The organism is Flavobacterium erigeronis (assembly GCF_054075165.1).
Window position 1 is genome coordinate 230,687 of the sequence record NZ_JBSKGP010000005.1, and the last position, 115,343, is coordinate 346,029.

General features: G+C 34.2%; 86 protein-coding genes and 3 tRNA genes (2 of these 89 running past the window's edge). 49 read left to right on the forward strand and 40 right to left on the reverse strand.

The window, feature by feature from the left end; all coding sequences use genetic code 11:
* On the reverse strand, nt 1–1,126 hold the 5' portion of the coding sequence (locus ACWA1F_RS11970) for an outer membrane protein assembly factor BamB family protein (protein ID WP_456893929.1). Its footprint begins 74 nt before the window's first position; the window shows 1,126 of its 1,200 coding nt (coding positions 1–1,126); it begins with the start codon at nt 1,124–1,126; its stop codon lies beyond the left edge, outside the window.
* 108 nt (nt 1,127–1,234) lie between these two features.
* Nucleotides 1,235–1,306: transfer RNA gene (locus ACWA1F_RS11975), tRNA-Glu, on the reverse strand.
* Nucleotides 1,307–1,862: 556 nt separating this feature from the next.
* Here ACWA1F_RS11975 and ACWA1F_RS11980 point away from each other — a divergent pair.
* The 7 genes from ACWA1F_RS11980 to ACWA1F_RS12010 all read left to right on the forward strand — a co-directional run bounded on the left by ACWA1F_RS11980 (nt 1,863) and on the right by ACWA1F_RS12010 (nt 18,032).
* Nucleotides 1,863–4,814: a T9SS type A sorting domain-containing protein gene (locus ACWA1F_RS11980; protein ID WP_456893930.1), complete on the forward strand. Its 2,952-nt coding sequence runs from the start codon at nt 1,863–1,865 to the stop codon at nt 4,812–4,814.
* 77 nt (nt 4,815–4,891) lie between these two features.
* Nucleotides 4,892–14,920: a SpvB/TcaC N-terminal domain-containing protein gene (locus ACWA1F_RS11985; protein WP_456893931.1), complete on the forward strand. Its 10,029-nt coding sequence runs from the start codon at nt 4,892–4,894 to the stop codon at nt 14,918–14,920.
* The gene (locus ACWA1F_RS11990) at nt 14,917–15,330 is read left to right on the forward strand and encodes a hypothetical protein (RefSeq protein ID WP_456893932.1); all 414 of its coding nucleotides are present in this window, start codon (nt 14,917–14,919) and stop codon (nt 15,328–15,330) included. Before ACWA1F_RS11985 ends, ACWA1F_RS11990 begins: the two co-directional genes overlap by 4 nt.
* A gap of 22 nt (nt 15,331–15,352) precedes the next feature.
* Nucleotides 15,353–16,657 carry an RHS repeat domain-containing protein gene (locus ACWA1F_RS11995; protein ID WP_456893933.1) on the forward strand — a complete coding sequence of 435 codons (1,305 nt, stop codon included), beginning with the start codon at nt 15,353–15,355 and terminating at the stop codon, nt 16,655–16,657.
* Complete coding sequence (locus tag ACWA1F_RS12000) at nt 16,641–17,174, forward strand: hypothetical protein (RefSeq protein WP_456893934.1); 534 nt, start codon at nt 16,641–16,643, stop codon at nt 17,172–17,174. The genes ACWA1F_RS11995 and ACWA1F_RS12000 overlap by 17 nt, the downstream gene beginning before the upstream one ends.
* 134 nt (nt 17,175–17,308) lie before the next feature.
* Nucleotides 17,309–17,446 (forward strand): hypothetical protein, encoded by a 138-nt coding sequence (locus ACWA1F_RS12005; RefSeq protein ID WP_456893935.1) that lies wholly within the window; start codon nt 17,309–17,311, stop codon nt 17,444–17,446.
* Between the two features lie 397 nt (nt 17,447–17,843).
* Nucleotides 17,844–18,032 carry a bacteriocin gene (locus ACWA1F_RS12010; RefSeq protein WP_456893936.1) on the forward strand — a complete coding sequence of 63 codons (189 nt, stop codon included), beginning with the start codon at nt 17,844–17,846 and terminating at the stop codon, nt 18,030–18,032.
* A gap of 359 nt (nt 18,033–18,391) precedes the next feature.
* On the opposite strand, the gene ACWA1F_RS12015 is transcribed toward ACWA1F_RS12010, so the two are convergent.
* From ACWA1F_RS12015 to ACWA1F_RS12030, 4 genes are all read right to left on the reverse strand, one after another.
* Nucleotides 18,392–18,464: transfer RNA gene (locus ACWA1F_RS12015), tRNA-Met, on the reverse strand.
* A gap of 91 nt (nt 18,465–18,555) precedes the next feature.
* Nucleotides 18,556–19,080 carry a DUF4269 domain-containing protein gene (locus ACWA1F_RS12020; RefSeq protein WP_456893937.1) on the reverse strand — a complete coding sequence of 175 codons (525 nt, stop codon included), beginning with the start codon at nt 19,078–19,080 and terminating at the stop codon, nt 18,556–18,558.
* Nucleotides 19,073–20,605 (reverse strand): glycosyltransferase family 39 protein, encoded by a 1,533-nt coding sequence (locus ACWA1F_RS12025; RefSeq protein ID WP_456893938.1) that lies wholly within the window; start codon nt 20,603–20,605, stop codon nt 19,073–19,075. Before ACWA1F_RS12025 ends, ACWA1F_RS12020 begins: the two co-directional genes overlap by 8 nt.
* A gap of 144 nt (nt 20,606–20,749) precedes the next feature.
* Nucleotides 20,750–21,298, reverse strand: coding sequence for a DUF4494 domain-containing protein (locus ACWA1F_RS12030; protein ID WP_306158432.1), 549 nt, complete (start codon nt 21,296–21,298; stop codon nt 20,750–20,752).
* A gap of 376 nt (nt 21,299–21,674) precedes the next feature.
* On the opposite strand from ACWA1F_RS12030, the gene ACWA1F_RS12035 reads away from it, so the two are divergent.
* A complete protein-coding gene (locus ACWA1F_RS12035; protein WP_306158433.1) occupies nt 21,675–21,917 on the forward strand; it encodes a hypothetical protein in 243 nt (80 codons plus the stop codon).
* Nucleotides 21,918–21,945: 28 nt separating this feature from the next.
* Here the strand turns inward: ACWA1F_RS12035 and ACWA1F_RS12040 are convergent, their stop codons facing one another.
* Nucleotides 21,946–22,932: a hypothetical protein gene (locus ACWA1F_RS12040; RefSeq protein WP_456893939.1), complete on the reverse strand. Its 987-nt coding sequence runs from the start codon at nt 22,930–22,932 to the stop codon at nt 21,946–21,948.
* Between the two features lie 39 nt (nt 22,933–22,971).
* On the reverse strand, nt 22,972–23,511 hold the full coding sequence (locus tag ACWA1F_RS12045) for a helix-turn-helix domain-containing protein (RefSeq protein ID WP_456893940.1): 540 nt from the start codon (nt 23,509–23,511) through the stop codon (nt 22,972–22,974).
* 190 nt (nt 23,512–23,701) lie between these two features.
* On the opposite strand from ACWA1F_RS12045, the gene ACWA1F_RS12050 reads away from it, so the two are divergent.
* Complete coding sequence (locus tag ACWA1F_RS12050; RefSeq protein ID WP_456893941.1) at nt 23,702–25,168, forward strand: glycoside hydrolase family 130 protein; 1,467 nt, start codon at nt 23,702–23,704, stop codon at nt 25,166–25,168.
* A 58-nt stretch (nt 25,169–25,226) separates the two neighbouring features.
* On the opposite strand, the gene ACWA1F_RS12055 is transcribed toward ACWA1F_RS12050, so the two are convergent.
* Together ACWA1F_RS12055 and ACWA1F_RS12060 are read right to left on the reverse strand one after the other, a co-directional pair.
* Nucleotides 25,227–26,000, reverse strand: a complete 774-nt coding sequence (locus ACWA1F_RS12055) for a TIGR03915 family putative DNA repair protein (RefSeq protein ID WP_456893942.1) — start codon at nt 25,998–26,000, stop codon at nt 25,227–25,229.
* Between the two features lie 5 nt (nt 26,001–26,005).
* Nucleotides 26,006–27,262, reverse strand: coding sequence for a putative DNA modification/repair radical SAM protein (locus ACWA1F_RS12060; protein WP_456893943.1), 1,257 nt, complete (start codon nt 27,260–27,262; stop codon nt 26,006–26,008).
* A 294-nt stretch (nt 27,263–27,556) separates the two neighbouring features.
* Here ACWA1F_RS12060 and ACWA1F_RS12065 point away from each other — a divergent pair, with 294 nt between their 5' ends.
* A complete protein-coding gene (locus ACWA1F_RS12065; RefSeq protein ID WP_306158444.1) occupies nt 27,557–27,802 on the forward strand; it encodes a hypothetical protein in 246 nt (81 codons plus the stop codon).
* Here ACWA1F_RS12065 and ACWA1F_RS12070 read toward each other — a convergent pair.
* The 6 genes from ACWA1F_RS12070 to ACWA1F_RS12095 form a co-directional block, all read right to left on the reverse strand.
* Nucleotides 27,799–28,227: an arsenate reductase ArsC gene (locus ACWA1F_RS12070; protein ID WP_456893944.1), complete on the reverse strand. Its 429-nt coding sequence runs from the start codon at nt 28,225–28,227 to the stop codon at nt 27,799–27,801. The genes ACWA1F_RS12065 and ACWA1F_RS12070 overlap by 4 nt on opposite strands.
* 131 nt (nt 28,228–28,358) lie before the next feature.
* Nucleotides 28,359–28,832 (reverse strand): DUF6428 family protein, encoded by a 474-nt coding sequence (locus tag ACWA1F_RS12075; RefSeq protein ID WP_456893945.1) that lies wholly within the window; start codon nt 28,830–28,832, stop codon nt 28,359–28,361.
* A 59-nt stretch (nt 28,833–28,891) separates the two neighbouring features.
* Nucleotides 28,892–29,218 carry an ArsR/SmtB family transcription factor gene (locus ACWA1F_RS12080; protein ID WP_456893946.1) on the reverse strand — a complete coding sequence of 109 codons (327 nt, stop codon included), beginning with the start codon at nt 29,216–29,218 and terminating at the stop codon, nt 28,892–28,894.
* Nucleotides 29,219–29,354: 136 nt separating this feature from the next.
* The gene (locus tag ACWA1F_RS12085) at nt 29,355–30,452 is read right to left on the reverse strand and encodes a Ppx/GppA phosphatase family protein (RefSeq protein WP_456893947.1); all 1,098 of its coding nucleotides are present in this window, start codon (nt 30,450–30,452) and stop codon (nt 29,355–29,357) included.
* 341 nt (nt 30,453–30,793) lie between these two features.
* Nucleotides 30,794–35,641 (reverse strand): RecQ family ATP-dependent DNA helicase, encoded by a 4,848-nt coding sequence (locus ACWA1F_RS12090; RefSeq protein WP_456893948.1) that lies wholly within the window; start codon nt 35,639–35,641, stop codon nt 30,794–30,796.
* Between the two features lie 234 nt (nt 35,642–35,875).
* Entirely contained in the window at nt 35,876–37,372 is a 1,497-nt protein-coding gene (locus ACWA1F_RS12095) for a tetratricopeptide repeat protein (RefSeq protein WP_456893949.1), read from the reverse strand.
* 127 nt (nt 37,373–37,499) lie between these two features.
* On the opposite strand from ACWA1F_RS12095, the gene yiaA reads away from it, so the two are divergent.
* Nucleotides 37,500–37,970 carry an inner membrane protein YiaA gene (gene yiaA / locus ACWA1F_RS12100; RefSeq protein WP_456893950.1) on the forward strand — a complete coding sequence of 157 codons (471 nt, stop codon included), beginning with the start codon at nt 37,500–37,502 and terminating at the stop codon, nt 37,968–37,970.
* 460 nt (nt 37,971–38,430) lie between these two features.
* Nucleotides 38,431–39,486 (forward strand): ribosome small subunit-dependent GTPase A, encoded by a 1,056-nt coding sequence (gene rsgA, locus ACWA1F_RS12105; RefSeq protein WP_456893951.1) that lies wholly within the window; start codon nt 38,431–38,433, stop codon nt 39,484–39,486.
* Between the two features lie 168 nt (nt 39,487–39,654).
* Here the strand turns inward: rsgA and ACWA1F_RS12110 are convergent, their stop codons facing one another.
* Entirely contained in the window at nt 39,655–40,053 is a 399-nt protein-coding gene (locus tag ACWA1F_RS12110; RefSeq protein WP_456893952.1) for a lipocalin family protein, read from the reverse strand.
* A 671-nt stretch (nt 40,054–40,724) separates the two neighbouring features.
* Here ACWA1F_RS12110 and ACWA1F_RS12115 point away from each other — a divergent pair.
* Nucleotides 40,725–41,207, forward strand: a complete 483-nt coding sequence (locus ACWA1F_RS12115; RefSeq protein ID WP_456893953.1) for a CPBP family intramembrane glutamic endopeptidase — start codon at nt 40,725–40,727, stop codon at nt 41,205–41,207.
* Between the two features lie 182 nt (nt 41,208–41,389).
* Here the strand turns inward: ACWA1F_RS12115 and ACWA1F_RS12120 are convergent, their stop codons facing one another.
* Entirely contained in the window at nt 41,390–42,004 is a 615-nt protein-coding gene (locus tag ACWA1F_RS12120; protein ID WP_456893954.1) for an NAD(P)H-dependent oxidoreductase, read from the reverse strand.
* A gap of 113 nt (nt 42,005–42,117) precedes the next feature.
* Here ACWA1F_RS12120 and ACWA1F_RS12125 point away from each other — a divergent pair, with 113 nt between their 5' ends.
* The 3 genes from ACWA1F_RS12125 (at nt 42,118) to ACWA1F_RS12135 (ending at nt 44,133) form a co-directional block, all read left to right on the forward strand.
* Nucleotides 42,118–43,011 (forward strand): LysR family transcriptional regulator, encoded by an 894-nt coding sequence (locus ACWA1F_RS12125; RefSeq protein ID WP_456893955.1) that lies wholly within the window; start codon nt 42,118–42,120, stop codon nt 43,009–43,011.
* Between the two features lie 236 nt (nt 43,012–43,247).
* Nucleotides 43,248–43,685, forward strand: coding sequence for a hypothetical protein (locus ACWA1F_RS12130; protein ID WP_456893956.1), 438 nt, complete (start codon nt 43,248–43,250; stop codon nt 43,683–43,685).
* A 79-nt stretch (nt 43,686–43,764) separates the two neighbouring features.
* The gene (locus ACWA1F_RS12135; RefSeq protein WP_456893957.1) at nt 43,765–44,133 is read left to right on the forward strand and encodes a hypothetical protein; all 369 of its coding nucleotides are present in this window, start codon (nt 43,765–43,767) and stop codon (nt 44,131–44,133) included.
* 192 nt (nt 44,134–44,325) lie between these two features.
* Here ACWA1F_RS12135 and ACWA1F_RS12140 read toward each other — a convergent pair.
* Nucleotides 44,326–44,398, reverse strand: a tRNA-Met gene (locus tag ACWA1F_RS12140).
* 117 nt (nt 44,399–44,515) lie between these two features.
* On the opposite strand from ACWA1F_RS12140, the gene era reads away from it, so the two are divergent.
* From era to ACWA1F_RS12160, 4 genes are all read left to right on the forward strand, one after another.
* On the forward strand, nt 44,516–45,397 hold the full coding sequence (gene era, locus ACWA1F_RS12145; protein WP_456893958.1) for a GTPase Era: 882 nt from the start codon (nt 44,516–44,518) through the stop codon (nt 45,395–45,397).
* 63 nt (nt 45,398–45,460) lie between these two features.
* Complete coding sequence (locus ACWA1F_RS12150) at nt 45,461–46,054, forward strand: CHAP domain-containing protein (RefSeq protein ID WP_456893959.1); 594 nt, start codon at nt 45,461–45,463, stop codon at nt 46,052–46,054.
* 273 nt (nt 46,055–46,327) lie between these two features.
* Nucleotides 46,328–47,641: a ribosome biogenesis GTPase Der gene (der, locus tag ACWA1F_RS12155; protein WP_306158481.1), complete on the forward strand. Its 1,314-nt coding sequence runs from the start codon at nt 46,328–46,330 to the stop codon at nt 47,639–47,641.
* A gap of 157 nt (nt 47,642–47,798) precedes the next feature.
* A complete protein-coding gene (locus ACWA1F_RS12160) occupies nt 47,799–50,552 on the forward strand; it encodes an outer membrane beta-barrel protein (protein ID WP_456893960.1) in 2,754 nt (917 codons plus the stop codon).
* 178 nt (nt 50,553–50,730) lie between these two features.
* On the opposite strand, the gene ACWA1F_RS12165 is transcribed toward ACWA1F_RS12160, so the two are convergent.
* The 9 genes from ACWA1F_RS12165 to ACWA1F_RS12205 form a co-directional block, all read right to left on the reverse strand.
* Complete coding sequence (locus ACWA1F_RS12165; RefSeq protein ID WP_456893961.1) at nt 50,731–51,471, reverse strand: DUF2490 domain-containing protein; 741 nt, start codon at nt 51,469–51,471, stop codon at nt 50,731–50,733.
* A gap of 121 nt (nt 51,472–51,592) precedes the next feature.
* Nucleotides 51,593–52,147, reverse strand: a complete 555-nt coding sequence (locus ACWA1F_RS12170) for a hypothetical protein (RefSeq protein ID WP_456893962.1) — start codon at nt 52,145–52,147, stop codon at nt 51,593–51,595.
* A 168-nt stretch (nt 52,148–52,315) separates the two neighbouring features.
* The gene (locus ACWA1F_RS12175; RefSeq protein ID WP_456893963.1) at nt 52,316–54,862 is read right to left on the reverse strand and encodes a TonB-dependent receptor; all 2,547 of its coding nucleotides are present in this window, start codon (nt 54,860–54,862) and stop codon (nt 52,316–52,318) included.
* Nucleotides 54,863–55,109: 247 nt separating this feature from the next.
* Entirely contained in the window at nt 55,110–55,523 is a 414-nt protein-coding gene (locus ACWA1F_RS12180; protein WP_125722517.1) for an RrF2 family transcriptional regulator, read from the reverse strand.
* A 109-nt stretch (nt 55,524–55,632) separates the two neighbouring features.
* A complete protein-coding gene (locus tag ACWA1F_RS12185; RefSeq protein ID WP_456893964.1) occupies nt 55,633–56,475 on the reverse strand; it encodes a TPM domain-containing protein in 843 nt (280 codons plus the stop codon).
* Between the two features lie 3 nt (nt 56,476–56,478).
* Nucleotides 56,479–56,916 carry a TPM domain-containing protein gene (locus ACWA1F_RS12190; RefSeq protein ID WP_456893965.1) on the reverse strand — a complete coding sequence of 146 codons (438 nt, stop codon included), beginning with the start codon at nt 56,914–56,916 and terminating at the stop codon, nt 56,479–56,481.
* 58 nt (nt 56,917–56,974) lie between these two features.
* Nucleotides 56,975–57,565 (reverse strand): LemA family protein, encoded by a 591-nt coding sequence (locus tag ACWA1F_RS12195; protein ID WP_456893966.1) that lies wholly within the window; start codon nt 57,563–57,565, stop codon nt 56,975–56,977.
* Between the two features lie 33 nt (nt 57,566–57,598).
* Entirely contained in the window at nt 57,599–57,931 is a 333-nt protein-coding gene (locus tag ACWA1F_RS12200) for a MerR family transcriptional regulator (RefSeq protein ID WP_125722513.1), read from the reverse strand.
* A 47-nt stretch (nt 57,932–57,978) separates the two neighbouring features.
* On the reverse strand, nt 57,979–58,956 hold the full coding sequence (locus ACWA1F_RS12205) for a peptidoglycan DD-metalloendopeptidase family protein (protein ID WP_456893967.1): 978 nt from the start codon (nt 58,954–58,956) through the stop codon (nt 57,979–57,981).
* A gap of 269 nt (nt 58,957–59,225) precedes the next feature.
* On the opposite strand from ACWA1F_RS12205, the gene alaS reads away from it, so the two are divergent.
* Nucleotides 59,226–61,856, forward strand: a complete 2,631-nt coding sequence (alaS, locus tag ACWA1F_RS12210; protein ID WP_456893968.1) for an alanine--tRNA ligase — start codon at nt 59,226–59,228, stop codon at nt 61,854–61,856.
* A 382-nt stretch (nt 61,857–62,238) separates the two neighbouring features.
* Here alaS and ACWA1F_RS12215 read toward each other — a convergent pair whose 3' ends face one another.
* The gene (locus tag ACWA1F_RS12215; RefSeq protein WP_456893969.1) at nt 62,239–63,984 is read right to left on the reverse strand and encodes an ABC transporter ATP-binding protein; all 1,746 of its coding nucleotides are present in this window, start codon (nt 63,982–63,984) and stop codon (nt 62,239–62,241) included.
* A 225-nt stretch (nt 63,985–64,209) separates the two neighbouring features.
* On the opposite strand from ACWA1F_RS12215, the gene ACWA1F_RS12220 reads away from it, so the two are divergent.
* The 5 genes from ACWA1F_RS12220 (at nt 64,210) to ACWA1F_RS12240 (ending at nt 74,679) form a co-directional block, all read left to right on the forward strand.
* Nucleotides 64,210–65,004, forward strand: a complete 795-nt coding sequence (locus tag ACWA1F_RS12220; RefSeq protein ID WP_456893970.1) for a hypothetical protein — start codon at nt 64,210–64,212, stop codon at nt 65,002–65,004.
* Between the two features lie 96 nt (nt 65,005–65,100).
* The gene (locus ACWA1F_RS12225) at nt 65,101–66,057 is read left to right on the forward strand and encodes a GSCFA domain-containing protein (protein ID WP_456893971.1); all 957 of its coding nucleotides are present in this window, start codon (nt 65,101–65,103) and stop codon (nt 66,055–66,057) included.
* A 372-nt stretch (nt 66,058–66,429) separates the two neighbouring features.
* Nucleotides 66,430–71,541, forward strand: a complete 5,112-nt coding sequence (locus tag ACWA1F_RS12230) for a translocation/assembly module TamB domain-containing protein (protein WP_456893972.1) — start codon at nt 66,430–66,432, stop codon at nt 71,539–71,541.
* Complete coding sequence (tamL, locus tag ACWA1F_RS12235) at nt 71,525–73,840, forward strand: translocation and assembly module lipoprotein TamL (RefSeq protein ID WP_456893973.1); 2,316 nt, start codon at nt 71,525–71,527, stop codon at nt 73,838–73,840. The genes ACWA1F_RS12230 and tamL overlap by 17 nt, the downstream gene beginning before the upstream one ends.
* Nucleotides 73,841–74,049: 209 nt before the next feature.
* The gene (locus ACWA1F_RS12240) at nt 74,050–74,679 is read left to right on the forward strand and encodes a DUF4230 domain-containing protein (RefSeq protein ID WP_456893974.1); all 630 of its coding nucleotides are present in this window, start codon (nt 74,050–74,052) and stop codon (nt 74,677–74,679) included.
* A 558-nt stretch (nt 74,680–75,237) separates the two neighbouring features.
* Here ACWA1F_RS12240 and ACWA1F_RS12245 read toward each other — a convergent pair.
* From ACWA1F_RS12245 to ACWA1F_RS12255, 3 genes are all read right to left on the reverse strand, one after another.
* Nucleotides 75,238–76,995, reverse strand: a complete 1,758-nt coding sequence (locus ACWA1F_RS12245; protein WP_456893975.1) for an aromatic amino acid hydroxylase — start codon at nt 76,993–76,995, stop codon at nt 75,238–75,240.
* A gap of 135 nt (nt 76,996–77,130) precedes the next feature.
* Nucleotides 77,131–77,574, reverse strand: a complete 444-nt coding sequence (locus ACWA1F_RS12250; RefSeq protein ID WP_456893976.1) for a hypothetical protein — start codon at nt 77,572–77,574, stop codon at nt 77,131–77,133.
* A 75-nt stretch (nt 77,575–77,649) separates the two neighbouring features.
* A complete protein-coding gene (locus ACWA1F_RS12255; RefSeq protein WP_306158515.1) occupies nt 77,650–78,060 on the reverse strand; it encodes a group III truncated hemoglobin in 411 nt (136 codons plus the stop codon).
* A 374-nt stretch (nt 78,061–78,434) separates the two neighbouring features.
* Between ACWA1F_RS12255 and ACWA1F_RS12260 the strand changes: the two genes are divergently transcribed.
* Entirely contained in the window at nt 78,435–80,852 is a 2,418-nt protein-coding gene (locus ACWA1F_RS12260; RefSeq protein WP_456893977.1) for an RICIN domain-containing protein, read from the forward strand.
* A 79-nt stretch (nt 80,853–80,931) separates the two neighbouring features.
* Here ACWA1F_RS12260 and ilvA read toward each other — a convergent pair whose 3' ends face one another.
* The 5 genes from ilvA to ACWA1F_RS12285 all read right to left on the reverse strand — a co-directional run bounded on the left by ilvA (nt 80,932) and on the right by ACWA1F_RS12285 (nt 86,787).
* Complete coding sequence (gene ilvA / locus ACWA1F_RS12265; protein ID WP_456893978.1) at nt 80,932–82,176, reverse strand: threonine ammonia-lyase IlvA; 1,245 nt, start codon at nt 82,174–82,176, stop codon at nt 80,932–80,934.
* A gap of 388 nt (nt 82,177–82,564) precedes the next feature.
* Entirely contained in the window at nt 82,565–83,104 is a 540-nt protein-coding gene (locus ACWA1F_RS12270; protein ID WP_456893979.1) for a DUF4136 domain-containing protein, read from the reverse strand.
* A 29-nt stretch (nt 83,105–83,133) separates the two neighbouring features.
* Entirely contained in the window at nt 83,134–85,110 is a 1,977-nt protein-coding gene (locus ACWA1F_RS12275) for a urocanate hydratase (RefSeq protein WP_456893980.1), read from the reverse strand.
* A gap of 511 nt (nt 85,111–85,621) precedes the next feature.
* Nucleotides 85,622–86,596, reverse strand: a complete 975-nt coding sequence (locus ACWA1F_RS12280; protein ID WP_456893981.1) for a 2-hydroxyacid dehydrogenase — start codon at nt 86,594–86,596, stop codon at nt 85,622–85,624.
* Between the two features lie 11 nt (nt 86,597–86,607).
* Nucleotides 86,608–86,787, reverse strand: a complete 180-nt coding sequence (locus tag ACWA1F_RS12285; RefSeq protein WP_095928730.1) for a DUF5522 domain-containing protein — start codon at nt 86,785–86,787, stop codon at nt 86,608–86,610.
* A 114-nt stretch (nt 86,788–86,901) separates the two neighbouring features.
* Between ACWA1F_RS12285 and ACWA1F_RS12290 the strand changes: the two genes are divergently transcribed.
* The 4 genes from ACWA1F_RS12290 (at nt 86,902) to hemL (ending at nt 90,412) form a co-directional block, all read left to right on the forward strand.
* Nucleotides 86,902–87,237, forward strand: a complete 336-nt coding sequence (locus tag ACWA1F_RS12290) for a hypothetical protein (protein ID WP_456893982.1) — start codon at nt 86,902–86,904, stop codon at nt 87,235–87,237.
* On the forward strand, nt 87,234–88,142 hold the full coding sequence (locus ACWA1F_RS12295) for a 1-aminocyclopropane-1-carboxylate deaminase/D-cysteine desulfhydrase (RefSeq protein ID WP_456893983.1): 909 nt from the start codon (nt 87,234–87,236) through the stop codon (nt 88,140–88,142). Before ACWA1F_RS12290 ends, ACWA1F_RS12295 begins: the two co-directional genes overlap by 4 nt.
* Nucleotides 88,135–89,034 (forward strand): glucosaminidase domain-containing protein, encoded by a 900-nt coding sequence (locus ACWA1F_RS12300; protein ID WP_306158532.1) that lies wholly within the window; start codon nt 88,135–88,137, stop codon nt 89,032–89,034. The genes ACWA1F_RS12295 and ACWA1F_RS12300 overlap by 8 nt, the downstream gene beginning before the upstream one ends.
* 91 nt (nt 89,035–89,125) lie before the next feature.
* The gene (gene hemL, locus ACWA1F_RS12305) at nt 89,126–90,412 is read left to right on the forward strand and encodes a glutamate-1-semialdehyde 2,1-aminomutase (protein ID WP_456893984.1); all 1,287 of its coding nucleotides are present in this window, start codon (nt 89,126–89,128) and stop codon (nt 90,410–90,412) included.
* Between the two features lie 41 nt (nt 90,413–90,453).
* Here the strand turns inward: hemL and ACWA1F_RS12310 are convergent, their stop codons facing one another.
* The gene (locus ACWA1F_RS12310; protein ID WP_306158536.1) at nt 90,454–90,894 is read right to left on the reverse strand and encodes a hypothetical protein; all 441 of its coding nucleotides are present in this window, start codon (nt 90,892–90,894) and stop codon (nt 90,454–90,456) included.
* 285 nt (nt 90,895–91,179) lie between these two features.
* On the opposite strand from ACWA1F_RS12310, the gene ACWA1F_RS12315 reads away from it, so the two are divergent.
* The 9 genes from ACWA1F_RS12315 to ACWA1F_RS12355 all read left to right on the forward strand — a co-directional run bounded on the left by ACWA1F_RS12315 (nt 91,180) and on the right by ACWA1F_RS12355 (nt 100,729).
* Entirely contained in the window at nt 91,180–92,652 is a 1,473-nt protein-coding gene (locus ACWA1F_RS12315) for an MFS transporter (protein ID WP_456893985.1), read from the forward strand.
* Between the two features lie 18 nt (nt 92,653–92,670).
* Complete coding sequence (locus ACWA1F_RS12320) at nt 92,671–94,263, forward strand: magnesium transporter MgtE N-terminal domain-containing protein (protein ID WP_456893986.1); 1,593 nt, start codon at nt 92,671–92,673, stop codon at nt 94,261–94,263.
* A gap of 27 nt (nt 94,264–94,290) precedes the next feature.
* A complete protein-coding gene (locus tag ACWA1F_RS12325; protein WP_456893987.1) occupies nt 94,291–95,340 on the forward strand; it encodes an MFS transporter in 1,050 nt (349 codons plus the stop codon).
* Between the two features lie 90 nt (nt 95,341–95,430).
* Nucleotides 95,431–97,647 carry a molybdopterin oxidoreductase family protein gene (locus ACWA1F_RS12330; RefSeq protein ID WP_456893988.1) on the forward strand — a complete coding sequence of 739 codons (2,217 nt, stop codon included), beginning with the start codon at nt 95,431–95,433 and terminating at the stop codon, nt 97,645–97,647.
* Between the two features lie 19 nt (nt 97,648–97,666).
* The gene (locus ACWA1F_RS12335; RefSeq protein WP_144215177.1) at nt 97,667–98,236 is read left to right on the forward strand and encodes a 4Fe-4S dicluster domain-containing protein; all 570 of its coding nucleotides are present in this window, start codon (nt 97,667–97,669) and stop codon (nt 98,234–98,236) included.
* A 12-nt stretch (nt 98,237–98,248) separates the two neighbouring features.
* Entirely contained in the window at nt 98,249–98,758 is a 510-nt protein-coding gene (locus ACWA1F_RS12340; protein WP_306158546.1) for a QcrA and Rieske domain-containing protein, read from the forward strand.
* Between the two features lie 18 nt (nt 98,759–98,776).
* Nucleotides 98,777–99,031, forward strand: coding sequence for a DUF6755 family protein (locus ACWA1F_RS12345; RefSeq protein WP_456893989.1), 255 nt, complete (start codon nt 98,777–98,779; stop codon nt 99,029–99,031).
* A gap of 4 nt (nt 99,032–99,035) precedes the next feature.
* Entirely contained in the window at nt 99,036–100,055 is a 1,020-nt protein-coding gene (locus ACWA1F_RS12350) for a 2-hydroxyacid dehydrogenase (RefSeq protein ID WP_456893990.1), read from the forward strand.
* Between the two features lie 74 nt (nt 100,056–100,129).
* Entirely contained in the window at nt 100,130–100,729 is a 600-nt protein-coding gene (locus tag ACWA1F_RS12355; protein ID WP_456893991.1) for a hypothetical protein, read from the forward strand.
* A 298-nt stretch (nt 100,730–101,027) separates the two neighbouring features.
* Here the strand turns inward: ACWA1F_RS12355 and lysS are convergent, their stop codons facing one another.
* Nucleotides 101,028–102,731 carry a lysine--tRNA ligase gene (gene lysS / locus ACWA1F_RS12360; protein ID WP_456893992.1) on the reverse strand — a complete coding sequence of 568 codons (1,704 nt, stop codon included), beginning with the start codon at nt 102,729–102,731 and terminating at the stop codon, nt 101,028–101,030.
* Between the two features lie 329 nt (nt 102,732–103,060).
* Here lysS and ACWA1F_RS12365 point away from each other — a divergent pair, with 329 nt between their 5' ends.
* From ACWA1F_RS12365 to ACWA1F_RS12390, 6 genes are all read left to right on the forward strand, one after another.
* Nucleotides 103,061–103,864, forward strand: coding sequence for a hypothetical protein (locus ACWA1F_RS12365; RefSeq protein ID WP_456893993.1), 804 nt, complete (start codon nt 103,061–103,063; stop codon nt 103,862–103,864).
* Nucleotides 103,865–103,931: 67 nt separating this feature from the next.
* On the forward strand, nt 103,932–104,681 hold the full coding sequence (locus ACWA1F_RS12370; protein ID WP_456893994.1) for a hypothetical protein: 750 nt from the start codon (nt 103,932–103,934) through the stop codon (nt 104,679–104,681).
* 5 nt (nt 104,682–104,686) lie between these two features.
* Nucleotides 104,687–105,385 carry a lipoyl(octanoyl) transferase LipB gene (lipB, locus tag ACWA1F_RS12375; RefSeq protein ID WP_456893995.1) on the forward strand — a complete coding sequence of 233 codons (699 nt, stop codon included), beginning with the start codon at nt 104,687–104,689 and terminating at the stop codon, nt 105,383–105,385.
* 19 nt (nt 105,386–105,404) lie between these two features.
* Entirely contained in the window at nt 105,405–105,980 is a 576-nt protein-coding gene (locus ACWA1F_RS12380; RefSeq protein WP_456893996.1) for a Crp/Fnr family transcriptional regulator, read from the forward strand.
* 67 nt (nt 105,981–106,047) lie between these two features.
* Nucleotides 106,048–106,785, forward strand: a complete 738-nt coding sequence (locus tag ACWA1F_RS12385) for an SDR family oxidoreductase (RefSeq protein ID WP_456893997.1) — start codon at nt 106,048–106,050, stop codon at nt 106,783–106,785.
* A 143-nt stretch (nt 106,786–106,928) separates the two neighbouring features.
* Nucleotides 106,929–107,780 (forward strand): nuclear transport factor 2 family protein, encoded by an 852-nt coding sequence (locus tag ACWA1F_RS12390; RefSeq protein WP_456893998.1) that lies wholly within the window; start codon nt 106,929–106,931, stop codon nt 107,778–107,780.
* A 31-nt stretch (nt 107,781–107,811) separates the two neighbouring features.
* On the opposite strand, the gene ACWA1F_RS12395 is transcribed toward ACWA1F_RS12390, so the two are convergent.
* A complete protein-coding gene (locus tag ACWA1F_RS12395; protein WP_456893999.1) occupies nt 107,812–108,477 on the reverse strand; it encodes a ribonuclease HII in 666 nt (221 codons plus the stop codon).
* Nucleotides 108,478–108,921: 444 nt separating this feature from the next.
* Here ACWA1F_RS12395 and ACWA1F_RS12400 point away from each other — a divergent pair, with 444 nt between their 5' ends.
* The 3 genes from ACWA1F_RS12400 to ACWA1F_RS12410 all read left to right on the forward strand — a co-directional run.
* Complete coding sequence (locus ACWA1F_RS12400; RefSeq protein WP_456894000.1) at nt 108,922–112,206, forward strand: SusC/RagA family TonB-linked outer membrane protein; 3,285 nt, start codon at nt 108,922–108,924, stop codon at nt 112,204–112,206.
* 3 nt (nt 112,207–112,209) lie between these two features.
* Nucleotides 112,210–113,724: a SusD/RagB family nutrient-binding outer membrane lipoprotein gene (locus tag ACWA1F_RS12405; protein ID WP_456894001.1), complete on the forward strand. Its 1,515-nt coding sequence runs from the start codon at nt 112,210–112,212 to the stop codon at nt 113,722–113,724.
* Nucleotides 113,725–113,972: 248 nt separating this feature from the next.
* A protein-coding gene (locus ACWA1F_RS12410; protein ID WP_456894002.1) for a putative porin crosses the window boundary here: on the forward strand, nt 113,973–115,343 show its 5' portion. Its footprint extends 615 nt past the window's final position; only the first 1,371 of its 1,986 coding nucleotides appear in the window; its start codon is at nt 113,973–113,975; the stop codon falls past the right edge of the window.

Here is a 115,343-nt window from a genome sequence, read left to right on the forward strand (position 1 = left end):
CTTTTTCTTTTAAATCAAACTGAATCAAGCCTGCATCACAATAATAATAAAGCAAGTTTTCATCTGCAGGAAATTCGATATTAGAAATCGGAAGTGTAGTTAGTTTTTCTTCAAAAGCGATTTCACCGTTTGATAAATCCAATTCAAAAAGTTTCTTCTTTTTAGTATACCCCCAAAGATTCTCCACTTCTTTAACAATGTACTCTACGTTGTCACCTTTAAAATCTGTTTTCCAAAGCTGCGTTCCCGTTTTAGAATCTACAGCATATATTGATGAAACTTCAGGGCCTTGCGCCGCAAAATATATTTTTTTGTCGTGACATACGATACGTTCTTTAACGTTGCCTTGGTTTTCTTCAATTTTAAACTGCCACAAAACATCTAGGCTGTTTGGTTTTAAAGCGTAAAGCCAGTTTTTATCGCCTGCTACAAAAACACTTTCACCATCAGTAGTCGGTTTTCCGTTCATGGTTTCGTCAAAAGTTTTTTGATTAAGCAATTTTCCAGTATTGGCTTCAAAACAGTAGACATTGTTTCCGCTTTGAGTAAAAATCTTATTGTCGAAAAATAATGGTTCAATATCGTTGGTTGGTGTGTCCAGTTTGTAGTTCCAAGCCAGACTCCCATCTTTTAAATCTAAAGCATATAAATTACTGCTTTGGTTTTGGTTTTGAGCTGTAATAAATAATTTTCCGTTAGCTATAATCGGAGTTTGATCTTTTAAAACAATTTGATCTGTAATGTTTCCTAATCTTGATTTCCAAAAAATATTGCCTGTTCCGTTATCTACAGCATAAATTTCACCATTAACAAACGGAATATATACAATTCCATCATGGATCATTATTTTGTTGGCACACATTTCAGCAGGAGCATCAGCAACTTTTAAAGTCCAAACAATGCTTTCTACTTCCAGATCCCATGAAAAAAGAGAACCGTCGTAATCGTAAATTAAAATTGAAGTATCGTCCAGAGACTCTTTTTTAAGCGGTTTTATAGATTTATTAGTAACGGCTTCTTCTGGAGGTAATTTGCTGTTGGTGTAATTGGTTTTGCTGGCGGGCGCTTGTCCAGACATATTGGCAAAGGCGAATACAAATAAAAGGGCTATTAGATTTTGTTTCATTGTAAGATTTGGGTTGAATTTTTTGATTGCTTTTTTCTCAAACATTTCACGAAGTAAATATAAACAAAAAAAGCTCCAGATTTCTCTGAAGCTTTTGTCTTTAGTAAGTAGTCCGTGGGGGAATCGAACCCCCCTTACCAGGATGAAAACCTGGCGTCCTAACCGATAGACGAACGGACCTGCTTTGCTATTGCGGGTGCAAAAATGCAACTATTTTTGGATTGTGCAAAGGATTTTATGAAAAATTTTTTAAGCTGTTTTGAGAAAAGAACTGCTTTAAGTGATTTTTATTTTTGTATAAAAGATGTTAATGATACTGTATTGCTTTGATTCATAATTTGTTGTTTTGAGTATAGAAGATGAGAGACTACAAATTATTGCTTCTTTTTTATTGAAAAATAATTTAGAAAAAAAATGTAAATTTTCATTTTTTAAAGAATATTCTCATTTGTTTTTATAGGTTGGATTGCAAAAAAGAATGTTTTATCAACAATAATTACAAAGAAAATTTAAAGCAAATTAAAATTAACAATCGATTCTTCCTTTAGAAATTCATGCAAAAAAGATCTCTACGTGTTATTCTTACATATAAGTGAGGTAAAAATTGCAAAATAAAAATATTTAACAAGAAAAAAGTTAATTAATATATTGTTTTTGAGAAAAATAATATATTTTTGTAAGATATTTATTATGCAATACAGGTAAAAAATTCCTGATTGGACAACTAAAAGAAGGTATGAAAAAAATAAGGGAGGTTATCATTTTGAGTTTTGTTTTATTAGTTAACTATTTTAATTATGGTCAGTCACCGGGGGGCGTTGCAGGATCACAAGCATGGTTTAAAACGAATCGTCTCACAAACGGGTACTTTAGCTGGCAGGACTTTAGTGGAGATGGATCCAAACTTAACGCTTGGAAAACTACCAATGAATATTCGTCTAGTGGTCGTTACTATAATTTTAATGCAGGATTATATTTTGATGGAGATAGTTATCAATTCTTTTTAAATCAAACCAACTTGCAACAGGGAACAATAATAGGATTGTTTGGCTATTATTCAACCTATTTTAATAGTGAAAATATTTTATTCGGAATTACGGGACGATCAAATGAGAATGTATTAATTACGAATGACAAAGTTGTAAATAGTACAGAGAGGGATGGTGAAATTTTAGATTATGGAAGTACTGTAGGCGAAGATTTATACAGAAAACAAGATAATAGTGAAGGTACTGATGCGAAATTCAGGGAACGGTCTTTAAAAATTGTCTCGTATTATCAATATCAGCAGCCCAACATTTCTGTATGGGGAGAAGATCAAAAATCAAGCCTGACTCTTGGATATGGTTACCTTAATACAGCCAATGGTTTATCTACCTATAATATGAAAAATTTTGGAAATATCTTTTACGGATACATTCCAGAATTATTAGTATACAGCAGGGTTCTAAATCCGCTTGAACGCAGAAAAGCAGAAACTTATCTGGCTATAAAATATGGTGTAAGTTTAAGTGATTCGTATATATCAAGTGATGATAAATTAATTTGGGATTGGAGCGCTAATAAAGATTATAATAACCGTATTACAGGCATAATGAGAGATGACAGCAGCGCTCTTAATCAGCCTGTTTCAACTACAAGTTATGAAGAAGGTCCCAATTTCTCTGATTCATACGATTCGTTTGTAGAGCAGACTTATAGGGATCAATCTTCTCGTTACCGATTGCTGGTAATGGGACAATTTCCTGGAAATGACTTAGAAGATAAAACTGCCATTTTATGGGGTGATGACAATGGTGCCCTAACGGCTCAAAATGCTGGAGGTATTGCTGGAATTAAAAGAATGACAAGAACATGGAAACTATGTACTAATACTTTGCCGCCAACTGCAGAAGAAAAAACATTGCTCTTTAATAGCGCTGGTCTTGCAGTAGATGTGAATTATGGCAAATGTACTTTTACTAATACTGCTGCTTCGAGCACAGGAACAAGTGTAACGGCAACTCCTTTGCAGAGTAAAAATGGGTACTTGGAATTTAAAGTTCCGCAGATTGGAACCATAATGCAGGTAAAATTTGGCGCACAAAATGGTATGGCGGGCTCACAAGATTATGGGATTAAAATTGACGCCAGTGGATATGCTTATATACTAGAAAACACAAAGCAACCTGTTTATGTAGGAGGGGTCGGTGTGAACTACAAAGTAACAATTGAAAAAAAACAAAATGAAGTTTTTATCAATATCTATAATACAAACGGAGACAAATCTATAACGACAAAAAAACTGGCAATACTAGCATCTGAAATTGATAAGCCATTTTATGGAGTAGTTACATTAGATAAAAAAAATACCGATACTTCATTAACACTTTTACATGGAGGTTTTGCGGCGACAGGTTCTAGGATTGAGCTTTCTTATGATGCTTCAAGAGCCGCAGAATTTGCAAATTATACCGACAAAAGTTTTCTGATAATTGATCGCTCTGGGTCAGGTAACTTTGGAGTTGATGACGTAGAATATTATCCGGTAAGCGATATAGACTTTAGCCGAAAAAAAATAATCTTCAATAATGTAATTTGGGATGCTGACGGAAATGGCAAAGATGTTTTTTCTTTTGGATATAAAAATGCTACAGTAAAATTAATTGCATTAGTAGAAGGAACAGCACCTACTTGCGCGGATGATATCTTACAGGAAAATGGAAAAATTGGCATAGAAGTAAAAGAAGGATTACCAGGATACAAATACACACTGAATAAAACGGGAGTGGCAACGGTTTTACAAACTGGGACCTTTTATGAATCAGAAAAAATGCTGAATGGTTTGGCAGCGGGTAGTTACGATTTGACATTAGAAATGATAGGTACCAATTTTGAAAAAACTGGAGGCACCGGTCAAGTGGCGGTAGCAACAACCACAGCACTTCCAGCAGGAGGAAATGGAAGTTTAGAATGGGCAATTACAGATTATACATCAGATAAATTTATTGGTTTTATAAATCAAAAAACAACTTTAAAGACTGCCTCTCTCAACTATGGAGTTCAGATAAAACAAAACCAGTTGTATTTCTGGAATAAAGGTACTGGATCACCAACAGCTTTAGCAACTTTAGCTAAAGGAAACCGAATCAAATTAGAAATTGAGAAAGGCATTTTAAAATGTTGGGTCGAGGCAGTTTTAGTTGGTACTCAAAACCTCGCTGCAGCAGATACAGGATTATCGTATTATGGATTTGTGGCGTTAGATGGAGCAAGCAATGGAATCTATAATTTAGTACATACAGGTTTTGTAACCAGTCCTGCAAAGTTGGTTTGGGGAACAGCATCTTATTTAAATATTACAGAAGGAGATGGGGTAACAAGTAAAGTAGTGCAGAAAATAGAATTAACTGCTCCTGTGTGTAAAGAAGTTCCTCTTCCCCCAGCACCAGTAATCAATGACAAGCTTATAGTGGCTCCAGTGCCATCAAAAGCAGGAGCAAACTTTACTATTAATGTCAGTTTAGATGCTCCTTCTGAGGTAATGGTATTGCTATTCAATACTTCGGGAACCTTAGTATCTCAATTAAGAAGTGCCGAACTACAAAAGATAGCCGTATTTACTACAAGTCTACCTGCGCCTGGAATTTATATCATAAAAGCACTTACTGCTGAAGGAGAATTCTCTAAGTCAATCATCATCAACTAGAAAGAGATGATTTAGACTATAAATTCTCGATCTAATAAAATAATCATCCAAAATACAATTTAGGAAAACCAGAAAAAATGGAAAAGAAAGAAGGTTTGAAATCGACTATAAAAAAAATAACAGCAGTAGTATTAGCTGGGATAATATTTGGACAAAGTGCACTCGCTTACAATCATGTATTTTCAAGAGATGTATTTTCTTCTATATCTTCAAGAAAAAATTCAAATAGTAATGAAGAAAATTCAGCACTAATACCTGTTAGGAGTACTGCTGAAATCAAAGCGCCTGATAATAAAAATGAAATAAATAATTCTGCTGAGACGATAATTCCTGCTTTAGAAAAAGAGGGTATTATTGGGGTATATGCGGGTAAAACTTCAGACAACCCTGCAGATAATTTATTTCACTTTTTTATAAAGAATGAAATAAACGCGGACGATCGTGTGAAGTTGACTTATGAATTACAAGGTATTTCAGATCACTACGGAGTGGCTATTAGTGTAAATGATGAATTATCAAGAGGAGGAACCTGGGTTCAAACAAATGATAAATGGAGTAATCAGGAACAATATATAAGTGCATCAAGTTTACAAAAAGGAGATAACACACTGTTGTTTTCATTGCCAGAAAATGCAACTTACGGATATCAGGTTCGAAATGTTGCTTTTGTAGTAGAAAAAATAAAATCGAAATCACTTCGTATAGATAATTTAACAGCCATAAATTTTAATGGAGAAAATTATATTAGCGGTTTTATAGATGGGTTAAATGCTGACAGTAAGATAAAAATTGACGGAAAAACGATCGCACATCAAAATGGCTTTTTTGAAACAATTCTTTCTAAAAAAAGTGATGCAGAAGTGAAAATTTCAATTGTTGCTAACGGACAAATATTAGAACAAAGTGTTGTGGCAAAATCAGTTTCACTATCATATCAACAACCATTGATGGATGTTCTTGCCAGTCAGTCTAAAGCATTTGTAAAGGGGCAAAAAATGATATTATCAGTAGGTGCCGCCAGTATCGAAGTTAATGAAAAGGCTTTACTGCAAAATAAAATATTAAGTATTACCCCTCTAAGATCGCTCGATTTGCCGGCGTTAGAACCTATGATGACGAATCTGACCAAAGGAAGAGGCTATCGTTTTTTGCCTCATGGCGAACATTTTGCAGAAGGAGCAGTTGTTAAATTGGGATATAATAAAGAATTATTGCCACCTGGATATACCGAAGATGATATTCGTACTTTTTATTTTGATAAAAACAGCGGACATTGGGAAGCTCTAGAGCGTGATAGTCTTGATATTGAGCATCAGGTTATCATATCTAAAACCACTCATTTTACAGACATGATAAATGGGGTAATAAAATCTCCTGAATCTCCAGATACCCAAGGTTTCACGGCTACAATGATGAATGATATCAAAGCGGCAGATCCAACGTCGGGAGTACAGACAATACAAGCACCGACAGCAAATCAACATGGATCTGCAAATTTAAGTTATACAGTAGAGCTTCCGCCTGCGCGTAACGGAATGCAGCCAAACATAGCTGTTAATTATAATAGTGATGGAGGCAGCGGCTGGCTAGGAGAAGGATGGGATCTGCAAGTCCCTTCAATAAGTGTTGATACACGTTGGGGCGTACCGCGTTACAGTGCAACAGATGAAACGGAAACTTATAGTTTTAATGGCACAATGCTGGTTCAAATGGATAATCAAAATGCAGCAGTGGCACACCGAGGAGATAAAATAGCACGTAAAACAGGCGATGTTCAATTTTATCCAAGAACGGAAGGCGGTTTCAATAAAATTATCAGAAAAGGAACAGATCCTAAAAACTACACTTGGGAAGTAACCGATAAAAACGGTACGCTCTATAAATACGACCAGTTGCTTAAATGCGATAATGGCAATATTGCAGAATGGTATTTGAGCAGTGTAACAGATTTGCATGGAGACTTTATAAAGTATACCCATTCGCAATTAGACGAAACGATTCAAGGAAATGTAAAAGCCAAGGCAATTTATTTGGCAGCTGTAGAATATGGTAATAAAAATGAGAATGCGCATACGGTTATTACTTTTACAAATGGAGATGCCAAAACAGTGAAAATAAATAGCGGGCGCTACGGATTTTTAACCTCTAGACAAAAAACATTAAGTAAAATAACAGTTGCACATTTGGGTAAAACGCTTCGCAGTTACGATTTTGTTTATAAAAAAGAGGATGGTGCATTTAAGAAAACGCTATTAGAAAAAATAGTGCAAAATGATGCAAGTGGATCCAAATTCAACGAACATGTTTTTGAATATTATGACGATGTAAAAGCAGCAGAAGGATATGTGCCGTTTAGCAGCAATACAGAAAATTGGGATACAGGAAAAGATAATATAACCGGAAATGGAGTTATTACAAAAACTGATAGAGTAGCAGGAGAGGTGATTTTCAATGACAAAATCTCGGCGTTGGGTGGTGGAGTTTCTACTTCAAAAAGTTTTTCTATGTACGTAGGAGTTGGTCCTGCCGATGGACAACCTACTACTGGCAATACTGTTGGAGTAAGTTTTGCATTTTCGCCATCAGAATCTAAAGGACTTTTAGCCTTAGTTGATATTAATGGAGATGGCTTGGCAGATAAAGTTTTTAAAGATTCGGGAAATATTTATTATCGTCCGAATTTGGGCAATAATACTTTTGGAGAACGCTATGAAGTACATGGAATTTCGAATATTTCGTTGACTAAATCGGCAGCAACTAGTTATGGTATAAGCGCTAGAGTTGGAATAGGAAAAGCAATAGCTTCAGTGGGAACCAATTTTCAAACAACTAAAATCACTAATAGCACTTATTTTCAAGATGTCAATAATGACGGATTGGTCGATTTAGTGCGTAATGGTGTGGTGTATTTCAACCATATTGTAAACCTAAATGGTATTGCAATTCCAACTTTTACGACTTCAAGCTCTGATACTCCAAGCCCAATGGTAGGAGGAGGAAATATCGACACTAGTGTTACAGCTGTAGATCCAGAAGAGCAAAAAGAACTTATTGCTAATTCGCCACTACATGATGTGGTGAGAGTGTGGGAAGCTCCATTTGCAGGAACTATAAAAATAGAAAGTACGGCTACATTAATGCCTCCAACAGGAGTTTATGATGAAGCTGAATATGCTTTAGCAGATGGCGTATTTGTGGGAATTCAAAAAGGAGCGACACAAATTGTAGCGCCACAACAGTTAACAAAAACTGCGCCTTCGGCAAATCTTTCAGCGATTTCACAAACTGTAGCAAAAGGAGAGCGAGTGTATTTTAGAGTGCAGTCTGGCCGTAATGATTTGGCAAACGGCGCTTTTGATCAGGTAGACTGGAACCCTGTTATTACGTATACCGATGCAAGCAGAACAAATCTGCCTACAAATGCAGATGGACAGCAACGTTTCAGCTACAAAGCCAGTGAAGGTTTTGTGGTGGAAAATAGCACAGCTAATGTTGTAGTTCAAAAATCAAATGAAGCGGGTGTTGTACAAATAAAAGGGATTTTTACAAAACCTGTGACTAGTGATGATATTAAAGTCGTTATTTCAGGTAAAAATGCTTCTGGTGCTTTTGAAGAGCTTTGGTCTGCTTCTTACACAGCAAATCAGGTTTCTAACAGCGAACTCACAGCAACCTTTGTTGTGCCGGCTATTGGTGAAGATTATCAGGAATTAAAAGTGGCTATTTTAAGCGATACTAATATTGCCTGGGATAAAATTTCGTGGGATTCCAAGTTAACACATTTTCCTTTAGGGAATTATCAGATTAGCGGTTCTGGACCGCAAACCGTAATTACTATTACCGGTGATTCTGATTATGAAACTATTCCTTTTAAAGATTATAGCGTTTATGCTAATCATTTAGTAGAAGGAAATGTATATACAGCAACAGAATCAGGTGAGCTTAACTTGGTGCCGACTTTAACTGGAACTAATACAGACGACACTGGTTATAAAATAACCTTATCAGCAAAAACTAGCGATGGTAAGTTATTGGGTAAAAAGAGTTATCCAATGATAAACGGAGCATTTTTAGAAACAACGCCATTAACTGTACAAGCAACGGCAGGAGATAAAATTTGGATTGAATATTCATTGTCTGATGCAGGAGCTTTAGGAACAATTTCAGATCAGGCTGCCATAAAACCAACTGTTATTGTAAATGGTACTCCGATAATAGCGGCAATATTTGGACAAACTGCTGAGGCAGAAAAATTTGGATCAATGCAGCGTCATTGGGGACAATTTGTATATAATGCAATGGATGGACGTTACAACCAGCCAATTGATGAAAGTAAACTTGTATTGCCAGATTCGGATAAAGCAGAATTGGATCCTCGAAAAATGATCTTTAATATGATGCATCCTGACATAACAACTAAAAAATATTGGTCGGGAGCAGATAATTTAACCTATGTAAACGGTACTGTAGTATCGAGTTCACGTTTAGGCGAAGATAACGTAGTGCTTACTAATCCGCTAGATGGGTTGGTTGCAGGAGGTTTGAATACAAATAATCCATATTGTACAGAAGGTACAGGAGCAATTGGGGTAGACAAAGTAACAAAAGGGAAAAGTATAGCCAAGCAAATAGGTGTGAGTCCTTTTACTGCCAGTGAAGCAGATGGAACTTCTGAAATGATTACTGATTTTCAGGATATGAATGGAGATGGTTTTCCAGATATTATCAGCAAAGGAAACATTCTGATGAGTAATAGCAGAGGAGGATTTGATGGAGAAAATATTGCTATTTCAGGTCTGCATAGCAGTACTTCGCAATCTTATGGTTTATCGGCAGGTTCTGCTGCAAAACATGCTAATGCAATAAATACTGCACAAGTAGCATATAATAATGCAAAAGCTATTGAAGCCGCAGCAAGTTGTGAGACAGAAAAAGATGCAATAAAACAATCTGAGAGTGCTAAAGCAACTTTGGATGCGGCTAAAAGCAAAACAGATTTTACTCCTAGTGGAGGAGTTGATTATAATAAAGAAGCAACAGTACAGACTTGGACTGATATCAATGGAGATGGATTGCCAGACAAAATTTTGAGTGACAAAAAAGTACAGCTTAATTTAGGTTACGGTTTTGCCGAACCTATAGATTATGGTTTAGAAGATATCACAAAAGCAGAATCAATATCACCAAGTTTTGGACTGGGTATGGATTTTGGTTCATCTTCTATAAGCGCTGGATACGGTATTGTAAAAAATATTACATGGAATGATTTTACTTTACAAGATGTCAATGGGGACGGATTAGTTGATCAGGTATTTAAAAATAATCTGATTCGTCTGAATTTGGGAGATCGTTATAGTGATCCTATTGCATGGAATGGATTAAGTGTTTTAGGTCAAGGATCTTCGACTGCAGAATCTCTTAACACAGCTTTTACGATTCCTATACCTATCCTATTGGTTAAATTAGCGATTAACCCAGGTGTATCTGTCGGGCTTTCAAGTAACCGTACAGAAACGCAATTACAAGATATTGACGGAGACGGATTCCCAGATTATTTAACTTCTACCGAAGATGATGCAATGGACGTAAAACGTTCTACAATTGCGCGTACCAACAAATTAAAAGCAGTTTATACGCCACTAGGGGGAGAATTTATTGTTGACTATAGCCGAACTGAGCCTACTTACGATCACCCTGGCGGAAAATGGGTTATGCAAAGTGTGATTGTGAAAGACGGAATTGCGAGCGATGGACCAAACATGAAAACGCAGTTTGCTTATGCAAAAGGAAAATACGAAAGACACGAAAGAAGTTTCTTAGGTTTTGGAGAAGTAAAAACTCAAAATATAGACACCGAAAACGGAGACAAAATATATAGAACACTTACGCAAAATTACGATGTGTCTGACTATTATAATAGCGGACAATTGTTAAGTTCTGTTTTAGAAAGCAATGAAGGTGTTAACAGCGATACCAATTCTGGAGCAAAATATACAGAGAATACACAAAACTATTTTACCTATGCCGTAAAAGCTAATGGAGATAAATACGATTTTACAGCCGTAAATAAAATTTGTTCAGACAGAGGAGTGAGCTTTAGCCCCATTAAAAGCAATATTTCATTTGCCTACGAAGGAGGAACAGCACCGCTAAAATTAAACGAAATACATAACGAATATTATGTGGGTTCTGGAGATTTTGGAGATCTGAAAAGCTATAGCTATAAGGATAACAGCTCTGGAAATTATAAAACAGAAATTGCGTATACAAACAATTTAGCCAAACACATTTTGAGTTTGCCAGTGAGCAGTAAAGTTACAATGGGTAATATAGCTGTGCGTGAAGTAAAAGCGGTTTATGATACTAATTACGCCAATCATATGACGCAGTTGAGTCAGAAATTAAATGACAGCCAATGGGCGGTAACCGATTTAAAATATGATGCATTTGGAAACATAATGCAAAAAACATTGCCAGAGAATTATAAAAAAGAGCGTCCGTTTTATAAATACCGTTACGACGATCAATTTAAAATGTATGTCGAAGAAATCTCAGATAATTTTGACTACCGCAGTTATGCCAGAAACTATGACAGCCGTTATGGAATTGCTTTAGAAACTGAAGATATAAACGGATATGTAATTAAAAAAGAAATCGACGAGTTTGGTAGGCTCACAAAAGTTCAAGGGCCAAAAGAAGCTGCTGTAGGACAGTCTTATACTATTCAGATGGAATATTTCCCGACAACAATTGTCTCTGACGGAAATATCAGTAGAACTGCGTATGCAAAAACAAAACATTTTGATGCACAGCATCCAAATGACCCTATCGAAACCGTAACTTTTGTAGACGGATTAGGAAGACCAATTCAGGTAAAAAAAGACGCTGCCATAACAGACAACGCGGCACCAGATGTGCAAAAAGATGTTATGATAGTCTCAGGACGTGCAAAGTATGATGCTTTCGGACGCGTAACGGCAGCGTACTATCCGCAGACTTCGCCATTAGGAGATTGGAATAAATTTACAGACACTTTTGATGCTGTTGAGCCTTCTAAAACGGCTTATGATATTCTGGATAGACCAGTTTCGACTATACTGCCTGATGGTGCCGAAACAAAAATGGCTTATACTATAGAAGGTGATTTACTAAAAACAGAAGTAACCGATGCTTTAAATAACACCAATGCAAGTTATGCCAACGGTTCAGGATTAACTATGAAAACCCTTGACGCCAATAGTGTGGTGACGCAATTTGGTTATGACGGAATTGGCAGAAACAGCAGTGTCACCGATGCACAAGGGCAGCAGACTTTAAGCACTTACGACATGGGTGACAGACGTACACAGGTCGTTCAGCCAGATGCAGGAAAAAGCACCTTTAAATTTGATGCTTTAGGCAATCTGCTAGAAAGACAAACAGCCAATCTAGAAGCAAAAAGCAAAAAAATAAGCTACGAATATGAATTTAACAGATTAACCAATATTCACTATCCTGAACATCCTGAAAACGATGTGCGCTATGTTTTTGGTTCTAAAAACGAAAGCCAGAACCGTAAAGGAAGATTGATTTTGATGGAAGATGCTACGGGCGCACAAGAATTCTCGTATGGAATTATGGGCGAAATCGAAAGTATTCGCAGAACTCTAGTTGTACCAAACTCTGCTATTGCAACCTATATTACAAGCTGGAAATACGATTCGTGGAACCGTTTGCAGGAAATGGTTTATCCTGATCAGGAAAAAATTAGCTATACCTATAATTCAGGTGGATTATTGCAAGCCGTTGCCGGTAAAAAAGCCTACAGTTACAATTATGTAAACAAAATAGGATATGATAAATTCGAACAGAGAAGCTATTTAAAATACTGTAACGGAACCGAAACCAAATACAATTACGAGCCTTTAAGACGCAGATTGGATCAAATGACTGTTGCTTCAGGAACGGGCTATCAGGGAACAAACACCCCTAGAATGTTCATGAATAACAAATATCAGTATGATAAAGTAAGCAATGTGCTTAATGTAACCAACAGCGCGGCTGGAGTTGCAAACAAAATGGGCGGTATAATGGCACACAATTACAGCTATGATAATTTGTATCAGTTAACCAGTGCCAATGGAGTATACACTGGAGCCGACCAGAAAACGGCCAATTACAATCTGGAAATGAAATACGACGACCTGCACAACATTGTGAGCAAAACACAAAATGTAGCGCAAAACAAAGTAACAGAAACAGGAGCGCTGAAAGCAGGATATGTATTAAATTACAATTACAACAGTACCAACAAACACCAGCTGGATAATGTAACCGAAACGGAATATCGAACCAAAAACACAGACCCGAAAGTCGATAAACAGAAAAACAACAAATATGTTTACGACAAGAACGGAAACATGGTCTATGTAAATACCGAAGAAGTTAAGATAAACGGTCAGATTGCACAGAAAGCCGAAGAGAAGAAACTTTTATGGGACGAAGAAAACCGTCTTATGGCAGCTGATATTAACGGATATGTTTCTTCTTATACGTATGATGCAGGTGGAGAACGAATAACCAAGCTTTCAGGTGGCGGACAAGGTATATTTGTAAATTCTGTTTTCTCTGGAGGAAAAACTTCGACATCAGATTTTACACTGTATGTAAACCCTTATTTAGTAGCACAAAGTGGCGGACGATACACCAAACATATTTACATAGGTTCGCAGCGAATAGTTTCTAAAATTGGAGATTTTGATTCTTATGGCGCTGACCCTAGACGTTTAGAAAAAGCAGGAGAATCTTTTTCTGGAGTCAAAGTAAATTACGATGCGAAATACAAGAAAGCACTTGAAGTTGTTAAAGCAAATTATGATACGTTTGAAGTTCCGTATTATGGTTTAGATAATAATGATTATGTTAATGGTGTAGGATTCTGCTGTAATCCTTCTGGAGAATCTGCTTCTAGTTCTAGCGCTACTGTAAAATTTAGTGCAACAGCTAAAAACGACAATGCAGAATTGCAACAGTTTTATTATCATCCAGATCATTTGGGTAGTTCGTCTTATTTGACTAATTTAGATGGCGAGGTTGTACAGCATGTGGAGTATGTTCCTTTCGGGGAGGTTTTCTTAGAGGAGAAGAATGCTAAGTGGAATACGCCGTATTTGTTTACTTCTAAGGAATTAGACAGAGAAACGGGAATGTACTATTTTGGTGCAAGGTATCAGGATCCTAAATTAGGAATTTTTATATCTGTCGATCCATTGGCTGAGAAATATGCAGGTGTTAGTTTTTATACTTATGCTCTTAATAATCCAGTTAATTTAGTTGATCCAACTGGGATGGCTCCAGATCCTCCTATTGGAGTAGACGCAAGAAATGGGCAAAAGTATATGGATGGTACAGGGCGTTGGATATATGACAAAGCAAGTACTACTTGGGTAGGACAATATGGAAATAAAGATGGTTCAAGATCTAGAGATATTGGTAATACTATTGAGTTGAATAATGTAAACGTCAAAGCCTATAAGAGTAACTATGTTTCTTCTGGAGAATACGGACCATCTAAAGATTTTAATCATGCCTTAATAGCGGCAGGTGTTGTTGTTTTTCCTGTCTTGGCTATTGAAGGAGCATTTGTGGGAGCATTTGCATTGTCTGGGGAAATGAGCGCTGGAGCTGTGGGGGGGAGAATGGCAATTGATGCTTCAGTACAAACAGCAGTAAACTTCAGTACAAATGGAGGCGATTTTGGAAGAGCATTCGGAGATATAAATATTACACAAACAGCTTTTGCAGGAGCAGGAATGAACTTTGTTGGTAATGCTTTACTTTCTTCTTCAGTAAACATATCTTTAAATCGACAAAGAACAATCTTTGATGGAAGTTTAAGGCCACAAGATTTTGCTGTTCAAGCCACATTTAATTTATTAGGAGGTGCAACAGGACAAAAAATAGGAGGTTCATCATGGTTTAAAGGAACTACTATTGGAGCTGATATGATGACCACTGTTAGTTTTGGACAGTCTTCGGGACAAGCGGTAGGAAATGCGACAAGTACTATATTGTTAAATGCTCCAGTCTTTGGAGCTGGTGTAATGCAAAACAAAATGCAAGAATGAAAGAGTTATTAAAAAAAATGCATTATTATCTCTTTGTGAGACAATCTAAATGGAATATTGTTATTTTACTTATTCCTATAGTTGTTTTTTTTTCTTACAAAATTAATCGTCATAATTCTGTAAAGCAAGGGAATTATGCAATAGGAAGAGTGACAAAGATATATTGGCCTCTTATATCTTACAAAAAATTATATTATGAGTATAATTTTAAAAACATTAAATATGATGGAATGGATATTTATAATAGAGGAAAAGGAGTGGAAGAAAACAAAAGATATTTAGTTAGATTTTCTTTAAAAGACCCTAAGGAATCTGATATTTTTCAGGACATTGAAGTCCCAGACAGTATAAAAGAAGCACCTAAAGAAGGCTGGAAAGAACTGCCTGAATGGGCAAAAAATAAAAAATAACTCTGTCTCATTTGGAAAAAGTTTGCATAGAAGCAATAAAAAAAAGAATTCGCAAAAGAATAGTTCTAAACTAGCAGATTTTGACAGTTACGGCGCAGACCCAAGACGTTTAGAAAAAGCGGGAGAATCATTTTCTGGAGTGAAAGTAAATTATGAAACGAAGTACAAAAAATCTTTAGAGGTTGTTAAGAATAATTATGCTTCTTTTGAAGTTCCTTATTATGGTTTAGATAACAACGATTATGTAAACGGTGTAGGTTTCTGCTGCAATCCTTCTGGGGAAGCTGCTTCAAGTTCTAGCGCGACTGGAAAATTTAGTGCGACAGCTAAAAACGACAATGCAGAACTGCAACAATTTTATTATCATCCGGATCATTTGGGCAGTTCGTCTTATTTGACTAATTTAGATGGTGAAGTAGTGCAGCATGTTGAGTATGTTCCTTTCGGGGAGGTTTTCTTAGAGGAAAAGAATGCGAAATGGAATACGCCGTATTTGTTTACTTCTAAGGAATTAGACAAAGAAACGGGAATGTATTATTTTGGGGCAAGATATCAAGACCCTAAACTCGGAATCTTTATATCTGTAGATCCGCTTTCAGAGAAGTATGCAGGATGGTCGTCGTATGCTTATTGCGCTAATAATCCAATTAATATGGTAGATCCAGATGGTAAAGACTGGTATCGTAATGATAAAAATGGTAAAATTGCATGGTATGATGGTAGATCAACAATTAAAGGATATACTAGTTTAGGTTATAGTTATAGCAATCAAAGTTATGGTGTTAATAAAAACGATCATTTGATAATGGATGGAGAAACAAAAACGATTACTATTAACGGGACTACAATTGCGGATTTCAATAAAAAAGGATCTAATTATGAATATGGAGGGCTTGCAATATCCGATGGAGGGAATTTTCAAAACCCAAGTTCACTGGAGCATAGTAGTAGAAGTGTAGAGTGGTTTGATTTTAATGGCTCTCTTAATGCTATTTTGATATATCTTAGTTTGGATAAAGATTTGTTTAAAAGAAACAATGGAAATGGCAAAGGCTCAAATGGTGGGAGAACAACTCTTGAGACTAGATCAGGTAATATAATTGATGCAGCAAATAATGGTGCAGATGCTGTAAAAGAGATTAAAGTTATTGTAGAAAAATATTCTACTACAGGGACATTAAGAGGAAATGCTTCTCAAGTGCATAAGACTGAAAAAGACTCTACAGTTGATAGTCAAGTAGAGGCTACAAAAATTTTCGACAGAAATAACCAAAGAAGAGTAAAAGCAGAAGCTAAAGCAAATAAAGAGAATGAAAGTTACAAGTAAAATAATTATAATGATATGTGCGTTTTTTTTTATTCAATGTAAAGAAAAATCTACTAAAAGTGAAGAGTTTGTTAATAGTGTTTTTAAAGGAAATAGCGTTGAGTACAATGTTGAGTTTCCAGATACTGTTTTAAAGGGCAAAGAGTATAATGGTAAAATTATTTATAAAAATGCATTAGACACTATATCAGAAAGTATGATAAATGATTCTTCAAATAAAAGAAATAGATACATTATATTTTCCATGACCGTCACTGATAATATTGATTATTCGGAAAAAGATTTGTGGAAAATAGCAAAAGATACTTTTGGGGCCTTAAACAATCATACAATTCCTTTTTATGATATTAAATTTGATAGAATAGGGACGTTTTTTATAGATGGAATTATAAATGACCAAGGTTATATAACTTCAGATAAAAAAAATAAGAAGGGAAGCTTTGACACAAGAATTATCACTAATGAATTTAGAGCTACAAAAAAAGTAATTGTCATTGATGGTAAAACTCCCCGTTAGTTCCGTATTATGGTTTAGATAACAACGATTATGTAAACGGTGTAGGATTTTGCTGCAATCCTTCTGGGGAATCTGCTTCTAGCTCTGGTTCGACTGGAAAATTTAGTGCAGCAGCTAAAAATGATAACGCAGAATTGCAGCAATTTTATTATCATCCCGATCATTTGGGCAGTTCGTCTTATTTAACTAATTTAGACGGCGAAGTACAATTCATAAACTACTATACCGACGATGTTTTTACAGAAAGAGGAGAGCCAATTACTTCTCGATAGTAAGGGAAAATTAAAAATGATATAAACAAAAGCTTCGGAGAAATCTGAAGCTTTTGTTTTTTGGAGAAATTTCTTTTGGTTCTGCTGAATCGTTAATCTACAAATAAATTGTTTATGGCATTCTCAGTATTTTATTTAAATAAAATTTTAAAAATGAGGAAAGCCGTAAAGATTTAATCTTTAAATAAAGTATATTCGTACATGTTTAATGGTTTCCTAAAAAATAGACACAAATGAATTAAAGTGTTTCTTAAATGACTTTCAAACGAAAAAAAGCATTTTAGGAAAGAGATTTAGTTCCTGTAAAATATAAAAAAAATTCTTGCGCAAGGATAGACAAACCCCCAAGTGTCTTTAAATGATTGGGTTATTAACTAAATGATTAAAACCTTATTTTATGTTGAAGAAAATTTTAAAATTAGACGGAGCTCAAGAATTAACTAAAAATGAGCTAAAAGCGGTAAAAGGCGGAGTGACAGAAGTTTGTGCTAGAGCACTTGCAAGTGGACAGGCCATTTTAAAAAATGGAGCAACATGCCCTCCAGAATATCCTCTAGCTGGTGGAGGTTGTTGCTTTGCAGAATAGTTAATTTTGTAAAAAATATTTATTTTAATAGTTGGGATTTCATGATTTTTTATACTTCGCAAAAATCTCCAAGTTTTTACCCTTCAAACAAGTAAAACAAAAGTAAAGCAAAAAAAGCTTCAGAGAAATCTGAGGCTTTTGTTTTAGTAGAGGGAACAGGACTCGAATCTGTGTCCGCGGCGGCGGATATGAGTCCTTTCACAAATAAATTTAAACAAAAAAGCTTCAGAGAGAACTGAAGCTTTTGTCTTAGTAGCGGGAAAAGGACTCGAACCTGTGTCCGCGGCTGCGGATATGATCCTTCTCACAAATAAATTTAAATAAAAAAGCTTCAGATTTCTCTGAAGCTTTTCTCTTAGTAGCGGGAACAGGACTCGAACCTGTGACCTTCGGGTTATGAGCCCGACGAGCTGCCTACTGCTCTATCCCGCGATGTTTCGGGTGCAAAGATACACACTAAATACGGTTTTGCAAGTTATTTTAGGATTTTATTTTTTAAAATTTTTAAAAGCGATGTTTTTTATTAGATTTTATAATCCAATAATTCTTCGTAAACATTTCCTTTTAAGCCTAATAGCAAACCAAAAGCAGGTTCGGTTTTTATGCCTTTTTCTTTTAGATTAATGATCTGTAATCGGAAGTTTTCGTCTCTTGAGCTTAAAATTTGGTCTTCAATCACCATATGTTTGTAGCCATTTTGAAGTTCAGTCGGAATATTTTGTCCGAAGATTTCGATTTCAAAAGTGTCGATAAAGAAATTGGCAATAACAGATTCTTGGTTATTGATCAAATCTTCGCGAATTGTAAAACGATTTTCATTTCCGAACAATTGATTTATTTTTTCTATAAAATCAGATTTATTTTTCCAATAGCAAACAATATCCAAATCACTGTTTTCAATATCAATATTGATCGGAATGGTGCCGACTAAAATAGGATCAAACTCAGCAAGATTTTCTAGAACTTTATAATGGGTTAAAACATCAAATGCCGCTTGCTGTTTTGGTGTTCCAGTTTGTAAATATGATAAATCTTTGAAATTAATCATTTCTAATGCTGTTTTTTTCTTCGTTTATTTCCTGTTCCAATCTTTTATTGATATCGATTTTGGCATTCGTGAAAACAAAAATTGTTGCGAGGTATCCTCTAGCATATCGATTGGTGACTTGTCCGCCAATAACTGCCGTTTCAAAATACGGACTTGTTTCTTTCATTTCTTTGTCGTTTTCTTCAAAATCCTTAACGCGTATAAGGTTTTTGTACGGAATGCTGAGGTCAAACCAATTCAGATAATCGGCGTTGAAAGAGACTGCTTTGATTCCTTTTTTAGTGTAATAATTAATCGCTCCGGCTTGTCCATAATTATCGCAAAGCACAATAGTTTCTTTCTGATTTGGCACTAAAGCATAAAGCGAATCTGTTTTTCTAGCCAATTCTTTCCAACCCAGCATATCGGCAAAATCCTGAGGTAAATGATGGTCTTTTCCGTCTTCCCAGCGAAGCAATCCCAGTTTTTTGTAAGGCTCTGAATGCGCTACCATGTATTCTGGACTTTTATTAGGAAAAGCAACATGGTAAAGAGGTATAAAAAGCAACAATGGAATTAGAATAAAAACAGGTTTTAGAAAACGTTTCCATCCCTTATCTAGAATTTCTGCAATATAAACCGCTCCAAAAGCAATATAAATAGGATAAAGTCCGATGGCATAATACGCTTTTGCTTTGAAATAAATGAAAATTAAAAGTGTGAAAAGAAATGAAGCAAAAAAGAGCTGGTATTTTTTGAACGGTTTATAAAATAAAACCGCGTAAAGTCCGAACAAAATAACGGGTAATCCACCGAGAAAGAATAGAAGCTGTTCTTTTAGAAAATCACCTAAATCAACATTTACTAATTGTGTTTCGGCCAATTCCTTCATGTGGTGCACAATCGGAAAATGATTGCTGTACTGCCAATATAGATTGGGTAGAATGAGAATCAATCCTAAAATCAAGGCAAAATAAAACTCTTTTTTTGCGAGTATTTTTCGTTGCTTAGAAAGTAAAATTGCGGGAATTAATCCGAGTAGTGAAAACACGATATTATATTTATTCAAGAAGCCGAAAGCAAAAATTACCCCTCCAAAATAAAGCCATTTCGTTTTTTCGGAAGTCAGATATTGAATCAAAACATAATAAAGTGCCGTCCAGCATAAAACATCAAAAGAATTGGGCTGATACAGTATGTTTAAACGCAAAAGACACGAAAGCAAAACACATATTCCTCCAAGAATTAAAGCGTATAGATTACCTTTTAAAAGTTCTATAGTTTTCCAGACAATTAAAAGTGTGAGTGCGCCAAATAGGGCAGGGAAGAACTTGATCCAAAAAACCGAATTTCCAAGTTGCAGAATAAGATACGAAAACCAGGAAGTAACAGGCGGAACAGATAAATAACCCCAAGCCAAATGATGCGCTTGATCCAGATGCAGATATTCATCGCGCTGCAAATCGTATTCGGGACTAATTAATACATATTGCAAAATGAATTTTAAAAGTATAAATCCGAATAGAATCAGGTTCTTTTTGGTCATTTGGTTCTGTTTTTTGATTGAGATTGATAATATACAGCTAATATATTATTTATTTTGAATTAAAGGTAAACAGATGAATTGTAGGGAAATAAAAAAAGCTTCAGAATGTTCTGAAGCTTTTGTTTTTTTATGCTTTTTAGAAATTTATTCCTCTACAGCAGTTTCAAATTCCATGTGATCGACAATTTCTGCCTCTGGTTTTTCTGGTTTAGAAGCTTTCAAAGCATTAAATCTTTCCAGCATTTCAGTTTCGCCTTCTTCACCGCTGAAATAAGGAAAAACATCCATAATCGCCGTTTCTGTAATCGCCGGAATAGAATATTCACCCATTGTATTTTTCATTATATGAAGTGTGTTGTCAAAAGCTTCGCGCACGTCATTTGCCTGAACTAGCATATACATGCTTGTTTTTCTCTCTTTTCCGCTTTCTTCATCATAAGCAATCAAAGTGATTTTAGATTTAAACCATCTGTCTGCATTTTCAAAAGGATGAATTTCAGCATAATTTGCCACTTTAATAGCCGTGATTTTAAATTCTTCACTAGTATAAGCGGCCATTTCTTCGGTCATTCTTTTTTCAGCTTCTGTATACGACAAAGCGTCAACCAAATAAGGCTCGGTTAAAACTTTTTGCCCACCAGTTTCATCTGTTTTTCTATATTTTACTTTGCATTCGTACCAAGTTGCGCTCATCTCTTTAAAATTTTTTAAGGATGCCAAAGATAAATTTTACAGCAAAATAAACCGTTAAATCTTCAAATAGATATTCACAATTTTAGCAGATTTTTGATAACGTTTTGATGTTCTGAAAGTTGTGATTTTGTTACATGATTTATTTTCATTACCAAAAAATAAAAATATTCTGGCTCTTATTTTATATTTTCAAATTATTGCAAAACAATTGTTCGAAAAAAAGATAATTTTTTAAATCCAAAAAATCAATTTGTTCGTAAGTGTCCTTAACAATGGCTGGGGAATGAGGTAAATTCAAATGGTATTGGTTTTTGGAGCATATTGAATCTTACTGCATTTCCAGCTATTTTTTTATGTAATTATTAAAAATAAAAGGTTGGGAAAATTAAACGTTCAAAAGTTGCAAGAGACTTTAAAGTATTTGGAAACAAAACAGCGCGAATTAAAAAGACAAGATCAAAATGATACGCGAAGCTTGGAATCGATGATTAAATATTTGAAAAAAGATATGCTAGAACAGCATAGTTTGTCAGATCATCATCAATTGATAAAACAAGAAATCAAAGACACTGAGAGTTTTATCGAAAACGTCAAAAACATTATCAAAATCAATTCTTAAAAACAGTTTTTATAGCAGAATTTTACTTTTATTCCAACTTGAATTTTTCGTTTTTACAGTCCAGAATTAATTTGTGATTGAGGAAAATCTTGTTGCCTATCATTCCCTGCATTCCAGAACGCTTCATTAAGAATTTTTGCAGTTCTGAAGTTCCTTCTATGTAAGTAACTTCAGAAAGGTCTAAGATTGCTTTTTCGAATTGTATTTTCTTTTTCGCGGAAGCGGAATAAACACTCAAGGTATTTCCCCACGAATTTCCTTTTTCGGTTTTAATAACGCTGTTTTTATTGCGGTATTTCTCCCAGATTTCTTTTGTCGTGATCAGTTCGTAACCGCTTGTTCCAGTATCGTATAATAATTTTAGATTTTCATTTTCGATAATTGAAGGAATTAAAAGTTTACGTTTTTTGAACTCAAAATCAGTAAAATTTTCTTCTTTGATTTTTTCTACAAAAGAACATTGATTGTTTTTAAAATCTAAAACTGTAATTCGTTTTTCTAATAAATCGGTTCCGATTGTGCCGATTATATTTTCGGCTTTTGAATCTTCAAAACTAACTTTTTCACCATAATTTAGAATTTCAAAAGTCTCAGAAACAATATTCATATTTTGAATTTTGAAAGCTGCTGAAATCTCATTTTCTTCTGAATTCATTTTAATTTGATTTGGGAATTTTTCAGCGATCGATTCTAATGACTTTTTGTAGAAAACTGTAGTTGCCGAACCCGAGTCAAATTGCATGTAAAAAGTTTGATCGATTCCGTTTATTTTTATTGGGAAAAGAAGTGCGGAATGTGAGTTTTCATTGCTAGAAATCCATTTCATCGGAATTTTTTCGGCAATTCCATTAACTTTCAAATAATTCTCTGGCGGTGTGAATTTCTTTTGAAAATAAAGATATCCTCCCAAAAAAAGGAAAACGATAATAATTAAAAATGCGGCTGTAATTTTCTTAACTAATTTCATGTCTAATTTTTCTGCAAGATTCGGGTTTCCTTTCCGTTTTTCGTGCAAAAACAATACGACAGTTTTACGCCATTTTTATGACTGTGTTTATAAGAAATTGTTTTTCAGTTTGATAGCTAATTGCTGTTTTTGGTTTAAACTGATTCCGTTTACAATTACAATTACTAATTTTAAACAAAGAATAGTAAGCAGAGGAATTAAAAATAATGGAAATTTTAGCGAAAATGCACTTTGAAGAAACGGACTTATAATCAGTAAAAGAGAAAGAATCAGGCTTAAAACAATTTGAACGCTTACAATTTGTTTTCCGATTTCTTTATTTGCAGCATTTGTGGTTTTATACGTTAAGAGTAAAGGAAAAATAATACTCCCGAACGGAATAATAAATCCTGACAAAACTGAAAGATTAATGATTTTAGCTCTTTCGATTGGAGTATTTTCTTTTTTGAAAATGAGATTTTCAGGATTGGTTTCTAGCGCTTCGGCGATGGTTTTTAGAGTAAAACCTTTTAGACTGTTTCCAGCCTCAATTCTCTGAATAGTTCGCAATGAAAGACCCGATTTTTCGGCAAGTTCATTTTGAGTCATGTTTTTTTCTTCTCTCAAAAATTTAACGTTATTCTTCATTGTTCTGAATTGTGGTATCGAAGCTAAATTATGAAAAAAACTTTTGATGAAAACAACATAATAAAACCTTGGAATTACAGGCAAATTCGAAGTTTTAATAAAAAATTAAGTTTTTTTCTTTAACAAAAATTACTAACTTGTTGTGAAATAAATTATTCCTTTAATGTTATTGTCATAAAATTTTCCAATTATGCGAGTATCCGTTGTTCGAAAAAATATAAAATTTGCCCCAGATTCCAGAAGAGTTGTTGCCCGATATTTTATGAATGGGCAAGAAAGAACCCAGCAAATGGTGGTTCGGATTATGATGCTGGACGAAAAACAAGTCTTGCAGACTTTGGAACAGACACTTCGCGAATTTGCGAGAAGACATCGAAATATTTCGGCGGTATTTTTTAGACATTGCGAGCGAATTAGACCTATAATAGAAGGAATGCAGATTGATTATGATGGATTGTCTTTAGACCGAAAAATGCTGATTGGTTCTTATTGCACAATGGAATATGCGATAGAATCTGCTGCTATTTTCAATCCTTCTATTGTAGAAGATTTTGATCAGACTGGATTGGAAGCAGGAGAAAAACGAGTAATTATTTCTTTTCGCGCTACAGGTGAAGGCCATATTTCTTCGATTGTTTTTAGAAGAGGAATTTTGGATCGCAACAATGATCTGCACATTATGAAAATCGGAAGTCATATTGATCAGGCAGAGATTGAACATAAAACCTTATTTAATAAAGAGCGATTTTTAACCAAATTGTATGAAATGCATACAACGGATAAATATATTGCTCAGATTATGCAAGATCTTCCAGAGGAATTTGAATTTGCAGTACTTAAAAACACATTGATTGAAGCTTTAAAAGATCCTTTAATACGTGAAGAAAGAAAGGTCGCGCTACAAGAAATATTGTGGTTGGCGAACTCTTTTTACGATTTGCAGTTCAAACACGATTCGGATATTACAGAACGTGTTATATTTCCGATTTCAGACTCTGAAAGTCGCGGAATAGAAGATGCGCGTTTTGTACGTTTTGTCGATGATAATGATTCTGTTCGAGTTATGGCAACTTATACGGCATATAACGGACATACGATTTTGCCGAAGTTAATTTCTACCGAAGATTTTTATAGTTTTAGAGTAATGCCACTTCATGGAGAAGGAGCACAGAATAAAAATCTGGCTTTATTTCCTAGAAAAATAAAAGGCAAATATGCCATGCTGGCGAGAATTGATGGTGTAAATAATTACATTATGTATTCTGATCGGGTAACGCAATGGAATACGCCTGTTTTACTCCAAAAACCTAAGTTTACTTGGGAACTCACACAAATAGGAAATTGCGGATCGCCTCTTTGGACAGAAGAAGGCTGGCTTGTAATTACGCATGGAGTAGGAACCATGAGACGTTATTGCATTGGTGCATCGCTGTTTGATCTCGACGATCCTTCAAAAGAAATAGGAAGACTTTCAGAACCTTTGCTTTCTCCTTTAGAGGATGAGCGTGAAGGCTATGTGCCAAATGTGGTTTATTCTTGTGGAGCAATAATTCATAACAGCAGCTTAATTCTCCCTTATGCCGTATCAGATTATTCCTCAACTTATGCAGTAGTTGATTTAGTAGAATTGCTGGATGCACTTAAGAAAAGCAAATAACAAGTCTTGGAAATATTTTTTTCGAGCCAAATAGTCTATGTTGCGTTTAAATATGTTATTACCTTTTGTTGAGGTTTGGAATTTTTTCAATTAGATTTTTCCAATATCGTTTTGGCATGTGTTTGATATGAAGTTTGGTGTTTTTTCTCGATTCTATATTGACACTGCTGAAATAGTTGCGCCATAAATTCTGGAAAAACTCCTCGTTTTCATCATTTATTTCAGCTAAAAAACTGGAAGAATTAGATTCAAACTGCATTTCGACTGTTGAGACATTTTCAAGATCATAATAAATTCCGTACCGGCGTTTGGAGTCATAAATGAGCCAGCGCTGATCGGCGTAACGGTTTTTAAAATGTTGTTCAATAAGTGGTAAAACATCGCAGTCTGGTTCTACAATGGCATAATACAAATCGTCTTTTGTTAGTTTAAAACGAACAAAAGCTTTCATTCTATGACTTTCTTTTCCAGTTGAATGAGCCGCTTTTTTCACATTCAATACTTCGCTTCGGCTTAAATCTCCTTCGATATTAATCGGACTTGAAAAAGCATACTCCACATAACGGAACAGGATTTCTTCAATCTTATCCAATTCAGATAAAAAGGCAAAATAAATATTCTTAAAACCATTTGTAGAAAGACGCTGCTCGAGACCATTCAACACCCGATTTGCTTTAGTGCTGTCGTTTGTTATAAAATGAATGTTTGAAAAAAGTAACGAATTAGAGCTTTCTTCCTTTGCAAAAACAACATCTTTTAGTTTGTATTCGTAGATTTCAAAAACGGCGGTAAGCCAGCCTTCGAAACTTCCGTCGTAAATTATTTGTGTCATTTCAATTAAAATAAAGAAAGCTGGTTCGAAAAATCATTCTTGTATTTGCTGTTCTGCAAATTCAAAATCTGACTTTTTATTTGTACGGAAGTCAAATCTTTCTGCATATAAAAAGGCGATGAAAAAGCCAGAAAGTATCTGGAACGGTTATAGGCAATTCCTAATTTTTTTAAATCTTCGGGCTGTAATCTTTTGAAATTTCTGGCCGCAACTATTTTTTTAGCGCTCAGAAAACCAATTCCAGGAATACGCTGAATTAATTCTAAATCGGCCGTATTAATATCAACCGGAAATTGATCTAGATTTCGCAACGCCCACCCTAATTTAGGATCAATATCCAGATCGAGATTCGGCTGATCAAAACCCACAATTTCGTTGACATTAAATCCGTAATAACGAATGAGCCAATCGGCCTGATACAGACGGTTTTCTCGAATCATCGGAACAGGAGTTCCAATCGCGGGAAGTCTGTTGTCATGGCTTATGGGCACATAGCCAGAATAATACACGCGGCGCATTTTCATTTGTTCGTAAAAATAATTGGCCATTCCGAGAATTTCTATGTCGTTTTCTTTTGTGGCTCCAATTACCATTTGCGTGCTTTGCCCTGCGGGAGCAAAAAGTGGTGTTTTATAATTGGCTTTTTTCTCTTCTTGATAGCCAACGATTTCATTTTTAAGATATTCCATTGGCTTAATCACGTCGGAATGATTTTTATCTGGAGCCAAGAGTTTAAGGCTTTGTTCTGTTGGCATTTCGACATTTACGCTTAAGCGATCGGCATATAATCCGGCTTCTTTCAACAATTCTTCGCTGGCTCCTGGAATTGCTTTTAAATGAATATAGCCATTAAAATTTTCTTCTAATCGAAGTTTTTTTACAATTCTCACCAAACGCTCCATCGTATAATCGGGATTGTCAAAAATTCCAGAACTCAGAAATAAGCCTTCAATATAATTTCTGCGGTAAAAGCCAATCGTTAAATCTACAACTTCCTGTACAGTAAAAGCGGCACGTTTGATGTCGTTACTTTTTCGGCTCACACAATAAGCGCAGTCAAAAATGCAATGATTGGTAAGCAGAATTTTCAATAGAGAAACGCAGCGTCCGTCTTCGGTAAAGGCATGACAAATACCGCCTCCAGTGTCGCCTAACCCTTTGTTTTTGTTCTTGCGCGTGCTCTGTCCTGATGAGCAAGAAACATCATATTTGGCTGCATCTGCTAAAATCGCCAATTTTTCCATTACTCTGTCCTGTACCATTTTGCTCTTTTTTAGTTGTTTTGGAAACGAAAATTCAATCTTTCAAAGCTAGGAATTCATGCTAAAAAAGAAGCGGAAGAGGCTGTTCTAAATTGTATCAATTTTTTTTAAGAAGTCATTTTCGTATTAAAATTTTAATTAAATTTAAAACCCTGAAAAACAGGTATAAATACGGGGTCGTAAATTGTCAAAACTATTTACATTCGCCCCAATCGAAAAACTGATTTCCCCCCTTAACATTAGTTTTTCAGATTTAGGAGTATTAGCAGAAATTAAGAACAAACGGCTAAAACAATGAAATTTGTAAAAGGACAAGATGTTTCCTACACAGCATTGAGTGGGAGATCTTATAAGGGTACCATTATCGAAAGAAAAATGGATTTTAAAAAGGGGTTTATAATAAAATCGACTTCAAAAGAAAGAGATTTTCATTATCTCATTGAAATACAAAAAAACGGCACGACCGAGAAAATTCTTTGTGCCGAAAATCATCTTAAATTATTGGAAAAGAAAAAGCGTTCAGTAAAGAAAGCGGCTTAATTATAAGTAGCTAAATTCTCTGTAGAAAAGTTTTTACAATACTCTTTTATCAATTCTCTAACGGATCTAAATTGTTCTGTAATTTCAGCATCTGTTCCTGTTGCTTTTGCAGGATCAGGAAAGTTGTAATGAAATTTAACTGCTTTTGTTGGAAAAAATGGACAGCGCTCTTTAGCATTATCGCAAACCGTAATTACAAAATCGAAATCAATATTGGCGTATTCATCAATATTATTAGAAGTATGATTTGAAATGTCTATTCCATCTTCTCTCATTATCGAAATAGCTCTTGGGTTTATTCCATGAGTTTCGATTCCCGCACTATATATGTCAGCTTTATTTTGGGCAAAAAATCTCATATAGCCTTCTGCAATCTGACTTCTGCAGCTATTTCCAGTACAAAGTATTAGTATTTTCTTTTTCATAATTACACGAATAACCAAATGATATTTATAATGCAGAATTTTGGTTCAAAACCGAAAATTAGCTGTAGTAAAATAACAGAAGTGGTTATTATAATTGGTTTTTTGTGTTTATAGATTTTCTCTTTCATGTGTTAACAGCATCCTGAATCTGGAGTACAGCAAGAAGCGTTTTCATTATCCAATTCAATAAAATTAAGCTTTTGCTTTTCTGCTGGAATGCCGCATGAATCTTGTGCTAAGCAAGCCGTTGTTTTGTTTTTTAAGAGAAACGTTTTTCCGTTAAAACCTAAATCATATTTTCCAATTGTATCATTTTGATATTCAACTTCAATTTCAAAATCTTCTATATTTAACTTGTCTTCTGAAAGTTTAATAATGTGTAATAATTTAGAAGGCTTTAATCGATGTTCAAAATCATTGGCATTCCAAAGCTGAAAGTTTGCAACTTTTTCAGTTCTAATAACGCCACCACAATCAATAAAATGTTTTGTGACAATTCCAACTTCTGTAACATGAAAATGTTCGGGCACAAAAGTTCCATTTTCTAATTGAAACTCAACATTGTCCAATGTTGGTAAAATCTGTTTTATTTCTGATAATTTCATCTTGTTTTTATTTATTGGTTAAATGCAATATTACGATAGACTTTGTCAAAAAAAATGTTTTAGCAACATTTTGATTTTGATATAGTTTGTGTGATTTTTAAGAAATAGGAGTTTAAAATATCAATTGTTTTTTTATCAATGCAATAGCAAATGGTATTTCCAGAGATGCTTCCTTTAATAATTCCAGCATTTTTCAGCTCTTTTAAATGCTGAGAAATGGTAGGCTGGGCAAGAGGCAGTTCATTCACAATATCACCGCAAATGCATTCGTTTACTTTTAATAAATATTCGATAATAGCAATTCTTGCAGGATGCCCTAAAGCTTTAGCAATAATAGCAATTTGATTTTGTGCGTCTGTAAAATGTTCTGTCTTAGTTACTCCCATTTTTTTTGTTTTATAATATTGCAATATTACGATATTGTTTTGAAGGAGAAAATTTTTTAACAGATTAATTTAATTGAAAAAACAAAAGCTCCAGATTTCTCTGAAGCTTTATGATATTTTGAAAAAAAGAAAATACTTAGAAATTAGTATTGATCTTTTTTGAACGGTCAGCAATAAATGAGATTAACCAGATTACCTGTCCTTCTTTTACAAAGTAAACTTTCTTTGTTGCTAAATCTGGAATACTTTCTAAACAAGTTACAAGAATGTTGTTTGCAGAAATCAGGTATTTTTGGTCGTAAGTGCTTAAAACTCTAGCCGCTTCTTTGTTTGTTTTGGCAAGGTTAGTAAACTTACTGAAGTTATTTTTAAGAATAGCATCATAATCGATAACGTCTTGAAGAGTTAAAGCAACATAATGATCTTTGTTAACCTCTTCGTCAAAGAAAAGAGTAGAAAACGCCCAAACAGCTCCACCAGATAAGTATAATTTATTCTTTTTTGCTAAAGGAGGATTGGCATCAAATAATTCTTTGGTCTTTTTACGTAGAATCACATTGTAGTCAAAAGATTTTTCTTGATAAGTAGACATATCGTTTACCTGACTTTTATTTACTACTGTTTTTTCTACAGCATCAGTAAGCGTCATTGTTCCGAAACTAAGCTCCAAAGGAATGAACTCTAGTTTTCCGTCTTTTAGTTCGTCGATATAACCTCCTTTTGTTGTTTGCGCACCAATATCAAGAAGGAAAGCATTGGCAAAATCAACCGGCGGAATAGCACCTTTAACAAGTGTTTTTGCTTCTTCGTTTACATCTAATATTTCTAATTGTTTTCCAGTTAAAAGAGCAATTTTTTTCTTTAAAACATCTACGTTACGCGCAGAAGCAAAAACAGGAGCCGCTACAACAAAAATGTTCTCTTCAAGAATTTTGTTTTCAGCTTTAATTTTCTGCAATTGGTTGGTAACCGTAACAGTGGTTTTGGTGATATCTTCCTGAGTAAGTTCGCCATTAGCAGTAATATGGTCAGCAAACGGAATTCTCTCTGTCCAGAAAGAAAGAATTTTATAATCAGCTTTTTTGATATTGCTTACGTCAATAACAGAAACTTTTATAGCTCTACGTCCGATTTCGATTCCGGCGTAAACACTTTTCTGAGAGAATAAAGTAACAGAAAAAAATAAAGTTAAAAGGGTAAAAAGTAAAATTTTGGGGTTGTGTTTGTTTTGCATTGTATTGATTTGCGGTTATAATAATTGAAAATGTACAACAGTTGTTAGTTCGTTTAATTTAAGAATACGCTTACCAGTGGTGAGATGGCGTAAAATATAAACTACTAATTTTTAAAGCTGCAAATTTATGAAAAACATCTGCTAAATAGAAAGCTCCTGATTAAGAAAATATTATTTTAATCAAGGAAAAGAGGTGCTAATATGCAAAATATTGAAAATTATTGTCGGAAATAGAATAATTTGTGTGGAGAATTGTTGTTGCTGGTTTTTTTGAAGTGTGAAAAAGTAGCTTATGGAGCAAAAATTATTTAGCTTAAATAAAGAGAAAAGAATTTCTAATTCTAAACATTTGTGAAAACTTCAAAATAAAGCTCAGGCAAGATTATTTTAATTTCCTGAGAAGTTTCTTCCTTAAACCAATACAATATGAAATTTACATTTGCACTTTTTAGCTCGTAATTTTTAGCTTTCATTTCCTCAATTTTGGTGATAAATTGCTTTGAAAACTTTAATACAGATTGTCCGTTAGAATTTAAGCATTCGTTTCCATTTATATGCAGTTTATCACCAGATATTAGTTGAGAAACTAAACTCTGCCTGTCAATAAAAAAGTCAAGCCAGATGTCTTTCAAAGTGGTATGTACGGCAATTTTATCAGGAGAAGCGTAAATTTCATTATCGTCTATTTTTTCCAGATTTTCGGCGGTCAAATGATGAAGATAATTTGCATTGAGATGAACATGTAAATTACGTTTAGTTCTGGTCATTGCAACATACAATTGACGTTTAGCTTCATCGGTATCTTGATTAAAATTTTCAAGTAAGAGGAATACATTATCAAACTCTTTTCCTTTGGCTTTATGGATCGTTGATACAAACATTGTTTCACCATTTTGACTATAAAAATCCTCCAGTTTAGATTCCCGTATTAAAACTTCTAAATCAGATTTGTACTTTTTATTAGGATTAGTGTTTTCAAAATCTTTGATGAGATTAAGGCAAATTTCTAGTTTGTTACTATAACGAAAAGTGTTTTTTAGCTCTTCTTTGGCAGTATTCCAGATATCATCACTAATGGTGTAAATATCTGGGCCTAAATCAACTTTGCTTAAAAAAAATCGAACCTCAACTAGATTGCATAAATTATAGCCATCATTAGATTGTATTAGTTTTGCTTTAATGTTATTTTTTAAAAGCAGTCCTGCAACTTTTATAGATTCCTCGTTGGTTTTTGTGAGTATGCATGTAGTTCCAGAAAGATCTGTGTTGGCGGCCTGATTTGCCAGAGGCGTAATCAGATTGCTGTTTTGATACCTAACAATCTTGATTTTTCCGTTATCGGTTTGAGTGGCAATAATCGGAGTTTCTTTTAAACGGTGTTGAATTTGTCGGACATATTGATTTGAAAATTCGACTAAATTACGCTTGCTACGGTAATTTTCAACCAATTCATGTTTGATGGCATTGTTATCATTAATAAACTGTTCAAGATATTTAGAACTAGCTCCTCTAAACTCATAAATATTTTGGTCATCATCTCCTACTGCAATAACTCTCATTTCATCATTCTGTTCCATCAATGCGTTTATGAGAGCGAACTCATCTTTGTTCATATCCTGAGCTTCATCAATCACTAAAACAGTCTTGGTGATTTTATTGGCTTCAACATCACCATTTTTAATTCTTTCAACAGTAGTGTTTAAAATAGCTGTCGATTTTTCTACAGTACCAACTTTACCTAAAAGATCGAAACAGTAAGAATGAAATGTTTTTATTTCGATAAAATTTGCAGCATTGCCAATTAGATCTAATAAGCGTTTCTTAAATTCGGTAGCTGCAGCCCTTGAAAAAGTCAACATGAGTAACTGTTCGTGTTTTACATCTTCCATTAGCAATAGCGAAGCAAGTTTGTGAACTAAAACTTTTGTTTTTCCACTGCCTGGGCCAGCAGCTACAACTATATGCCTTGCTTCATTATCATTAATAATCTTCAATTGTGTAGGAGATAATTCGCCAAATAGTTGCCTGAATTTTGCGGGAGTAATATTCCGTTTAATTTCATTTTGTCTACTGCCTTTAAAATATTTGTTCAAAAATGAATCATAATTCAGATGAAAGTAATCTTCCACAAACTGAAGTGCGTTTTTGTAATCGTCAATCATTCTTTGAGCATATTCTCCCACAATATGAATTTGCTGCACTTTGCTTTCGTAAAACTGATTGAGCTTTTGATAATCGTCTTTCGTGTATTGTTTTTTATTATTTTGTTCCGTTCGTTCAATGGTTAAAGCATTATAAACAACAAGAAAACCGCCTTCTATCTTTATTGCCTCGATTCGAGAAAGATAAAACAGAGTATCTTCAATATCATAAATGCTTATTTCTTTTTTGAAAAGGTCGCCGCTGTTATCATAAGCTGATTTTAATTCATGAACCGAAAATTCGATGAGAATTTCGTCTTTATCTTCCTGATCTTTTGCAATGTTATTCATTTTATTGTCATAGAAAAAAGCAGTAATAAAATTGGCAAGTTCATGACGTTTTTCGAGCTTCTCTTTTAACTCTTTCTTATTTTGAAGACAGAGTAAGGCAATATGGTTTTTGTTGTGTTTTAAATTTTTCCTTTTAATCCAGTTTTTGATACACCAAAAATTAATTATCGTTTTTATTTTATTAGTGTTTACATTTTCACAACCGTATTTTTCAGCATCTTCGTTCAGTTCTTTCAAATTAAAAACACTTTCTTCTTCCTTGAAGTGCGGAAATAAAAAGTTTTCAATTTTACTGTATGTTTCTACAATAGCAAGAGAACGGTTTTTATGTTCTGTTTTCTTTATAAAAGCAGTTAAATCTTTGGCATCGGCCAAAATATTTTCTTCTCGCAATAAGTTAATTATATTAATAACTTCTTCTCGTACAATTCCCAAATGGTCGCTAATATAATCTACCCTTGATTCGGCAGTTTCATTGCTAGATTCTTTTTTGCTTCTGCTTGAAAAAAGTTTCTTTATAATTCGTACACCTTGTTCTTTTTGCTTTTCTTCAAATTTTTCAGAAGAGTTTATTTTATCAATAGCTTTCTGAGCATTTTCAGATAAAATGCTGCTGGCAAAAATCCTTGGCATATTTTGTCCGCGTTTAAGGTATCCAGCATCTTCCAAGGCCGCTATTGCTGTAGTAACTCTTGTTTCTATTTCTACAACACTATCGTCCCATCCTGCTTTTCTGGCTATTTCCAATGCAGAATTAGATACTTTAGAACGAAATCGAGTAATGTCTTTTATCGCTTTCCAAATCTGCTGAATTTCCCTTATTGAAAGTTTGGTTTGGTTTAGTAGAATGAAGTGCTTGCTGAGGTCTTCTTCATTAAACAGCACAAAACAATCTGCTGAAATATTTTCGTCTCGACCTGCGCGCCCTGCTTCCTGAATATAGTTTTCGAGTGAATCTGAAATTTCGTAATGAATAACCAAACCCACGTCTTTTTTATCTACTCCCATACCAAATGCAGAAGTTGCCACCATAATTTGGGTTTCTCCACTTAAAAATGCATTTTGGTTTTCGGTTTTATCCTTTTTATCCATTTTGCCGTGATATGGTTTTGCATTAAAACCATCCTTTACCAGCTGTTCGGCAAGTTTAAAAGCTCTAATGGTTCTAGAGACGTAAATAATTGTCGGACATTTTTTCTCTTCAATCAAATCCCTTACTGTCAAATATTTTTCGTCTTCACTTTGCCTTTTAAAAACCTTGTAATGAAGATTTGTCCTCGCTGCTTTTGAAGTGAATACTTCAAGATTTATCGATAATTTTTCCTTAAAATAATCTCGGATATCTTCAATTACTTTCTGTTTGGCTGTGGCGGTAAAGCAGGAAACGGGGATGCTGTCTTCAAGGTTTTTCTTCTGTTGGATTAATTTTATAAAATCGCCAATGTAGAGATAGTCAACTCTAAAATCTTGTCCCCATGACGAAAAGCAGTGCGCTTCATCAATGACAAAGCGAGCCACTTTTCTGCCTAAAATTAGTTTTTCGATAGTTCTCGAGCGCAATGATTCTGGAGAAATATATAGAATGGATGCTGCTCCGTTTTCAATTCTTTCCAATGATTTGGCTCTTTCAATCGGGTCTAATAACCCATTGACAGTAACCGCTTCCGTTATTCCGTTTTTTTCAAGATTGTCAACCTGGTCTTTCATTAGCGACTGGAGCGGAGAAATTACAATAGTAAGTCCTTTAGAGTTTTCGGCGCTCATAAGAGCAGGAACCTGAAATGTGATTGATTTTCCGCCGCCAGTTGGAAAAACAGCTAGTACTGATTTGTTGTTAACGGCAGCTCTAACTGCTTTTTCCTGAAGTGGTTCGCCACCATAGGCGCGGTATGAATTAAAGCCAAAGAATTTACTTAGCCCTTTGTAGATATCTAAAGCATTGTTGCAGTAATTGCAGCCAGTTAAGCAGGGTTTACTTCGTAATAGTAACATGATGCGTTCTACCTCGGGATAGTTTTTAAGAACCCAAGGAGGCGTGATAGAATGAATCTTTTTGTGAACTATAAACGAATTGATCAGCGAAAGACAATAGGCCAATTCTATAGGATGTTCAGCTATTATTCTAGCTAAATCTGAATGTTCACAAATTTCATCTCTGAATTTTGATCTAATAATAATTTCTACTCGAGAGTTTGTACTGCTATAATTTATAAACCGAAAAAACGCGCCAAATTCTTTTGTTGGATTTAATAAAAGCCAAAAGATTTCTTTAAGCGTTTCATCTGTTTGCCAAAATTCAGCAACTTCGCTATTAAATAAATCACGTGCTTTTATAGAATCGTTTACGGGGTTATTTCTTTCTTCTGTCTGAAGTTTATCATCTTTTACTAAGGAATGATAAGGTATTGTTGGAAACAGTAATGCTGACAGATGTAAGGTGTCAATTATGTTGGAAGAATTGATGCCAGCTTGCTGAACTGCGTTTCCTATGTATTTTATATCATGATTTAAAATGTTGTGGCCGCAGATATATTCGCTTCCTTTCAAAAACTGAGTAAAATTGTCTAAAGAGGTCTGATGAAATAAATTGCCGTCTTCCTTCATTGCACCCAAATCAAGAATTTTGCCTCTTAATTGTTCAATTTCGGTATCAATAAATGTAATTAAGCGGGTACTATTTTGTTCATCTATTAGCATTCAACTTAACAAGATTATGTTTTGATTTCTTTTGAGAAATAAATATGCAAATGTTTAAAGGAGAGGATGATATATAGCTAATGTAGTGTTTAATTTCTAAATTTAAAAGACTTACGTTAAAATAAGTTTTTTTGTATTAAATAAGAATTTATTTTAAAACGAAAAAAAACTCAAATTGCTCTATAGATTTTTATCTTGAATTATAAAAAGCTGTTAAGATTATCCAGCGAAAAATTAAATCGTTACAAGATTCAAAGTTGTTTCATAAGTCGCTTTTTGTCTCACTTTTGCAACCAGCCACGATAAGAAACTCATAATTAAAATGTCTTTAGGACCGTTTTGTGCTACAATTATAAAATCTTCTATTGCTGTTTGAAATTTTGGTGTTCGAATAATTTCGGGTTTCATTACATATTGTTCTACAAATAAAAGATAATGTACAACGCGTTCTTCATTCACCGTTAAAAGATATTTTTTATAGCGTCGTTTAAAGCTTTTTATTCGCGACAAAGCCAATTCTGTATTTTCTTGCTGTGTATGCAGAAGTAATTCAACAAGGGATTTTTTTATTGTCCAATCCATTCCCATTTTCTTTTCGTACCAACTGTCAGTATGGTTTAATTTTGCCATTTCTTTAGCGGCTTTAGCTCCTGCATTTTGCTGGACATAAAAAACAATAAGCATGAGACGAATGTCATTACTATCATTAGGATCTGCTTTTTTGTTTGAAGAAAGCGCTTTTTCGGCAATTTCTATAGCTTTTTCAGCATTGCCAAGATAATTTTGATTAAAAGCCAGCAATAAAAAATACCTGAGACAGAAACGCTGATAATATTTTCCAGACTGTTTTTGAAGTTCGGTAAATATTAATTCGAGATACTTCAAAGATTCGGTGAATTGGCCGTTCCGAAAATAGAAATTAGCTATAAAATACAAGATGTAGATATGATAATATAAATGTCGGTCTTTGAGTCCAATTTTTTTACTAATGAAATGATAGCTTTTAATAACAAAAGGCTGTATGAGAGAAAAATTATTGTTTATAGAAGCGTATTCGTTAGCAATGAATAATATTTGGTACAGTGATTTAAAAGTTAATCCTTGTTTTAGCGATATTCCATGCGTTTCGATGGTGTTTTTTATAATGGCCTGAAAATCGACTATTCGCCCCTCATGGTGAATAGCAGCAAGTTCACGACGCAAAACAGCATAACCTAAATTGAGCTGTTCTTCATATTCGAGCTGTTTTTTATTGGCTTTAAACTTCTGTATTATTTTTTCAATTGGTTCTGAGAGATTAAAATGCGCAAATTGAATCTGAGTCTGATAGATTTCGTTGAGAAGGCTGAAATGTTCAATACTCGCTCCAATCTCTTCGGCTTTTGCCAAGCATTTAAAAGCTGTTTTTGTGAGTTTATGTTCAAAGAACAAGCGACTTACCACAATAAGACGAAGAACTGCATTTTCTTGCGAAGTATCATTTTCAAAACTTCGATTCGCCATAAAATCAATCATGCTATCGTAAAGCCTTTTTCGAAGTGCATGATAAGCATCCAGACTTTTTTTGCCTTCTAGAAAATTATTTTTAAGTTTTATATCGTCAGTTTTTAGAGAATTGAATAACTCTATATTTCCTGTATCTTTACGTTTGTTCTTTTTTGATAGATAACTTATGAATGCTTTTTTTTCATTTTCATTCATCATATTGGCTATTTCTTGCAGTGCATTCATAAGTGCGGTTTTAGGAAGATAAAAATAGTAAAATACATTTTATATCGTCAGTTTTTTAAAGAAATTGACTTTCACAACTTCTTATTCATTCAGACATTTGCTTCATAATTATAAAAACATAAAAATTATGGAACCGCTAAAATCAAATGAATTAAACAGCAATTCAGAATCAAAAAATGCAAGATCAAATAATGGCTATCCTTTAAAGCCAAGTGTCGCTTTTGTGGGCGCATCGTGGATGACTTTACTTATAGGGATGACCTCATATTGTATTGGACTTTATAATTCGGATATGGCTTACAACGAAAAAGGATATTATTTCACCATTCTTCTCTTCGGTCTTTTCTCAGTAATTTCAGTCCAAAAAAGTGTACGTGACAGGCTAGAAGGAATACCCGTAACCGATTTGTATTATAGTATAAGCTGGTTTAGTACGATTGCTTCGATAGTATTATTAATAATTGGTCTTTGGAATGCCCAACTACTACTAAGTGAAAAGGGATTCTTCGGAATGTCGTTTGTATTAGGCTTATTTTCTGCACTTGCTGTTCAGAAAAATACCAGAGACCTGAAACAATTTGAATCGGCTAATGTATAGTTTTTAGCGGGCCTCATTACTGTCACATACTTGTGCAGTTTTGGGGTTTTCTAAACTTTAGAATAATTAAACAAAAAGCTTCAGAGAAATCTGAAGCTTTTGTTTTTAGTAGCCGTAATGAATCAATTTCAAAACCAGTATTGATGATTCAACAAAAATATTCACTATCTTTGCAAGATGTTAAATACTTCATTTAAATCGGATTTTGTATTGTAAACAATTTGTATTTCATGTACAAATTGTCCTTTCGTTTATTCTCGGGTAACTCTATTCGAGGATAATCTCTATTATATCAATTAAATTTTAATTCTACATACAACGATGATTGCATTGCTATGCTTTCAGGTGTATGCTATATACGTTAAGAAAATATTGATTAGGAACTTATGAAGCCAAGCTATACTATTAAGTATAAAGAACGCTGTGGCTATCTGTTTTACAATACAAAAAAGTTATAACAATGAATTATTTACATATTTATGGCTGGAACGATAAGTTGAACCAGCTCAAACAACAATCTTTATATAAAAATCTTTCTCATGGGCGCGTGTCCATCGTAAACAGAACATGCTACGAAATTATTTTTGAAAACGGACTATTTCAATGTGAACTCTCTGGAAATATGATGTTTGGAAAATCAAATTTTGAATTGCCTTGCGTAGGCGATTGGGTTATTTTTCAGCCATTCGATGAGAATAAAGGAATTATAGTTGATCTATTGCCTCGTGAACGGACATTGCATCGCAAGAAAAGCGGAACTATTGCCGACAGACAAGTCATTGCGTCGTATGTCGATAAGGCATTTATTGTGCAGGGTTTGGACGATAATTTTAATGTTCGTCGAGTAGAACGCTTCATGATCCAGATATTGGAAGAAAATATTAGTCCCGTATTGGTTCTAAATAAAGCCGATTTAGATTTTGACGAAGAGAAAGTGAATGAATCAATTAAACATATCGCCCGTCAGATACCAGTATTTTTTACAAGTATTCATGAACCTCAAACGATTGTTCGGTTGCGGGAATCTATTAAGGAAGGCGAAACCGTGGTCTTTGTCGGATCTTCGGGTGTGGGAAAAAGTTCTTTGGTTAATGCACTTTGCGAAAAGTCATTACTGCTTACGTCTGATATAAGTGAATCTACAGGAAAAGGGCGGCACACTTCGACTCGTCGTGAAATGATATCGATGGACGGTTCTGGTGTTTTAATTGACACTCCTGGTGTTCGCGAATTTGGATTGACTATTGATAATTCCGATTTGATTGCAGAAATGTTAGAGATTTCCGACTATGAAGAATTATGCCGTTTTAAAGATTGTACACATACCAATGAACCTGAATGTGCCGTTCTGGAAGCAGTGAATAATGGCATGTTAGATGATAAGGTATATGAAAGTTATTTGAAACTTCAACGAGAAGCATGGCATTTTTCGACTTCAACTCATGAAAAACGTAAAAAAGACAAGTCTTTTTCAAAGCTCATAGATGAAGTAAAGAAACGCAAAACAAATTTTTAATATCTATTTAAATGGTGTGGGTGCTTTTTGAATGCTCACACCATTATATTTTGTGTTTTCTCTGAATGAAAAAGTTTTATCTAAAGTACGCAAACAAACAAAAAGCTTCAGAGGAATCTGAAGCTTTTTTTGTTTTCAATTGAGTTTGCAGTTATTGTATTTAAAAATTTAATTAACTCGTTTAAATTTTTGAGAATATCCTTCATTAGAAATAAAATTTAAAATCAGATATTCGTCTTCAAGTTCAAACGAGATCGTTGCTATGTTTGGGTTCTGGCAATTGGTCGTTATAGAATTATTTGTCAAGCTATAACTTCCAGAACTTTTAATCTCTTCAGAATATGGATCACACAATGAGCTATTGGTTGTTATGGTTCCATTACTTTTAAATTCGATTGTTTTATTACTTTCTATTGCTCTAAAAGTCCCGCTTCCGTCTCCTGGATCAGCATTTACTTCAATTAATTTCCAAGTTCCTATCACAGTAGATTCAGATGATTTCTCCTCTTCATTGCTACAAGAGAATAAAATTCCGATACATAATAAAAGTAAAATCTGCTTTTTCATTTTTTGGCTGTTTTATGGTTATAATATGCAGATGGTCAGTTGTATAAAAGGTTGCGTTGAAATTTCAATAAAGATAAAACTTATAAATAAATAAGTAGAAATCTAGTAGAATTTTCGAAATAGATAAAACGAAATTTATGTTTACTTGTTCCTGTTTGCTAATCATCTATATTTCTATTCAAACGTTAAATTTTGTAAAATGTGGTTTTACGTAAGGAATTTTCGTTCAAATAATTGATATTTGTATATGAGTTATTTTTTGATAAATGGAAAATAACAAGTTGATTTTTAATTAATAAAAATTTATGGAAATACCTTCTGGATTAAAGCCAATACTGATTGCTATTTATATTTTGGGATTTGTATACCTGTCAGGATATGCAATTGGACAATTTTTGAAGTAATTGTAATATTCAGGATATTCTGAACTAGCCTTTTTTAATAACAAATTAATGTTTAATGTAAATTATTTAAATATGATAAAAGAAAGCGAAAAAAGAAAAATTTGGTTTCTATTGGGACTAATGTTGTTTTGTCTAATTGTTTCAATATGGGTGTTTGAAAAAGGAGAACTTTTGGGAGCCACCTTGGCAAAATAATTGTAAAATTTGTAATGATAGTTCCTAAAGGCTTGAACCCATTAGAACTTGCCAACTTCGATAGTTTGCTTTATGAAAGATATATACACAATTTCAAAAATTAGAAATAGTATTCTTGGACTTAGAGATTGGGAACTCGTTTTGCTTATACTTCTTCTGAATTTTTTAAATAATTATATATTCTCTGTTGTTTCAGATCTCTTCGATATTTCTTTAAGCAAAGGATTTGATGATAATTACACGATTAAAGAAAAAATAGTTCTATTTGTTGTGGTTGCTCCTCTTATTGAAACTCTATTATTTCAGTACGCCGTTATCGAGATTTGTAAGAGCATTAAAATGAGATTGAAATATTGCTGCCTCATATCTGCTTTTGTTTTTGCATCATTCCATCTGTATAATGTTTTTTATTTTTTGTTTGCTTTTACTGGAGGATTGTTGTTTGCTTTTTTATATATAAAAGGCAACAGTCAAAAAAAGGCAATATTATTGCCATTGGTAGCGCATACTATATATAATGGTTCTGTTTTTATTATTAAAACATATTTAACTTAGAATAATTTTTAATCATCACAAAAAAAAACACCACTCGTAAGTGGTATTTTTTTGTGATTAATATTCTAGAAAAAGAAGTAACCAACAGAAACTTTAAATATGTTTTGAACAGAATATCTTCTTTTAAAGCTTAAGAAATTTAGATGCCAGTGTTATTCATTATGTATTTCTTTTCTGAATAGTTAGTACCATCTATTAACCAAAGTTTTTATTTCTAATTTCGCATTTTCAAGAATTGAATTTAATTGGTCTCTATTTTGGTCAACCCCAAAAGCTGAAATCTGTTCTGAATAGATACCCATAAAATCAAAATTTTGTTTTATTGTAGATGAAGCAAATTCCTTGATATTATCAGAATTATTATAATCGAATCCACTAACCACTATTGATAACGCTTTTTTATCTTTACAAAGACCACTAAAACCTGTTTCAGGACTAAAAGAAAATGTCTTATCACTAACGACAATAGCATCTATCCAAGCCTTTACTGTTGCTGGCATTGTAAAATTGTAAATAGGAAAAGCCAATACAATATTATCAGCAGCAATAACTTCATCTATAAGTTTATGATGATTAGATAGAGTTAAGAGTTCCATTTCTGAAAAGTCTCTTTTGCCCATATTCCATTGCATTATTAAATTCAAATTTTTCTCTAATAATAATTCTGGTGGAGTTTCAGCTAAATTTAAATGTTTTATTTCTGTTTTTCCTTTTGCTAGTTCCACAAACTGATCAAATAAAATTTGGGTGTAAGAGCCTTTTCTAGGTGTGTAGTTTATTGCTAATGTTTTTGTCATTTCTTATTATTTAAATAGTTTATTACTAATGATTTGTCCGTTTTTTTTACAAATATAGAATCAACACATTGATAATTTTAATTATTTTTGTTTACCTATTTATAATATATGTTATGATTAATTTAGAATGGTTGAGAACTTTTAGCGCTATATATGAATGTAAAAATATAACAGAAGCTTCAAAAAAATTAAATATGACTCAACCTGGAGTCAGTAAACATTTATCTGCCCTAGAAAGTCATGTTGGAAAAAAACTATTTGAGCGAACTACTCGGAAATTAGCACCTACCGAATATGGGAAATTTTTATATTCACAAATTAACAATCCATTAAGTGAATTAGAAAAAGTAGAATATTATTCGAGTCAAAGAACAAAAAAACAGCGATCTGCAATAGCAATTGGTTGTACCACAGACTTTTTCAAGAAAGAATTGATACATCACATTTATACTTTTGATATGTATATAGTGACCCAATTTGGAAATGAAAAAGAATTGATTGAAGCTCTTGAAATGGAAAAAATTCAATTATTGGTTGGAATAAAAAAACACGAGACTTACGGTCATCAATTCACATATTTAAAGAATGAAGAGTTAGAATTAATTTGCTCCAATTCTATTGTTATTCCAGAGAATATTGAAAAAAATGACAAGCAATTCATCACGTGGCTACAAAATCAAACTTGGTTTACATATGACAATGACCAAAATGATATAAAAAAGTTCTGGGATTTTAGATTTAATACTAATCCTAGAATAGTTCCAAGATATATTTTACCCTCTTATTTGGACACAATAGAAACTTTAAAAAATAATAGCGGATTTAGTATAGTTCCTAAATATTTATGTGATGAAGAGTTAAAACAAAAATTAATTAAAACACCAATTAAGTCTTCCAAAATAATAGAGCAAAAACTATTTTATTCATTCAAGCTGAAGAATAGGAACTTGAAAGAAATTAACCTTTTTATAGAAAAGATGAAACAAACTAATTTAAATCCTTGTTAAATTACACGCTGACGCGAACGTCTCGCTCGTGAACAAGCAAAGTAAACAATAAAAGCTCCAGATTTCTCTGAAGCTTTTATTGTTGTAGAGGGAACAGGAGTAGAACCTGTATCGCTGCGGAGAAATCAATTAAACTAAAATTTCTTTTGATGATTGATGATAAAAAACTATATTTTTGAAATGAAATTAATAATCAATTGGCGGAATAATTTATTATAAAAAGTAACAAAGAAAATATGAAAATTGTCGATAATGAACAAACTTGGAAAGGTTCCTTTTCATACTTGGAAGGTTATGATGTTATTGATAGTTACATAAATGTGTCATTCAAAATGAATTTGATTTTTGATGGTGATTCATTTGTAGGAACCACAATCGATTCAGAATCTGAAAATATCATCACAGAACCTATTCTAGTAAAAGGATTTATTGAAAATGATCAAATTAGTTTCGTAGTAAATTATCCATATCATTATTATAAAGATGAAAATGATAAAATTTTAATCGATAAAAATTTGAGTCACCCTAATATCGAATATCTCGGATTTTATGATCAAGTTGAGAAAAAATTTTTCGGAACTTGGGAAATGATTATTTCTGCTGAAAAAATAACAGAAGAAGAATATATAGAAGAAGTTGCAAGTGGGGGATTTGAAATTTACAGAGATAAATAATTTTTAAGTTTATTCGATTTGAATGATGATGTCGAGGTTTAGAATCTATGTTTTTATAGGATGTACAGTTATTATAAATTTGTTTTTTTTAAATAATGTACAGGCTCAGAAAAAAGAAAAAAGAGATACGCTGTATTTTAAAATAGATAATTCCTATCTTTTTGAAACAAAGAATATTCCTAAAACCTTTTTTATTAAAGATAGAAATGGACACACCGAATTTTGTTTTCAAGAAGCTGAAATTTTGTTTGATTTAAAACCTATGGAAGTCTTGGATTTAAAATATTTTATTAGGAATTCAAAATTCTTTATAAATGAAGGGATAATATCTTTAGATATAAAAGGGCTGATGGATTTTATGAAAAATTATAAAATTATTTTAATAAGGGAAGGTGAAGGAAAGACCGATTATATTAAAGTAAATATTTCAATTATGATTTTCGGATAGTGTCAGGATAAATTTTAAACCTCAAAATAATCTGTTTAAACTGAGTAAAGTACTTTAAAATAAAAAGCTTCAGAGAAATCTGAAGCTTTTTGTCTTAGTACTGGCAACAGGACTCGAGTTCCTGTCGAATATGAGCTTTCTTATTAATTCAAAAAAAAAAACACCACTTTGCTTAAAGTGGTGTTCTGTTAGTAGCGGGAACAGGACTCGAACCTGTGACCTTCGGGTTATGAGCCCGACGAGCTGCCTACTGCTCTATCCCGCGATGTTTCGGGTGCAAAGATACGTCGTTTTTTGAGAATTCCAACGAAAATATTAAAAAATGTTTTATTTTCTGTATTAACTTGATATGACTACCTTTGCAAAATAAATTTCACATAAAATGTCACACAAAGCAGGTTTCGTAAATATCATCGGAAATCCAAATGTTGGAAAATCAACATTGATGAACGCTTTCGTTGGAGAACGATTGTCGATCATTACATCAAAAGCACAAACTACACGTCATAGAATTTTAGGAATCGTAAACGGAGAAGACTTTCAGTTGGTTTTGTCGGATACTCCTGGAATCATTAAACCTGCTTACGAAATGCAGGAATCGATGATGAATTTCGTGAAATCGGCTTTTGAAGATGCTGACATTTTAATCTACATGGTCGAAATAGGAGAGCAGGACTTAAAAGACGAAGCTTTCTTTAATAAAATTATCTACGCAAAGATTCCGGTTTTATTGCTTTTAAATAAAATTGATAATTCAAACCAAGAACAATTAGAAGAGCAAGTTTCTTTTTGGAAAGAGAAAGTGCCAAATGCAGAAATTTTTCCAATTTCGGCTTTGCAGAATTTCAACGTTCCAGAAGTTTTTGGAAGAATTATCGAATTACTTCCTGAGTCTCCAGCTTATTATCCTAAAGATCAATTAACAGACAAGCCAGAACGTTTCTTTGTTAATGAAACCATTCGTGAGAAAATCTTATTGAACTACAGTAAAGAGATTCCGTACGCGGTAGAAATTGTTACAGAAGAATTTCATGAAGACGAAAAAATTATCAGAATCCGTTCTGTGATTATGGTCGAGCGCGATACTCAAAAAGGAATTATTATCGGACATAAAGGTGCTGCTTTGAAGAAAGTGGGAACAGACGCTCGTGCTGATTTGGAGAAATTCTTCGGAAAACAAATTCACATCGAACTTTATGTAAAAGTGAACAAAAATTGGAGAAGTAATGCTAATATGCTGAAACGTTTCGGTTATAATCAATAATTTTTGTTTAACCGTTTAATTGTTTATTCGTTAAACGAAAATGATTTTTGAAAATGAGACTCTATGAAAATTAAAAAGATTACAATTTTAATAATTACGATTTTAGCTTTAGTTTATGCAGGAATGACAATTATTAAAAAAGTTAATCTCAATAATGATTACAAAATAGGGCAGGCACTTGACAGTTTACAAGGTGTAAAAGTTTATTATAATGGCGGTGTTGATAATGTTGAGGGAAGAAACGTTACAAAAGACAATTATAATTTAGGTCTGAAATACCAATGTGTAGAGTTTGTAAAAAGGTATTATTATGAGCATTATAATCATAAAATGCCAGATGCTTACGGTCACGCAAAAGATTTTTTTGATTCTAAAATTAAAGACGGCAGCTTAAACGGCAATCGAAATTTAATTCAATATACAAATCCAAGTACGTCAAAACCAGAAACAGGAGATTTGGTTATTTTTTCTAGTTCGCTGTTAAACAGGTTTGGTCATGTGGCCATAATTTCGAAAGTTTCAGAAAATGAAATTGAAATCATTCAGCAGAATCCAGGACCTTTCAGCGGTTCAAGAGAAGTTTTTGGTTTGAAAATTCAAGAAGGAAATTATAAAATCGAGAGTGACAGAATTTTAGGGTGGTTGAGAAAAAAATAGAAACAAAATGTTCTTGAAACCTTAAAGCCCTAGCCCTGATAGAAGTGGAAATCCTTTTTTATTGTTTTTTTACAATAAAAAAGATTGAAACGGATAGCAGGAAATAGCTCCTAAAAAAATAAAAAACTCAGGTACTTAGAAACTTGCTAGCTTAGCATCTTTTTTTAACTACCTTTGCAAAAAATTTCAAATAAGCATTTTAGATGGTAAGAGACAGAATTTCAAGGAAATTGAAATCTGAAATCGGAAGTCTAAAATCTAAAATTCAAAAAAATGAATAATAACATTGTTGCGATAGTAGGAAGACCTAACGTGGGGAAATCGACCCTGTTTAATAGGCTGATACAAAGAAGAGAAGCTATTGTAGATTCTGTATCTGGGGTTACCCGTGATAGAAACTATGGTAAAAGCGAGTGGAACGGAAAAGAGTTTTCTGTCATTGATACAGGTGGATACGTTCGAGGGTCTGATGACATTTTCGAAGGTGAAATTCGTAAACAGGTAGAGCTTGCTATTGACGAAGCCGATGTTATTATTTTTGTGGTTGATGTTGAAGAAGGAATTACGCCAATGGATGAAACCGTTGCAAAATTGCTTCGTAAAGTAACAAAACCAGTTTTATTGGCCGTTAATAAGGTTGACAACGCAATGCGTGAGAAAGATGCGGTAGAGTTTTATAACCTTGGTTTAGGTGATTATTATACGTTTGCCAGTATTTCTGGAAGCGGAACTGGAGATTTATTAGATGCTTTAATCGAATCTTTTCCGGTAAAGCCAGAACCAGTTCAGCCAGAAGTTGTTCTGCCACGTTTTGCTGTAGTTGGTCGTCCAAATGCTGGTAAATCTAGCTTTATCAATGCATTAATTGGTCAAGATCGTTTTATGGTAACTGATATTGCAGGAACGACTCGTGATGCAATTGATACTAAATTTGACCGTTTTGGTTTCGAATTTAATTTGGTTGATACTGCGGGAATTCGCCGTAAAGCAAAAGTAAAAGAAGATTTAGAGTTTTACTCGGTAATGCGTTCTGTACGCGCAATCGAACACGCTGATATTTGTATTTTGGTAATTGATGCAACACGCGGATTTGAAGGCCAGGATCAGAGTATTTTCTGGTTGGCTGAGAAGAATAGAAAAGGTGTTGTAATCTTGGTAAATAAATGGGATTTGGTGGAAAAAGATACCATGTCGACAAGAGATTACGAAGAGAAAATCAAAAAAGAATTAATGCCATTTACAGATGTGCCAATTCTTTTCGTTTCGGCTTTAACGAAACAACGTTTGTTAAAAGCTTTGGAAGCTACGGTTCAAGTTTTCGAAAATAGAAAACAAAGAATTTCGACTTCAAAATTCAACGAATATATGTTGAAGGTAATTGAAGCATATCCGCCACCAGCTACAAAAGGGAAATATGTAAAAATTAAATATTGCATGCAATTGCCAACTCAAACGCCTCAGTTTGTATTTTTTGCTAATTTACCTCAGTATGTTAAAGAGCCTTATAAGCGATACCTTGAGAATAAAATTCGTGAGAAATGGGATTTTGCAGGAGTTCCAATCGATATTTACATAAGAGAAAAATAAAGAAAAGAGTCCCCTAGAGTAGGGGACTTTTTTATGTTTTGTGTCTAGATAATTACAAGATCAATTTTTTATTGGCATTATATTTGAATAAATGTAAAAAATACAATTAAACCTTTTGCATTTTTTTAAGTCTTACTGATCTAACTAACCTAATTTTATGACCAAGATTTATTCATTTCTATTGTTTTTAGCCTTTGTTTATTCGGCAAATGCACAAAACAATATTGTCGTTAAAGGAACTGTAGTAGATATTAATTCGCAGCTTCCGCTTGAACTCGCAACCGTTTATTTTACCACTGTAAAAGATTCTACAATTATTGAATATTCTACAACAGATAAAAACGGGAATTTTATTATCAATACTAAAAAGTATGATAAACCAGTTTTCTTAAAAGTAAATTATACTGGATATCAAGCGTATTACGAAGAGCAAAAAAATCTTACTGAAAGTAAAGATTTTGGTAAATTGTATATGCTTGAAAACGCAAATGTCTTAAATGAAGTAGTAATTAAGAGCGAAGCACCGCCAATTACGATTAAAAAAGACACTTTAGAATTTAACGCTGGCTCTTACAAAGTGCGTCCAGATGCCAATGTGGAGACATTGCTGAAACAGCTTCCAGGATTTGACGTAGATAATACAGGAAAAATTACGGTAAATGGGCGAGAAGTCAATCAGGTTTTAGTAAATGGAAAAGCATTTTTTGATAAAGATGGCGCTATTGCCATAAAGAATCTTCCTGCCGATATTATTAAAAAAGTTCAGGTTTCTGATTTTAAAACCAAAAAAGAAGAGCTTTCCAAACAAGAATCGACTTCAGATTATTCGAGTATAAATATTACCATTGACGAAAAGAAAAATAAAGGATATTTCGGAAAAGTCCTTGGCGGATATGGTTCGGACGAACGTTACGAAAGCAGTTTGATGATGAACTTCTTTAAAAACAAACAAAAAATTAGTGTTTTGGCTTCTTCAAATAATATCAACTCAACCGGATTTTCTATGGATGACGTTTTTGATAATATGGGCGGCGGGCGAAATGCAAGAGGAGGCAGTCAAGGCGCTAGCAGTGGAGGAAAAGGAATTACGCAGTCGACTTTGGCTGGAATTAATTATTCCGATGATTGGACAGAAGATTTGGAGTTTATGAGCAGTTATAACTTTACAAATTCGGTGACTAAAAACGACAGTAAATCCAATCAGTTGAGTTTGTTGCCTACAGGAAATATTTTGACCGAAGCAGATTCTAAAACTAGAAATGAAAATACTGGAAATAAAGCCAATTTTGAATTAGAGTATAAAATCAATCCTACGATGCAGATTGTTGTGGCTCCAAAATTGAATTTGTCTGAATCGAACAGTAATTCTTCGTCTTCATCTTTTTCTGAAAATGAGAATGGAGAAGCATTGAACGAAAGTACAGCGACATCGCATACAGAAAGTTCAAATACGAGTTTTGCCAATAGCATTAATTTCAATAAAACTTTCGAAAAGAAATCTCGAAATTTAAGTGTTGTTTTTAATAACAATAACACGAAAAATGATTCGAACGGAATTAATATTTCGGAGACTATTTTTTATCAGGATTCAAAACCCAATGACGAAAGAAACCAGAATGCAAAAAACACCTCAAAAAGTGATGCTTACTCGCTTGACTTAGAATATACGGAGCCTATTACAGATTCGCTCAGAGTGCGTTTTGGAACCGATTTTGACTGGCAAAGTTCGATGAACGATCAAAAGACATTCAATTTTGACGATGCATCTCAGGAATATTCAGATTTAAATTTATCGCTGACCAATTATACAACATCCAAACAAAATTCGATTACGCCAAAAGTTGGTATTAGCTGGCAGAAAAGCAAATTTTCGCTTAATGTAAACTCAAGAACCTCAATCGTAGAGTTTGATAACCATTCTTTTTACTTAAATCAAGCTACAGATTTAAATAAAAGATATATGCTTCCATACGGAACGGCGCAGCTTCGATACAAATTTAATCGTTCTAAAAACTTAACGTTTAAATACGATTATTCTAATGCGCTTCCGTCAGCAACTCAATTAATGCCAGTTGCAGATTTGAACAATCCGCTGAATAGTGTAATTGGTAATCCAGATTTGAATCTGATTGAGAAAAATACGGCGGGAATTGATTTTAAAAATTTTGATTTTAGAACACGTTCCGGCTATAGTTTATTTCTTAAAGGAGATTATTACAATAATGATATCGTTTCGACTTCGATTTATGATGACAGCGGAAAAAGAAATACTACTTATGTAAATATTTCAGGAACGTATTCGGCTTCGGTTGGTGGAAACTGGAATCAGCAGATTAAAAAAGATGCGCATACCATTAGATACGGTTTGCGTTTAAGCGGTAACTACAATTTTGATAAAGGATTTACAAATGCTGTTTTGTATTATGCCAAATCGGTTGTAATTACGCCTAGTGTTTATGCTTCGTACGATTATGGAGAAGTGCTTTCGATCGCACCGTCTTATAGTTTATCGTACAACGAAACGCGATACGAAAACTTTTCAAGAGATGCGACTTCAAACGTAATTCATAGAATTAATATGCAGACGACTTCTTACTGGCCAGCCAATTTAATCTTCGGAAATGATTTTGGATATACTTATAATTCGAATATTTCAGACGATTTCAAAAAGGATTTTTTCCTTTGGAACACCAGTTTGTCTTACGGATTTTTAGATAAAAAATTATACGCAAAAGTGAAAGTGTACGATGTTTTAAACCAGAATCAAAGCGCAACAAGAACAATTTCGCCAACTTCTATTAGAGACGAAGAAAACACCGTTTTAAAAAGATATGTGATGTTTTCTCTAGCTTATAAAATTGGAAACTTTGCTGAAAGCAAAAAAGGAGGAAAAAGACAAAGGGGATCGTAGTTTTTTTGAGGGGCTAAGGAGCTGAGATTCTGAGCTTCTAAGTGACAAAGAAACAAAGAAACAAAGAAACAAAGAGACAAAGGGACAAAGAGACAAAGAGACAAAGGGAATAATAAAAAAACCGAAAATCAAAAATTTGATTTTCGGTTTTTTTATTAGAAAATCTAAAATCTAAAATCTAAAATTTTCGATTGATCCTATGATAAACCGTAAATCGAATAATATCCCGATCGTAAAAATCTACTCCGCTGGCGCGTCTTTGAAAGTTTTTTAAATAGCCCAATTCTAAACCAATATTTGGATTAAAATGATAACGCAAAGCAAAATAAATACGATTTTGGTCAAACGTATTTCTGCGATTGTCTTTTCCGAAATTGAATAAAACTTCGTCAGAAATAGTTCCTTTTATACTTCGTTTTTCCTTTTCCCAAAGTGTAAACATAGATTGTAAACGATATCTAAATCTGTAGGCAAATGAAAATTCATCCAGCAATCCATTTTTATCTGCTTTTTGAATGAACCGTTCTTCTAGCTGAAAACGGTTATGAAAAGTGATTTTGGCAATATCATTAATCAAAGTAATATCTTGCTGCGCTCTATATTCGGGTACAGAGTAATCAGGATCAACATTTGGATTTTGTGTATTGACATTAAAATAAGCAAATCCAGCGCCTAAATCGATCATTTTATTTGCTCTAAAGCGAGCTTGAGAACGAATGACAAAAAGATTTTCGTGAACAGGATTTACAAAGCTTCGATTGTCAAATTCAGAATGAATAGCCCATTTTTCGCTTAACGGAAAAATATTATAGTATCGAATCCAGGTTAAAGTCTGCTGGTCAATTTTTCTTTGGTTTTGTCCGCTTAAAAGCTGACTCGTCAAGATTATAACAAAAAATATTCGCTGATACTTTTTCAATACTATAAATTCAGGCTGCGAATATATATAAAACAGAATATACGAATTGAATTTAGGTTTGTTTTTTAAGATGCTTTTTGTTTGATTTTGTGATAGTTTTATTCTTTGAAAATTATTTGACTTAAATCGAAGCATCTTCAAAACCATAAAGCGGGTCTTTATTCTTATTGAGGTTTAAAAATAATTCTAATTGCGGAATGATTTCCAATTGCAAAAAACGAACTTCCGGATTGTTTCCATGACCGCTTTTTATTACAGAAGTAAAACGGAAGTTTTTGTTTGAGTTTCCATTTTTTATAGTCAACTGATAATAAAAAGAATTTGATTTCGATTTTGATGAAATGGCTAAAATACTGCTGAGATTGCAGATTTTCTTTTTAGCTATGGGCGTAATCTTATAAAAAGAATCTACTTTTTTGTCAAATATGATAGTGGTTTTGTTTCGAATTAAAAACAAATAAAGACTATTCGAAACTAAAAGAAAAATAACAATAAAAGCAGTATATAAACCGATTGTAGAATGAGTAAACTCCAATAGTAGAATGCCGCTAACTAAAACTAAAATTCCTAAAATGGAATTTATAATGCTGTTCGATTTGCTGTACCAATAAGGATCAAATGAAATCTCATTTTCTGAAATAGTAAAATTGTAGTAAGTCTGTATTGTAGCGTTCAAATTATTGAAAATTTAAAAAGAACATTAAATTTCAATATTTTAAAAATCAAAAAAAGACTCTGGAAGTTTTTAAAATGACAGTTTAAGGTTTGTTTAAACAATAAATAAAAAAAAACGAGATGCATCTTAAAAATACATCTCGTTTTAATACTAAAACTAACTAACCGCTTATAGAGAATACTTCAATGTAACTCCATAAGTTCTTTGATCACCAATAACTCCAGCATATTGTCCTGAGTTACCACCTGCAGGCAATAATTGCTCGTAGTAATCTTTATTTAAAAGGTTACGTCCCCAAAACTGAACAGATAAACCTTGCGAAGCACGGAAACCTAAACGGGCATTAAAGATTGCATAACCTTGTACAACTAAATATTTTGAAGCTGAAGGACTTGACGAAAATTCAGAACGTGCATAGCCGTCAGCAGCGAAGTAAATTTTTCCAGCATTTCCAAAGAATCTCGCATTGTCAGAAAGCTCACCTCCAAGAGAACCTGCCCATCTTGAAGCTCCTGGCAATTCAGTTCCAGAAACATCTTTAAAGGCAACTGGTGCTCCAGTTTCTTCTAACGGAAGCGGCGCGTTTGTAAATTTTACGTATTTACCATCTGTGTAAGTTGCAGCTCCATTAATTGTTAAATGTGAATTGATAACAAAGCTAGCATCCAATTCTGCACCTCTTACGCGAACTTTGTCTGCATTAGCAAGATAACCGCGGTTTACACCCAACTCAGCTGCCTGAACGTTGGTTTGAAAATCTTTGATATCGGTATTAAAGAACGTCAAGTTGAAAATTGAGTTTTTAAACGGAGACGTTTTTACTCCAATTTCATAATGGTTTACTTTTTCAGGCTTAACCACTGCAAGTTCAGTCAACGGCTGTCCAGCTGCATTTGTTGGAAGTCCAGCTACGTTAACTCCAACTGGTTTGTAACTTTTAGCATAAGTAGCATAAGCATTGATTTTGTCTGATGCTTTGTAAGTAAGCGTTAAGTTTCCAGAAAAGTCTGTGTTATCTGTATCAGAATCAAACGCCTGATCGGAGTAAACTGATTTTTTTAAAGCCAATAAGGCTGGATCTGTAGTCTGAAGACCTCCGTACGTTTTACGAGAATAGCTTGCATCTTTTTTATCAAAATTATATCTCAAACCCGGTAAAATATGGAATCTCTCTGTAACAGCCCAATCAATCTGTCCGAATACAGCAGCACTAGAAGCTCTAATTCTCGCATCCGTTTTAATTCCGTAACCTTCAAAAAGACCTGGAGTTTTCCATAACGGACTTGTTGAGCTTTGAGAGAATCTCCATTGTGCATTTCCAGATTCTTCTGTACCGTCTGTCTGAGAAGTTTGATCGATAAAAAATACTCCGGCAACACCGCTAATTTTTGAAGTTAACTGACCAGCATAACGAACTTCTTGTGTAATCTGAGTTTGTCTTGTTGGGTTTTGAGATTTAGCTAAAACCTGCAATCCTGTAAAGTCCCTGTCGTTTGACGGATCCCAGTTCCAGAAACGCCAAGCCGTTGTAGAAGTCAATGTTCCGCCGCCAATTTTCGTGTCAATATTTAACGAAACTCCTCCTAAATCCTGTCCAGAACGCCAAGGTGTATCATGATCTATTTTACGGTCAAAAGCATTTAAACTTGGCAATTGATAATTTAGGTCGGCAATAATAGCGTTAAACTGACGGTATGCAGCCCTTTGAGTAGGGGCAACACCAGCAACAACCTGCGCATATCCGTCAGGACGCTGTGTTGTAAGATCTCCTGCAAAAATAATATTTGTATTTTCGGTAGGAGTCCATAAGAGTTGTCCTCTAAAACCTTGATTATTCAAAGTGTTGGTTGGTCTTCCTGTAGCAACGTTATCAATTAAACCGTCACGCTGAGTTCCAGAAAAAGATAAACGACCAGCTACTTTTTTTCCTAATGCTCCAGTAATAGAAGCTTTAGCCTGCAAAAAGGCATAATTTCCATAACTTACTTCAAAATCGGCACCCGATGTAAAACTTGGTTTGCGAGAAGTAATATTAAAAGCCCCAGAAGTAGTATTTTTTCCAAATAAAGAACCTTGTGGTCCGCGTAAAACCTCGATTTGTTCAACATCGATAAAATCTAAAGTTGTCGCTGCTGGACGTGCATAATAAACACCATCAACATAAAAACCAACTCCAGGATCGATACCATCATTTGTAAGTCCGAATGGAGAACCTAAACTTCTAATGTTGATTCCAGTATTTCTTGGGTTAGAAGAATACAATTGAACAGAAGGAACCAATTCTTTTATACGGTTTACGTTAAACGCTCCCGCCTGTTCTGCTTGTTTTCCTGTTACAACAGAAACGGCAATTGGCACGTCCTGTACTTTTTCGATTCTTCTTCTTGAAGAAACTACAACTTCTACCAATTGGTTTTCTTCACGTAAAGTTACCAACAGAGGAGAAGCAGGAATTGCTGTAATTTCAAGTTCGTTGGTTTTGTATCCAATATATTGAACTAAAAGCGTAATAGGCAATTTCCCTTGAGATTCTATCGAAAAACGTCCTTCTGAATCTGTAATTGTGCTAAATGTTGTTCCTTTAATTACCACATTGGCTGCTTCTAAAGGAATATTTTGATCTGTAGTTACAACTCCTTCAATTTTTTGTGCGAATGAGATTGAGAACGTTAAAACTGCAAGTATTGTAAATATATTTTTTATAGATGTTTTCATTTTTATATTAAGTATATATGATTAGTAGAATTTAGAATTAAATTTTTTTTACCAGCACATACACATCATAAATGAAGCAGTATTCACAGTTGTGAATTTGTTATTATAGTTTTGCAAAAGATTTTTTCCACCTGATTTACTAGAAGGTACTTTCATGAGTTAAAATTTTGTAAATGATTAGTTAATTATTTTTGGCAAATATATATAATTAATTCTATCGATTTACTAGGATTTAAAAAATATTTTTTTATTTCTTCACTAATGAAGCAATTGTGATACCTTCCATAGCCTTCAAAGTTTTATCTCTAATAAGCATTAAACCGTGGCGTAGACTGCATTCGTCCTCGGTTTTGCAATCAGAGCAAGGCTCGTAAAAATTTAGAGAAGCGCATGGCAAAAGTGCAATTGCACCGTCAAATAATCGGTGAATTTCTGCCAAAGTAATGTCATTTTTAGATTTTATCAGGTAGTATCCGCCAAATTTTCCCTGCTTACTGCTCACAAAACGACCGCGTTTCAGATCTAATAAAATCTGTTCCAAAAACTTTTTAGGAATATTAGCGCCATCCGCAATTTCTACTGTTCTAGAAATGTGATTTTCGTCTTGTTCTGCTAAATAAAGTAAGGCCTTAAGGGCATATTTTGCTTTATGTGATAACATCTATTTTTTAATTATGAATTATAAATTATGAATTAAATTTTGAACTTAAAATATCTTCAAAGATAACTTGAAACTTTAAACAAAACTTAAAACATGAAACAAAATTTAATTACCAGCCTCCGCTAGATCCACCGCCAGAGAAACCTCCACCGCCAAATCCGCCACCGAAGCCACCTCCGCCGCCGAAACCGCCTCCAGAAGATCCGCCACCGAAGCCTCCAAATCCACCGCCTCCGCCGCTTCTTCCAAGATTACTTAGAATAATAACGTCAAGCAGGCTAGGGCCACCGCCGCCATTGTTGCCAGAATTTCCTCCACCGCCTCGTTTATTTCGAGAAAGTAGAATTAAAACAATTACAACAATTACGATAAAAGGAAGAATAGGAAAGTCTTGTCCCTTATTGGTTGTTTTGCGTTCGCCTTTGTATTTTCCTTTGAAAACATCAATTATTGCATCGGTTCCTTTATCAAGACCGTTGTAAAAACTTCCCGCTTTGAATTCTGGGATGATAATATTTCTAATAATTTCTCCACCAATTCCTGCAGTCAATCGATCTTCTAAACCGTAACCAGGATTTATAGCGATTTTACGTTCTTTTTTTGCAAGTAAAATGACAACACCGTTATCATCTTTTTTCGTTCCTCCAATTCCCCATTTTTGTCCCCAATTTGTTGCTAGCTGATTAACGTTTTCGTTTTCAAGGCTTTCAATTGTAATAACAACAATTTGAGTTGTTGTTGTGTCTGAATAGCGTATAAGCTTTTCTTCTAATTGAGTTTTTTCTGATGCACTCAAAACATTTGCATAATCATATACAGACGTTTGCTTGCTTGGAATTTCTGGAATCTTAAATTGAGCGAAAATACTATTGAAAGTAAAAAAGGCAATTAGTAAAAAGGATAGTTGAAAAATTCCTTTAGAATTTGAGATTTTAATATTGGAAATTTTCATTATTTATCCTTTTGAGATTTCGTTAGATAATTCGTTTACATCACCTTCCTGAGAAGGAAAATATTTTTTAAGCTGTGTTCCGGCATTTAAGATACCGTCAACAATTCCTTGTTTAAAGTTACCAGCTTTGAAGTGGTTGGTCATAATGTCTTTGGTACAATCCCAAAAATCATTGGCTACCAAATCATTAATTCCTTTGTCTCCACAAATTACAAAGTTTTTGTCATCAACTGCAAAATAAAGCAATACGCCATTTTTTAGTTTCGTTTCGTCCATTCGCAATTCATGAAAAACTTCTAAAGCCCTGTCAAAATGGACTTTAGAAGTTGTTTTTTCTATATGAACTCTAATTTCGCCAGAAGTATTATTTTCGGCCATGCGAATAGCTTCAACAATTTCTTGCTCTTCTTCTTTGGTTAAAAAATCTTCTACTTTTGACATGAAAATGATTTTAGAGTTTAGATTGTAGATTTTTGGATTATGTTCTAAAAAAATATTTTTAGAATTTTACTTCAACTGGTTTGTCAGCTCCAGTAGACGCCTCAAAGTATGGTTTTTCTTTAAGTCCATACATTCCAGCCAAGATATTTCTTGGGAAAGTATTAATATTATTGTTGTAAGGTTTAACAGCTTCGTTAAAACGAGTTCTTGCTGTTAAAATCTGGTTTTCTGTACTAGCCAATTCATCTTGTAGTTTCATAAAACTTGCATCTGCCTTAAGATTTGGATATTGTTCAACACTTACCAATAATTTTGATAATGATGAAGAAACTCCTGATTGTGCGGAATTGAATGCTGCTAATTGCTCTGGAGTAACATTTGACGGATCTATTGTAATTCCAGTTGCCTTAGCACGAGCTTCAATTACGGCTGTTAAAGTGCTTTGTTCGTGTTGAGCATATCCCTTTACAGTACTTACTAAATTAGGAATAAGATCATTTCTTCTTTGATAAGCAGTGTTAACATTCCCCCAGCTTTCTTTTACGTCTTGATCAAGTGTTACTGCGGTATTGTAGATACCGCTTGCCCAGCTATACAATCCAATAACGATTACAGCTATAACTCCAAAAATTATTAATCCTTTCTTCATATTTGTTTAATTTAGGTTTATTTCAATTTTTAATTACAATTCGTTTTTGATGTCGTTCAGTTGCGTTTTTATCGACTCTAATTTACGTATTATTTCGAATTTATCTAACGTTTTTTTCTGACCTTCTTTTAAGTGTATTTTCGCACCATCCAACGTAAATCCTCTTTCTTTTACTAAGTGATAGATTAATTGAAGATTGGTAATATCTTCTGGTGTGAACATTCTATTTCCCTTTGCATTTTTCTTAGGTTTCAGAATATCAAATTCGCTGTCCCAAAATCGTATCAAAGAAGCATTGACATTAAAAGCTTTGGCAACTTCGCCAATACTGTAATATCTTTTGTCTTTAGAAAGTTCAATATGCATGGTTCGTTTTTTTCTATTTTATTTCAAAAATAGTATTTTTTGTACTATTAATCTAATGATTGGTTTTCTTGGTTTGCCATTTGTGAAATTGCCACATATTCTACAGCCGAAATATTTCCGTAATAAAAATTTAGCGGATTTACCACTTTTCCATCTTTGTGCACTTCATAATGACAATGCGGACCTTCAGATCTTCCTGTACTTCCGACATAACCAATAACATCGCCGCGTTTTACCCGCTGTCCCGGACGACAGTTGTATTTGCTTAAATGCGCATATAAACTTTCATATCCAAAACCGTGCCTGATCACAACATGATTTCCGTATCCAGAAGCAGTGTTGTCTGCTCTTTCTACAACGCCATCTCCTGTAGCATAGATTGGAGCGCCTGTATTGGCAGTAAAATCCATTCCGTTATGCATTTTTCGCACTTTCGTGAAAGGGTCAATGCGGTATCCAAAACCTGACGCGACACGTTTTAAATTTTCATTTCGAACAGGCTGAATGGCAGGAATTGCCAATAATAAGTTTTCTTTAGCTCCAGCTAATTTTAAAATTTCATCCAAAGATTTGGACTGAATGGCCAATTGCTTCGAAAGCTTATCAATTCTTTTTGTGGTATTTAGAACCAATTGCGAGTTATTATATCCTTCTAAAATTTTATATCGGTCAGAGTTTTTAAAACCTGCTTTTCGAATAGAATCTGGAATTTCGGCTTTGTTAAAATAAATGCGGTAAATATTATTGTCACGTTCTTCTAAAGCATCTGCAGCTGCATCAATTTCGTCTAATTTTTTATTCAAAATAGCATATTGCAGTTTTAAATTTTCAATCTCTCGGGCCTGCAAACGATCTTTGGGAGTTTCGAAATAAGGAGTGTTTATTAAAAGGACAAAAACTAAAAAGCCAAATAGTGCCGAAGCGACTAAAAACAGGAATGCGTAACCAATTTTTATTCTTTTTCTGGTTTTTATTTTCGTATAAGCCAGATTTTCTGAGTCGTAATAATATTTTACTTTCGCCATATTTTAAAATACGCTATTTTTGCAGCTTGTAAAATAACTTAGACGAACAATATTACGAAATGTTGCAGTCATTTAAGCTTTTTACAAGAAGATAGGTTAATTATATAATTGGGGTAAATTATATAATGCGCAAAATAAGGAATTTATTGTTTTAAACGATTAGTTTTTTATTATCGATTTCGAAATTAACGCATTATCAAATTCACAGATTATCTAATTGTCTAATTATCAAATTGACACATTAAACAGACACATTTTCTAATTAAAATATGAAATCACAAGACGTACGTAAACAATTTTTAGATTTTTTTGAGAGCAAAGGACATACAATTGTCCCATCGGCTCCTATTGTCCTTAAAGACGACCCAACCTTAATGTTCAATAACTCGGGAATGGCCCAGTTTAAAGAATTTTTCTTAGGGAACGGAACTCCAAAAAGTCCAAGAATAGCCGATACGCAAAAATGTCTTCGTGTTTCAGGAAAACATAATGATCTTGAGGAGGTTGGTATTGATACGTACCACCATACGATGTTTGAAATGTTAGGAAACTGGTCTTTTGGAGATTACTTCAAAAAAGAGGCAATCAATTGGGCTTGGGAATTATTGACAGAAGTGTACAAAATCCCTAAAGAAAATCTTTATGTTTCTGTTTTTGAAGGAAGCAAAGAAGATAACGTTCCGTTTGACCAAGAAGCTTGGGATATCTGGAAAACTTTAATCGACGAAGACCGAATCATTTTAGGAAATAAAAAAGATAATTTCTGGGAAATGGGAGATCAAGGACCTTGTGGACCTTGTTCTGAAATTCACGTTGATTTACGTTCTGCAGAAGAAAAAGCTCAGGTTTCTGGAAAAAGTTTAGTAAATAATGATCACCCGCAAGTAGTTGAAATTTGGAATAATGTATTCATGGAATTCAACCGTAAAGCGGATGGTTCTCTAGAAAAACTTCCTGCGCAGCACGTAGATACCGGAATGGGATTTGAGCGTTTGTGTATGGCATTGCAAGGAAAAACATCTAATTATGATACAGATGTTTTCATGCCTTTAATTAGAGAAATCGAAACAATTACGGGTGCAACTTATACAGTTAAAGCTTCAAACGAAGCAGAAGAAAAAGTAAACATTGCAATTCGTGTAGTAGCAGATCACGTTCGTGCGGTAGCTTTTGCTATTGCAGACGGTCAGTTGCCTTCTAACACCGGAGCTGGTTATGTAATTCGTAGAATTTTGCGTCGTGCTATTCGTTACGGATTTACTTTCCTAAATACTAAAGAAGCTTTTATCTATAAACTGGTAGAAACTTTAAGCGAACAGATGGGAGATTCTTTCCCAGAAATCAGAACGCAAAAAGCACTTTGTTCAAATGTTATTCGTGAAGAAGAAAATTCATTCTTGAGAACATTAGATCAAGGATTGATTCTTTTAGACGCTGTAATTTTAAATAATACAGGTGATACAATCGACGGTAAAAAAGCTTTCGAATTGTATGATACATACGGTTTCCCAATCGATTTAACGGCTTTGATTCTTTCGGAAAAAGGATTGAAACTAGACGAAAAAGGATTCCAAGAGCAATTGCAATTGCAAAAAGAGAGATCTCGTGCAGCTTCTAAAGTAACTGCTGGAGACTGGCATGTAATTGTTGAAGATGATATTCAGGAATTTGTGGGTTATGACAGATTGTCGCATCAGGTTAAAATCACAAAATACCGTAGAGTAGAAAGTGCAAAAGACGGTGAGATTTTCCAATTGGTTTTCAATGCAACGCCTTTTTATGGAGAAAGCGGAGGACAAACTGGAGACAAAGGATATTTAGAAGCACAAAACGGTGATATCGTTTACATTATTGATACGAAAAAAGAAAATAACCAAACGATACATTTAGCTAAATCGTTACCAGAAAACTTAACTGGAACTTTTAATGCTGTTGTTGATGCAATTCAGAGAGCAAAAACTTCGTCAAATCACTCGGCTACGCATTTATTGCACCAAGGTTTGCGTAAGATTTTAGGAACCCATATTGAGCAAAAAGGTTCGATGGTTCGTAATGCTTCATTGCGTTTTGACTTTTCACACTTTGCAAAAGTTACGGATGAGGAATTACTAGAGGTGGAAAACTTTGTAAACGCAAGAATTCGTGAAAGTTTGCCATTAATAGAAAAAAGAGCAATTCCGAAAGAGCAGGCTCTTGAAGATGGAGCAATTGCTTTGTTTGGTGAAAAATATGGAGATTTAGTTCGTACAATTAAATTTGGTGATTCTGTCGAATTATGCGGAGGAACACACGTTGCCAATACATCTGATATCTGGCACTTTAAAATTGTTTCTGAAGGAGCTGTTGCAGCTGGAATTAGAAGAATTGAAGCAATTACAAGCGAAGCCGCAAAAGAATATTTTGAGTCTCAAGCGCTTTCTTTTGGCGAAATTAAAGAAGCGCTTAAAAACGCTCCAGATCCTGTAAAAGCGATTCACGCATTGCAAGACGAGAATGCTCAGTTGAAAAAACAATTGGAAGCTTTGTTAAAAGATAAAGCTAAAAATATGAAAGCTGACTTGGCTAAAGAATTACAAGAAATTAACGGAGTTCAATTCTTAGCAAAACAAGTTGATTTAAACCCTGAAGGCGCAAAAGATTTAGCTTACGAATTAGGAAACGCATACAACAATCTATTCGTAGTCTTCGGAACAGTTAACGACGGCAAACCAATGTTGACTTGTTATGTTTCTAAAGAAATTGTAGCGTCTAAAAATCTAAACGCAGGACAAGTGGTTCGCGAATTGGGTAAATACATTCAAGGAGGCGGAGGAGGTCAGCCTTTCTTCGCAACTGCAGGAGGTAAAAACGCTGATGGAATTGGGGAGGCACTTGCTAAAGCGGCCGATTTTGTTAAATAAAAAAAAGATGCTAAGAAGCTAAGATACTAAGGTTCTAAGTTTTTATAATTCAAAAATAAACCCGACAGATTTTTTAAAATCTGTCGGGTTTTGTTTTTTCCTCATTTTATGTCATTTCGACGAAGGAGAAATCTTCGCGAGAAACTCGCCAAAGATTTGACATGCTTTACGGAGCTACTTACGAAGATTTCTCCTTCGTCGAAATGACAAAACGATGCGTTTAAAAAAGATTTTTAAACAAAAAGTAAAGTCTATTTCATAAAATAACCCGATAGATTAAAAATCTATCGGGTTATTTTATGTAGCCATTAATTAATCTTTTAATCAGTAGCAGAAAAACTTAGAAGCTTAGAACTTTAGCATCTTAGTAGCTTAAAAAAAACTATTTTCGCTCCCCAATTTGCTGGCGCCACATAGCATAGTACAATCCTTTCTCCACAATAAGATCATCGTGTTTACCTTGTTCGATAATTTTACCTTGTTCTAAAACGAAAATTCTATCTGCATGCATAACAGTAGATAAACGATGCGCGATTAAAACGGTGATTCTGTTTTTGTCAGAGATATTTCTGATGGTATCATTAATTTCTTCTTCAGTAATCGAATCCAAAGCTGAAGTTGCTTCGTCAAAAATCAATAAATTCGGATTTCTTAAGATGGCTCTGGCAATAGACAAACGCTGTTTTTCTCCACCCGAAACTTTAATTCCGCCTTCGCCGATTGTTGTATTTAGACCGTCTTCTGCACGTCTTAAAAGTTTATCGCAACTAGCTCTTTTTAGCGCATCGTACAAATCTTCGTCGGTTGCATTTGGCTTAACGAATAATAAGTTTTCGCGAATTGTCCCTGAGAATAATTGTGCATCCTGAGTAACAAAACCAAGCTGTTTTCTTAAATCTAATAAATCAATTTCTGTCGAATCGATGTCATTATATAAAACCTGACCTTCTGCTGGAGTGTATAATCCGACTAACAATTTTACCAAAGTTGTTTTTCCAGATCCAGACGGACCGACAAAAGCAACGGTTTGTCCTTGTTGAATTTCGAAATTAATATTTTCGACCGCTTTAAATTTGGCCGTTTTATGCTGAAAACTAACATTTTCAAAAAGCAGTTTCTGAATCGCGCCAATATGTTTTGGCGTTTTCGGACGAAATTCTTTTGGAGCATTCAGTAGGTTTTTGAAATTCTCCATTGAAACTTTCGTTTCATTCAGAGCAATAATAAAGTTTCCAAGTTCTTGTAAAGGACCAAAAATAAAGAAGGTAAAAAACACCATTGTCAATAAATCTCCAACAATGATTTTTCCTCCGAACAAGAAATAATACAAAGCAAAAACCACACAAGTTCTTAAAAAGTGAACCGTTGTTCCTTGTATAAAACTTAAACTTCTAATAAATCGGATTTTCTGTAATTCTAATTGAAGGATTTTAAACGTATTCAGATTTAAACGCTTCTCTTCTTGATAAGTTAACCCGAGACTTTTTACCAATTCGATATTTCGTAAACTTTCAGTTGTAGAACCGGCAAGTGCATTGGTTTGATTTACAATTTTTCTAGAAACTATTTTAATTTTTTTCCCCAGATACAAACTTACTAAAGCAATAATTGGAGCTGTGATTAAAAAGATAATGGAGATTCTTAAATCAATTCGGGCAACATAAACGATAACAAAAATAAACCCGATAATGGTCTGGAAAATCAAAGAAATCGAAAGTGTAATCAGTTTTTCAGAATCAATTCTCACTTTGGTTAATTTACTTAAAGTTTCACCGCTTCGCTGATCTTCAAATTCAGCATACGGAAGGTCGAGAGATTTTTTGATTCCGTCTGTGTACATCTGGGCGCCAGTGCGCTGAATGACAACATTGGTAAAATAATCCTGAAAGTTTTTGGTAATTCTCGAAATCATGGCTGCTCCAAGTGAAAGTCCTAGCCAGAATGCCAAAGATTTAATAAAGCCGATTTCGTTTCCTTTGTATTTTGCGAGACCAACACCGCAGTCCTGCATTAATTTACCTGTAATTACAGAGTCTGACAAACTAAAACAAATGTTGATGGTAGCCATTATCAAAGCAAAAAACAAAAGCATTTTATGTTTGATGATGTAGGTATATAATAATTTCATATAAGATTAAAAAATAATGGAAGATGCAAAAATAAGGAATTGTTTGGGTTTGTGTCGTTGGTTTTTGTTATTAAAAATGTAATTTTTTTTGAATGAAATATTTTTGAGTGCTTTCTATTTGATAAATGGATTCTAAATAATTTAACATTAAAAACTAAGACGAGATTTATTGTGTTTTTTTAATAGGTTTGATTTATTTTTGAAACAAAAACTTAACCTAAAAAAATGAAAAAACTTTTATTGCTTTTTATTGCTTTTAATCTGGTAACATCATGTTCAAGTGATGAGAATCCTTCTGTGTCAGATAATACCATTATACTTCCTAAAACCATTTCATACATTTATCCTAATGTATATCTGGGTACTAATAAGATTAGTACTCTTAAATATGACGGAAAGAAAATTGTAAGTAGCATAGACTCTGATTCAAAATCAATCTTTATGTATAGTGGTGACGTTATCACAAAGCAGGTATTTTTTCGTTTAGATCAGCAAAAAAATGAAACAAAAATTAGGGAAGTTGATTATACCTATGAAAACGGAAAATTAAAAACTAGAATTTATAAAACGAATATCACAGTAGATTATCCGGAGGGAGAGTATATTGAAAAAACAGTTTACGCACATACGTCAAACGAATTCATTTCGTATACAAAATATTCGTTAGATAAAAAGACAAAAGCCGAAACCAAAATTAGTGAAGGTAATTTAACTTACAAAGATGGAAATCTTATAAAAGAACAGCAAAAAGTTAATGCTGTAACCCAGACGCAAGTGTATGATTATGATTCGAAAAATAATCCTCTCAAAGATATTGCCGGTTTTGATTTATTATTGAATGAAGTGGCTTATTATGGAAAAAACAATATTTTGAAAACCACAAAAACATCATCTGAAAATAGCAATACATCTGTTTTTGTAACAAGCTATACTTATAATGATAATGGTTATCCGTTAAAAAATACTTCACTTGATGGTGGAGGAAAGGATATCGAATATGAGATTGAGTATACATATTAATTTCAAGTATTTTTAGATTTATATAAAACCAAATGCATTTAGTATTTGGTTTTTTTATTGGTTAAAATAATCGAAATTTGTGTAAAACATTCTGCCATGCAATTCAGAACTCAAATTCCAATTTCAAAAAGTAACAATCCTATCGATTATAATTCGAAAGTGCTTTCTATTGGTTCTTGTTTTGCAGAAAATATGGCGGATAAGTTCGATTATTTTAAATTTCAGAATGAAACCAATCCGTTTGGGATTATCTTTAATCCGGTTTCAATTGAAAAGTTATTTAATCGAATTTCAAAGCAGGAATGGTTCGAAGAAAAAGACGTTTTCTTTCATAACGAACTTTGGCACAGTTACGAAGTGCATTCTGATTTGAGCAATTCAGATCGTCAGGAATTGCTGGAAACACTTAACAAAGCAGTTGCAGAAACCTACAAACAGGTAAAAGAAGCAACTCATATTATCATCACTTTTGGAACTTCTTGGATTTATAGAAACTTGGAGAAAGATCAAATTGTAGCCAATTGCCACAAAGTGCCTCAAAAACAGTTTTCAAAAGAATTGTTATCTGCAGAAGCGATTCAGAAAAGCATTCAAAATACAATTGAGTCGATTCAAACTTTAAATCCAAATATCAATTTCATATTTACCATTTCTCCTGTACGCCATATAAAAGATGGTTTTGTAGAAAATCAGCTTAGTAAATCGCATTTGTTTACAGCGCTCCATTCCAATCTAAAATCTAAAATCAACAATCTAAAATTAGAATACTTTCCTTCTTACGAAATCATGATGGACGAACTTCGCGACTATCGTTTTTATACCGAAGATATGCTTCATCCTAACCAAATCGCGGTTGACTATATTTGGAAGCTTTTCAGTGAAAATAATATATCTGAAGATAGTTTTCCTATAATGAAAGAAGTCGACGAAATCCAGAAAAGCCTACGCCACAGAAGCTTCAATCCTGAATCAGAACAGCATCAAAAATTCTTAGCCAAATTACAGCAGAAAATTGACGCTTTAGGGAAAAAACTACCACATATTAAGTTTTAGTTTTTTTGCCATTGCTTTTTTTTTCAACCACAAATTACACAAATTATCACAAATTAATTTTTATTCTGTATAGAATAATTTTTACTTTTCAAGATACCTTGTTGAGTGATTCATTTATGGTTATCTAATTAGAAAAAATTTGTGATAATTTGTGTAATTTGTGGCTAAAGATTTTTCTAATCAATCTAATTCATGGCAAAAAAACTTTGCTCGCTCGCGTCTTCGCTGTATTAAATAACTATTTCTCCATAAAATTTTAGAATAATTCCTCATAATTATGTAAATTGTTAAGGTTTAAATTTTACATTTTTGTAAGATGTGTAACCCTGCTTTTTCCAGAAGCAATTTAATCTTAAACGATTTTATTGACGTATGAATAAGAAAACCATTCATTATTTAAAAAAAACACTTCGTATACTGCTTTGGTGTGTGGGTTCTGTGGTTACATTATTATTACTTCTCATCATTTTAATTCAGGTTCCTTCTGTTCAAAACTTCGTTAAGGACAAAGCCATAACGTATCTTCAAGGCAAGATAAAAACAAAAGTTTCTTTGGATAAAATCTTGATTAAATTTCCGAAAGATGTAGTGCTAGAAGGTTTCTATTTTGAAGATCAAAAAAAAGATACTTTGCTGGCAGGTAAACGATTAGAAGTTGATGTTGACCTTTTTAAATTGGTGAGCAGCGAATTGGAAATTAATTCGGTTTCGCTAGAAAATGTAAAAGCCAATATTTCTAGAAACAAAGACGGCGTTTTCAATTTCGATTATATCATAAAAGCATTCGAATCTAAAGAACCAAAAGTAGAAGATCCTGATGCAAAACCATTTAAAATATCGGTGGTAAAAGTAAATCTCGATCAGGTTAAATTTAATTTCAAAGATGATTATTCTAAAAACGACATTCGAGTAAACTTGACCCATTTTGACACCAAATTCAAGAAATTCGATTTGGATAAAATGGATTTTAATATCCCGAATATCAACTTGAATGGACTGAAAGTTATTTTAAACCAAGATGTTGTTGAGAAAATTGCAGAAGTTTCAATTCAAACAGTAGATACCGTTTCAAAACGCCCAGATTTTAAATTAAAACTAGACAAAATTGCCTTGTCGAAAATTGATATAGCTTATGATAATAAAGATTCCAGATTAGATTCTGGAATAAAATTAGGAAACTTAAATTTAACAGTAAATGAAATCGATCTTACAAAACAGCTTTTGGATTTTGATACTTTTGAAGTTAAAAATCTTAAAGGAAATCTACGTTTGGGTGCAAAAGATAAGCAAATCGAAGCACCAAACCTCGACACAACAGCCATAAAACAAGCGGGCTGGAAAGTAAAATTAAACCAAGTTGATTTAGAAAATATTGCTTTCAAATTTGATGACATGCAATCGAAACCTGTTTCAAAAGGGATTGATTATGCGCATATGGATTTGAGTAAATTCAACTTCGAAGCAGAGAAATTATATTACGGAAATGATACAATTTCTGGAAATATCAAAGCCTTAACCGCTAACGAAAAAAGCGGTTTGCAGATTCAAGCTTTAAAAACCAATTTCTTTTACGGACCTAAAAATGCTTCGCTGGAGAATTTGTATTTAAAAACGCCACAAACGCTTGTACAAGATAAAGTTAAGGCGCAATACAAATCAATTGCATCGCTTCAGAAAGATTTGGGGAATCTTGCCATTGATGCGAATCTAAAACAGTCAAAAATCGGTTTCAAAGATATTTTGCTTTTTGTTCCAGATTTGCAAAAACAGAATCCGTTTAAAAGCAATCCAAATGCGATTCTGTATGTGGATAGTCGTGTAAGTGGAAAAGTAAATAATTTGGATATTTCGAAATTCGAAATGAGCGGAATCGGTACTACAAAAGTTTCCCTTTCGGGGAAAATTGCCGGACTTCCTGATGCTCAAAAAGCCTTTTATGATTTGAATATCAAGAAGATTTCTAGTACTTCAAAAGACATTAATATGTTTGTGCCAGCGGGAACAATTCCGAAAAACATTCAATTGCCTTCGCAGTTAAATCTTCAAGGAAAATTTAAAGGTTCGGTACAGAATTTTAAAACCAATCTAGCTTTAAACAGCAGTTTCGGTAATGCAAAAGTGGATGCTTTGTTTGATCAGCGAATCAAGAAAAAAGAAAAATACGATGCAACAGTTTCACTGCAAGAATTTGATTTAGGGCGATTAATAAAAAACGATTCAATAGGGAAAATTACGCTTAAAGCGAAAGTTAAAGGAAATGGTTTAGATCCAAAAACCGCAAATGCAGCGATTGATGGTTTGGTACAGAAAGCGGTTTTTAATCGATACACTTATAAAGATTTAGCTTTAAAAGGAAATATCGAAAATGGTTCTTTTGCAGTAAAATCGGGAATGAAAGATCCGAACTTAAATTTTGAATTAACAGCTAGCGGAGACACAAAAGAGAAATATCCGACTGTAAAATTAAAACTGAATCTGGATATTGCCGATTTGGAAAAACTGAATCTGCATGCCGGCCCAATGAAACTTCGCGGAAATGTTGATGCTGATATCACCAATAGCAATCCTGATTTCTTAAACGGAAAAGTGTTTCTATCTAATATTCAGATTCTGCAAGCTGCCGAACCAATTGTCTTAGATTCTATTCGTGTTTTTGCTTTCGCGGATAAAGACAGCAATTCGATAAAAATTTCGTCTCAGTTTCTAAAAGCAGAAGTGGTTGGAAAATATAAATTGACGACTTTGGCCAATTCCATTCAAAAATCATTATCGAAATATATTGATTTGAAAAACCCGAAAGTCAACGCAGAATCTGATGAACAAAGATTGGCATTTATGCTCAAGGTTGACAACGATCCAGTCCTTTTTAAATTATTGCCGAAATTGACAGGTTTAGAACCATTTACGATTAGTGGAAAATATAATAATCAGACAGATTCTTTAGAAGTAAAAGGAACGATTCCGAGAATTGTTTATGCCAGCAACACGATTTCTGACGGAAAAATAAATATTGAAGCCAAAGAAAATGCTTTAGAATATTCTATTTCTGTGGCTACAATTGAAAGCGGTTCTTTAAAAATTCCGTTTACAAGTCTGAGTGGAGAGGTTCAGAATAATATTCTGACCTACGCGCTTGAAGTTCAAGATGCCAAGCAAAAACAGCAATATTTTATCGCGGGTGAATTTAAAGCTGAAGATTCTAAAAACATTGTAAAACTAAATCCTGAGAGCTTTATTCTAAATTACGACAAATGGAATGTCGATCCAGAAAACGCAATTGAAATTGGAGATAAACGACTTTATGTCAATAAATTCAATTTGAATAATAACGGAAACGAGTTAAAAATTCAGTCTCAGGGAACGCAGGACAACGCGCCTTTGCAAGTCGATTTTGTAAACTTCAAAATTGAGACCATTATGAACATGGTTAAAAAAGACGAATTACTAATGCAAGGTATGCTGAATGGAAACGCGGTGGTTGAAAACGTAATGACGAGCCCTACTTTTACTTCAGATTTAAAAATTGATGATTTTACTTTTAAAGGATCAAAAGTTGGTGATTTAGAAATAAAAGTAGATAATAAAACGGCCAATACGCTTGCGGCAAATGTAACGTTAAGTGACGAAGGAAATGACTTGAAGTTAACGGGAGATTATCAGCTAGATGCAGGGAATTTTGATTTGGATTTAGTGATAAACAAACTGAATATCAAAAGCATTCAAGGTTTCAGTATGGATAATATTACAGAAGGAACCGGTTATTTGTCTGGAAATTTTAAAGTCACAGGAAATACGTCAGCTCCTCAAGTTAATGGAGAATTAAATTTTAATGATGCTGGTTTTAGAGTGACTCAGCTGAATTCTTATTTCAAGGTAAAACAAGAAAAAATAGCCATTAACAACGGAACTATTTCTTTTGATAAATTCTCGCTTTTAGATGAAAATGACAACGAATTATTTGTAGACGGAGACATTAAAACGACTGATTTTAAAGCATACAATTTTGATTTATTAGTTCAAGCAGACGATTTTAGAGCAATAAATTCTAAAGCAAAAGACAACGATTTGTTCTATGGAGATTTATTTTTAGATACAAAATTAAATATCAAAGGTAATCTGGACAGTCCTGTTGTAGACGGAACAGTTAAAATAAATAAAGAGACCAAATTTACAGTGGTGCTGCCTCAGTCAGATCCTTCAATTGCAGATCGTGAAGGAATTGTAGAGTTTGTGGATGAAGATAATATGTATCTGAAACAAACTGTTGAAATGCAGAACAAACTGAATCAGTCGGAGCTAAAAGGCATGAACGTGAACGTTGCCATTACTATCAACAAAGAAGCTGAACTGAATTTGATTATCGATAAAGGAAATGGTGACTATCTAAGATTAAAAGGTGAAGCAGAATTGGTTGGAGGAATCGATCAGTCGGGTAAAACTACTTTGACAGGGAAATACGAGTTCAATGAAGGTGCTTACGAAATGAACTTTAATGGAATTAAAAGAAAATTCGATCTTCAAAAAGGCAGTTATATTACTTGGAATGGCGAACCGACACTTGCCAATGTCAATATTACGGCAATCTATAAAGTAGAAACAGCTCCAATTGATTTGCTTGGAAATCAATTGGCGAGTGTGGAACCTGCAATTCGAAATACGTATAAACAAAAATTGCCATTTAATACTTTATTAAAAATGAATGGCGAATTGATGAAACCAGAAATTTCTTTTGGAATTGAACTTCCAGATGGAAATTATAATGTTTCTTCAGACGTTGTTTCAGCTACACAAACCAAGTTAAAACAGCTCGAACAAGATCCAGCAGAATTAAACAAACAGGTTTTTGCTCTTTTATTATTAAACCGATTTGTAGGCGAAAATCCGTTTGCGAGCGAGAGTGGCGGTACAAGTGCAGAAACGTTGGCAAGACAGAGTGTGAGTAAAATACTTTCGCAGCAATTAAACAATTTGGCAAGTGATCTTATTACAGGTTTTGAAGTCAATTTTGATTTAGAATCTACGGAAGATTATACAACGGGAACTATGGAAAACCGCACCGACCTGAATGTGGAAGTTTCGAAACGATTATTAGACGACCGATTGAAAGTAACCGTAGGAAGCAGTTTTGGTGTTGAAGGACAGGAGCGCGCCAATGAAGAAAGTACCAATATTGCCGGCGACGTTGCCCTAGATTATCAATTGACCAAGGACGGGCGTTATGTTGTTCGTGCCTACAGAAAAAACCAATATCAGGTTGCCGTTGAAGGGCAAGTGGTAGAAACGGGTGTTGGTTTTATTATCACGATGAGTTACAATAAATTCAGAGAACTTTTCCACCGTACCGAGGCTGAGAAAGAATTGATTAAAGAAGAAAAAATAAGAAAAGAGAAAGAAAAGCAGAAAAAAAAGGAAGCAAAGGAAAAAGAGAAACTGCAGGAAAATCAGGAAGAAAACAAAATTGAAGGAAATGAGCAAAAAACATAATCATACAACAAACTATTTTACAAAATGTGTGGCACTGTTTTCCTTGTTTTTTGTTTTAGGATGCAGCAACACAAAATATCTTCCAGAAGGTGACTTTTTATATGTTGGAGGTTCAGTAAAAGTCAAAGATTCGGTCATTAAAAAGAAAGATAGAAAAGCACTAGAGACTGAATTGGAAGGTTTATTGCGCCCAAAACCAAATAAAACCTTCTTAGGTTTACGTCCAAAATTATGGTTTTATAATATTGCAGGAACGCCTAAAAAAGACAAAGGATTTAGATATTGGCTTAAAAATAAAGTGGGAGAAGAACCAGTGCTTTTCAGTAAAGTCGATTTAGATTATAATGCATCGGTTTTACGAAATTATGCTGAAAACAAAGGCTATTTTAAAACCCGTGTCAGTGCCGATTCTACCGTTCGAAACAAAAGAGCAACCGCAGAATATGTTGTAACGCCAAGAAAACAATACATTATCAAAAGCTTGACTTTTCCAGATGATTCGCTTAAAATGTCAAAAATAATTGGTCGTTCAAGCCGAAGAAGTCTTTTAAAAGTTGGAAAACCTTATGATTTGGATCTAATAAAAGCCGAAAGAGAACGTATTGATGCGAGATTAAAAGAGAAAGGATATTATTATTTTAATCCAGATTACCTTCTGGCGCAGGTTGACAGTAGTAAGGGCGATCATGAAGTGAAGATTAAAATCGTAATCAAAAATGAAACGCCTGCAAAAGCGCTCAGAGCTTATAAAATCAATAAAATATTTGTGTACCCAAATTATTCGCTGGCAAACGATAGTATGGTCTACAGGCAGAGAGACATTAAACAATACAAAGATTTCACGATAATTGATACGGCAGATACTTTCAAACCAAGAGTTTTTGATCGAACCATTTATTTCAAAAAAGGCGATTTATACAATAGAAAAGATCATAATCTAACGTTGAATCGTTTCGTCAATCTTGGAACATTCAGCTTTGTTAAAAACGAATTTAAACCTTCTGACAGTATTGATAATGCTTTAGATTCGTATTATTTCCTAACACTTTTGCCAAAGAAATTCATTCGAGTTGAGGTTTTAGGAAAAACAAACTCGGCAAGTTATACGGGAACGGAAGTGAACCTGAATTGGAATAATAGAAACTTTCTGAAAGGAGCAGAAGTGTTTACAGCTTCAGTTTTTGGAGGTGCCGATTTCCAGCTTGGAGGACCAAATAAAGGAAAAAACATTTATAAACTTGGAGCTGAAGTTAGCCTCACTTGGCCAAGATTTATTACGCCATTTAATATCGAGGGAAATAGCGAATATGTGCCAAGAACCAAAGCAACAATTCGTTACGAATATCAAAAAAGAACACAGCTTTATGCGTTGAATTCTTTTAATACTTCGTTTGGTTATCTATGGAAAGAAAACATTCGAAAAGAACATCAATTGAATGTAATCGATGTGACCTATGTTAGTCCAAATCATGTGACACCAGAATATCAGCAAGATATTGATGACGATCCAGCATTAGGAAAAGTGATTGAAAAACAATTGATTTTTGGCCCAACTTACAATTATACGTATACCAATACGATGCAGAAAAGAAGAAAGCATACCATATATTTTAATGGCGAATTGGATTTAGCAGGAAATATTACAGGTTTGGTCACAGGAGCAGATTATAATAATAATCAAAAAACAATTTTTGATGTGCCATTTAGCCAATATGTCAAAATAAGATCCGATTTTAGACATTATATGAAGCTTGGGAAAGAAAGTGAATTGGCCAGTCGATTAATTGTGGGTGCTGGATTTGCATACGGAAATTCCCGAACGCTACCAACATCCAAACAATTTGTTGTAGGAGGAACCAACAGTATCCGAGCTTTTAGAGCACGAACATTGGGACCTGGAAGTTATGTTATACCAGAAAGTACAAATATTAATTATACACCCGATCAATCTGCCGATTTAAAGCTGGAATTCAATACTGAATATCGTGCTAAATTGTTTAGCATTGTAAGAGGAGCAGTATTTTTTGATGCAGGAAATATTTGGCTTTTGCATGCCGATCCAGATAAAGCAGGCGCTGAAATCTCAAAAGATTTTATGAAAGAAATCGCCATAGGAGCGGGAGTAGGTTTAAGATTCGATTTGTCGTTTTTAGTTTTAAGAACCGATTTAGCCATTCCGCTTCGAAATCCAGCCTTGCCAGACGGACAAAGATGGGTAATTGATGATATTGATTTTGGAAGCAGTTCCTGGAGAAAAGACAATCTGATTCTAAACATCGCGATTGGATATCCGTTCTAACTTTTTGCGGTTTTTTTCGCCACGAATTTACGAATTAACACAATTAAATACGTGCTAGAATTTTATTTCTCGAATTTAATTTGTGAAATTGAAAGATATTTTATCTCAAAGAGATTAGCGAAAATTCGTGAATTCGTGGCGAAAAAAGAAAAAATTTCGTGGCGAAAAAAACTAAAAAATAACTAAATTGGCCTAAAATATTTTAGAGAATGCAAAACTTGATCAAGAGAATTATAGGTGTCGGTGTTATTGTTTTACTGATTGTTCTGGCTTTTAAATATTGCCAATTCAAAAAAGAAGACGATTCTGATATCGAATACAATACCAATTTGATTCAGCAGCAGATTCTTAACGTTGGAAAACTAGTAGTTACCGAAGGTCATTTTTCTGAAGTTGTGACGTATAAAAACCAGCAGAAGTACTTTCTAGATATGATTTCTTTTGAAAAGAAAGCGCTAATTGTGGTCAATGCCGATGTTACAGTTGCTTACGATTTGCATCAAATGAAATATGATATTGATGAGAAAAACAAAACCATCACGATTTTAAATATTCCTAAAGAAGAAATTAAAATCAATCCCGATATTAAGTTTTATGATGTAGAACAAAGCAAACTGAATCCGTTTACGGGAGACGATTACAATAAAATCAACAAATCGGTAAAAGCTAATCTGGCAAAAAAAATCGAAAATTCACCTCTTAAAAAGAATGCCCAAAACCGACTAATCAGCGAGTTGTCTAAGATTTTAATTCTAACCAATTCAATGGGTTGGAAACTTCAATACAACGGAAAAACTATCGAATCTGAAAAAGAATTTACAGAAGATCTTAAATTGTAGGCTTTTGCCACGAAGACGTTAAGGCACGAAGTTTTTGTTTTTAAAAGATAAAAGTTCAAAGCAGCAGAGCTACAAAGATTTTCTCTCAATCTTGTCATTTCGATTTATATAATAAAGCAAAATGTTTTTTTTAGGAGCTAATCCCGCTATACGTTACAATCTTTTTTATTTTTAAAGAAAAAATAAAAAAGGATTTCCACTTCTATCGGGGCTAGGATATCCATTTCATAAAAGTTTTCGTTTTTTATCAGAAATGACAACGTTGAGTGAAAACTCTGCAACTTCGCGACTTTGCGAGATTAAAAAAATCTGCGCACATCAGCATAAATCAATAAAAATCTGCGTGAAATAAAAAACTGTGCGACTTCGCGACTTTGCGAGATTAAAAAAATCTGCACACATCAGCTTAAATCAATAAAAATCTGCGTGAAATAAAAAACTTTGCGACTTCGCGACTTTGCGAGATTAAAAAAAATCTGCACACATCAGCATAAATCAATAAAAATCTGCGTGAAATAAAAAAACTTCGCGTCTTAGTGCCTTCGTGGCAAAAAAACTTTAAACTTTCGCAGTAGAAAAAATCAAATCCAAACCGCCAGAAATCAAGTGAGCGACTTCACGACGTTTTGCTTTCAATTGCTCTAAATGATTTAATACTTCTTGTAATAATTCCGTTTCATTAGAATCTCTTAGAAGTTCAACTATTTCGACAGAAAGCAGCCAGTCATTTTTATGATTTTCTTTTAATTTGTTAAAGATATTTTGAAGTTCCGTTTTGTTTTCTTTGTTTTCACGAATGGTACGAACAGAAGCATATAAAATCTCCAATTCGTCACGTTCATCCGTATGTTTTGCTTTGATTGTTTTTGTTGAAGGAACGATATTAATTAAATCAAAACTATTGACATCAGCTGGACCAGAAAAAGCAGAAATCACTTTTTTACCAATCGCCATATCATAGTTGCCCCATTCTGGTTGGAACAAAATCGTTTCGCCGTGAGTTACAGTACAATTTCTAAAACTGATTAGAATAATTTCTCCATGTAAATTTCGTGATCCCGTAATGATTTCACCTTCGACTATAATATTGCCTTCAAATTCCAGTTTTACAGTTTCATTTTCAACAATGCTATAAGCTTGCAAATCCTTCGGACTCATATCTTCAATTGCCAGATTAAACCCTTTCAATTTCCCAATCGGACTACCAAATCCGTGTGGATGGGTTAGAGTTCCGTGGCCGACTAATTCTTTTTCGCGGTAAGAAAGTGCTGTTTTTCCAGTAGTTTGAATATAAACAGGTTTATGATCTTCTTCAATTACATTGGTAAAAACTCCTGAAATTTGTAAACCAGTACTCAATTCAATTGTTCCTAAAGCATTTGATTGGATCAATTTCTGAATTCCAGAAAGTCCCCCAGTTCGCAAAGCCATTTTATTAGCAAACTCTTCTAAAATCAAACTCAAATGAGAAAAAGTAGGAGTTACATAAAGCTGAGGCTGTAATTGCGTAATATCAAAATTCTGATTGGCTGCCGAAATATCATAAGGAATTTTCTTCACATTATCGGTCATGCAATGGGCGCTTTCGCCAATTGAAGAAAGCAATCCCGCACCGTAAATTTTCGGATTTTCAACAGTTCCAATCAATCCATATTCAACTGTCCACCAATGCAGGTTTCGAATTTGAGCCATTTCAGATAATTCGCCCATATCATTTTGCAAATCGGCAACTGCTTTTTCAGCTTCGTCGATTTTTTCCTGCGGCGTATCTTCTGCTTCTTTTAGAATAGAAAGCAGACGAATCGCTTCGTACATCTGATAATCTTTATCCGAAGAAATCGCTTTGCATCCAATTTCGCCAAAACGTCTCAAATATTCAGCATATTCAGGATTGGCAATAATAGGAGCGTGGCCAGCACCTTCGTGAATAATATCTGGAGCTGGAGTATATTCAATATGTTCTAATTGTCTAATGTCTGAAGCAATCACCAAAACATTATACGCTTGAAATTCCATAAAAGCATTTGGCGGAATAAATCCGTCAACGGCAACCGCAGCCCAGCCTATTTCGCTCAGAATTCGGTTCATGCCGTACATGCTCGGAATAGAATCAATTTCGATTCCTGTTTTGCGTAAACCTTCCAAATAAGAATGATGTGCAACCTTAGAAAGATAATCTACATTTTTACGCATAACATATCGCCAAACCGCTTGATTGATAGGAGTGTAATCGCTATAATCTTGAGGTTTAATAAATTGCTTTAAATGCTTAGGCAATCGCTCTAATAACGGATTGGTTTCAATATTTGGATTCATTTCGCAAACGATGTAGATTAGATTGTAAAATTACGAATTTACAGCTCGATTTTTTACCATCTATCACAAAATTTTTATTCGAAAGTGGGTTTTGTTGCGTTTTATTGATTTTGAAGCTTTACTAAAAAAGTGTTTTTAACAATCGTTATTGTCAAAACTTACTCTTTCCATTTCGCTGGTATATTTTTCAATCTCTTTTTTTGTCATTGAAACTTCTTTCAATTCAATTTTCAACTGTTTTTTGGTGTCGGGACTAATCCATAGACCGGAAAAAGTATTGCCAACCTTCTTTAAAATCAAAACACCGCTGAAACCGTGTTCGACCATAACAAATTCATTTTCAACCTTTTTATTTTGAGTGATATAGACCTGAATCCATTTGTTTGATTTATAACGATACATTGAGGCATAATCCAGTTCGGCATTACATTGGTTTTCACTTGTTTGAATATATAATGTAATGGGAGTTTTTCCGTCAAAAGTTCCTTTGTATAGATTAGAGGCAGGAGTTTGAGATTGTGCTTTTGATTGACTTAAAAAAGAGAAACAGATAATAATAAGTAGGATTACTTTTTTCATAAATAAAAGAATATAGATTTGGGTTAATTCATTTATTCAAATATAAAGCTCTGGTTGTTATTTGAAAGAAAATTTCTAAGATTTTTTTGTTGAGTTCCTAAGCTCGTTCTCTGCATTTCTAAAATATTCAATTTTATGGCTAAACATAAAAGCCATATTGGTTGCGCGCATTTTGGCTTCTTCCGTAATTGGCCCTGCAAACTGGGCATCAATTGTAGAATTAAAAATGGCAATCCAGCGGTCAAAATGGGTTTTGTCTACAGGCAATTGCTTGTGTGGCGGAAATGGAGTTCCAGAATAAGCGCGAACATCAAACAAAATGGTTTGCCAGAAACCATACATTTTTTGTAAATGCGGCTCCCAACGATCTTGCAGTTTGTCATTAAATATTGGACCAATTAAATCGTCTTTTCTAACATTAGCATAAAAGCTGTTTACCATTTGCTGAATGTCTTCTATAGTAGAAATATCTTTTAAAGCTGTCATTTTATTGTATTTAAGGTAAACTGCAAAAATACAGTTTATCTTTCTTTTGCTTAACTGATAATTGTCATATACCCTTTAATTGCTGGCAAAATGACAATTTGTAAGGATTTGTATAGATTTTTTATTTTATGATGAGTTATTGCGATTTTTAACGGTAAGTTTTTTATGATTTTTTATATTTTAAAATATTGTTTTACAGTATTTTGGAAAACAATTCGATGAGTTTTTGTTATATCAATTTTTTTAAATTGATGTGTATTTGTAAAGTTTAAAAAATAAGAATGCTGCAAAAATACTCTTAATATTGTGATGTTTTAGTAAAATAAAACGGATTAAATGAGAAAAAACTAATTATCAAACCAAAACCACAAAAAATGCACAAAACTACTCAAACACCTACAGATCGGGTATGTAAAGCGTTGAAACTTGTATGTTGCAGTACGCTTTTATTTATGAACAGCTTAAATGCTCAGACGGTAACTCCTTGGATAACCTCAGGAGATCAAAGTAAACTGCTTCAACAACAGTCAACAGTAAGTTTCGGAACCAATTCAGGAACCAATCCTTCAACTGTAACAGTAAATGCAGGAACTACTTATCAAACTATGGACGGCTTCGGATACACCCTTACCGAAGGAAGCTGCGAAGTTATTGCTGGAATGGCCACCACTCAGCAAAACCAATTACTGAATGATTTATACAACCCTACTACTGGATTAAACGCTAGTGTAGTTCGTATTAGTATTGCCGCTTCAGACTTAAGCAGTTCTTCCTACAGTTACAATGAAACTTCTGGAGATACAAATATGAACAATTTTAGCTTAAATGGACCAGATTTGACCTATTTAATTCCGATCATTAAAAAAATCCAGCTGATAAATCCAAACATTAAAATTCTAGCAACACCATGGTCAGCGCCAAGATGGATGAAAACGAATGGTTCATGGATAGGAGGAAGTCTGCAGACACAATATTATGCGGCTTATGCAAAATATTTTGTAAAATACCTTCAGGCAATGCAGGCACAGGGAATTCCGATTTGGGCCATTACTCCTCAAAACGAACCTGAAAATCCGCACAACGAGCCGAGTATGCTGATGAATTCTACAGAACAAAAGAATTTTATCAATCAGCAATTAGGGCCTCAAATGGCGGCAGCTGGTTTCGGAAATGTAAAAATTATTGCTTTCGATCATAACTGCGATAATACAGCTTATCCAATTGATGTTTTAAATAACAGCAGTTATGTTGATGGCGCTGCATTTCACTTGTATTTAGGGAACATTTCAGCAATGTCAACGGTAAAAAATGCTACTAATAAAAACGTTTATTTTACAGAACAATATACGGGTGCCGGAGGAAATTTTGGCGGTGATTTTGGTTGGCACATGCAAAATGTAGTTATCGGAAGCACAACAAACTGGTCTAAAACAGTTTTAGAATGGAATGCTGCTAATAATCCAAGTATGGGGCCGAGAACACCTGGAGGCTGCACTACTTGTTTAGGAGCAATTACCGTAAACAATAGTACCAGTTATACTAAAAATGTGGCGTACTATATTATTGGTCAAATTTCAAAATTTGTTAAGCCAGGTGCTGTGCGAATTGCAGCTTCAAGCTCAAGCGGAAGCATTCTTTCTGTCGGTTTTAAAAACCCCGACGGGTCTACCGCATTGGTAGTTTACAATTCAGGCGGATCATCCAATACGATAAAAGTGGTTTCAGGATCGTCAGCATTCAACTATGCAGTTCCAGCTTCTTCTGCGGTGACATTTAATTGGGGAGTATCAAATCCGGTAGCAGTTACAGGAGTTAGTGTAAGCCCAACCTCTGCGACAATTGCGGCAGGGCAGTCACAGCAATTAACCGCGACTGTTTCGCCAAGCAATGCCACAAATAAAGCTGTTAATTGGAGTTCAAGCAATACTTCAGTTGCGACAGTAAATTCAAACGGATTGGTGTCTGCAATTGCTGCAGGAAATGCTACAATTACGGCTACAACTGTTGATGGAGCTAAAACGGCTACAAGTGCGATTACAGTAACGGCTGGCTCTACAGGTTTTCCAGGTTATTACAATATTATTTCTAGAAACAGCAATAAAGGTTTAGATGTTGCAGATAATGCGACAACAAGCGGAAGCAGAATTCAGCAATACGATATTACAAACGGAGGAGGAAGCAACCAGCGTTGGAAATTTGTTTCTGACGGAAGCGGCAATTATTACATCATCGTAAAATCAACAGGAATGTATTTGGCTGTTGAAAATAATGGAACTGGCGATGGCTTAAAAGTACAGCAGAAAAGCTTCTCAGCTTCAAACGAATTTAAATGGACGGTAACAAGTCTTGGTACTGGATATTATAAAATTATAAATGTAAACAGCGGCAAATCGCTAGATGTGGAGAATGTTTCTACAGCAAATGGCGCTAACATTCAGGTTTGGGCTTATACTGGAGGTTTAAATCAGCAGTGGCAATTGGTGCAAGTTGAATCTTCGGCTGCAAAAAGTGCTTTGGCAGTAGAAACTGTTGCAGTTGAGAATACAAGTTCAAATGATATGACGGTTTTTGTCGATGAAGCAGACGATGCTTTAAAAATTGCTACCAATCACGAAGGAGATGCTGATGTTCAGATTTTCAATATCACTGGACAGCCAGTTTTAAAGAAGAATGTAAATTTTGTAAAAGGAAATCAAGCTAAAATCGAAATTTCTAGATTGCCAAAAGGCGTTTACATTGTAAAAGTTAATGATAGTAAAGGTTCTTATTCGAAAAAGATCTTGAAGCAATAATTACATCCACAATTCAATTAGTAATTTGTATTGAATTTGAAAAGGCTGCCATCCCATCTGGCAGCCTTTGTTTTTTATTTTAGCCAATCAATTGTGTAAACAAATCCTGATTGTCATTTAGGTACTGAAATTCAAAACCATTTTCGGTCATTTTCAGTTTGATTGGCATAATATCATTTTTGTTTTTCAATTCTAAACCAACCACAACAGAACCTACTTCGCGGCTGTTTTTCTTAGCAAATTGAAAATAAGTGATATCATCGTCTGGACCTAAAATATTATTGACAAATTCTTTTAATGCTCCAGGTCGTTGCGGGAACTGAATCATAAAATAATGCATCAAGCCTTCGTAAAGCAAAGAACGCTCTTTTATTTCGGCAGTTCTTTCGATATCATTATTGCTTCCGCTGACAATGCAAACCACATTTTTGCCTTTAATTTTTTCTTTATAAAAATCCAAAGCAGCAATTGTCAAAGCGCCTGCAGGTTCCACAACCATTGCTTCTTCATTATACAGTCTTAAAATGGTAGTGCAAACTTTGCCTTCTGGAACCAGAATAATATCTTCTAGATTGTATCGGCAGATTTCAAAAGTTTTATCGCCAACTTGTTTTACCGCTGCGCCATCGACAAATTTGTCAATTGTTTTTAAAGCGGTATTTTTATTCTCTTCGATTGAAGTTTTCATAGAAGGCGCTCCTTTGGGTTCAACCCCAATTATTTTGGTATGCGGACTTAAATGCCTGAAAACTTCAGACAAACCAGATGCCAGCCCGCCGCCGCCGATGGGAACAAAAACATAATCGATTGGCTCTTTAAAACTTTCTAAGATTTCTAATCCAACAGTTCCTTGCCCGGCAATTACTTTTTCATCATCAAAAGGATGGATAAAGGTTTTATGATTTTTGATGGCATCTGCTGTTGCAGAAGCATAAGCATCATCAAAAGTATCTCCTGTTAAAACAATTTCGACAAACGATTTTCCGAATAGCTGTACTTGTTTTACCTTTTGCTTTGGAGTGATTTTTGGCATGTAAATTTTACCAGGAATCTTTAAAAGATTGCAGGAATAAGCAACACCTTGCGCGTGATTTCCAGCGCTAGCGCAAACAATTCCGTTGGCGCTTTCTTTTTCATTTAAAGAAGAAATCTTATTGTACGCACCCCGAATTTTATACGAACGAACAATTTGTAAATCTTCTCTTTTTAATAAAATAGTAGATTCAAATTCGTCTGAAAGATTTAAATTTTGAGTCAGGGGAGTGGCAGCAACGACATCCTCGAGCTGCTTTTTTGCGTTTAATACTTCGTTAAATAAATTCATAGTGTTTAGGTTTTTTTTGCCACAGATTAAAAGGATTACAAGGATTTTTTAATCTGTGTGAATATTTTTTTTTAGCCACGAATTCACGAATTTCTATGATTTCATCTTCAGAAGGAAATCTGCAGAAAAATAATCTGCGAAAATTTGTGCAATTTGTGGTTGAATATTTTTTTTCGTCAAACAGCAAAAAAAATTCGTGAATTCGTGGCTAACTTTTTATCATTAAAAATAAAAAACCTCCCAATTGGGAGGTTTCTATACATTATATTTTACATACTTATATAACACCTCGCCACTACTGCTGAATTGCAATAATGCTAATAATAGCGATAATAATGTTAGTATAGTTTTTCATTTTTCTAGCTGATTGAAAAGCAAATGTAAATAATTATTTTTTTACTGGCGGATATTGAGCCAAAATTTTGCCTACAAACTCAGCAATTCTTTCATCTTTTTTATCGATGTTTCTTGTCAAAGTTCCAACACCTTCACCTTGCCAGATCATTTCTTTCTTTTTAGCATCGATCAAATCAATGTATAAAGTTCCTTCTGTAGAAGTAGAAACAGTTGTCTGGTTTCCTCCGTACATCATCCACGGATTCCAACCCCAGCCCCAGCCGTAACCCCAGCCAGCACTAAATTGGTTTACATCTACCTGCTCTCTCGATTTTGTGAAAATGTTTATCAATAAATCTGGATTTTCGCTTTTGGTAAAACCTTTAGCCTGCATCTGGTCATCAATAGCGCGTAGAATTCTTCTTTTGTCTAAATCTGATATTTCAACCTTGTCAATTCCGGGCTTAAAATAAGCGTATGTTTTATAAGGTGCAAAATCGACAGTTTTGTCATAATCAGAATAAACAGTCACAGTACTGCATGAAGTAAGTACCAGCAGCAGTAAAAACGGAATTAACTTTAGTGTTTTCATATATTCAAAAATTAAATGTTCAGTTTTAGTTAAAGCAAACTTTCGTCAACTAGATTTGGTAAAGTCACTTTTAATAAAGGCTCAACTTCCATTGCACGTTTTATAGCAAAAACAGCACCTTCATTGCGAGCCCAGCTTCTTCTTGAAATTCCGTTGTTAACATCCCAGAAAAGCATTGATGCTAAACGCTTTGAAGCCTCAGTAGAACCATCAAGAACCATACCAAAGCCACCATTTATAACCTCTCCCCAGCCAACTCCGCCGCCGTTGTGGATTGATACCCAAGTTGCTCCTCTAAAGCTGTCTCCAATTACATTATGAATCGCCATATCGGCCGTAAAGCGAGATCCGTCATATATATTTGAAGTTTCTCTATACGGAGAATCGGTTCCCGAAACATCATGATGATCGCGTCCTAAAACCACAGCACCAATTTCGCCTTTTGCAATCGCCTGATTAAAAGCTTCGGCAATCTTGATTCGACCTTCTGCATCGGCATAAAGAATACGAGCTTGTGAACCTACTACCAATTTGTTTTCTTGTGCACCTTTAATCCATTTAATGTTATCCTGCATTTGCTGCTGAATTTCATTTGGAGCCGTTTTAGCCATTTCTTCTAAAACTTCACATGCAATGGCATCCGTTCTTAATAAATCTTCAGGTTTTCCAGAAGTACAAACCCAGCGGAAAGGCCCAAATCCGTAATCGAAACACATTGGACCCATAATATCCTGAACATAACTTGGATATTTAAAATCGATATTATTTGGAGCCATAACATCAGCTCCAGCGCGTGAAGCTTCTAATAAAAAGGCATTTCCGTAATCAAAGAAGTATGTTCCTTTTGCAGTATGTTTATTGATTGCATCTGCATGTCGGCGTAAAGATTCCTGAACTTTTTCTTTGAATAGTTCTGGATTTTCAGCCATCATCTTATTAGCATCTTCAAATGAAATTCCGACTGGATAATAACCGCCAGCCCAAGGATTATGCAATGAAGTCTGGTCTGATCCTAAATCAATTTTGATATTTTCTTTATCGAAACATTCCCAAACATCAACCACATTTCCTAAGTAGGCAATAGAAACCGTTTCTTTTTTGGCTTTCGCCGAATGTACTCTCGCAACCAATTCTTCGGTAGAAGTCACCACTTCATTAATCCAACCTTGTTCGTGACGAATTTTTGTAATCTTCGGATTTACCTCAGCACAAACCGTGATACAGCCTGCAATATTTCCAGCTTTTGGCTGCGCGCCCGACATTCCGCCAAGACCAGAAGTTACAAATAAACTTCCTTCTGGATTTTGTTTTATCTTTCTAAAACCGTTTAAAACTGTAATGGTTGTTCCGTGTACAATTCCCTGTGGGCCAATGTACATATAACTTCCCGCTGTCATTTGTCCGTATTGAGAAACGCCTAACGCGTTCATTTTTTCCCAATCATCAGGTTTAGAATAATTAGGGATTACCATTCCGTTAGTTACAACTACTCTCGGCGCTTCTTTATGCGAAGGGAATAATCCCATAGGATGACCTGAGTACATCGTTAAAGTCTGCTCATCTGTCATTTCAGACAAATATTGCATCGTCAATAAATATTGCGCCCAGTTCTGGAAAACCGCTCCATTTCCGCCATACGTAATTAATTCATGCGGATGTTGCGCAACGGCATAATCCAGATTGTTCTGAATCATGTGCATGATCGCTTTTGCCTGCAATGATTTTCCAGGATATTCATCGATTGGTCTCGCGTACATTTTATAATCTGGACGAAGACGATACATATAAATACGCCCGTAAGTTTCTAATTCTTCTGAAAATTCAGGAATTAATTCGGCATGATGTTTTGGATCGAAATAACGCAAAGCATTTTTCAGTGCCAGTTTTTTTTCTTCAGCCGAAAGAATTTCTTTTCTTTTCGGAGCATGATTTATTGCCGGATCATATGCTTGCTTTGGTGGTAATATTGAAGGTATTCCTTGTTGTATTTGTTCTTTGAAAGTCATTTTTTTTTAAAGGTGCTAAGTTGCTGAGGTTCTAAGTTTCTAAGCTTTAGATTCTTCGAGCAAATGTTTTGTTGTTTTTAAATAATATGTCGCCCCGCTGGGGCTCAAATTCTTGCTGGCTATTTTTTTCTATAAATATTTAACTCCTCTGGAGTTTTAAGCCTTGGAAAGGCGAAATATTTATAGAAAAATCATATCCCTAAACAAAAAGCTCCAGCGGAGCGAAATATCAGATTCTCAATTGGAATTTGGTTCCGAAGCCTCGGGATAAAAATTGGAATTTTCCAATAATTATCTAATTCACAAATTGTCACATTTTCTAATTAAAAAACTAGGGATAACGGATATCCGACCGATGATACGACTTATAAATCGTAATCTTAAATTTTCTTGAACGAATATCCATGTCTATATTTTAGATTTTAGATTGTTGATTTTAGATTGGAATTTGGAATTTAAAAAATTGGAATTTTAAATAATTATCCAATTCTCAAATTGGCACATTTTCTAATTAAGAATAAACTTCCTCATTTACACAAAACGGCATTTTCTTATTTTCAAAAAGCGCAATTATATTTTGTGCGGCACAAACTGCCATTCCGTTTCTAGCTTCGTAAGTTGCTGAACCAATATGCGGTAAAACACAACAATTTGGAAACGACAATAACGGATTGTCTGACTTCATAGGTTCCGGGTTTGTAACGTCAAGTCCTGCTCCCCAAATAATATTGTTAGTTAAAGCTTCGAATAAATCTTCTTCATTTTGAAATTTTCCTCTTGCTGTGTTGATGAAAATCGCATTATTTTTCATTTTTGCGAAAGCATCTTTATTGAAAATCTCATTATTTTCTTCGCTATAATTAGAATGAATGCTCAAAACATCACTTTGTGAAAGTAAAGTTTCAAAATCTACTAATTTCGCATCCAACTCCTTTTCAGCGATTTCATTATGAGAACGATTATGATAAATAATATTCATTCCGAATGCGGCTTTGCATTTTTTAGCCATTTCAAAACCAATTCTTCCTAAACCGAAAACTCCGAGCGTTTTGCCATAAAGTTCCTGTCCTAAATTGGCTAACGGATCAAAACTTCCCCAATCATCATTTAGAATTCTTTTATGATTAAAGAATGATTTTCTTGCCACGCTTTGCATTAATAGAAAGGCAACATCAGAAGTAGCTCGGCTTAAAACATCTGGCGTATTGCCAACAGGAATTTTTCGTTTATTTGCTGATGGAATATGAACCGAATCAAATCCAACAGAAAACAAAGCAATTCCTTTTAAATTCGGGCATTGTTCAAAAAAATCTTCATCCAATTTATTGGTTCCAACATTCAAAAGAGCATCATTTTCCTGACAGATTTGTATAAATTCTTCTCTTGATAAAACATTTTCAGTTGGGTTTACAGTAAAGTTAATTCCTTTTTCTTGAAGCAATTTAATGCCAGCTTCTGGTATGTTTTTATTGATGAAAACCTTCATTTTGTGGTATTCTAATTTTTATTTATTCTTCCTGTTTTTTTATCATATCCGTACGGACAATGGCGGCAGCCACTTTTGCAGCAATAACCGCGTTTTAAATGGTGTTTTTCGGTAAAGCATTTATAACCTTCGGGCGTATAGTAAAAATCTTCGCCTTCGATTAATTTATTTTCATTACTTTGCTCTTTCATAAATCTGCTTCGCGTTCTTTTTCGAATAACTAAAATCAAAAATAAAAATATTTGATTATGATTTTATTGAAATCGAACAATTTTATAGCTACAAATTTATAAATTTTACAGCCAATGTTTCTGATTGTTGCTAAATATTTAATTCCGAAAGGATATCGAGGAATGGCTTTATTTCCTTTCGTTTTGGTTAAATATGATTTTGATAAAGCAAACGGAGCATTCGTTAATCATGAAAAAATACATTTAAGACAACAGCTTGAAATGCTAGTTCTTCCGTTTTTTATCTGGTACATTTTAGAATTTTTTATTCGTCTGATTCAATACAAAAGCAAAGATTTAGCGTACCGAAATATTAGTTTTGAAAGAGAAGCCTATACTAAAGAAACGGATTTAAATTATCTAAAAAACAGATCTTTTTTCCAATTTCTGAATTACATAAAATCAAAATGAATCCAGTTTTCAATCAATCCATAAACATTCAGTTTCCGAACGCTATTTCTTTGACCATAAAGCGCGAAGATTTAATTCATCCGTTTGTTTCAGGAAATAAATTCAGAAAACTGAAATACAATCTTCTTCAAGCGAAAGCCGAAAATAAAAGAACGTTGCTGACTTTTGGCGGTGCATTTTCCAATCATATTGCAGCGGTTGCTTATGCCGGAAAAGAACAAGATTTTAACACAATCGGAATTATTCGCGGGGACGAACTTTTAGATAAAATAGAAGAAAATCCAACCTTAAAATTTGCTCAGGAAAACGGAATGAAATTTGAATTTGTTTCGAGAGAAGAGTATCGATTAAAAAGCGAAAACTCTTTTATAGAAAAACTAAAAGAAAAGTTTGGCGATTTCTATTTGGTTCCGGAAGGCGGGACAAACGAACTGGCGGTAAAAGGCTGTGAAGAGATTTTGACCGACGAAGATTCTGTTTTTGATTTCGTTTGCTGTGCGGTTGGAACAGGCGGTACGATTTCGGGATTAATTAATAGTTCGCTGCCAAATCAGAAAATTTTGGGCTTTCCAGCGTTAAAAGGTGACTTTTTAACCGATGAAATTCGTATTTTTGCAAAAAAAGATAACTGGAATTTAATTTCTGACTATCATTTTGGAGGCTATGGCAAGATAAATTTAGAATTAATTGAATTTATTAATGCTTTTTTTGAAGAAACAAAAGTGCCTTTAGATCCAATTTATACAGGAAAGATGGTTTTTGGCGTTATAGATTTAATCGGTAAAAATTATTTTCCTGCACATTCAAAAATTTTACTCATTCACACAGGCGGATTGCAGGGAATTGACGGAATGAATATAAAGTTGAAGCAGAAGAAATTACCAATACTTACAACCAATGATTAAAAAAATTGTATTACTTCTCGTAATATTAGCTTTAGCAAGCTGCTCTTCTAGTAAGCCTGCCATCGCGACGACTAAAAAAGCGGCTGCAGTTCAATCTAGAACAGCTGCTACAAAAAGAGGCACTCCCGCAAAACCAATCGGTAAAAATTATCCATCTACAAATAATACAACAGAGGTTATTCAGTCAACTTCAAAAACAGTTGTAACCAGCGATTTAATCAATAATTATATTCTGCAGTATAAAGAAATTGCGGTAGGAAACATGAAAACGTACGGAATTCCGGCAAGTATTATTCTAGCGCAGGGAATTTTAGAATCGGGTGCAGGACGCGGTGATTTGGCTGTTGAAGCTAATAATCACTTCGGAATTAAATGCCATAAAGATTGGTTGGGCGAAAGTGTTCGTCATGATGATGATTCTGCTCAGGAATGTTTTAGAAAATATCCTCAGGCTTCCGAATCGTATAGAGATCACGCTTTATTTTTAGTAGGCAAGAAAAGATATGAATCGTTATTTACCTATGAAAAAGACGATTACAAAGCTTGGGCAAAAGGCTTAAGAGCTTGCGGTTATGCAACAGATCCAAAATATCCAGATAAACTAATTAGTTATATTGAGCGTTACAATCTGCATCAATACGATTGTCAGGTTACAGGAAAAAACTATGTGCCAATTAATACTTCGGCTCCAACAAGAAGTTCATCTTCAGTAGCTATTTCCGATCCTAAAATAAATATGAATCCTTATGACCCGAATTTATACGAAGTTCAAAAAGGAGATACACTATATTCAATTTCAAAAAAATTCAATTTATTGGTTGAAGATTTAAAGAAAAAAAACAATCTGACTGATAATGCTATTTCGATAGGACAGAGGCTGAAAGTAAAATAAGTGTTCAGTTTTTTAGTGTTCAGTCTCAGTGGCAGTTTTCAGATTCAGTTTGAATCAATCTAAAATCTAAAATCAGAAATCTAATATTATAATGTTATATAAAAGAAGTAGTCAGCTTTTTGCTGAAGCAGAAAAAGTAATTCCGGGAGGAGTAAATTCACCAGTAAGAGCGTTTAAAGCCGTTGGCGGAACTCCGATTTTTGTAAAAAGTGCTAAAGGTGCTTATTTATATGATGAAGACGGAAATAAATTAATCGATTATATCAACTCTTGGGGACCAATGGTTTTAGGTCACGCGTATCAGCCCGTTGTTGATGCTGTGATTGAAAAAGCGAAACTGGGAACTTCATTCGGAATGCCAACTGAATTGGAAACTGAAATCGCTGCTTTGGCCGTTTCTATGGTTCCGAATATCGATAAAATTCGTTTTGTAAATTCAGGTACAGAAGCTTGTATGAGTGCGATTCGTTTGGCTCGCGGATTTACAAAAAGAGATAAAATCATCAAATTTGCTGGCTGTTATCACGGACATTCTGATTCATTCTTGATTCAGGCAGGAAGTGGCGCTGTAACTTTTGGTTCGCCAAACAGCCCTGGAGTTACAGAAGGAACTGCAAAAGATACTTTGTTAGCAAAATACAATGATTTAGAAAATGTAAAAACATTGGTTGAAGCTAATAAAGGAGAAATTGCCGCTATTATTATTGAAGCCGTTGCCGGAAATATGGGATGTATTGTACCAAAAGAAGGATTCTTGCAAGGTTTAAGAGATTTGTGTACTGCAAACGGAATTTTACTGATTTTTGATGAGGTTATGACAGGTTTCCGTTTAGCTCGCGGTGGTGTTCAGGAATTATATGGCATTGATGCCGATATCGTGACTTTCGGAAAAGTTATCGGTGGCGGACTTCCAGTTGGAGCTTTTGCTGCACGCGAAGAAATCATGAATTATTTAGCACCTCTTGGACCAGTTTACCAAGCGGGAACATTATCTGGAAATCCGTTAGCAATGGCGGCTGGATTGGCAATGTTAAAAGCACTAGATTCTGATAAAGAAATCTTTACTCGTTTAGAAGAAAAAACAGCTTATTTAGAAGCAGGAATTGACAGGGTTTTAAAAGCGAATAATGTTGTTTTCACAATCAATAGAGTGGGTTCTATGATTTCTGTTCACTTTGATGCAAATCCAGTTATTGATTTTCAAACTGCAGCAAAAGGGGATAACGAAACATTCAAAAAATTCTTCCACGGATTATTGCAAGAAGGTGTTTACATTGCGCCGTCAGCATACGAGACGTGGTTTATTACAGATGCATTGACTTACGAAGATTTAGATTTTACAATCAATGCGATTGATAAAGTATCTAAAACATTTTAATACAAAAAGGAGGCTTTAAGCCTCCTTTTTTTTACTGCAAATTAATCATTGCTTTTTCTATGTTCTTTTGCTTTTTCTCGCATTTTGTCTTTTTTCTCTTCTTGCAAGCTTTTCCATTTTGTGTACTGATCAGCTTTTAAGATCGATTTCATTTTAGCATCGTTAGCCGCAACTTCATCTTCCATTTGTTTTTTGAAAGCTGCTTTTTCTTCAGCAGTAGGTTTTACATTGCTGTCTTTTCTTTCTTTGCGTGCTTCTTTAAATTTCTCTGCTTTAGCACTTCTGTCAGCCAAAAGTTGTTTCACTTGAGCTTGCTGATTAGCATCTAAACTTAATTCAGTTGTCAATTTTTGAAGCTGTTTTTCATTACGTTGTTCCGGAGTCATTCTTTCTTTGTGCTCACGTGATGGTTTCTGATCTGTTTCTTGTGCAAAACTTGCTATTCCAACAAATAACATAGCCGCGATAAATAATTTTTTCATGTTAAGTTTTTTTAATTGTTATACCGATTAGACTTTAGGAATAGAAACAGGTTTAATCTGACTTTTAAAATTATAGATTATTTAACAAATTGAAGATCAGTTCTTTTTAAGAATGAGTTTAAATAAGATTAATATTTCGCTAAATATAGAATTGTAAGTGTTTTACTTAAGATATTTTTTATAATTTTAGAAAACTATTGCTATTCAGTTATTTACGAATGGCTTTTTTAGGTTATCCATATTTCAGTAATAGATTTTCAAAAACATAATTTAATACTTTATTCTATGGCAGATCTTTCCTTATCGCATCGTATTCTTTTTTTAAACACTCTAGCATTTACAATTTGTTTTGCCTGCTGGACACTTAACGGAGTACTGGTTACTTTTTTGGTTGATAAGGAAATTTTTGACTGGAATGTTGTGCAGATTGGATGGCTTTTAGGAATTCCCGTGCTTACAGGATCGATTATGAGATTGCCAGTAGGAATTTTAACTGATAAATACGGCGGAAAAATAATATTTTCTGTATTGCTTTTACTGTGTTCCATTCCGCTTTTTCTTTTGCCTTTTGCTAATTCATTCTGGAGCTTTGCCGTTCTGAGTTTTTTCTTTGGTTTAGTAGGAACAAGTTTCGCTGTTGGAATTGGCTATACTTCAATTTGGTATCCAAAAGAATGGCAAGGTAGAGCTTTGGGAATCTTTGGAATGGGAAACGCTGGTGCAGCAATTACTACTTTCATTGCACCTACTTTATTAAATAATTTTTCCGAAAAAGATCCAGTAAACGGCTGGAAAATGCTCCCGATTATTTATGGTGCTTCGCTCGTAATTATAGGTTTGTTATTCATTGTTTTTGCTAAAAATAAGACCAATCAAGGTGTTTCAAAAACAATGGGCGAACTGCTTTCTCCATTAAAGAAAACTAGGGTTTGGCGTTTTGGAACGTACTACTTTTTAGTTTTCGGTTTTTTTGTTGCCTATTCGCAATGGCTGCTTCCTAATTTTATGAATGTTTACGGTACAACTCTAGTAATGGGTGGAATGTTTGCTACAATGTTCAGTCTGCCTTCTGGTATCATTAGAGCTTTTGGAGGTTATCTTTCAGATAAATTTGGAGCAAGAAAAGTGATGTATTGGGTGCTCGGATCTTCCATAATTATAAGTTTTCTGCTCATGTTTCCAAAGATGGAAATATTTACCGCTGGGCCTGGCGTTCTGGCATCAAATAACGGAACGGTTACAGAAATCGCTGCTGATAAAATTGTCGTAAATGGAAAAGTCCATCAAATTACGGCTAAGAAAGAAACAGATACAGAAAATAATGCTGTTTTTCCCGTGAAAAACTCTTGGCAGGAAATCGTTGTCAAACAAAATCAAGAAGTTAAAAAGAAAGAATTATTAGCGCGAGGAATTACTCAGATCAACTTCAGCGCCAATCTTTGGGTATATCTTGTTTTGGTGATACTTATCGGTATTTCGTGGGGAATTGGAAAAGCGGCAGTCTATAAACATATTCCCGAATATTTTCCTAATGAAATTGGAGTTGTCGGCGGAATGGTCGGTCTTATTGGTGGGTTAGGCGGTTTCTTTGGACCGATAATCTTTGGCTACTTACTCGATTATACTGGACTTTGGACCAGTTCATGGATTTTCATTTTTATACTTTCTGTGCTCTGCCTTTTATGGATGCATAGGACAATCATTAAGGCTATGAGAAGGAAATCACCAGATTTTACAAGACATATAGAGGATCATTAATTATAAAAAAGGAAAAAAATGAAAACTTGGTTAGACAAATGGGAACCAGAAGATGAAACCTTTTGGAATAATGGCGGAAGTAAAATAGCATGGCGGACACTGATAATTACTACAGCAACGCTAACCTTGTCATTTGCTTCTTGGTTTATGATGAGCGTTATTGCTGTAAAATTACCAGGCTTAGGCTTTAATTTTTCTAAAGATCAGCTGTTTTGGCTAACCGCAATTCCAGGGATAGCAGCAGGATTTCTTCGAATCATCCACACCTTTATTTTACCCATATTTGGTACAAGACATGTAATATCATTTGCAACACTGCTAAAATTAATTCCCGTAATCGGAATTGGTTTTGCTATTATGAATGTAAATACGCCATTTTGGGTTTTTGCAGTTTTAGCTTTTACAACAGGTTTTGGCGGAGGAGATTTCTCTTCCTACATGCCCAGTACAAGTCTGTTTTTTCCGCAGCGATTAAAAGGAACGGCTTTGGGTTTACAGGCCGGAATTGGAAATTTTGGGGTTTCAATCGCGCAATTCGTAACACCTCTCATAATCGGTGTTGGAATTTATGGCGCGGCATCTACTTTTACAAGTGTTGATCCTAAAGAGACGTTGGCACTTTTGCAAACATCAAGTTTAGAAAAACAAAAAGAAGTTTTTGCCACTTTTGATGTAGAAATGCAATCAAAAATACTTGCTAACATAAAGCAAGATGTCAAAGATTCAGTAAGTAATGCCGTAAACTCTACTGATAATGTAGCTATTTTTAACGCCTTACCTATAAAAGCAAAAGCAAAAGCCATTGCCAATGCAAATCCGAAATTGGCTGAAAAAATCTTAGATAACATTAAACCTGATAATACGGCAGTTAAAAAATCAGAAATCTACTTGCAGTCGGCAGCATTTTGGTATGTTCCCTTTTTAATAATTATGGCAATTTTAAGCTGGTTTTATTTAAAAAGTATTCCAATGATGGCGTCTGTAAAAGAACAGATGGATATTTTTTCCAATAAGCATACTTGGTATTGTACCATTACCTATATCATGACTTTTGGAACTTTCGCAGGTTTATCGGCAGCTTTTCCTTTAATGATAAAATTTCTTTATGGAGATTTTCCTAATCCGCCAGATCCTTTGGTATATGCATTTTACGGTCCATTATTAGGTTCAGCCAGCCGAATTGCGTTTGGATTTGTTGCAGATAAAGTTGGCGGAGCAATTTTAACTACCATTACAGGTCTGGGAATTTTAGCGGGATCGATCATTTTAGTAACGCAAGGATTAGTTGCGCCTGCAAGTATGGAGCAGTTTCCACTTTTTGTAACGGTAATTCTAGCCATGTTCTTTTTTACAGGAATTGGAAATGCGGGAACCTTTAGACAATATCCAATCATTTTTAAAGAAAATGCGCGCCAAGCTGCAGGAGTTATCGGCTGGACAGCTGCAATCGCGGCTTTTGGACCATTCATTTTTTCTAAATTAATAGGGAATAATATTTCTGCAAATGGTACTGTAAATCAGTTTTTTATTGGAGTTGCTTTATATACTGTATTGGCAACGGCTATCAATTGGTGGTTTTACAATCGTAAAAATTGCGAGAAGCCAAGTTAATAGGCAATCATTAAATTTTAATTTAAGATGAAAGAAAGAACATTTAATACGAAAGCGTTATTAATTGCAACGGCAGCTTCGGTTTTTATGCTTGTATTGGTTTTTTATGGATCAAGAAAACTGCAGAATTTTGATGCTGCTTTAGTAACTTATCTCTTCGGAACTCTATTTGCATTTTTTGGAGTTGTCTATCGATATACCGTTTGGCTGCAGCGCCCGCCAACGTGGATGTATTTTAAACGCGGGATTCATTTTTTATTTACAGGAAAAGTATTCTCGCATTTATGGTTTCTGACGAAAGAATCGGTGGAGAATATTGCTTTTCAAAAATTTATTTATCCTAGAGGGAAATACCGCTGGATAGCACATTTCTGTATTGCAATTGGCTGTTTATCTGCTTTTGCCATAACTTTTCCACTGACATTTGGATGGATTCATTTTACTTTGGCACCAAATTCCATTTCAGTTTACGAAGCCCATTTTTTTGGTTTTAAAGTGATGGATTTTGAATTGGGTTCCATAATGGCATTTTTGACTTTTCATGCCCTAAACTGGTCATCTTATTTGGTTATAATTGGTTCTCTTTATTATTTGAGACGCCGTTTAACTAATCCAGGGTTAATTGCCACACAAACCTTTGAAGGTGATTTACTGCCACTTCTTTTATTGATTGCAATTTCGGTTACAGGTTTATGCCTAACATATTCCTATCAGTTTATGAAAGGATTTGCGTATGATTTTCTGGCTGTAATTCACGCCGTAACGGTTATTATGTTTCTGATTTGGATTCCGTTTGGAAAATTCTTTCATATCATTCAGCGTCCCGCTCAGATTGGAGCGCATATTTATAAAAAAGAAGGAATAAAAAAAGGAATGGCAATCTGTCCCGAAACAGGAAAGCCTTTTGCCACACAGCTACATATCGATGACTTAAAAATAGTGACAAAACAATTAGGTTTTGATTTTAGTGATGATGAAGGCAATTCGCATCTTGACTTAAGTCCAGAAGGAAAAAGAGACCGTCTGGCAAAAGCACATTTAAAAGCAAGATTAGAAGGCGGAAATTTATTTGGATAGGAAAAAAAGTTTCAGGTTTCAAGTTTAAAGTTTCAAGTCACGCACAGAACCTGAAACTTGAAACTTGAAACAAAAAAAACAAAATTAGACATGGCAAAACTACCTGTATCAACTGAAAAAATAATCGAAGATTTTGGTCCGCATTTAAATTATTCACCAAAAGAAGGATACCCTGGGCGTGAAGAGCCAGACAAAACGGTAAAAACACATTGCTGCTTTTGCGGTATGCAGTGCGGAATCCAATTAACGGTAAAAGACAATAAAGTGGTCGGTTTTGAACCTTGGATGGAATTTCCTTTCAACGAAGGCCGTCTGTGCCCAAAAGGAGTGCAGCGTTATCTTCAAAACAATCATCCCGACAGACTTTTACATCCAATAAAAAGAGTGGAAGGAAAAGGCTTTGAAAAAATGTCTTGGGATGATGCAATGGACAAAACCGTTTCTGAAATCAAAAGAATTCAGGAAAAATACGGAAAACATGCTTTTTCGATGCTGTCAGGAGTTTCGCTGACTAATGAAAAAAGCTACTTGGTTGGAAAATTTGCCAGAGTCGCTTTAAAAACTAGAAACTTAGATTATAACGGACGTCTTTGCATGGTAAGTGCGGGCGCAGGAAATAAAAAAGCATTTGGATTAGATCGCGCTTCCAATAATTATTCAGATTTGGAATATGCTGAGGTTATCATAGTTGCTGGAGCAAATATTAGCGAAACATTTCCAACTTTAACCCATTGGATTTGGAAAGCCAGAGATCGAGGTGCAAAACTTATTGTAGTCGATCCGCGTGTTATTCCGTTGGCAAGAACAGCCGATATCCATCTCGATGTCAGACCAGGAACAGATTCTGCTTTATACGGTGCCATGCTGAAATATCTAGTAGATCACGATATGCTCGATCATGATTTTATGGACAATTATACTTCAGGATTTCAGGAAACGATAGATGCGGTAAAAGACTATACTTTAGAATGGGCAGAAGAAATTACAGGAATTTCTAAAGAAAAAATAAAAGCGGCCGCCGAGTTGTGGGGGAAAGCAAAAACAAGCTTTTTATTGCACGCAAGAGGAATCGAACACCATTCAAAAGGTGTGGACAATGTGGTAGGCTGTATTAATCTGGTTTTGGCAACAGGCAGAATTGGAAAGCCATATTGTGGCTACGGAACCATTACGGGACAAGGAAATGGACAGGGAGGAAGAGAACACGGTCACAAATGCGATCAATTGCCCGGAAATAGGGATATTGAAAATCCGGAACATAGAAAATATATTGCGGATGTTTGGGGAATCGATGAAAAAGATCTTCCTGGAAAAGGGCTTACAGCTTATGAAATTATTGAAGCCATTCACAGAGACGAAATTAAGGGATTGATTTCGATTTGTTTCAATCCGCTGGTTTCGCTTCCAAACAATAATTATGTTCGTTCGGCTCTTGAAAAATTAGAGTTTTACGTCTGTATTGATTTCTTTTTGAATGAAACCGCACGCCACGCCGATATTGTTTTGGCTGGATCCTTACAGGAAGAAGAAGAGGGAACGACAACTTCTGCAGAAGGGCGTGTAATTCGAATCAGACAAGCTGTAACGCCTCCGGGAGAAGCGAGAACCGATACATCTATTTTATTGGAAATTGCTGAAAGACTGGGAGAAAAAGACAAGTTTACTTATGCTAATAGCGAAGCTATTTTTAATGAACTTCGTGTAGCTTCAAAAGGAGGAACAGCAGATTATTTTGGAATTACCTATAAAAAAGTAGAAGACAATATGGGGGTTTTCTGGCCTTGCCCAACCGAGGATCATCCGGGGACTCCTAGATTGTGGGAAGACAGAAAATTTAAAACTCCAGACGGAAAAGCGCATTTCAATCCCGCACCATACAAGCTGCCGGGAGAAGTTACTGATGATGAATATCCGATAACCTTAACAACAGGACGTGTGGTTTCGCAATATTTAAGCGGAACTCAAACCAGAAGAATTGGAAAATTGGTAGATCAGTTTCCAGAACCGATGCTGGAAATTCATCCAGAAATGGCTCAGAAATACAATATTCAGCAGAGAGAATTGGTAAAAGTTTCTACAAGAAGAGGAGAAGGAATTTTCCCCGCTAATATTGTAGAAACCATTCGAAAGGATACTGTTTTTATCCCGTACCACTGGCCAGGGAAAAAATCGGCCAATCAATTAACGCCTGGGACTTTAGATCCGATTTCTAAAATCCCAGAGTTTAAAGTTTGCGCCTGTAAATTGGAACCATTAGGAGAAATAGAAAATTCATCAGAGAAATCCAATGCTTATGCTAGTGTTTAATCTATAAAAACAAGTAATTATGAATGTAACCAATTATAATAAAAATGAAGAGTTTTTTGTAGACTTACAAAGATGCATAGGCTGTAAAGCTTGCGAAATGGCTTGTGCAGAATGTGAAACCAACGGTCAGGAATCGATGATTCATGTCAATTATGTAGAACGCGAAGTTACGATTCAGACCACGGTTCAGGTTTGCATGCACTGCGAAGACCCAGTTTGTGCGAATGTTTGTCCAGCCGATGCGATTTCTCAGGATGAATTTGGTGTAGTTCATACTGCCAATACAGAACGCTGCATTGGATGTTCCAACTGTGTTATGGCTTGTCCATTCGGAGTTCCGAAGAAAATGGAAGAATACGATTTAATGATGAAATGTACCATGTGTTACGACAGAACCAGTGTTGGCAAAAAACCAATGTGTGCAACAGTTTGCCCGAGTGGTGCCTTGTTTTACGGAACTCGCGCTCAAATCGAAGAAATGCGTCCAAATAGTACTCCAGTAAACTCATTTGTTTTTGGAAAAGAACGCGTAAATACAAAAGTAAATATCATGATGCCAAAAGGCAGTACGGAATTACGAATATTCTAAATCTAAAATCCAATGTCTAAAGAAGATAATTTACAAGAAAACTGGAAGAAGGATTTTCCATATAAAAAACAAGAATCCACGCAAGTGAGCCGGCGCGATTTTGCCAAATTCCTAACGCTGGTTTCTGGCGGTTTAATGGTTGGCAGCGGGTTGGTGGCTGCAAAAGCGTATCTATTGCCAGGTGAAGAAGTTGTCGGCGAACATTTTGTATGTGAAATAAAAGATATTCCGTTAGGCGGAACAAGAGGTTTTGTGATTGAAGGAAGCACTATTCCATATATTTTAGTGCATTTAGAAAGTGGCATGTTTAGAGCTTTCGAGCAAAAATGTACACATCTTTCGTGTGCGGTTTATTATAAACCAAATTCAGGAATTATTCATTGTCCGTGCCATGAAGGTTCTTTTGATGCTTTGACGGGTGATGTTATAGCAGGACCTCCGCCTAGAGCTTTGCCTCAGCTAGAAGTAGTTTTAAAAGGCGAAAAGATTTTTGTGAAAGCTTTTGAAAATAAAGAAAGTTAATAGTTTAAAATAAAAATTATGAGTACATTTAGAAGAAGCCAAAATCAGGCAAATCCGAATAAGTTGAATGTTATTCTGTCTACTTTAATATTTGTTTTAATTTTAAATGTAAGTATTCAAATCTGGTTATTGTATGCCGCTTTAAATAATGCATTAGATCATAATAAAGAAATTTTAATTCCAGCATTTATAGGTTCTCTTATTTTATTTTTGATTGGTTTTGGATGGCTGTATTATCTGCCAAAAGGAAATTTTAGAAATAATAAAACATAAAAATATGAGCTCAAATCTTGGCGCAAACAAAATTGCTTTTTTCTCGACCCAGCCTTATGATAAAACGTTTTTTAATCAATACAATGAAGATTTTGGTTTTCAATTGAATTTTTTTGAAACACAGCTTAACCCGCAAACAGTTGCTTTAATTGAAGAATGCGAAATTGTTTGTGTGTTTGTAAATGATATTGTGAACGAAATGGTTATAAAACAATTGGCCGAAAAAAAGGTAAAAATAATTGCTTTGCGTTGTGCCGGATTTAATAATGTCGACTTAGAAGCGGCAAAAAAATATAATATAAAAGTCTGCCGTGTTCCCGCCTATTCTCCGCAAGCAGTTGCAGAACACGCAATGGCCATGATTTTAACTTTAAACAGAAAAACACATAAAGCCTATAATCGAGTTCGGGAACAGAATTTTTCTTTAAACGGATTATTAGGTTTCGATCTATTCGGAAAAACAATTGGAATCATAGGAACTGGAAATATCGGAAAAGCATTTTCTAAAATAGCAATAGGCTTTGGCTGTAAAGTTTTGGCGTATGATATTGTAGAAAGTGAAGAAATGAAAAAAGACGGAATTTCTTTTGTTGGTTTAGAAGAGATTTTCAAATCAAGCGATATCATCTCGCTTCATTGTCCGTTAAACGATCAGACTAAACATGTAATCAATACGACTTCAATTTCTTTTATGAAAGAAAGCGTTATGATCATCAATACAAGCCGTGGCGGCTTAATAGAAACTTCATCGGTTATTGAAGGATTAAAGGAAGGGAAAATTGGCTATTTAGGAATTGACGTTTACGAACAAGAAGAAAAATTATTCTTCAGAGATCTTTCTGCCGATATTATTCAGGATGATGCCATTCAACGCTTAATGAGTTTTCCAAATGTTTTAGTTACGGCGCATCAGGCATTTTTTACCAACGAAGCTTTAACGCAGATTGCATTGGTGACTTTCAATAATATAAAATCATTATTGGTAGAAAACGATATTGAAAATAAAGCGGCTCTTTTGGTTTAGAAAAAAGCTTTGTCGAATATTTTTTGTAATTTAAAGGAATGAAAAGGAGTGAATGAAATTTAAATTTTCAAATTATGAAAAATATAATCGTAACGTTAATCGGATTTTTGGTGCTTTGTTCTTGTCAAAACAAGGATAAAAGGAAAGAAAATATAGTAAAAGCAATTGCCCTTGATACATTGTCTAAAACAGTTGCAGGAACGGCAAATTTAAATGAAGAGCCTGTAAAAGATATAGAAACGGTAAAAATGATAAGAGAGCAACTTTTGATTCTCTTAAAAAGCGATCTTCCATCATTAAAAAAAGAAGAGCGTTTTTTCTTTTATGATGCTTTCGATTTAAATAATGACAAAAAAGACGAATATTTTGTCGGCTTCTCCAATTCCTATTTCTGCGGAAGCGGTGGCTGCTCAGGCTTTATTTTAAATAATAATGGAAGTTTGATCAATAAGTTCTCCGTAACCGATTTTCCAATTTTGATTGCTCCAATTTCAACCGAAAATTTTTCTGATCTCTTAATGAAAAGTGGAGGATTGTATCATTTGGTTAAAATGAAAAGCGGAAAATATCCATCAAATCCTTCGATAGAAGAAAAATGGAATGATGAAGTATCAAAAGAAAGTACAAAGGTTTTGGATATTTATGAGCAGAAAATGGAGAAGTATTCGTTTTAAAGAATACTATTTTATATTCCGTAGGAATATCTCATTGGTTGAAAAAAATATAATGTTTTGTAAAGTGTCCTGTAGGGACACCTGATTTTTGAGAATTAATATGTATCGGTTAATCAAACGTTCCTATGGAACGTATACTCTCTAAAAATTAATTTTTACTACCGAGCAGACATTCCTACGGAATGAATAATTTTTACATAAAAAAATCCGATAGATTTTTAAAATCTATCGGATTTAAAATATCATAAATTCTCATTAACCTTCAATATTGGAATTTGGAATTTTTTAAATTTGGAATTTAACCAACTAGTTCCACAAACTTAAACTCACCATCAACAACAACCTTAGTCAAACCGTGTTTAGATAAGTTTTTCATAGAAGCATCCCATTTTTTACCGCTTAAGTTAGCAGCAACTTTTAGTTGAGATAAATCCATTTTATTTTCATTTCCTTTCAAAAGAGTAATAATTACTTTCTCTTCTTCAGTCAACTCAATTTGTGCTTGTTTTTTCTCTGGACGCATTTGTGGGAACAATAAAACTTCTTGAATAGAAGCGTTATTTGTTAAATACATAATCAAACGATCCATTCCAATTCCCATTCCAGAAGTTGGAGGCATACCGTATTCAAGTGCTCTTAAGAAATCTTCGTCGATAATTCCATTTGCTTCATCATCACCTTTTGCAGCCAAACGCATTTGATCTTCAAAACGTTCTCTTTGGTCAATTGGGTCATTTAATTCAGAATATGCATTTGCGATTTCTTTTCCGCAAACCATCAATTCAAAACGCTCCGTCAAGTCTGGATTATCACGGTGCTCTTTACAAAGCGGCGACATTTCTTTTGGATAATCTGTAATGAAAGTTGGCTGAATATAATTTCCTTCACATTTTGCTCCAAAAATCTCATCAATTAGTTTTCCTTTACCCATTGTTTCGTCAACCTCAATTCCCATTCCTCTAGCAGCTTCGAATAATTCCTGTTCAGTTTTTCCAGAAATATCAAAACCAGTAAAATGTTTGATAGAATCGGTCATTGTAACACGAGCGTAAGGCGCTTTGAAGTTGATTGTGTGCTCGCCAAAAGTAACTTCACTCGTTCCGTTTACAGCGATAGCACAATGCTCCAATAAGCCTTCAGCAAATTCCATCATCCAGTTGTAGTCTTTATACGCTACATATATTTCCATTGCAGTAAATTCAGGATTATGCGTTCTGTCCATACCTTCATTACGGAAGTTTCTAGAGAACTCATAAACACCTTCAAATCCACCAACAATTAATCTTTTTAAATACAATTCGTTTGCAATACGCATGTAAAGCGGAATGTCAAGCGAGTTGTGGTGCGTAATAAACGGACGCGCAGAAGCTCCACCAGGAATTGACTGTAAAACCGGAGTATCAACTTCCAAATATCCAGCGTCGTTAAAATAACCACGCATGGCAGTAAACAGCTTTGTACGTTTAATAAAAGTTTCTTTAACTTGCGGATTTACCGTTAAATCTACGTAACGCATTCTATAGCGTAATTCAGCATCTTTAAAAGCGTCGTGAACATTTCCATCTGTATCAACTCTTGGTAATGGAAGCGGACGTAATGTTTTGCTTAAGAAAGTAAAACCTTTTACACGTACACATTGTGCACCAACTTGTGTAGTAAATAATTCACCTTCAATACCAATAAAATCTCCTAAATCAGTTAATTTTTTGAAAACAGTATTGTACAAGGTTTTATCTTCACCTTCACATAAAACATCGCGAGTTACGTATAACTGAATGCGTCCTTCGCTGTCTTGTAATTCAGCAAAACAAGCTTTACCTTGATCACGAACACTCATCAAACGTCCAGCAACAATAACCTTCTTACCTTCTTCAAACGTTTCCTTTATCTGCTTTGATGTATGATCTACAGGAAAAAGATTTGCCGGATAAGGATTGATTCCTAAGTTGCGTAAGTTTTGAAGTTTTTCTCTTCTAATGATTTCTTGTTCTGATAATGCCATTTTTGCTTTATTTTTTAAGTGTGCAAAGATAAAAAAAAGAATGTAGATTTTAGAATGCAGATTTTAGATTTTTTGCAGCATCAAATTATTGGGTTTCAATCAACTTTAGTCCCGCTATCCATTTCAATCTTTTATGCCGAACCCCGGCATAAAAGGATTTCCATTTCTATCGGGGCTAGATTACAAATTTTGGTTTTCATAAGAGTTTTTAGCTGGAACGCTATGACTAAAAAAACTTAGTATCTACTAATCTGAATGTTATTTTAGCATAAAACTAGAATAATTGTTAAAAGAAAGTATCTTCGCCTGTACAACCTAAATCTAAAAATATGAAAAAAACGCTACTTTGTTTGTTTGTAATGTTATGTCTTTCAAGCTGTATCCTTAAAGAAAAAATGGTGATGAATGAAGATGGATCTGGAACTTTCTCCTACGGATTTGATATGTCGCCAATGTTTAAATTGGGCATGAAAAAATCAGATTCTACAAAAGTCAGTAAAGTGATAGATACGACATTTACCTTTAAAGAAGTATTTGACAAAATAAAAGACAGTATTTCTAAATTACCAGATGGAGACAAAGAAAAACTGGAAATGCTGGAGAAAGAAAAAGAGAAACTTAAAATTCTGGAGAATTTTAAAGTCAGCATGAAAATTAATGAAGAAAAAAAGCAATTTGAATATAGCATGGCATTCGATTTTCCTAGCGGAACCGATTTTAAAGATATTGCAACGCCAGCTGAAAGTTTGGAAGCATTGGCTGCCACAGACAAAAAAAGATTAGGAGCTTTAAGTATGGCTCCAAAACCAGAAGAAAAAGCGACTGCATCTATTTTTTACGATGGCAAAGTTTTTATTAAAAATGTAACGCCTGCTAAAGACGATAAAAAAGTTAAAAAGAAAAAAGAAGCCAAGAAAGAAAAAAGCGATGATCCTTTCTCTAAAAAAATGGAAGAAATGCTTAAAGAATGTAAGTACACGGCAGAATATCAATTTCCTAAAAAGATTAAAACTGTTTCTCTAAAAAATGCTGTAATTGCGTCAGACAGAAAAAGTTTTACTGTCGAAGTTCCTTTAGATAACATGCAGGAAAGCAATGTGGATTTTGGTTTCAAAGTAGAATTTGAGCAATAATCTCAGGTTTTCAAGAAAACGTATTTTTAAAAATACTCTTTGTATCTTTGGTAAAAAATATACTACGATGAAATTATATCAATTACTTAGTTTTTCTTTTTTAATAGCGACATTAACCAGCTGCACTTTTACCGAAAATATTACGATCAACGAAAACGGAACAGGAAAATTCTCTGTAGACATGGACGGTTCTGCTTTAATGGAAATGGCAGGAGATCAGATTGCCGGTCAGATGGGAGACGCTAAAAAAGATATTGATACGACTTTTACTTTCAAACAAATATTTGAAGAGAAAAAAGACAGTATTGCTAAGCTGTCACCAGAAACGCAGAAAGAGCTTAAAAAACTGGAAAATTTTGTAGTAGCAACAAAAATGAGCTCAGAGAAAAAACAGTTTCTAATGACAATGGGAACTGATTTTAAAAATGTAAATGAGCTGCAAGATATTTTACAAACTCTAGGCACATTACAGAAATTAGAAGGAAGCGCAAACGCGTCTCCGCTTGGTAGTGGTTTAGGAGACAACGGAAGTAAATTAACGTATACATACGACGGAAAGAAATTTACAAGAAAAGCAGTAATCGATCAGCAAAAATTGGCAGCAAAAGCAAAAGATACGGCTGGAGACATGACCAAAATGATGTTTGCTTCTTCTAATTATATTGTAAAATATCATTTTCCAAAAAAGATAAAGAAAGTCTCTAATCCGAATGCTTTGTTTAGCGACGATCGAAAATCAATTACAATTCAATATTCTTTTACGGATTATATGGAGAATCCTGACAAACTTAACTTTGATGTTGAGTTTGAAAAATAATTAAAATGAACAAAAAAATCCAACTTCAGGATCTTGGCAATAAAGATTATAAATCGACTTGGGAATATCAAGAAGAAATCTTTAAAGACATAGTCGATTTAAAAATCAAGAACAGAAGAGAAGAACTAGATCTGCCAACGCCAAATTATTTACTTTTTGTAGAACATCCGCATGTTTATACGTTAGGAAAAAGTGGCGATTTGGAGAACTTATTATTAAACGAAAAACAGCTCGAAGCAAAAGGAGCGACTTTTTATAAAATCAACCGTGGCGGTGATATTACCTATCACGGGCCTGGACAGATTGTGGGCTATCCGATTCTTGATTTAGAAAATTTCTTTACCGATATTCATAAATACCTGCGATTGTTAGAAGAATCGATTATTCTAACTTTAGCAGAATATGGTTTAGAATCGGGCAGAAGCGAAGGCGAAACTGGAGTCTGGCTTGGTGTAGGAACTCCGTTTGCGCGTAAAATTTGTGCAATGGGCGTTCGCGCTTCAAGATGGGTAACCATGCACGGATTTGCTTTAAACGTAAATGTCGATTTAGGATATTTTGATAATATTATCCCGTGCGGCATTCGGGGAAAAGGCGTTACTTCTTTGAATGTAGAACTTGGTGTAGAAAAAGTAGACGAAGACGAAGTAAAAGCCAAAATTATCAAACATTTTACGGAGCTATTCGAAGCAGAATTCATTTAAAAAACCAAATAATTCAAGTATGGAAAATGAAGATAAAAAATCATTTTTGGAGCATTTAGCTCTTCCGGAAAAAGAATTACAAGAGTTATTGATTATTTCTCAGTTTAACAAAATAGTCAAAGGAGATTATTTTATAAAAGAAGGCCAAGTGCCTCGTAAAATGGCTTTTCTTGTAAAAGGTTTGTTTCGATATGTTTACACTCACGAAAACGGAAACGAATTCACTAAAAATATTATAGCCGAAGGGAATTTTATAAGTTCTTATTCGGCTATGATTTATAATAAACCTTCCTATTTTTCTATAGAAGCTTTAGAAGATTCTGAAATCTTAGAAATCGATTATGCCGATTGGATCGGAATGAAAGAAAGAAATCCTTTTTGGAACCTCTTTTTAATTCAAATTCTCGAAAAAGCATTTTATATAAAAGAAAAACGAGAAAGAGAATTATTGCTTTTAGATGCCGAAAAACGATATGAGATTTTTATCGCCGAATTTCCGGATGTTGAAAATCGAGTTTCACAGCAAATTATAGCTTCTTATTTAGGCATTCAGCCAGAATCTCTCAGCAGGCTCAAAAGAAAAATCAAGTCTTAACATAGGTCAATGTAATTCTTTACAACGCAAACTATTTTTGATTTCTAATTTTAGAAAAAATGAAATTATGGAAATCTCAAATAACACCATTGTCATTACTGGTGGAAGTTCTGGCTTAGGACTTGAAATGTGCCGTCAGTTGATAGAAAAAGGAAATAAAGTAATTGCTTGTTCTCGTTCTTTAGAAAAGCTGCAAGAAGTCCAAAAGCAATTGCCCGATTTGGTTGTTTACAAATGTGATATTGCGAAGGAATCTGAATGCGAAGATTTTGTTGAGTGGCTTCGAATTAATTATCCGCATATTAATGTTTTGATTAATAATGTGGCAATTGCATATAAAATTCATTTTGTAGACGATCCATTTTCTTTGGAAAAAATGAATGATGAATTCTCGGTCAATTTGCAAGCGCCAATACGGCTGATAAAATTGCTTTTTCCTCTTTTAATTGAAAACCAGAATCCTAAAATTATCAATATTACTACTGGATTGGTTTACGTTCCGAGAGCAACTTATCCGTTTTATAATGCTGCAAAAGCGGGATTGCATTCTTTTACTCAAGTTTTGAGGGAACAACTGAAACAAGAGAAAATTAAAATTATAGAAGTATTATTTCCTGTGGTTGATACGCCTTGGCATAAAGGAAATCCGCCGAAGATTGCCATTTCTCCTCAAAAAGCAGTTTCTGAAATGCTAAAAAGCATATCTCGAAATCAAACAGAAATAAGAATCGCAAAGGTAAAGCTGCTTTATTTTCTTTTTAGGATAGCTCCTCGATTTGCATTTAATAAAATAAATAGCCTTTAAAATGTTTCTAATTTTGTCTAATTATAAGTTTTAAAAATCGTAGACAGCGTGCTTTTTTTAGATGAAAAGCGTAATTTTCTTAGGGATTTATGCTAAATTTGAGTACTTAGTATTAAGATGTTAAATTTTATCCCTGATTGCTCATGAGAAAAATCTACTTATTCTGTTTCCTTTTTGTGCTTAATGGTCTTTTTGCCCAAAAGAAAGATAAATTATATCCAGTTACAGTTTATGAAAAAGTGTGGCAGGAAAAAAATAGCGATGCCAGATTAAAGATGATTAAATCAATTTGGTTAGAAGACAGTACTTTTGAAGATCCTTCGGCTTCTACAAAAGGCATCGTGGCGTTTAATAATGTTATCAATGAATTATATAAGAAAAACCCAGATGCGGTACTAACGTCGGGACCTAAAATTGTAAAAGACAATTATGTGACTTGGGAGTGGAAAGTTCTGGATTCTAAAAACAATCTTGTTTTGGCAGGAAGAGATTTTGCGCGTTTGAATGGAAAAGGTCAGGTGAGCAAAATTATTGGTTTTTGGGATAAAGGAGCAACTTTGTCTGAAGCGGATATTTTGAAAAACCTAGAAGCAGACAATCTAAAAGTGGTAGCGAAATATTACGAAAGTCTATTTAAAATAAGAAATCTGGATGCTTTAGAAACTGTAGTTGCAGACGGCGCAGTTTATAATCAGGCTACAGGTTTGCCTTACGGAGGAACTTATGTTGGTTTTAGCGAATGGACTAAAATGTTTGCAAAATCGGCTGAGTTTTTTGATTTGCAAATAGAAAAAGAACCAGTTTATTTTAGCGATGCATCTAAAAATGAAGTAATCATGTATTTTACGATAAATTGCAGATCTAAAAAATCGGGGAAAACAATGTCGGTTCCAATTTCAGAACATTTTGATTTAAAAGATGGTAAAATCACAACCGTTAGACCTTTTTATTACGATACTAAACAATTTGCAGAGTTTTTAAAAAGCAAAAAATAATAAAAGAAAACGACCTATAAAGGTCGTTTTTTTATTGAAAGAAATCGAGTTCTAACTGTTCTGGCAACAGTCTGAAACTCATTCTATGGTATTTTGTGGTTCCAAATTCTTTAATGGCTTCTCGGTGCTCTTTTGTTGGATATCCTTTGTTTTGTTTCCAGTTGTACATCGGGAATTCTTCATGAATTTGATCCATGTACTCGTCGCGATACGTTTTGGCTAAAACAGAAGCGGCAGCAATGCTTAAATATTTCCCATCACCCTTTATAATACTTTGATTCGGAATAGATTTTAGAAGAGCAATTTCATCTGGAGAAAACTGTTTCCCAAAAGTGTTTTTTAGCCCCAGTTTAGCATTCAGGGCACGATTTCCGTCAACAATTATAAATTCGGGAACGTGCTTTAATTTTAAAATGCATTCCTGCATTCCTTTCATCGAAGCGTTTAAAATGTTTATTTCGTCAATTTCGTCTGGAAACAAATGTGTTACAGAAAAACACAATGCTTCTTTTTCTATAATTGGCCTTAAAAGCGCTCGTGTTTTTTCAGACAATTGTTTACTGTCGTTCAGAATTTTATTTTCAAAATTTTCAGGTAAAATTATGGCAGCGGCTGTTACTGGGCCAGCCAGACATCCTCTTCCTGCTTCGTCTGTTCCGGTTTCTAAGGCAAATCCTGAATAATTAAGTTGTAACATTTATGCTTTTTTATAAATACAAATATTGTGTTTTTTTATTCGGATTCGCAAATGTCGATAACGATAAAAAAACTTTAATAAATTGTTAAATAAATTTTTAAAAATCGACTGAATTAACATTTGCGAAACAAAATGATCATTTAAATCAATAAAATAACAAATTGTTTTGTCAGTTTTTTATCCACTATATACGCTTTTTATTGTTAAGTAAAAAGCGTTTTCTACCAAAACTATGTTAATTAATTGTTAAAATTAAATTAAATAGAATCATTCTAATTTTATGTATGTGTCTGATATTGTTGTAGTTTGTTTAAAAAAATGCTGAGTTTTCGTAATTTTCTTGAAGTATCTTTAAAGCGAAAACGTTTTAGCGTTAAATGGGCGTGTTGTTATTTTAAGAAAATATTAAGATGTTTGCCGGATACTAATTCAAAATTTTTTAAAATGAAACTTAAGTTAAATGGATTCTTAGTGCTTTTAGTGGCGCTGATTACGCAACTAACCTTTGCGCAAGAAAGAACTGTTTCGGGTGTGGTTTCCGATAATGCAGGAATGCCTCTTCCAGGTGTGAGTGTATTAGTTAAAGGAACTAAAAGCGGAACGCAAACAGATTTTGATGGAAAATTTTCTATCAAAGCAACGTCAAGTGAAGTCTTGATTTTTACTTACATTGGAATGAAAACGCAGGAAGTTGTAGCTAGCTCTACAGCTTTAACTGTAAAATTGACTAGTAATACTCAAGAATTAGAGAGTGTCGTAGTTACTGCCTTGGGTATCAAAAGAGAGAAAAAATCTCTTGGATATGCTACTCAGCAAATAAAAGGTGAAGATTTAGTTGGAGGAGTTTCAAACGCAAACTTCCTTAATGATCTTTCTGGTAAAGCTGCCGGGGTATATATTAGAAAAAACACAAATTTTGGTGGATCTACAAACGCAGTTTCAAGAGGGGTTAAAAACCTTACTGGAAATAACCAAATGCTTATTGTTGTTGATGGTATGCCTATTAATAACCAGAACGTGAACTCTAGCAATGGAGCACAAACAGCTGGTGCACGTAATACATACGATTATGGTAATGCTGGTATGGATATTAATCCTGATGATATCGAGTCAGTAAACGTGTTAAAAGGTGCTGCTGCATCTGCTTTGTACGGTTTTCAGGCTGGTAATGGTGTAATTATGATTACTACTAAAAAAGGAAAAGCTCAAAAAGGGATGGGAGTTACTATTTCAAGTGAGTTTGGAGTTGGTACTGTTGATAAAAAAACGTTCCCTGTTTACCAAAACAAATACGGACAAGGGTATGGACCAACGTATGATGCTGCAGGAAACCCAAAAGGTGTTCCGGTTGGGCCAACAGGTGCATTTTTTGTTATCGATAAAAACGGTAACCAAGTGGTAAGTACAACTGATGACGCTTCTTACGGTGTTGCTTTTGATCCAAGTCTTTCAGTTTACACTTGGGAATCATATACTCCATATTCTTCAAAATTTGGACAAAAATCTCCATGGGTAGCGGCTAAAAATGGTCCAATTACATTTTTTCAAACTGCTCAGACATTCAATAACTCAATCTCTTTTGAAGGAGGTACTGACAAAAGTAACTTTGTAATCAACTATAATAACTATAAAGAGACTGGTATTTTGCCAAATAGTGAATTGAAGAAAAATAATGCAAGTATTAAATTCAACCACAAATTAACTGATAAACTTTCTGCAACTGTTTTTGCAAATTATTTTGCACAAGATACACAGGGTAGAAATACTACTGGTTATGGTGGTGATAATATCATGGGAACATTCCGTCAATGGTGGGGAACTAACGTAGATATTCAATCTCAGAAAGAAGTTTTCCAAAATTCAGGAGGACAAAATATTTCTTGGAATATGGCAGACCCTTCTAATGGAAATACCAATCCTAAATATGCTGATAATCCATATTTTACAAGATATAGAAATTATCAGACAGACGAAAGAAATCGTTTTATCGGTTATGGTCAGTTAGATTATAAAATTACAGATTGGTTAAATGCTACAGGAAAAATCAGTACAGATTCTTATTCAGAATTACGTGAAGAAAGAAAGGCGGTAGGATCTTTGGCTGCAACATTTGGGATTAACCGTTTAGCTGTTGGTTCAGGATACCAAAAATATACTGGTATGTTTTCTGAGCAAAACTATCAGTTTACTTTAAACTTCAATAAAAAACTTACTGAAGATTTCTCTTTGACAGGTTTGGCTGGTTATAATGCTTTAAGAACAAGACGTACTTCTACATTATCTTCTACAGATGGCGGACTTATTATTCCAGGAATCTATGCATTATCAAATTCAGTAAATGCTTCTCCATTCCCAATTGAGGTTGAAGAGAATTCAGCTGTGAACAGTGTTTATGCTTCTGCGTCATTAGGATTCAGAGATTTCCTTTTCGTAGAAGGTACAGTACGTAATGATGCATTCTCTATGTTGCCAGAAGGTAATAATGATGTAAATACATACTCTGCTTCTGGAAGTTATGTTTTTACAAAACATGTTAATGCTCCATGGTTAACTTTTGGTAAATTAAGAGCAAGTTATGCAGAAAACCCACAAGGAAGTATTGAGATTTATGCATTGCAAGATGCCTATACTAAATTTAATCCATACGGTACAAATCAGCTTTATTCAAGACCAAACATTGGAAATAATCCAGATTTGCACCCTGTAAAAACTAAATCTGAAGAAATTGGTTTAGAGATGCAATTCTTTGACAGAAGATTAGGTTTTGATGTGAGTGTTTATAAAACTTTAAGTGAGGATCAAATCTTTCCAGTAGACTATTCTACTGCAACAGGTTACTCTTCTAAATTTGTGAATGCAGGATCTGTTGAGAATAAAGGTGTCGAGGTAATGTTCAATGCAACGCCTATAAAAACAAATGACTTTTCTTGGGATATTAACGTAAACTGGTCTAAAAATGAGAATACAGTTGTAGCTTTAACACCTGGTGTTGATGTATTAACAATTGGTACATTCCAGGGCGGTGTTAGTATTGTGGGGACAAAAGGAAATCCTTATGGAGATATCCTTGGTAAAGATTATGTCTACAAAGACGGACAAAGAGTAACTAAAAATGGAGTTTATTTGCAGACAGCAACTACTAATAATGTAATTGGTAATGTTACTCCAGACTGGATTGGTGGTATTCGTAATAGATTTGCTTATAAACAAGTTTCTCTAGGTTTCTTAATTGATGTTCAAAAAGGAGGAGATATTTTCTCTCTTGATCAATATTATGGACAAAGCTCTGGTTTATATACAACTACAGCAGGAAACAATGAGTTAGGAAATCCTGTAAGAAACACACTTGCTAATGGTGGAGGTGTTATCTTACCTGGAGTAAATGAAGATGGAACTCCTAATACTACAAGAACTCCAAGTCCTGAGGTAGCTGGAAGTATCTATGGTTATAATAATAACCCACAAAAAGCATTTGTTTACGATGCAAGTTACGTGAAATTAAGAGAGGTAAGTATTACTTATAGTTTCCCTAAAAACATTATAGCTAAAGCAGGTTTGAATGATTTACGTCTTTCTTTAGTAGGTTCTAACTTATGGATCATCAGTAAAAATCTTCCAGATGCAGATCCAGAAAGTGGTCTAAGTTCAGGTAACTTATCAGCAGGTTATTCAGGAGGTTCACTTCCTACAACAAGAAATATTGGTTGTAACCTAACATTAAAATTTTAAATCATGAAAAAAGTACTTTTATTAATGTCTGTGGTGGGTATGATGGTTTCGTGCAGCCAGGACATTACAGATATGAATGTTGATCCTAAAAGACCAACAACAACCAAAGCAGAATTTTTGTTTACAAATGCGGAGAAGAAATTAGTCGATCAAATGGTTAGCACTAGTGTGAATAATAACGTTTTTAGATTATTTGCACAGCAATGGACAGAGACGACTTACCCTGATGAAAGCCAGTACAACATTACAAACAGAAAAATTCCTGATACTCATTTCTTGGTTTTGTACAGAGATGTTCTAGCAGATTTTCATGATGCAAGAGTTATGATTGCAGCTACAGCTACAGCAACTCCTGCAGATGAGGCGACTAAGCAAAATAAATTAGCGCTTATCGATATTTTAGAAGCTTATGCTTATAGTGTATTGGTAGATACTTTTGGAAACGTTCCTTATTCTCAGGCTATTGATATTCAGAAATATCCTTTACCAGCTTATGATGATGCAAAAACGATCTATCAAGATCTTATCAAAAGATTAAGTGCTTCTGCTGCAGTTTTAAAAGCAAACAGTACTGTAGCTAACTTTGGTTCTGCAGATATTATCTATTCTGGTAATGCTGCAAGTAATTTAAAATGGGCGAAATTTGCTAACTCGTTGATCATTAGAATGGCAGTTAATATGTCAGACGTTGATCCAGCTTATGCAACTACTCAAGTTCAGGCTGCTCTTGCTTCTGGTGCTTTGACTGGTAATGCAGATAATACAAAGTTGACTTATTTGACTACATCAGGAAATCAAAATCCATTGTATGCAGATTTGGTAACAAGTCAGAGATTTGATTTTATTCCTGCTGAGCCTTTTGTTTCTGCAATGGATGCTGTTGTTCCTGGAGGTGACCCAAGGATGCCTAAATATTTTACTAACCTAACTTCTCCAGCTCCAGTTATTCCTTCAGGAAGAACTTTCGTTGGTGGAACTTACGGTGCAGGTAACGTTTATACATCATATTCTCAGATAACTTCAACATTAAACAATCCAGTTTTCCCAGGAACTATCTTTGATTTCGCTGAGTTGAATTTCTTATTGGCAGAAGCTGCTGAGAAAAATTTAATACCTGGTGGTTCTGCTCAAGCAAAAGTATATTATGAAGCAGGTATTAGAGCTTCTATGGCAGACTGGGGAGTAACTAGTACTGCAGCTATTGATGCTTATATTGCAAGTCCAAAAGTAGATTATAATAATGCTTTAAGTGGAGCAACATATAAAGAAAAAATTGGTAATCAAGCATGGTTTGCTCTTTATAACAGAGGATACGAAGCATGGACATCTTATAGAAGATTAGATTTCCCAGTTTTAAAAGCACCTCAAGCAGCTATAAACAAACTTATTTTTACAGTGCCTGTTAGATATACTTATCCAGGAGTAGAAACAAGTATCAATAAAGCAAACTATACGAAAGCTGCTGCTGATATTGGTGGAGATTTATTGGACACTAAATTGTTCTGGGATAAATTCTAATTTTTAGAATAATCAGAAACAATGAAGTGCAACATTCAAAATAAATTATACCCGATTTAGGGAATAAGAAAAATAAATATTTTGATTTTTTTTGAAGACCCCGTATACTTTTGTATGCGGGGTTTTCGTTTCCAAAAGACTGAAATCATTCCAGTTTCATATTATATATTATGTTTTTTCGTTTATACCTTTTTATCTTACCTTTGCTTAGCAAAATTTGTCAAAATAAATTCATACAAAGCCATCAAATGAGAATATTCATTTTTTTATATCTATTAGTTGTTCCAACATTATTGTTTTCGCAAGAAAAAAAACCAGCTTCTAAAAGTAATTTAGATATGAATTCGGAATATTCTAGTATTACGGATACTCTAAAAAAGAAAAAGAAAAAAATAGCGACAATAGACCAATATAAAATTGTCACTTTAGAACACGATACCATTTATGCCGATACATCGCTGACTCTTAAAAGTGCTTACAGACAAAATCATCTTAGGAAAGATCTTTTTGGTCTTCAAGAATTTTCTAATATTGGACAGCCTTTAAATACGCTGCAATATAGCTTGACAAGTTTTTCTCCGTATCCAGAAATTGGTTTTACCGGAAAACATTCTATTTATATGCAAGCAGATCAAATTAGATATTATTCTGTTGCAACACCTTTTACAGAGTTGTTTTTTAATACTACTATTAATAAAGGACAGAATGTAGATTCTTTTATCACGTTAAACGTTTCTAAAAATCTAAATTTCTCGATTGCTTACAAAGGATTAAGATCGGAGGGAGATTATATTAATCAGTTGGTTAGTGCTGGAAACTTAAGAATTACAACAAGTTATGCTACAACCAGCAGACGATATGCAATAAATGCACATTTTGCAAATCAAGATATTTTGAATGAAGAAAATGGAGGTATTACAAACGATAATGATTTTGAAAGTGATAATCCAGATTATAAAAATCGACAACGTTTACAGGTTTATTTAACAGATGCAGAATCATTTTTAAAAGGAAGAAGATTATTTTTTGATCATGCTTTCAGAGTAAATCCGAATGATGGAAGCAATAATTTATACATTACGCATCAATTTAATTACGAGTATAAAGCTTACGAGTATAAACAGCCAACGATATTGTCAAGTGTAACTGGTAGTGATGGCACAACAAAACGCATACCGCGATTTGGAGATTCGTATGCGGCAAGTAATATTAATGATCAGACTAAATACGAGAGACTATATAATAAGGTAGGGGCAGCTTATGAAAATTCGCTATTAGGTAAATTCATGTTTTTTATAGACGATTATAGATCTAATTATAAGTACAACCGAATTATCGTGGATACAGATGGGAATGCAGTTCCAGACAATTTGTTTTTGCAGTTTAATAATTTTGGTGCTCAGTACGAATACCAAAAAAACAAATGGAATGGTAGGTTTTTATATTCTAGATCAATTACAAATCAGTCGCTTTCAGATTTAGATGCTAAACTGCGTTACGATATGAGCGAAAAAATCAAGTTTGATTTTAGATATCGCAATATCAATAAGTTGCCGAATAATAATTATAATTTGTATCAGAGCAGCTGGATTCAGTACAATTGGTCGAATGATTTTAAG

Excerpts from the sequence above, each read along its gene's own strand:
- lipB (WP_456893995.1), top strand. The coding sequence starts at position 104,687 with ATGAACAAAAAAATCCAACTTCAGGATCTTGGCAATAAAGATTATAAA.
- ACWA1F_RS12290 (WP_456893982.1), top strand. The coding sequence starts at position 86,902 with ATGTTTCTGATTGTTGCTAAATATTTAATTCCGAAAGGATATCGAGGA.
- ACWA1F_RS11980 (WP_456893930.1), top strand. The coding sequence starts at position 1,863 with ATGAAAAAAATAAGGGAGGTTATCATTTTGAGTTTTGTTTTATTAGTT.
- ACWA1F_RS12055 (WP_456893942.1), bottom strand. The coding sequence starts at position 26,000 with ATGACACAAATAATTTACGACGGAAGTTTCGAAGGCTGGCTTACCGCC.
- ACWA1F_RS12300 (WP_306158532.1), top strand. The coding sequence starts at position 88,135 with ATGATTAAAAAAATTGTATTACTTCTCGTAATATTAGCTTTAGCAAGC.
- ACWA1F_RS12370 (WP_456893994.1), top strand. The coding sequence starts at position 103,932 with ATGAAATTATATCAATTACTTAGTTTTTCTTTTTTAATAGCGACATTA.
- ACWA1F_RS12245 (WP_456893975.1), bottom strand. The coding sequence starts at position 76,995 with ATGAATCCAAATATTGAAACCAATCCGTTATTAGAGCGATTGCCTAAG.
- ACWA1F_RS12395 (WP_456893999.1), bottom strand. The coding sequence starts at position 108,477 with ATGTTACAACTTAATTATTCAGGATTTGCCTTAGAAACCGGAACAGAC.
- ACWA1F_RS12020 (WP_456893937.1), bottom strand. The coding sequence starts at position 19,080 with ATGATTAATTTCAAAGATTTATCATATTTACAAACTGGAACACCAAAA.
- ACWA1F_RS12405 (WP_456894001.1), top strand. The coding sequence starts at position 112,210 with ATGAAAAAAGTACTTTTATTAATGTCTGTGGTGGGTATGATGGTTTCG.
- ACWA1F_RS12225 (WP_456893971.1), top strand. The coding sequence starts at position 65,101 with ATGCAATTCAGAACTCAAATTCCAATTTCAAAAAGTAACAATCCTATC.
- ACWA1F_RS12240 (WP_456893974.1), top strand. The coding sequence starts at position 74,050 with ATGCAAAACTTGATCAAGAGAATTATAGGTGTCGGTGTTATTGTTTTA.
- ACWA1F_RS12060 (WP_456893943.1), bottom strand. The coding sequence starts at position 27,262 with ATGGTACAGGACAGAGTAATGGAAAAATTGGCGATTTTAGCAGATGCA.
- ACWA1F_RS12400 (WP_456894000.1), top strand. The coding sequence starts at position 108,922 with ATGAAACTTAAGTTAAATGGATTCTTAGTGCTTTTAGTGGCGCTGATT.
- ilvA (WP_456893978.1), bottom strand. The coding sequence starts at position 82,176 with ATGAATTTATTTAACGAAGTATTAAACGCAAAAAAGCAGCTCGAGGAT.
- ACWA1F_RS12295 (WP_456893983.1), top strand. The coding sequence starts at position 87,234 with ATGAATCCAGTTTTCAATCAATCCATAAACATTCAGTTTCCGAACGCT.
- ACWA1F_RS12285 (WP_095928730.1), bottom strand. The coding sequence starts at position 86,787 with ATGAAAGAGCAAAGTAATGAAAATAAATTAATCGAAGGCGAAGATTTT.
- ACWA1F_RS12195 (WP_456893966.1), bottom strand. The coding sequence starts at position 57,565 with ATGAAGAAAGGATTAATAATTTTTGGAGTTATAGCTGTAATCGTTATT.
- ACWA1F_RS12065 (WP_306158444.1), top strand. The coding sequence starts at position 27,557 with ATGAAATTTGTAAAAGGACAAGATGTTTCCTACACAGCATTGAGTGGG.
- ACWA1F_RS12095 (WP_456893949.1), bottom strand. The coding sequence starts at position 37,372 with ATGAATGCACTGCAAGAAATAGCCAATATGATGAATGAAAATGAAAAA.
- ACWA1F_RS12325 (WP_456893987.1), top strand. The coding sequence starts at position 94,291 with ATGAAAGAAAGAACATTTAATACGAAAGCGTTATTAATTGCAACGGCA.
- ACWA1F_RS12390 (WP_456893998.1), top strand. The coding sequence starts at position 106,929 with ATGAGAAAAATCTACTTATTCTGTTTCCTTTTTGTGCTTAATGGTCTT.
- ACWA1F_RS12185 (WP_456893964.1), bottom strand. The coding sequence starts at position 56,475 with ATGAAAATTTCCAATATTAAAATCTCAAATTCTAAAGGAATTTTTCAA.
- ACWA1F_RS12205 (WP_456893967.1), bottom strand. The coding sequence starts at position 58,956 with ATGGCGAAAGTAAAATATTATTACGACTCAGAAAATCTGGCTTATACG.
- ACWA1F_RS12125 (WP_456893955.1), top strand. The coding sequence starts at position 42,118 with ATGATTAATTTAGAATGGTTGAGAACTTTTAGCGCTATATATGAATGT.
- ACWA1F_RS12340 (WP_306158546.1), top strand. The coding sequence starts at position 98,249 with ATGTCTAAAGAAGATAATTTACAAGAAAACTGGAAGAAGGATTTTCCA.
- lysS (WP_456893992.1), bottom strand. The coding sequence starts at position 102,731 with ATGGCATTATCAGAACAAGAAATCATTAGAAGAGAAAAACTTCAAAAC.
- ACWA1F_RS12090 (WP_456893948.1), bottom strand. The coding sequence starts at position 35,641 with ATGCTAATAGATGAACAAAATAGTACCCGCTTAATTACATTTATTGAT.
- ACWA1F_RS12365 (WP_456893993.1), top strand. The coding sequence starts at position 103,061 with ATGAAAAAAACGCTACTTTGTTTGTTTGTAATGTTATGTCTTTCAAGC.
- ACWA1F_RS12230 (WP_456893972.1), top strand. The coding sequence starts at position 66,430 with ATGAATAAGAAAACCATTCATTATTTAAAAAAAACACTTCGTATACTG.
- ACWA1F_RS12320 (WP_456893986.1), top strand. The coding sequence starts at position 92,671 with ATGAAAACTTGGTTAGACAAATGGGAACCAGAAGATGAAACCTTTTGG.
- ACWA1F_RS12025 (WP_456893938.1), bottom strand. The coding sequence starts at position 20,605 with ATGACCAAAAAGAACCTGATTCTATTCGGATTTATACTTTTAAAATTC.
- ACWA1F_RS12075 (WP_456893945.1), bottom strand. The coding sequence starts at position 28,832 with ATGAAATTATCAGAAATAAAACAGATTTTACCAACATTGGACAATGTT.
- ACWA1F_RS12345 (WP_456893989.1), top strand. The coding sequence starts at position 98,777 with ATGAGTACATTTAGAAGAAGCCAAAATCAGGCAAATCCGAATAAGTTG.
- ACWA1F_RS12270 (WP_456893979.1), bottom strand. The coding sequence starts at position 83,104 with ATGAAAACACTAAAGTTAATTCCGTTTTTACTGCTGCTGGTACTTACT.
- ACWA1F_RS12000 (WP_456893934.1), top strand. The coding sequence starts at position 16,641 with ATGAAAGTTACAAGTAAAATAATTATAATGATATGTGCGTTTTTTTTT.
- tamL (WP_456893973.1), top strand. The coding sequence starts at position 71,525 with ATGAGCAAAAAACATAATCATACAACAAACTATTTTACAAAATGTGTG.
- ACWA1F_RS12260 (WP_456893977.1), top strand. The coding sequence starts at position 78,435 with ATGCACAAAACTACTCAAACACCTACAGATCGGGTATGTAAAGCGTTG.
- ACWA1F_RS12215 (WP_456893969.1), bottom strand. The coding sequence starts at position 63,984 with ATGAAATTATTATATACCTACATCATCAAACATAAAATGCTTTTGTTT.
- ACWA1F_RS12350 (WP_456893990.1), top strand. The coding sequence starts at position 99,036 with ATGAGCTCAAATCTTGGCGCAAACAAAATTGCTTTTTTCTCGACCCAG.
- ACWA1F_RS12280 (WP_456893981.1), bottom strand. The coding sequence starts at position 86,596 with ATGAAGGTTTTCATCAATAAAAACATACCAGAAGCTGGCATTAAATTG.
- rsgA (WP_456893951.1), top strand. The coding sequence starts at position 38,431 with ATGAATTATTTACATATTTATGGCTGGAACGATAAGTTGAACCAGCTC.
- ACWA1F_RS12150 (WP_456893959.1), top strand. The coding sequence starts at position 45,461 with ATGAAAATTAAAAAGATTACAATTTTAATAATTACGATTTTAGCTTTA.
- alaS (WP_456893968.1), top strand. The coding sequence starts at position 59,226 with ATGAAATCACAAGACGTACGTAAACAATTTTTAGATTTTTTTGAGAGC.
- ACWA1F_RS12275 (WP_456893980.1), bottom strand. The coding sequence starts at position 85,110 with ATGACTTTCAAAGAACAAATACAACAAGGAATACCTTCAATATTACCA.
- ACWA1F_RS12330 (WP_456893988.1), top strand. The coding sequence starts at position 95,431 with ATGGCAAAACTACCTGTATCAACTGAAAAAATAATCGAAGATTTTGGT.
- hemL (WP_456893984.1), top strand. The coding sequence starts at position 89,126 with ATGTTATATAAAAGAAGTAGTCAGCTTTTTGCTGAAGCAGAAAAAGTA.
- der (WP_306158481.1), top strand. The coding sequence starts at position 46,328 with ATGAATAATAACATTGTTGCGATAGTAGGAAGACCTAACGTGGGGAAA.
- ACWA1F_RS12250 (WP_456893976.1), bottom strand. The coding sequence starts at position 77,574 with ATGAAAAAAGTAATCCTACTTATTATTATCTGTTTCTCTTTTTTAAGT.
- ACWA1F_RS11990 (WP_456893932.1), top strand. The coding sequence starts at position 14,917 with ATGAAAGAGTTATTAAAAAAAATGCATTATTATCTCTTTGTGAGACAA.
- ACWA1F_RS12110 (WP_456893952.1), bottom strand. The coding sequence starts at position 40,053 with ATGAAAAAGCAGATTTTACTTTTATTATGTATCGGAATTTTATTCTCT.
- ACWA1F_RS12180 (WP_125722517.1), bottom strand. The coding sequence starts at position 55,523 with ATGTTATCACATAAAGCAAAATATGCCCTTAAGGCCTTACTTTATTTA.
- ACWA1F_RS12220 (WP_456893970.1), top strand. The coding sequence starts at position 64,210 with ATGAAAAAACTTTTATTGCTTTTTATTGCTTTTAATCTGGTAACATCA.
- ACWA1F_RS12080 (WP_456893946.1), bottom strand. The coding sequence starts at position 29,218 with ATGGGAGTAACTAAGACAGAACATTTTACAGACGCACAAAATCAAATT.
- ACWA1F_RS12010 (WP_456893936.1), top strand. The coding sequence starts at position 17,844 with ATGTTGAAGAAAATTTTAAAATTAGACGGAGCTCAAGAATTAACTAAA.
- ACWA1F_RS12030 (WP_306158432.1), bottom strand. The coding sequence starts at position 21,298 with ATGAGCGCAACTTGGTACGAATGCAAAGTAAAATATAGAAAAACAGAT.
- ACWA1F_RS12070 (WP_456893944.1), bottom strand. The coding sequence starts at position 28,227 with ATGAAAAAGAAAATACTAATACTTTGTACTGGAAATAGCTGCAGAAGT.
- yiaA (WP_456893950.1), top strand. The coding sequence starts at position 37,500 with ATGGAACCGCTAAAATCAAATGAATTAAACAGCAATTCAGAATCAAAA.
- ACWA1F_RS12385 (WP_456893997.1), top strand. The coding sequence starts at position 106,048 with ATGGAAATCTCAAATAACACCATTGTCATTACTGGTGGAAGTTCTGGC.
- ACWA1F_RS12045 (WP_456893940.1), bottom strand. The coding sequence starts at position 23,511 with ATGAAGAATAACGTTAAATTTTTGAGAGAAGAAAAAAACATGACTCAA.
- ACWA1F_RS12050 (WP_456893941.1), top strand. The coding sequence starts at position 23,702 with ATGCGAGTATCCGTTGTTCGAAAAAATATAAAATTTGCCCCAGATTCC.
- ACWA1F_RS12115 (WP_456893953.1), top strand. The coding sequence starts at position 40,725 with ATGAAAGATATATACACAATTTCAAAAATTAGAAATAGTATTCTTGGA.
- ACWA1F_RS12335 (WP_144215177.1), top strand. The coding sequence starts at position 97,667 with ATGAATGTAACCAATTATAATAAAAATGAAGAGTTTTTTGTAGACTTA.
- ACWA1F_RS11985 (WP_456893931.1), top strand. The coding sequence starts at position 4,892 with ATGGAAAAGAAAGAAGGTTTGAAATCGACTATAAAAAAAATAACAGCA.
- ACWA1F_RS12190 (WP_456893965.1), bottom strand. The coding sequence starts at position 56,916 with ATGTCAAAAGTAGAAGATTTTTTAACCAAAGAAGAAGAGCAAGAAATT.
- ACWA1F_RS12160 (WP_456893960.1), top strand. The coding sequence starts at position 47,799 with ATGACCAAGATTTATTCATTTCTATTGTTTTTAGCCTTTGTTTATTCG.
- ACWA1F_RS12310 (WP_306158536.1), bottom strand. The coding sequence starts at position 90,894 with ATGAAAAAATTATTTATCGCGGCTATGTTATTTGTTGGAATAGCAAGT.
- ACWA1F_RS12120 (WP_456893954.1), bottom strand. The coding sequence starts at position 42,004 with ATGACAAAAACATTAGCAATAAACTACACACCTAGAAAAGGCTCTTAC.
- ACWA1F_RS12130 (WP_456893956.1), top strand. The coding sequence starts at position 43,248 with ATGAAAATTGTCGATAATGAACAAACTTGGAAAGGTTCCTTTTCATAC.
- era (WP_456893958.1), top strand. The coding sequence starts at position 44,516 with ATGTCACACAAAGCAGGTTTCGTAAATATCATCGGAAATCCAAATGTT.
- ACWA1F_RS12200 (WP_125722513.1), bottom strand. The coding sequence starts at position 57,931 with ATGCATATTGAACTTTCTAAAGACAAAAGATATTACAGTATTGGCGAA.
- ACWA1F_RS12380 (WP_456893996.1), top strand. The coding sequence starts at position 105,405 with ATGGAAAATGAAGATAAAAAATCATTTTTGGAGCATTTAGCTCTTCCG.
- ACWA1F_RS12255 (WP_306158515.1), bottom strand. The coding sequence starts at position 78,060 with ATGACAGCTTTAAAAGATATTTCTACTATAGAAGACATTCAGCAAATG.
- ACWA1F_RS12085 (WP_456893947.1), bottom strand. The coding sequence starts at position 30,452 with ATGCAAAACAAACACAACCCCAAAATTTTACTTTTTACCCTTTTAACT.
- ACWA1F_RS12315 (WP_456893985.1), top strand. The coding sequence starts at position 91,180 with ATGGCAGATCTTTCCTTATCGCATCGTATTCTTTTTTTAAACACTCTA.
- ACWA1F_RS12355 (WP_456893991.1), top strand. The coding sequence starts at position 100,130 with ATGAAAAATATAATCGTAACGTTAATCGGATTTTTGGTGCTTTGTTCT.
- ACWA1F_RS12175 (WP_456893963.1), bottom strand. The coding sequence starts at position 54,862 with ATGAAAACATCTATAAAAAATATATTTACAATACTTGCAGTTTTAACG.